Below are 114227 nucleotides of genomic sequence, written 5' to 3'. Positions count from 1 at the left end.
GAAGATCCGACCTGGTGGATCGAGTCGAGGCGGCGCGCTCGCGAGTGTTGGATCCACGACGACGCATCATCGTGGTCGGACCGCTCAAGCAGGGCAAGAGTCAGTTCGTGAATTCGCTGCTCAATCTGACGGTGTGCTCGGTCGGCGACGACGAGACCACCGCCATCCCGACTGTGGTGTCCAACGCCGAGAGCCTGTCCGCGCAGCTCGTACTCGCCGATCCGGGCAACGAGCCCATCCGAGTCGACGTTCCGCCCGAGGAGATCACGACGGTCACCCCGGACAGTCCCCTCGCTCAGGGCCGGGAAGTGTTGCGCCTGGACATCGGCGTGGCGAGCCCGTTGCTCGCCGACGGCCTGGTCCTCGTCGACACCCCTGGCGTCGGCGGTCACGGAAATCCGCACGCTGCAGGCACTTTGGGCCTCATCCCGTCGGCCGACGCAGTGCTCGTCGTGTCCGACGCATCCCGCGAATTCACCGAGCCGGAACTGTCGTTCCTCCGCCAGGTGCAGGGACTGTGCCCGGCCGTGGCGGTGTTGATCACCAAGATCGATCTGTATCCGCACTGGCGGCAGATAGTCGAGGCAAATCGTGGACATCTGGAGCGCGCAGGCATCGACGTCCAGATGTTGCCGGTGTCGTCTCTGTTGCGTTCGCATGCACTGCGTTTGAACGACGAGGAACTCAACGCCGAGTCCGGCTTCCAACAGCTCTACGCGTTTCTGCGTGACAACGTGGTGGCCCGGGCGGATGTGCTGGCACGCTCCTCGGTCTCGCTCGATGTCCGATCGGTCACCGAGCACCTGACGCTCTCGTTCGGCAGTGAGCTTGCGGCACTGAAGGATCCGGAGCGGGCTGCCGCGGCTGTCGCCGGTCTGCAGCGTGCCAAGTCCGCTGCCGAAGAACTGCACAAGCGTTCGTCGCAGTGGCAGCAGACGCTCGGTGACGGAATCGCCGATCTCGCCTCCGACATCGATCACGATCTGCGCGACCGGTTGCGGCGCGTCACTCGGGAAGCGGAAGAGACCGTCGACGAGGGGGATCCGGGCAAGGACTGGCCGCAACTCGGCGAGTGGCTCGAGGAGCAGATCGCCGCGTCGGTGGGCGACAACTTCGTCTGGGCTCACGAACGGGCACTGTGGCTTTCGGAGTTGGTGGCCGAACACTTCGCCTCGTCCGGGGCGGCAGCGCTGCCCGATCTCGATCTCGGTGATCTGGACAACGTCCTCGATCCCGTTTCGTCCCTGGCCGAGCTGGAGTCCGGTCGCGTCGGGATCACCCAGAAGCTTCTCGTGGGAATGCGCGGGTCCTACGGCGGTGTGCTGATGTTCGGTCTGATGACCACGTTCGTGGGGCTGAGCCTGCTCAACCCGATCTCCATCGGCGCGGGAGTGTTGCTCGGTACCAAGGCGTACAAGGAGGACAAGGAGAATCGGATCAAGGCGCGCCGGTCCGAGGCCAAGATGGCGATCCGCCGTTTCACCGACGACGTCAGTTTTCAGGTGGGCAAGGAGTCCAAGGACCGACTGCGGCAGATCCAGCGAGTCCTGCGTGATCACTTCACCTCGATCGCCGAGCAGACGCTGCGTTCGCTCAACGAGTCGCTTCGGTCGGCGCAGGAGGCTGCGGCCGCCGACAACACGGACCGCACCGCTCGCATCGCTGCGCTGGAGAACGAGATGCGGGTGGTTGCCGAACTGAACTCTCGGGCAGTGGCACTCGTCAAGGACGTCGCGGTATGAGTGTGGCGGCTCTGGCTCGGGCACGCGACCTCATCTCGGCGGCACGATCGACGTACTCCGGTGATGCCGAAGCGTCCTGGATGCTCGACGAATGCCTGTACCGTCTGGACGAGCCGCTGCGAGTGGCCCTCGCGGGATCACTCAAGGCAGGAAAGTCCACCCTGCTCAATTCTCTTGTCGGGCAGGATATTGCCCCGACCGACGCAACCGAGTGCACGAAGGTCGTCACGTGGTACCGCAACGGCGTCACTCCTGCCGTCACGGCCTGGTACGACGGCGACCGGGCCGCGAACGTGCCGGTGCAACGGCGCGACGGGCGATTGACCTTCGACCTCGGGTCGTTGACGGCCGCACAGGTCGACCGACTCGACGTCGAATGGCCCGCAAGCGCTCTGGCGCAGACGACGATCATCGACACCCCCGGTACCTCGTCTCTCTCGCGAGACGTGTCGGCGCGCACGCTGGCGATGCTCACGCCCGAGAATTCGTCCTCGGGCGCAGACGCCGTCGTGTATCTGTTGCGCACCCTTAATGCCACGGACGTGTCGTTTCTCGGGCAGATCGGCGCACATGTGGGCGGCGATTCGGGACCGCTCGGGGTGATCGGTGTCGTTTCGCGGGCCGACGAGGTGGGTTCGGGGCGGATGGACGCGATGATGTCGGCCAAGGAAGTCGCTGCGCGATTCGCGTCCGAACTCGAGGCCACCGGCCTGTGTCAGGCGGTGGTTCCGGTCGCTGGATTGTTGGCGCTCGGCGCTGAAACGTTGCGGCAGAACGAGTTCGCAGCGTTCGAGATGCTCGCTACCGTGCCGACCGAGGATCTGCAGTTGGCGATGCTCTCGGCCGATCGGTTCGTACGCGCGGAGAGCACGCTGCCCGTCGACGCATCGCTGCGGGCCAGCATCGTCGACCGTTTCGGGCTGTTCGGCATTCGGATGGCAGTGACGTTGATTCGGCTCGGGGTGCGCGATTCACCCACGCTGGCTGCCGATCTGGTCGAGCGCAGCGGGCTGACCGAACTTCGTTCGGTGATCGACGTGCAATTCGGTCAACGCGCCGACCAACTGAAGTTGCATTCGGCTCTGGTTGCCCTGCAACGGATCCTGGAGTTCAGGCCGGAATCCCGCGCGCTGCGCACCGAGGCCGGCCGAATGCTCGCCGACGTGCACGGTTTTGCCGAACTGCGTCTGCTCGGCCGATTACGCTCCACCACACCGAAACTGCCCGACGGCGCGCTGCTCGAGCTGCAGCGCATCATCGGCGGCTTCGGCATCGCCGCCACCGAACGTCTCGATCTGCCTCCCGATGCCGGACGCGCTCAGCAGCGCGACACCGCGCTGGCGGCCGTGCACAAGTGGCGAGCATTGTCCGAGCATCCACTGCTGGACCGGTTCACCTCGACCTCGTGCGCCACGGCGGCCCGCAGCGCCGAAGGGATACTCGCCTCACTGGCGTGAGGATCCTCGGGGTATGAGGGCCACGATCGTGGCGGCCGCAGCAGTCCCCGCCACGACGAACGGCCCCCACTGCAGGACGCCGCCGAGCAGGGCGGAGGCGTCGGACACGAAGGTCGAGAACGTGACGGCCGCTCCAATGGTCAGGAGTCCGACCGCTCCCATCAGGACCTTGGACGACATCGCCGCGTTGCGCAGTAGATTCAGAGCGACGAATCCCAGCAGCACGAGCACCGCCGCTGCGGCCCCGCTGGAGAGCAGCGTTGCCGAGGCGGTGTTGCGGACGTCGGCGGCACTGGCCGTCGAATCCTGCTGTGACACCGCAGTTTCGACGCCGGAGAGCACCGACTCCCAGTTCAGGGCGATCGCGGCGGCCAACCCGAGGACCAGTGCCGCTGTCAGAGCCCACAGGACACTCGCGACCTTCGGCAGGACCGAGTGAGTGGGCTCCTGCCGTGGCCGCAGTGGCTCGACGGCAACATCGGGCCGCGGTGGTTGCGGTCGGGGAGGCCGGGGCTTCCGCGATGTCGGGTCGTTCTGTTCTTCGGCCACGTGCAGGAGTCTATCCGCCGGCGGTGACTTGCTGCGGTCTCAGCGCAGCACCACCGGCACACCCTCGTACGGACGCAGGGTCATCGGGAAGCTGTTCAGCTCGTCGACGGTGGCGATCTCGTTGTCGTCGGAGACGTCGATGGCAGTGGTGCCGGGCACCAGATGCTTCGACTGGATGGTCGCGCTGATCTCCTCGGACGAGAAGTTGAGCACCGTGGCCTGGATGGTTCCCTGCCCGAGCTCGTGCACCATCACCAGCAGGCCCTTGTGCGAGACCGTCGGAATGTCGATCTGCTGGGCGGTGGCGATACCGAACTTCTTGCGCAGCTCGATGATTCGGGCCAACTGGCGGGCGAACGACTGCGGATCCGCCAGCTGCTCCGGGAGCGAACCGTACAGGCTGCGCCCACGAGGGATGCCCGATTCCGACCGCACGGCCTCGGGGAAGTACCCCATCAGATCGTGTGCGCCGCGGTTGATCCAGCGGGTGTCGCCTTCGCGAATGAGGTCGTCGACCTCCTCGGCTGCGATCGGCAGGATGCCCAGCAGATCCCAGCCGGACAGTGCGAACACGCCCGGCTGCAACGCGTTGTACATCGCGAGCAGTAGGTGGGCCCGCTTGACCGTCTCGATGTCTCGCTCGTCCATCCGGTCCAGATCGCGGATGCCGAGCGATGCGGTGATCACACTTGCTGTGGTGCAAGCGATTCCGTTGGTGGTGAACGTCCGGTTGTACGGTGCCCAGCGCCCGGTGAGTCGATCGGTCAGTTCACCGCGGATGCGATCGCCCAGATCGCTGCCCTTGACAGCCTCGCCGCCGTAGGTGAACTCGTCCTCGGCGTGCAGGGTCGCGAAGTGGATCAGCTCGAACGTCATCTCGTCGTGGTTCTGCAACGCGTGCACAAGAGACGCCGTGTCGACGCCGTGATCGCGGGCCAGAGTCATGGTGAGCCTGAGGAATTCGGTGTTTCCCATGACGAGCGCATGCTGATAGGCCGGGCGATTGATGAAGTCGTACGACAGATCGGCACCGTTGGCACCCATGGCCTTGATGTCGTCGATCGTCAGGTTCAGCTCCTGGAAGGTGAACCCACCCATCTTGCGCACCACGCTGGCGATCAGATGGTTCGCCGCCTCGGACAGCGGATGGCCCTCGGACCAGCCCGGTCCTTCGGCTCGACGCTCCACACCGAGAAAACCGTTGGCGTCCAACCGCAATGCACCTGCACCCAGATCGGCGATGGAATGGCATGCGTCGCCGATCACCAGTCGCATTCCGGCGAAGGAGGGATCGAGCCAGTTGATCGACGGCTGACCGGCCTTGAAGTAGTGCAGGTACACCCAGCGACGCTCGACGCCGTCGATGCCGACGACGGGAGGCGTTGCGCTCCAGTTGGTTTCCTTCACGCCGAGCTCGTAGAAGATCACGCGCTGCAGCTGACCGATGATGTATCCGGCGCGGGCGAGATTGGCCTCGGCCTCGGCGTCGATGTTCTGCGAATCGGCCCCGGCGCGCACTCGCGGCAGCAGATGCCAGTCCTGCGGTTCGATCTCGACCATGTGGTAGATACCGGGGTAGTCGGCCACGGCCATCTCGGCGAGTCGGAAGTCCGCGCCTTTACCGGTGTGGCCTGGCACGATGTCGTCGATCACGATGCCGTCGTACGCCGAGGCCACCACGCAGAGGCGTCGGAACTCTTCTTCCGATCCGAACGCGGGGTCGATCTGCATGCCGATGCGGTCGAAGTGTCCGTCGACCGAGGGAGTCGGGCGCCAACCGTGGATGCCGCCGGCCACCTTCACCGGGCCGGTATGTACTGCGGTGACACCGATTTCGGAGAAGGCCTGCCACAATTTCTCGTCGCCGAGAGTGCTCAGGAAGCTCGTCTGCGGGGCGTTGATCACCGAGATGGGGTACGCGGTGAACCACACCGGTGCGCGCTCGACGGCGGCGCGAGGATCGGGGTCGGCATACGGGTTCTGCCACATGCTGCCCTTGCCCGAGAGTTGCTCGGCAATCAACTTGGCGTCCCGCAACATCGACTGTTCGGTGAGCCAGTCCACGTACTCGGGATTCGACGCCACCGGCTCGCTGTCGGGGGTGGGACTGTTGCTCCGATTGGCGCGACGCACTGATGGTCGAAGTGGTTTCGGCCGAGCCGGATAGAACTTCTCGTCGTAGGTGATCTCGCTCGGTTCGTGCTGCACTTCGGGATCCATGTGCCTCCGTAGCCTCGCTTTTCTTCAACCCTACGTAGGGCGCGGCCGATCCGCAGGGTTGTGGTTCCCCTAATCGACGACCGGTGAAACCTGGCTCGCCGACCGGTGAAACCTACGCCGAACTACACGGATGTGATTCGTCAGGGGCCTTTTCCTTCGATATGCGAACGTCATCGAATCGAGACCGCCTGGTGTGGAATGTCTGATTCCTTTAGGACATAGTGAGTCAGGTACCAACTGACCCATCTGTCACACCAGACTCATGAGTCACATCCCCTTCAGCTACAGGAGTTGTTCATGCGACGTCTTGCCCGCACATCGATCCTGGCCTCGACGGCCGCTCTGGCCGCCGCCATCGGTGCGGTTGCCCTCGCACCTGCCGCATCGGCCGAACCTGACCCCGAACCCGTCGGCCCGCTCGGCTCGGTCGTTCTCGAAAGCCCCGACCTGGTGGTGACCATGGCCGCCGTCTGCGACACCACGGTCGAGGACGCACCCGAAGGTGGCGTCGTCGCACTGCAGGTCAAGGTCGACAACGTGGGCGCAGACGACGCGTCGAACGTCAACGTCAACTACGGCGCACTGCCGGGCGTGCAGGGTCAGAACTTCGAGGAGACCATCGAAGCGGGCCAGTCCGTCACCTACTCGGTGCCCAGCGTCGACCGCGAATGGGTTGCTCGCCCCGCAGGTGCCGCAGCGTTCGCCAGTGCACTCGACGCCGATTTCATGAACAACATCACCGCCGGCCTGCTCAGTTACAGCTGCATCCCGGCCCCGGTCGAGGAGCCTGCCGAGTAGTTCCTCTCTCCACGCTTTCTCCCCGCTGCGCCGCGACGATCCCTGCTGATCGTCGCGGCGTACTGCTGTGGAGGGACTTCGCCCCACGTGAGCAGAAGCTCGTAGCGGGGGTCGAGTTTCCGCTCACGTGCGCGCAGCGCTCCTCCCGGGGAACAAATTCGCCACACCCTCCGTTGTGCAGGTCAGCAGCCTTGAGTGGATGAGGCTCAAGTTGGAAGTTGACGGAGAAGATCCCGTTGTGCAAACTTGAGCGGAGTTCGCTCACCCAGGGACTGAATCCACGCAATAACAGGAGGAAACATTATGGCTCGTGCGGTCGGTATCGACCTCGGGACCACCAACTCGGTCGTGTCCGTCCTCGAGGGCGGCGAACCGGTTGTCGTCGCCAACTCCGAGGGATCACGCACCACCCCGTCGATCGTCGCTTTCGCCAAGAACGGTGAAGTGCTGGTCGGCCAGCCCGCGAAGAACCAGGCGGTCACCAACGTCGATCGCACGATTCGCTCCGTGAAGCGCCACGTCGGCACGGACTGGAACGTGGAGATCGACGGCAAGAAGTACACCCCTCAGGAAATCTCCGCGCGCACGCTGCAGAAGCTCAAGCGCGACGCCGAGGCCTACCTGGGCGAGGAAATCACCGACGCGGTCATCACCGTTCCCGCCTACTTCGAGGACGCACAGCGTCAGGCCACGAAGGAAGCCGGCCAGATCGCCGGCCTCAACGTCCTGCGCATCGTCAACGAGCCCACCGCGGCCGCTCTCGCATACGGCCTGGACAAGGGCGACAGCGAGCAGACCATTCTCGTGTTCGACCTCGGTGGCGGCACGTTCGACGTCTCGCTGCTGGAAATCGGCGACGGCGTCGTCGAGGTCCGTGCGACGTCCGGCGACAACCACCTCGGTGGCGACGACTGGGACGAGCGCATCGTGACCTGGCTCGTCGACAAGTTCAAGGCTCAGAACGGCATCGATCTGACCAAGGACAAGATGGCGCTGCAGCGTCTGCGCGAGGCCGCCGAGAAGGCGAAGATCGAACTGTCCTCCGGGCAGAGCACCTCGATCAACCTCCCGTACATCACGGTCGACGGCGACAAGAACCCGCTGTTCCTCGACGAGCAGCTCAGCCGCTCCGAGTTCCAGAAGATCACCTCCGACCTGCTCGACCGCACCCGTGCGCCGTTCCAGGCAGTGGTCAAGGACTCCGGCATCGCCGTCAAGGACATCGACCACGTCGTGCTCGTCGGTGGTTCGACGCGTATGCCCGCAGTCTCCGAGCTGGTCAAGGAACTCTCCGGTGGACGCGAGCCCAACAAGGGCGTCAACCCGGACGAGGTCGTGGCCGTCGGTGCTGCACTGCAGGCCGGTGTCCTCAAGGGTGAGGTCAAGGACGTTCTGCTCCTCGACGTCACGCCGCTGTCCCTCGGCATCGAGACCAAGGGTGGCGTGATGACCAAGCTCATCGAGCGCAACACCACCATCCCGACGAAGCGGTCCGAGACCTTCACCACCGCTGACGACAATCAGCCCTCGGTGCAGATCCAGGTCTTCCAGGGTGAGCGCGAGATCGCCTCGCACAACAAGCTCCTCGGCTCCTTCGAGCTCACCGAGCTGCCCCCGGCTCCTCGCGGCGTCCCGCAGATCGAGGTCACCTTCGACATCGACGCCAACGGCATCGTGCACGTCACGGCCAAGGACAAGGGCACCGGCAAGGAGAACACGATCAAGATCCAGGACGGCTCCGGCCTGTCCAAGGAAGAGATCGACCGCATGGTCGCCGACGCGGAAGCTCACGCAGACGAGGACAAGGCTCGTCGCGAAGAGGCCGAGGTCCGCAACCAGGCCGAGTCCCTCGTCCACCAGACGGAGAAGTTCGTCAAGGACAACGAGGACAAGGTCGACGCCGAGCTCAAGGGACGCGTCGAAACCGCCATCGCCGACGCCAAGACGGCTCTCGCGGGCAGCGACATCTCGGCAGTCAAGACCGCCGTGGAGAAGCTCTCGACCGAGTCGCAGGCTCTCGGCACCGCCATCTACGAGGCTCAGGCCAAGGAGCAGGGCGGCGCAGAGGGTGGCGCGCAGGCCGCTGACGACGGTGTCGTCGACGCAGAGGTTGTCGACGAGCCCGCCGACGACACGGACAAGAAGTGACGTCGGGTAACACCGAGCAAGAACCGGTCACTTTCGTGGACAAGCGAAAGATCGATCCCGAGACCGGTGAAGTACGGGAAGGTGACGCAGTTCCGGAGCCCCTGGTGGGCACCGGGACCGCGCCCCAGCCCGACTCGGTGGACGAAGGGACCGTCGACGGTGACGTAGTGGAGGACCCGCGTGATACGCAGGTCGCCGAACTCACCGCAGATCTGCAGCGCGTCTCGGCGGAGTACGCCAACTACCGGCGTCGCACCGACCGTGAGAAGCAGACCGGAGCGGAGAACGCGAAGGCGTCCGTCGTCTCGCAGCTTCTTCCGGTTCTCGACGACCTCGAGCGAGCCCGCCAGCACGGCGATCTCGAAACCGGACCGCTCAAGGCAGTGGCAGACAAGTTGGCAGGGGTGTTCTCGAACATCGGCCTGACCACTTTCGGAGCCGAGGGCGACGCCTTCGACCCGGCCATCCACGAGGCCGTCTCCCACGAGGGCGACGGCAGCAGTCCGGTCGTCGGAACGCTGATGCGCAAGGGCTACAAGCTCGGCGAGCGCGTCCTGCGGACCGCGATGGTCGGCGTCGTGGACAGCGCAGGTCAGGACACAGCAACACCGGAATCGGATGCACCCGCGTCCGACGAGCAGTAGACAGAAATAGCGCGAGAGGAGGAAACGCCCGGTGAGCCAGCGGGAGTGGATCGAGAAGGACTTCTACAAGGAGCTGGGCGTTTCCTCCAGCGCGACTGCAGAAGAGATCAAGAAGGCGTACCGAAAGTTGGCCAGGGACAACCATCCCGACGCCAATCCCGGCAACGCCTCGGCCGAGAACAAGTTCAAGGCGGTCAGTGAGGCGCATGCCGTTCTCGCCGACCCGGCCAAGCGCAAGGAATACGACGAAGCACGACGGCTGTTCGCCTCCGGCGGCTTCGGTAGCCGTGGCGGCGGTGGATTCTCACCCGGCGCAGGCGGATTCGGCGGCGGTGGCCAGACCTTCGACGTCGGTGACATCTTCGGTCAGGGCGGCGGCGACGGCGGAATCGGCGACCTCTTCGGTGGCCTGTTCAATCGAGGCGGCGCACAGCAGCGCCCCCAGAACAATCGGCCCCGACGGGGCAGCGACGTCGAAACCGAGACCTCGCTGCAGTTCCGTGAAGCGGCGCAAGGCGTGACGGTCCCCTTGAAGTTGACCAGCCCGTCCTCGTGCACCACCTGCCACGGCAGCGGCGCGAAGCCCGGAACCAGCCCGCGGGTGTGCCCCAAATGCAACGGCCAAGGCGTAGTCAACCGAAACCAAGGCGCGTTCGGCTTCAGTGAGCCGTGCGACGACTGCCGCGGAACCGGATCCATCATCGACGACCCGTGCGTCGACTGCCGCGGAACCGGAGTGCAGAACCGCACCCGCACCATCACCGTGCGTGTCCCGGCCGGCATCAGTGACGGCCAGAAGGTGCGCCTCGCCGGTCAGGGCGAAGCCGGCCTGCGCGGAGCGCCGTCGGGCGATCTGTTCGTAACGGTTCGCGTCAAGCCCGACAAGGTGTTCGGCCGCACGGGCGACGACCTGACGGTGACCGTTCCGGTGAGCTACGGAGAACTGGTGCTCGGCACCACGCTGTCGGTGCCCACCCTCGAGGGGCGCGTCGGCGTGAAGGTTCCACCGGGAACCGTCGACGGCCGAGTGCTGCGGGTGCGTGGCCGCGGTATCCCGAAGAAATCCGGTACCGGCGATCTGATGGTGACCGTCAAGGTTGCCGTCCCACAGAAACTGGACGATGCTGCTACCGACGCTCTGAAGACTTATCTGGAAGCCGAGAAGGCCAGCGGATTCGACCCGCGGGCCGGGTGGGCAGGTGTGTGATGTCGGTCCCTCCCGAGGGTGGACCTGCGAAAGCCGGTGGCGGGCAAGCTGACCCCGACGCCCAGGTCTTCGTGATCTCCGTCGCGGCGCAGTTGGCGGGCATGCACGCGCAGACGCTGCGTACCTACGATCGACTCGGCTTGGTCACCCCTCATCGCACCACCGGCGGTGGGCGCCGCTACTCCCCGCGTGACGTCGCACTGCTTCGTGAAGTGCAGCGACTCTCGCAGGACGAAGGCGTCAACCTCGCCGGCATCAAGCGCATCATCGAGCTCACCAACCAGGTCGAGGCACTGCAGGCGCGGGTGTCCGAGCTGGCCCAGGATCTGGCCAACGTGCACGCCAGCTATCGCCGCGACCTGGTCCCGATCCAACGCAATGCCCTGGTGGTCTGGAAGCCGAAGCACCAGCGCTAGTTCGCTTCTTCGCAAACGCGCGCGCATTTGTCAGGTGCGCGCATTCTCGTCGGTCATTCGGTCACTATTCCGCGAGCGTTCAGCAAACGCGCGCGCATTTGCGCAGGCGTGCCGGGCGACGGTGCCGAACCTCGGGCAGAGCTGGCCCACCAGGGTTGAGCCGGTTCACGGGAGTTGAGTGGCGGGTCTCCTGCTCACTTCTTCGCAAACGCGCGCGCGTTCGTCAGGTGCGCGCGGATTCGCCAGCGATCGGGTCACCATTCCGCGCGCGTTCAGCAGACGCGCGCGCGTTTGCTGGCTCGACCCGGGGGCGGCGGTACCGGCAATGGGCGAACCGCGCGCGGGTTTGCGAGACACCCGGCGTCGGCCCCTATTCTGGTCCACATGCAGGCGTGGAGTTCGACGGTCGTTCAGTATCACCGCCTTCGGAACGATCTCGCGGTGATCAGACTCGAAGGCGACGCGGTGCCGTTCCAAGCCGGACAGTCGGTGTCGGTCACAGTTCCCCAGAACGCTGCGCTGACGCGGCGCTACTCACCCGCACTCCCGCCTTCGCGAGACGGAAAGCTGGAGTTCCACGTTCGAGCCGTTCCGGCCGGTTGGGTGAGCGGATCGATCGTCAACGAGACGCGGCCCGGTCATGTGTGGCAGATCAGCGATCCGCAGGGCAGTCTGCACGTCGACGATTCGGGGCGCGACGTCGTCATGATCGCGGGCGGTACCGGCCTCGCTCCGTTGCGCGCGATACTGCTCGACCTCACGCGCCGCGAACAGCCGCCGAACGTGACGCTGTTCGTCGGCGGCAAGTCTCCCCGCGACCTGTATGCCGGGGACATGCTGTGGTTGATGGCGGCGGAGTTCCCGTGGTTGACGGTGGTACCCGTGGTCGATCAACTGCACGAGCCGTGGGCGTCGGATCGATGGAACGACCGCATTCATGCCGAGATCGGTTCCAGCGCATCATTCTTCGAGCCCGAGCATTGCTGGGAGGGCAGTGTGGCCGACGTCGTCGCCACCCAGGGGCCGTTCCCGGATCGCCAGATCCTGGTCTGTGGCTCACCCGGAATGGAGGCGGCGACCGTGCGCGCGCTCGTCGAGATCGGCACACCACTAGACGCCATCCGCCGCTGAACGCTCAGAAATCAGGGCAGCTGCAGAATCCGTCGCAGATGCGCCAGGTCTTCGGCAGATATCGTCGTGAATTCCGGCGGAGGGGCGTCGGCGATGGCTCGGGCCTTCTCGGCGAGGAGGCGTCCGGCATCGGTGAGTCCGATGATTCGGCGTCGGCGATCGGTGGGGTCTTCGGTACGGACCACCAATCCACGTTTTTCCAACTCTCGAACGTTGAGCGAGACGTACGGCGCATCGGAGGCGAGGATCTCGGCCAGCTCGGTGACCGTCCGATCGCCCGTGAGCAATCTGGTCAGCAGCTTGGCTCGCAGAAAACTCATCCCGGTGGCGTCGGCGACGGCTCGGCGGGTGTCGTGCTTCTCGAGCATCAGCGCGCGCATCTCGCGCCAGACAAGGGCCGCCTCTGAGCCGGTCATACGAGCACCGGTTGGTCGATTCGTTCGGCGGTCGCGCGTGCCCATCGGCCGGTGGTGACCACTGCGAGCACGGTGACGACCACGCCTGCGCCTGCGATGACGAACCACGCTGGTACTGCGGCGGCGGTGAAGCCGTCGGAGATCTCGCCGACGATGCTCGCCGTGACGATGGATCCGACGACGGCCACGCCGAGCGATTGACCCACCTGCCTGCTCGTCGACGCGATGGCGGATGCCACTCCGGCCTGACTGCGCGGCATTCCGGACACCGCGGTGTTGGTGATCGGGGCGTTGACCATGCCGAAGGATATTCCGAAAATCACGTATGCGACGGCCAGCCACGCGAACGACGTCGTCGGAGTCAGTCGGGTGAGCATCAGCGCCGAGGCCACGAAGCCGATTCCCGCGACGAGCAGCGGAATGCGCGCTCCCAGGGTGCCGACGATGCGACCGGAGATCGGCGCGAAAATCAGCGTCATCAACGCCATCGGCAGGGTGTAGAGACCGGCGTGCAATGGTGAGTATCCGCGCACGTCCTGCAGGTAGAGGGTGTTGAGGAACAGAAATCCGCCGAGGGAAGCGAACGCGCACACAGCGATTACCGTCGCTCCGCTGAACGGCGCGCTTCGGAAGAACTTCAGTTGGATGAGCGGTTCCTCGATTCGCGACTCGACCACCAGTAGCCCGACGAGAGAGCCGACGGCGACGGCACCGGTGAACACGATCAGCGGCGATCCCCACCCCTTCGCGGGACCTTCGATGATGGTGAACACCAGGGACGCAAGGAACGCGAAGATCAGGAACTGGCCGGCGGGATCGAACTTGCGTGAGTGTTCGGCTTTGGATTCCGGGACGAATTTCAGTGTCATCGCCAGCGCGAAGATCCCGACGGGGACGTTGATCCAGAAGATGGACTGCCAGCCGGCACCGGTGACGAGGATGCCGCCCAGCGCTGGACCGGCCGACATGGAGATTCCGACGACGGCACCCCACATGCCGATGGCTCCGGCGCGTTCTTTCGGATCGGTGAAGGTGTTGGTGATGATCGACATCGCGACGGGATTCATCATCGAGCCACCGATTGCCTGGAGCATGCGGAAGGCGACGAGCCAGCCGAGCGACGGGGCGACGCTGCACAGCAGAGAACCGAGGACGAATGTTCCGGTGCCGATCAGGAAGAAGCGCTTGCGGCCGTACTTGTCGGCCATCGAGCCGCCGAGCATCAGCAGTGATGCCACGACCAGCGTGTATGCATCGATGATCCACTGCAGCCCCGAGACCGATGCATTCAGATCTGCGCGCATCGACGGCAGCGCGACGTTGACGATCGTGTTGTCGGTGCTGACGAGAAACAGACTCAGGCAGCAGATGCCGAGCACGAGATACCGGTGTCGTCGAGTCAGCTCGGCCACGTTCACCTCCGCGATAATGCTTGTATATCTACAACTATTACATGAGTACTCCTAAATTGTTCGACGAGCAAGTGAGATGCGGGCAGTGCATGCCCGATAGGGTGTGTGTCACAGACTTGCTCGAACCCGATTGCTCGCTGAATGGAGAACAACAGTGGCTTCCGAGATCGCACCAGGCGACCTGGTTCAGGCGTCCGGGCACGCCGGCCCGTGGAAGGTGCTCGAGATCCGTCAGGGTCTGGCGTTGCTCGAGCATCACGACGGCCATCGGTTGTCGGTACGCACCACCACGGTCGAGGTGGTGCGCAAGGCGTCGAGCAGTGAAGGTTCGGCTCGGCAGGACGAGACGGAGACCGACAGCCCCTCACTGTTCGACGAGAGCTGACTTACCTCCTCTTTCCGTCGACGGCGTATTTCTGGCGTAGCGACTTCGAGATCTGCTTGTACTCCCGCAGCTTCTCGCTGCGCGCTCGGGCGTCGTGCCGCGAGGTGACCCAGGCGTTCTCCCGCAACAGTTTTCGGTAGTTTCCCAACCTTCTCTCGGTGAGCTCACCCGCATCGACGGCGGCAAGGACCGCACATCCGGGTTCGTGTTCGTGCGCGCAATCGCCGAATCGACACGACGCGGCGAGTTGATCGATGTCGGAGAAAGCGCTCGCCACAGCGTCTTCCGATCCCTGGACGCCCACCGAACGCAAACCCGGGGTGTCCAACAGCACCAGGCTCGAGGAAGGAATCGGCACCAATTCCCGATGCACCGTCGTGTGCCTGCCTTTGCTGTCGCCCTCGCGGGTAGCACCGGTAGCGAGAACCGAACCACCCAACAGGGCGTTGCCGAGTGTCGACTTTCCGGATCCCGACGGTCCGATCAGTGCAACCGTGCCGCGCAGATGTGCTGCCAGCGAATCGATTCCGCCGTCCGACACTGCACTGGTGCTGCACACGGTGACGCCCGGCGCGGCGGCCAGCAACAATTCTTCGGCGACGCTACCGCTGTCGGTCTTGGTGATCGCGAGAACAGGAACAGCGCCGCTGCCCCAGGCGAGGGTGATGTAGCGCTCGACGCGACCGAGGTCGAGGGCGGTGTCCGACGCCACCGTGACGACAACGGTATCGACGTTGGCTCCGAGAACCTGTGTGTCGGATGTGGTTCCGGCGGAGGCGCGTTCGATGGCGGTCCGGCGCGGGAGAATGGCCATCAGCCGGAACGATTCTTCGTCGAGTGCCACCCAATCCCCGGTACAGATGGCACCGCCCGTACATCGAGCGATTCCGTTCTCGGTGACGGCATCGAATCCACCGCGGTCGACGCGAACGACGCGGGCGAGAACTGCGTCCTGAGAGAGCTTTTCGAACTCATCCAGCCAATGCTGATCGAGGCCGTAGTGAAGTAGAGAGGACATGCGAGGGTTCCTTCGGAGAGGAGTGACGTGGGCTCGGGTGTGCGCTCGTCCAGGTGGCCACGATGCCCACCTCCTCACTGTTGGAATGCATGAAAAGAAACCGTCGACGGCAAAGTAGCAGCCGTCGACGGTTTCTGAGAAGCGAATTTATCGGGTGAGGTTGGTGCCCTCCGCCGGTGCTGCGAGCGCGGTCAGGAAGGAGCGGGCCCAGCGATCGACGTCGTGGGCGAGAACCTGCCTGCGCATGGCGCGCATCTGGCGCTTGCCCGCCTCCGGTTCCTGTTCGAGGGCTCCGATGATCGCGTCCTTGACGCTGTCCAGGTCGTGTGGGTTGCACAGGTATGCCTGGCGCAGTTCGGCTGCGGCACCGGTGAATTCGCTGAGCACCAGGGAACCACCGAGATCGCTGCGGCAGGCCACGTACTCCTTGGCGACGAGGTTCATGCCGTCGCGCAGCGGAGTGACCAGCATGACGTCGGCGGCGACGAAGTAGGCCAGCAGGTCGTCGCGGGGGATCGGCCGGTGCAGGTAGTGCACCACCGGGTGGCCCACCTGGCCGTATTCGCCGTTGATGCGTCCCACCTGCTGCTCGATTTCGCCGCGCATCGCGACGTAGCTCTCGACGCGTTCACGGCTGGGCGTCGCCAACTGCACGATGACGTTCTCGGCCGGGTCGACGCGGCCCTCTTCGAGCAGTTCGCGGAACGCGTTGAGCCGAACGTCGATTCCCTTGGTGTAGTCCAGGCGATCGACGCCGAGCATGATGCGCTTGGGGTTGCCCAGATCCTTGCGCAGTTGCTTGGCGCGATCGCGGACGGCCTTGGAACGCGATTTGGTGTCGAGGTCACCGGAATCGATGGAGATCGGGAACGCGCCGACTCGCACGGTCCGGAAGCCGACCTGCACGACGCCCAACTTGGACCGCACTCCGACGGTTCCGCGGGACGTGGTTCCCCCGGCGAGGCGTCGGGCAAGGTAGAGGAAGTTCTGCGCGCCGCCGGACAGGTGGAAACCGATGAGGTCGGCACCGAGCAGTCCTTCGACGATCTCGGTGCGCCACGGCATCTGCATGAACAGCTCGATCGGCGGGAACGGGATGTGCAGGAAGAACCCGATGGTCAGGTCGGGGCGCAGCATCCGCAGCATCTTCGGGACGAGCTGGAGCTGATAATCCTGGATCCAGACCGTCGCGCCCTGTGCTGCAGCCTCGGAGGTCTTCTCGGCGAACCGTCGGTTGACCTCGACGTAGGCGTTCCACCAGTCGCGGTCGTACTCCGGCTTGACGATGACGTCGTGATAGAGCGGCCACAGCGTCGCGTTGGAGAAGCCCTCGTAGTACTGGGTGTATTCCTTCTCGCTGATCGTGACCGGACGCAGCTGCAAGCCGTCCTCGACGAAGGGTTCGACGTCGACGTCCGAGACGCCGACCCACCCCACCCACGCGCCCTTGTTGGCGCGCAGAATCGGTTCGAGAGCGGTGACCAACCCGCCAGGGCTTCGCTTCCATCGCGTGCTCCCGTCCGGGAGCTTTTCCATATCGACCGGCAACCGGTTGGCTACGACGACAAAATCCGAACCCTGCGAGGCGTCAGCCACAACTGTCCAATCCGCTTGTAGATCCTTGGGTAAACAGTCCTGCGAAGAGTGTCAGTCGGTCTTCGCTACGGGATCTATACCCAACATCGACAGCAACATGCGGCATTCGTCGGCATCGGTCGCGTAGGCCGCGACGACGCGCTGAGCCTGGCTGGCCGTCTCGTACTCGAGTGGGACGATGTCTTCGTCGGCGATGTCGTTGTCGGTGGAGGTCTTGGCAGGCATGGTGTTCTCCGTACTCTCTGCTGGGCTTACACGGTGTTCGTTGGTCCCGACTCTATGTAAATGTGGCGCCCCATCGCCAGTTCCCGATGCCATAGGCTGCAGCAAATGACCGATTCTGTGCCGCTCCGCCATGCTCGGACAGTGGTGGAGGTGCCTTCTCCGGCCACCGGCTCCGCGATTCTGCGCCGTACCGTACGACGGCATCGCACCCGCCTGATCGTCTCGTCGCTGCTGTTCGGGGTGCATCAACTGTGCGAAACGATGGTCCCGGTGGCGATCGGACTGATCGTCTCGCGGGCCATCGACACCGGTGATGTGACCGCGATGGTTGTCTCGTTGGTCGGTCTGGCGGCCTTGTTCGTCACCCTGTCGTACGCGTGGCGTATCGGTGCCCGCATCATCGTCGTCGCGATCGAGCGGGAGGCGCATCTGGTGCGCGTGGAGGTCGCCGGCCGCGTCCTCGATCCGCGGGGTGTGCGTACCGAGCTGTCGGCGGGGGAGCTGCTGACGGTCTCGACGTCCGACGCCGAGAAGGAGTCGTGGATCCTCGATCTGATCGCGCGGGTCTTCGCATCGGCCGTGGCGGTCGTCGCGTCTGCCGTAGCGCTGATCGTGATCGACGTTCCGCTCGGTCTCGCCGTGGTCATCGGGACGCCGGTCATCCTGATCGCGCTGCAACGTCTCGCTCCGTTGCTCACTCGTGCTGCCACCGCGCAGCAGGCCGAGGTGGCCACTGTGTCGGGTATGGCCACCGATCTGGTCAGCGGTGTTCGGCCGCTACGCGGAATCGGTGCCGAGAATGCCGCGACGCAGCGATTCGTGACGTCGAGTCGAACGGCGTTGGCCGCGACTCTGAAGCTGGCTCGCGCAAACAACGTCTATCAGGGCCTCTCGGCGACGGTCAACGCGTTGCTGGCCGTCGGGATCGCCGGTACCGCAGGTTGGTTCGCGCTGCAGGGCCGCATTTCGGTCGGTGAGTTGATCACCGTCATCGGCCTTGCGCAGTTCGTCATCGAACCCCTGACCGGATTGGCGAGGATCCCCGGCGTCGTGGCGATGGTGCGCGGATCGGCCGACCGGCTGGCCCTGGTGCTCGGTGCGGATCACGTTCTGCCGCAGTCGGAATCGGCGGTGCCCGCAGGCTCCGACCTCGGTGTCGACGACATTCGGTTCCGATCGCTCGACGGGCTCACGTTCCGTGCAGAACCGGGCGAGATGCTCGGTGTGGTCGCCTACCGGCCGCAGGACGGGGAAGCGCTCGCCGCGCTGCTGTCCGGTCAGATCTCCGACGCCGACTACACCGGATCGGTTCGCATCGGCGGCATTCCGGCGGGAGAGATCGATCTTCGACGCGCCCGCGAGACCGTGCTCGTCGAACCCCACATCACCGACCTGTTCGCGGGCACCGTCCGCAGCAACGTCACCGCCGGCCGGGAGCGGCCCGACGCCGAACTCGATGTCGTGCTGCAGGCCTCCGCGGCCACCGACGTCGTCGAATTGCACGCGGCCGGTCTCGATCACGCCGTCACCGACCGCGGAGCCAGCCTGTCCGGCGGCCAACGCCAGCGAGTCGCGTTGGCGCGAGCACTGTCCGTCGACGCCCCGGTCCTGGTCCTGCACGATCCCACCACCGCCGTCGACGCCGTCACCGAGCACGCCATCGCCCGCGGGATCGCCGAACTCCGGCACACCGAACGAGCGTCGCAGACAACGATTCTCATCACCACGAGCCCCGCGCTGCTGTCGGTGACCCATCGCGTTCTCGTCGTCGACGACGGCCGCGTCGTCGCCGAGGGAACGCACCACGATCTCGCGTCCTCGGACGCGCAGTACAAGGAGACGGTGCTGCGATGACCGCCCCCGAACTGCTTCCCATCGCCACCGGTGCGCGCTCCGGTCGGTGGTTGCTGGAACAGCTGAAGCTGCGAAAGACCCGGACAGCGGTGACGCTGCTGCTCGGCGCAGTTGCCGCGGCCATGTCGCTGGTGCCCGTCTACGTACTCGGTGTTCTGGTCGACCGCGTCCGCGACGGTGCAGACACGTCGGCGATCGTCGGGGTCGTCGTGGTGATCTCGGTGGCCGCGGTGATCGGCGGCATCGTCACCGGCTTCAGCGGCTACCTCATCAGCACACTCGGTGAGGGCATTCTGGCGTCGCTGCGCGAGGCCGTCGTGCGGCGCGCACTGCATCTGCCCGTTGCCACACTGGAACGAGTGGGCAAGGGCGACTTGCTCTCCCGGGTGGGCGACGACGTCGCGGTGATGGCCAAGTCGATCGGCGAGGTGATCCCGCAGCTCGTCGGGGCGTTCCTGCTCGTATGCCTGAGCATGATCACGATGCTCGGCATCGACTGGCGGCTCGGCCTGGCTGGGCTCGTCGCGCTGCCGATGTATGTGCTTGCGCTTCGGTGGTATCTGCCGCGCTCGGCACCGAAGTACGCGGCCGAACGGGTCGCGATGGGCGAGCGAGCCCAATCGTTCGTCAGCAGCATGCAGGGCGCGAAAACCGTTCGCGCGTACGGGCTCGAGTCGGCGCACCTGGGCGAGATCGACAGAGCGTCGGCGAAGGCCCGGGACATCGGCGTCGACGTGTTCCGGTTGTTCACCCGATTCGGATCGCGGAGCAATCGCGCCGAATGCGTCGGATTGTCGGTGATCCTGCTGGCCGGATTCCTGCTCGTGCGAGGCGATAACGTCACCGTCGGCGAGACCACAGCCGCAGCGCTGCTGTTCCACCGCCTGTTCAATCCGATCGGCACCCTGCTGTTCACATTCGACGACATCCAGTCCGCCGGAGCATCGTTGGCGCGCCTGGTCGGTGTCATCGACATTGCCGACGAGCGACCCGTGGGCGACGGTTCCGTACCCGCCGACGCCACCTTGGACGTCACCGATCTGCGGCACGAGTACGAATCCGGCCACGAGGTGCTGCACGGAGTGAACCTGCGGGTCGGCGCGGGCGAGACCGTCGCACTCGTCGGATCCACCGGCGCAGGCAAATCCACGATCGCAGCTATCGCGGCCGGTTCCATGGCGTCGACGTCCGGGACGGTTCGAGTCGGCGGTGCATCGCTGGATGCGCTGGGTAGCGCAGGATTACGGCGGCACGTGGCGATCGTCAGTCAGGAAGTCCACGTGTTCGCCGGCCGATTGATCGACGACGTGCTGCTCGCCGCCCCGGATGCCGGTCGCGACAACGTCGAAGCCGCGCTGCGCACAGTCGGAGCGTGGGCATGGGTCGAGGCGCTCGAGGAGGGCCTGGACACCGCGGTCGGCGAGGGGGGACACCAGTTGACCGCGGCCCAGTCGCAGCAATTGGCCTTGGCGCGACTGGTTCTCGCCGATCCGGCCGTCGCCGTGCTGGACGAGGCCACCGCGGAAGCCGGCAGTTCCGGTGCGCGAGACCTCGAAGCGGCGGCCGAGGCAGCGACCAGGGGGCGCAGCACGTTGATCGTCGCGCACCGGTTGACCCAGGCTGCTGCCGCCGACCGCGTGGTGGTTCTCGAACACGGCAGAATTCTGGAGCAGGGTCCGCACGAGGAGCTGGTCGCCGCCGGTGGGCGATACGCACAGTTGTGGGAGGCGTGGCAGGGTCGCTGACTGCTGTAGGGATTTGCCTAAAGGTATTAGGTTTGGATACGGTGTCCTCGAAAGAACGAGGAGGCCGGTATGGCACGCGCAGGATTGACCGCGCAGCGCATCGTGGCAGCAGGAGCGGATCTGGCCGATGAGGTCGGCTTCGATCGCGTCACCGCCAGTGAGCTGGCCAGACGCTTCGACGTCAAGGTCGCGAGCCTGTATTCGCACCTGAAGAACGCGCACGAGTTGAACGTCGGGATAGCGCTGCTGGCGTTGGAGGAACTGGCCGATCGGGTGTCCGAGGCCCTGGCGGGCCGAGCGGGCAGGGACGCGTTGGTTGCCGTCGCCAATGCGTATCTCGACTATTCGCGGGAGCACCCCGGTCGCTATGCGGCGACGCAATTTCCACTCGATCACGAGACTGCTCTTGCAAGTGCGGGAGTGCGTCACTCGGCGATGATGAAAGCGATCCTCCGGGGGTACGACCTCGGTGAAGAGGATCAGGTACATGCAGTTCGATTGCTCGGCAGTGTGTTTCACGGCTATGCCAGCCTCGATGCGTCTGGCTCGTTCGGTCACAGTGCGCCCGACTCGCAGCAGTCCTGGGCTCGCATCCTCGACGGAATCGACACACTTTTACAGCACTGGAGGCAGTGACATGGAACCGATCTCCGAACGCGACATCAGGTCGTCGTTCGTCAACTCGTCCAAGGGGGACGCCGGAAGGCTTTCGCTTCCCGAAATGTTCGACGCTGTGCCGTGGGACGATCTCGACTTCTTCGGCTGGGTCGATCCCAAGCTCGCCGGGAGGAGCTACATCGTCGTTCCTTCCGGGGATCGCCTGTGTGGAATCTCGTTGCGTTACAAAGTCGGTGGACCACGCACCGCGCAGATGTGCAGCATCTGCCTCACCACGCACGCCAACGGTGGAGTGTCGCTGATGGCTGCCGCGAAGGCCGGAGAATCCGGCAGACGCGGCAATACGGTGGGCACCTACATCTGCTCGGACCTCGCGTGCTCGCTCTACGCACGCAAGAAGAAGACCCCGGCGTTGGGTCGTCAGTTCAAGGAGGACTTCGACGTCGAGACACGAACCGCGGCAGTCGAAGACAACATCGCCGCATTTCTCGCTCGCGTTCTCGATTGATCAACTGATGGTGTGTACTCGGATGCCGATCGCCTCGGGTTCGATGTCGTCGCGCAACGCGTCCAGCGGGCGCGGGAGCTGCTAGAGAGGGCAGATCTGGCTGTCGAACGCATCGCCCACGACACTGGATTCGGCACGGCAACGTCGCTGCGAAACCAGCTTGCTGCGGAGTTGGGGGTCTCGCCCAGCGCATATCGGGCGACATTCAGGGTGGGCGGTTGACGCTCCTACCACGAGGCACCGACATGTTCGGGTTCTCGAATAGTTTTGCGGGGCAATAGTTTTCGATTGCACTATGGTTGTCGGTCGAATGTTTGTTCGATACACTTGCTCCCATGACCACGGAGATCTGGCAACTGAGCGAGAGTGAACTCCTCGCCGAATCTGCCGCGGTCTCCCACGAAATTCAGTTGTTGGAGGCCCGGCGGATCGCCCTCGTCGCCGAGATCGACACCCGCGTATCCCGCGAGAAGCTTGGTTTCCCCGGACCCGCCGGATGGCTGACCTCCACCACCCTGATCTCACCGTCCAAGGCCACCAAGATCGTTGCCCTCGCCCGCGGCATGGCTGCCTTTCCCGACATCGCCGACGCCGTCAACACCGGCGTCATGTCCGTCGATCACGCCGCGCTGATCCTCACCTTCGCCGAAACACCGCCCAAGGACCTCCCGCAAAAGGGTCGCGACATGGCTCGCGCCGCCTTGATCAAGGCTGCGACAGGGCCCGACGCGCGCACCGGTCGGATCCGAGCAGCGATCACCAAGCTCGAGGACGAGTTCGGCGGCAAGAAACCACCCGCCGAAGACACCGACCGCAACGAACTCTTCGCCTCCAAGACGTTGAACGGGCGGCTGGTGCTGAAAGGTGATTTCGATGCGATCACCGGCGAAAAACTGCTCACCGCGCTCTCCCCGTTGACCGAACCCCGACCCGCCGCCGACGGCACCGAGACACCCAAAACCGGAGACGACCGCAGTCCCGCCAAGCGCAGAGCCGACGCCTTCGGACACATCCTCGACCAATACCTCGCCTCGAGCGATCGGCCCATCGAAGGTGGAGAACGACCGCACCTGAACCTGCACATCAGCCTGCGCGATCTCACCGACCTCCGCGACAGCGCCGACGCCGACGCCGACGCCGATGACATCACCGACGACGAAACCTCACGCGCAGCAGCCGAATCCGACGACGCGACCCAACCCGCCACCGCGGATCGTGGCGCGTATCGAGACTTGTTCGGCGACGGCACTTCGGTCGGGTGGCTGCCGTGGATGGGACCGCTCTCCCGCAATACTTCCCGGATGTTGGCGTGCGATTGTGTTCTCACCGCGATCGTGATGGACGAGAACGGGAACCCGTTGAACCTCGCCCGCACCGCCCGCACCGTCACCGCCAAACAACGCAAAGCCCTCACCGCCCGCGATCACGGTTGCGCGTTCCCCGGCTGCGGAAAACCTGCCGCCTGGACCGAAGGCCACCACATCTGGCACTGGGGCGACGGCGGACCCACCGACATGAACAACCTCGTCCTACTGTGCGGATTCCACCACCGCCTGATCCACCACAGTGACTGGGAAGTGTTCATCGGTACCGACAACCACCCCTGGTTTGTACCTCCGGCCACAGTGGATCCCTACCGACAACCCAGGCCATCCCACGCCCGTGCAGGCCCCCACATCGCCTGAAGCCGAAGAAAGACTCCAGCCCCGCACCGAGAACACGGTGCGGGGCTGGAAGAGGTTGTCCACGAGATTGATCAGAGTTGATCGAGTGCTGGATCACGAGCCGGCGCATCATCCGGACCGGATCTCCCAGCAGCCCGAGTCAACGTGTGGGCTACGGCCGCCAGTTCGCCAGACCGTAGTTGACGAGATCGACCATGGGGCTTCCGGCGGCGTACACGAGTCGCGTCGGGTCGAGTCCGTCCTTCTCCCTTCCGCTCAGCACACCGACGGCGTAGGGGTTGGCGGTGTGTTGCCAGAGCGGACCACCGGACCAACCCGGTCCGAGGTCTGCGCGCAAGGCGAATTCGAGCTCGCGGCCCGGACTGTCGTCGTCGATGTCGCGGATCCCCATGTCCAACTCGACGGCCGGTCGCTGACCGTAGCTGCCCGGATACCCCGACGAGACGTAACGCTTGTTGTAGTACTGATCTTCGCTGCCGAACGACGCAGTACCCATCCACCCGAGCGCCGAGCCCAGGGGCTTGAACAACTTGCAGATCGCGTAATCGTGCCCGGTCACATTGTCGTTCGTGTTGTAGCCGCGGTATGTCTGGACGTACGAACTTCCGTACGGGCGGTTGCCGTTCCGGAAGGCGGGGACGAACTCCATGCTCCACGAGCTCGCGCCCCACGGTGCGACGTGGCCGGCCGTCAGAAGCAGGTTCGGCCCCACGAGTACGCCGCTACCCCGCTTTCCTGCGCTGGTGAACACGATGCCGACCGTGCACATCGGGTAGAGAAGAGGGTTGGGTTCCTCGTGCACCAGTGGTTCGAGGAACGTCTCTCCTTCCACGGAGAACGACTGTACGACAGTAGGATCGGCGTGCGTTGCCCACGTCGGGCAGTAGGGCTCGGTGGACGACGAGTGGGCTGCTGCCGGTGCGTCGGCAGGGTCGAGTTCGACCTGGTGTTGTCCGGGAAGTACCTGTAGTAGCTCCAGGACATCGTCGGGAATGCCGCTGCGATCGAGCATGTATCCAGTGGAACGGATGGTACTGGTCATGATGATCCTCCGAATGGTGTGACACGGGCATGGGTGTGAGGGTGCGTATCGAAAGAAGGTGGAGCGAGTCAGGACTGCGGTGCCTGAACCAGACCCGCACCGACGTCCAGGGGATCGAAGCCCGGCGCGAGTGGGTCGCAGGTGGCGTCGCCGATGATCTTGGCCTGGAGTACGAGGGGACTCAGTTGCCCTTGCGTTCGGAGCTTTTCGGCCCAGAGAGCCGCCACGCCCGCGACGTGCGGTGTGGCCATACTGGTTCCGCTCATGGTGGTGGTGCCGCCGCCGAGCCCAGCACTCTCGATTCCGACGCCCGGAGCGGACACCGTTGCCCGAGTGTTCGAGAACGGTGCGACGACGAATCCGTCCGCGCTGCTGTCGAGTGCGCCGACGGCGATGATGCCGGCCGCGGCGGCCGGTGGTGAGACGTTGATTTCGTAGGGCGGGTTGGCATGTCGACCGCTTTCGTTGCCGGTGGCGGCAACGACGAGTGGTTGTCCGAGACCGGCGTTGAGGAACTCGGAAAGCTTCTCGAAGAGCCTGACGTTGGCGGTGTAGGCCTGCAGGCCTACCGATGTGGCGACGTCGGTACGGTAGCCGCGCTGTTGAATCAGGTAGTTCACGTAGCCGGGGAAGTCGATGCCGAGGGACATGGAGATGACGTGTGCTCCGTTGTCGCGGGCCCAGATCATGGCCTGGGTGAGGATGTCGGTGCCACCGCCGTCGGCTCCGAGTACTTTCCCGATCAGCGCGCGGTTCACGCCACTGGCAACGCCGATTCGCTTCGAATTCAGATCACGTCCGAAGATGGTTCCAGCGCAATGAGTTCCGTGTCCATGCTTATCGATGACGCTGCCGTCCCCGGTGAAGTCCCGGGTGATCAGCTCCACGCCGGAGAAGGCCGGATGAGTCGAGTCGATGCCGGTGTCGAGTACGGCGACGGTGATCCCGGACCCTGTGTACGGTGAGGTCGTTGCGCCGACCGCATCGATACCCCACGTCGTGGCGGCCGCACCTGATCGGTGGAGTCGTGGCGTCGGCACGGGCTCTATCAGTTTCATCGGCAACGACGGGCAGAAGCCGACGACGGTGGGATCGTTCGCGATCGTGCGCATCGTCGACTTGCTGACCTTGCTGTCGATGTCGATCGTGATTCCCGCGGTTGCTTCTGCCGACATCGCAACCGGACCGGCGTCGAGATCTCGCATGGCCGGTCGTGCTGGAGCGCGGAGGATTATCAGCCGCTCCTCCGTGAACGGGTCTGTCAGTGTGGTGGACATATCCACTCCTCGGTGATGGGCGTTCGGGTGTGTACGACCATCAGGAGCGCCGGGCCACGTCGTTGATACATCACTCGATGATGTTGTTCACCAGGCATTTCCGTAACACAGTGCGGCGACACCCAGGTCCGGCGATTCCGGAGCACAACCACGCAGCGTGGCCAGCGCATCGCCTGGGGACTCGCCGCCCGCCATTCTTCGGTGCAGGGATGGGAAGAATTCAGCGGCACGTTCGTCGTCGATGTTCGCGGGAGCAGCGACAACGCATCGCGCACCGGCGTGCAGCCATGCACGCGCCATGCCGAGCGCATCCAATTCACCGGCCGCACGACCCATTTCGCAGGCGGACACGACCACGAGCGACGGCACCGACGCGAGCTGAGTGACGTCGTGGCCGAACCACGGGCCGTCGGTCAGGGCGATCGACGAGAACAGCGGATGTTCGCGCGAATAGCCCCCGTGTGCGCTGACGTGGAGGATGTTCGACGCTTCGGCGAGATCGGCCGCAGCGACGGTGGTCGCATCGGTGCCGGTGACGATCCGTGACCGACCCGCCCAGGCCTGCGCCACGTCTCTGGCCTCCCGTTCGCCGTGTGCTGTGCCCGGCCCGCACACCACCCCTACCGGTGCCCGAGTGCCGGCGTCGGCAGAGCTACCGATCCACCATTGCACCGACACCGCAACCGACAGAGAACGAGCCGCGAGGCCGGGGAGGAGGCCCCACGGAATACCGCCGAGGACACCGGGCACCGTCAACAGGATTCGGCGAGGCATCGAATCGGCCAGGACCGGCGCGACCAACAGCCGATCGAGAGCAGCCAGCCGCCTGGTCAGTGACCTCTCGACGGACGTGCGCAGGCGGGAGCCACGACGCGCGGCGGCCACGTCGAGATCCGCTGGAAGACCGGATAGTTCACGGACGATATCGGTCCACGGTCCGAGGTCGAACGTCGCCGGGGTGCCCGCGGACACCACCATGGCGACCATCCTGTCACCGAGCCACGAATACGTGATCAGCGCGGCGTCCGACTCCGTCAGTGCCCGCTGGGCGTCGACGACATCGGGTCGCGACGGGGAGGTCGCCGAGGACGACGATCCACGCCAGCCGAGATCTCGCACCTGTTCGCGGAGTTCGACGCGACGCCGGTGGGCCTGGGCGTCGTCGGAGTCACGGAGCGAACGGATTTCGGCGAGTGCTCGAACCATCTCGTCGTCGCGGGGCGCGCGCACCGGATTCCAGGCGGTCGCTGCACCGCGGGCTCGCTCGGACCATTCGAGTATCCGCTCCGGGTCCTGCGTCTCCCACGCCGCATTGAGCCCCTGAAGGACCACGTCGGTGGCCACTCGCTGGGTTGCCACCTGCATTCCGAGATTTCCGAAGTGCGTTTGCCATTCGACGAATTCGTCCATCGCCTGTGCCGCATGGGCCAGGGCGTCGGCGGGTCGTCCGCGTCTGCGTTCGAGTGCCGACCGAACACGGGCAGCGAGTAGGCGGGTCGACACCGGCGCATCGGTGCGGACTTCGATGTCTGCGGTGTACCGTTCGGCCCGGTCGACGTCGGAGTCCAGAAAGCTCAGTGCTACATGCAGTTTCAGTTCGGTCGAGTGTGCAGTCAAGTGGCGCGCGTCGAGGCGATCCAGCAGCTCGAGGGTACTGACGGGGACGCCGTTCGGAAGATCACCGTGCAGCCGAATTCGAGCGGCAACGGCATCTGCTCGCACGGCCGAGCCGTCACTTCCGTGTTCGCGAAAGTGCTGTGCTGCTGCGGCTGCGAGAGACGCGGCGCGGTCGAAGTCCTCGTCGGCGAGAATGCGAGCGAGCAGTAGTTCCGCCTCGGCGCGGGTGTGCCACTGCGTGGAATCTTCGACCAGTTTCAGTACTTGTTCCAGAGTGTCGACCGCGTCGCCGATCATTCCTGCGGCCTCGAGAACCTCGGCGCGGTCCAGGTCACAGATTGCCCGGTGCGCGGACGAGAGATGGCGCAACGTCTCTCGAGCCGTGTTCATTCGATCGAGCGCACCCGCGAGGTCACCGGCCAGTAGATCGACGTAGCCGCGATTGTGTGCAACCTTCGCTTGCTCGACGACATCTCCGACACGAGCGAACGACTCCATCGCTCCGTCGAGGTCGACGGCAGCCTCGGGCAGCTGCCGCCGTCGAAGGTGCAGGTAGCCGCGGTTGATCAGCACTCGGCCACAAGCTGCGGGGTGATCGACCAATGCGTCGGCGGCAGTACCGAAGAGCGGCAGGGCCGCGTCGTCGTTGCCTGCCCGAACCTCGAGTGCCCCGAGGCGACCGAGCAGGATTGCCCGGCCGATCGGTCCGAGTCGTACGACGCCTGATTCGTCGTCACGCAGGGCGGAACGGCAGATGTCGAACCCGCCTGTCAGATCACCCGTTTCGCTCATCACCCACGCGGTGGCCGACATGACCTCGGCTCGCATCCGACCGTCGGGAACTTGCTCGCGGGCCCGCGCCAGTAGCTTCCGAGCCTCGTCGTGGCGTCCGGCGCTGATGAGCGACTGGGCTCGCTCCACCCACTCTCGCGGAGAGTTCACCGTGGGGTGTTTCGTCTCGATCGGATCGATTTCGCGTGGAGCGCATCGTTCTCGGCGGTGATCGCTGCTCGGACGCGGTCGACCGCGTCGCGGACGGTGGCGATGCGGTCGTCGCCGGTGCGAAGGGAGGCCGATTCGCTGAGCGCCGCGGCGATTCGACCGGCGACGATCGGGGCGGCGAACGACGTGCCACTCCACACGCCGAAGCCGCCGAGGAAGTCGTCGGGGTCCAACGTTTCGCGTGCCTGCATGGATCCGGCTGCCTGCCGTCGCGCCAACGGTATGGCTCCGGCGTCGAATTCCGGCATCGTGCTGACCACTGCGGCACCGCAGACCCATGTGTTCACCCAGTGACCGGTGTTGCTGAACAGGGCTTGGGTGCCGTTGGGGTTCTGCGCGCCCACCGAGATCATCGGGGTCCACGATTGTTCGTCCGGGTCGAGGGAGAACGCCGCGGGGTAGCAGGGCCTGTTCGTCGCGTCGTTTCCGGCCGAGGCCACCACGACGACACCTGTTCGACGAAGCGCGGCAAGGACGTCGCGGATCGAGGACGTGAAGCCGGGCTCCTCCTCGTGATAGAAGCCGAGTGACAGATTGAGCACGTCGACGTGGTTCGCCTCGTCTGCTCGAACGTACTCGAGCAATGCGCTCAGAGCAGCGAGAACGTCTGCCTCGTAGACGATTCCGTCCGCATGGAGCACCCTGGCGGTGAGGATGTCCGCGTCCGGCGCCTCCTGATGGACGAGTCCGGTGATGAACGTGCCGTGACCGACGACCGGATCCATCTGCCCGTCCAACGGGCCCAACAGATCCGGGTGGACCTCCGGGTCGGTGGCGGGATCGTCGATTCCGATGATCGGGTTCTGATCGACACCCTTGGCGACGAAACCGAGCCAATCGTGGGCACCGCAGCCGGTGTCGAGTATCGCGACGCGGACTCGTCGACCGTCGATTCCATCGTCCGGATGTCGCACCGGTGCCGGGCCGACGTACGCGACGGGCATCCGGCCACCGGCTCCGGGAACTGCATAGATTCCGGCGGGGGAGCCGCCGGACATGAAGGGAGACATGAACGGTGACATGAAGGGGCTCATGAACGGGCTCATGAACGGCGACATGAACGGGGTCAGCGAAGTTCCGATCGCAAGAACATGTTCGAGCTGCACGTCGACCGCGTTGTCGTCGGATCGGGTGGCTCGGAACGTGCGGACGAATGCCGCAGCGTCGACGATCGGTGCCACCGAATCCCCGGTGGCCACGAGAAAGACGCGTTCGACGATCCGCTCGGACTCGGCGTCCTCGTCGTAGGGATCCGGGTAGCGAACCGAGATCGGTAGCCGATCGTCACGCGAGCTTCTGTCGAGCAGCCAGCCGAAATGTCCGGCCACCTCGGCGAGAACGTCTGTGGGATCGCGGTTTTCGGTGGAACTGTACGACACCAGAACAGTGTCGCGCACATACAGCGTCGGACTCTGGGAACCGATCTCATCCGGGTTGCCCGGCATGCCGACCGCCACCCGAGGAATCCGCTTCCAACTCTCCACCGGCTCGTCATTCGCCATAGTCGTCGGCCTTTCTACCACTGTCGATGAGGTGTCTGGATCAGCTGGGTGCTGTCGGAGAACGAAAACCGAAGCCGCCAAGGGCTTTCGCGGACGCCGGAGAACTCGAATCGGCCGGCGTCGTCGACGTGCGTCGTGCGGTCACCGTCGTCGGCGACGAGGGTGACGAACGTACCCGTGGGCATATCGGCGTCCTCGATCGTCAGCCAGCCGTCGATCCGTCCGGTCGTGGACGACTCCGGGGCGACTCGCACCAGCAGTGCGATGGCTCCCAGCTCGAACTCGAGGGTCTTGGTGTCCGAGGCCGCTCGGACTCCGGCAAGGTCGTCGGACATCACCAGGTGCATTTCTGCCCATTCGGACTCCACCCGAGCCGCCGCGACGAACGCCACCAGATCGTCGGCGAGCCCGGGCGGTGGGGGATCGGCGTCCTGCCACATTCGGCCCAGCCGTTCGAGAATCGCGGAGTCGGCCGACCGCGGGCTGTTGTCTTCAGGCACCGGTCACTCCCTGCTGCTCGAGGTCGGCACGCAAGGCGTCGAGGCACCGGCGACGGATCACACCGACACTGCCGACAGCGAGTCCCAGGTCCGCGGCGAGCGACTTGTAGTCGGTCAGCTCCAGGCTGGCCGCAACGCGCGCCAGCCGTTGGCATCGGGCCGACAATCGGCTCACAGCGAGCCACAGCACCTGGGTATCGGACACCTGCAGAGCTTCGATTTCGGCAGAGGAACCTGGTTCGGGCTCGGGTACTCGGGCTGGGTCCAGCGCCACAGAACGTCTGTCGCGGCCCACCACGCGCCACGATTCGCGACGCGCGGAGACCACGAGCCAGTGGCCGACGGCTCGGTTGTCACGCACCGAATCGGGACAACGGACGAGGGTCAGCCACACCGTCTGCAAGACGTCCCGTGCTTGTTCTTCGTCGGTTCCCGCTGCTCGGACCACCTGCCAGAGGACCGGCGTGAGGAGTCGGACCAACTGCTCGAACGGGGCGGCATCGCCTCGGTCGCGCCAATCACCGAACAGATCGCCTGCGGTGGCCCACAGCATTCGATCGTCGGTCGGCTCGTCGTGTTCGGCGCTCGGCTCGGTCAGGGCAGCGCTGCACTCCATGGGACCCCCGTCCCTGGCTTCTACTACGGTCACATTGCACAGGAGTGCGATGGTGCTCTATTGATACACCTGTCCGCGGACCAGCGCTTGTTTTCGGTCGATCTCGAGAAGTGTTGTGAGAGAAGCAAATTAGAGGTGCTAACTGCGGACAACGAAGATCGCCCCACCGATTCATCGATGGGGCGACCTTCGTGTCTGTTGGGGAGCTGAGCGTCAGTCCTTGCTCTTCTCCGCGATGAACAGCTTCTCGATGCGCTCCGCCTCGTCCTTCTTGGCGGCGGCTTCGTCGGAACGCTCAGCGGCCTCGGCCAATTCGGCCTCGGACGGCGCTGCGGCCAGCTTTTCCTGCTTGTCGACCTGAGCTTGCTGAGCCTTCTTGCGATCCTCGGCGGCCTTTGCGGTGGCAGCGGCCTGCTCGTCGGCCTTCTTCTTGTCCGCAGCAGCCTTGCGCTCGGCGTCCTGTGCGGCCTCGCGCTTGCGGTGCTCGGCCTCCTGGCGGGCGTCACGTGCGGCTTCTTGAGCTGCGGCGTCGGCTGCGCGGCGATCCTTCTCGGCGGTCTCGCGAGCCACCTTCAGTTCGTCGTCGGCTGCGACCTTCTTGGCCCGAGCCTCGGCGTCGAGGCGCGCTGCCTCGGCCCGGTTCTCGGTGCTGTCGACGAGAGTCTCACCGCGATCGGCGAGGCCCTTGTCTCCCAACAGGTTCCCGACAGCGCGGTCCAGTGAACCGAGCGTGTGCTCGTACACCAGGCGCGCGGGTGATTCCGCATTCATCTTCTCGACCACCCTGGTCTCGATGAGCTGCAACGGAATTCGAGCGATCTTGTACTGAATGCGAAGAATGGTCATCGGTATGGCTAGGACACTCATATAACGAAACTCCTGTTTTGCGGTAGTGGGTCAGGCCTGGTTGCGGAGCTCTTCGGCCTTCTTGCGATCGGCTTCGGCCTGACGAAGTGCTTCCTGGTGCTTCTGTGCGGCCACCATCTCGTCGGAGTCCGCGGCAGCCTGCTCGATACGTCGGTCCTCGTCGGCCTCGATCTGCTCGGCGGTCGCGTCGACCTCCGCGGCAGCGCGTTCCTGCGCTACTGTCTCGCGCTTGTTCTGCTCGGCCGCGACCACCTGCGTCTCACGCACCCGATCTGCCTGCGCCTCGGTGACCGCGGCATTCTCCTCTGCGGCCTCCCGGCGGCTTTCGGCTGCCGTGCGAACGTCCGCCAGCTCCTCGGCGGCTTCGGTGGCTTGCGCCTCGGCGACGCGCTCCGTGGCCTGTGCTTCCTTGTGTTCACGGGCCTGAGCGGCCTGCAATTGGCCCTCGGCTGTCAACGAGTCGTTGCCGGTCACCGCGCCCACGACCTCTTTGGCCTTGCCCTTGATTCCGTCGAGCAATCCCTTGCGTGCTTCGCCAGCTACGTTCTCGTCAGTCATGTAACACCAGGTACCCACTGGCTGTTCGAGTAACCCCGCGTCGGTGCCGAACGATACGATCGCCGACGAACACATCAGCAGTGAGGAGACGTATGCCTATCGCCAAGATCAACGGCATCGACGTGAACTACCAGGTCAAGGGCAGTGGAGACCTGGTAGTTCTGATCATGGGCACCGGCAGCCCCGGTCGTGTGTGGGAGCTGCATCAGGTGCCCGCTCTCACAGCAGCGGGTTACCGGGTGTGCACGTTCGACAATCGCGGCATCGCTCCGTCGTCGGAGAGCGCGCACGGCATCACCATGGAGGACATGGTCGCAGACACCGCGGGCCTGATCGAGCTCGTCCGCAACGGCGACGAGAAGGCCTATGTCGTCGGAACGTCGATGGGCTCACGCGTCGCGCAGGAACTTGCTCTGAGCAGGCCCGACTTGGTTCGCAAAGCCGTGTTCCTCGCCGGCCACGCCCGGGTCGACGAATTCCAGAAGACTCTCGCCCACGGCGAACGAGCGCTGTACGACAAGCGTGTCGAGCTTCCCGGCACCTACTCGGCCGCGGTGACAGCGGTGATGAACCTGTCGCCTGCCACGTTGCGTGATTCCCGCGGGGCACGCGACTGGCTGGACCTGTTCGAGTTCTCTGCCTCCTCGCCGTCCGCCGGAGTGCGTGCTCAGCTGGGCATGGAGGACGATTTCGATCGAACTGCGGCGTACCGCGGCGTGGCGGTGCCGTGCCTGTCGGTCGGATTCGCCGACGATCGGATGATCCCGCCGTACCTGGGCAAGGAGTTGGCCGACGCCATCCCCGGTGCCCGTTACGTGGAGATAGCGGATGCCGGCCACTACGGATATCTCGAGCGCCCCGAAGCAGTCAATGCGGAACTGCTCGGCTTTCTGAAGGCCTGACGGCACCGGGCAGACACCCGCGTTGCTAGGGTCGTGGTGCACTTCACGGTGCATCACGTACCAATCAAACGTTTGCGACGAGTGAGGCGAGATGAGTACCAACCCGTTCGATGACGAAGACGGACGCTTCTTCGTGCTGGTCAACGACGAAGACCAGCATTCGCTGTGGCCGACGTTCTCCGAGGTCCCCCAGGGATGGCGTGTCGTCTTCGGTGAAGACACCCGCGCCGCTTGCCTGGAGTACGTCGAGAAGAACTGGACCGACATGCGTCCGCGTAGCCTGCGTGAGGCCATGGAAGCCGACGCTGCTGCACGCGCCTCTGCCGAGGGAACCCCCAGCGCCGAGGCCTGAGCTCCGCTCTACGAAGTACCCGTGCCGCGCCGCCGACGAACAGTCGGTCGGCGCGGTACTTCTATGCGACGAAGCGTCGGACGCAGCACTTCCTCGGTACGGGCCAGGATGCGCGGCCGTCGTAGCGTGCGGGCACCCCACTCACCCAGGGTCACGCCTGCCGCCAGGCCACAGCCGACGCCGAACGCTGCGAACAGAGAGCTGATTCCCAGCAGTAGTTGGTCGTTCAGGATCGCATACAGACCGCGATACAGAGAGAGGCCCGGCAGCAACGGCGTGATGCCCGCAACGGCGACGATCAACGGCGGAATGAGTGCACGACGGGCCAGCAGACCACCGGCGAATCCGACGACGACAGCAGCGATGGCCGAGGCGATGATCGGACCCACGTTGAGCGTCTGCGACAGCAGGTAGACGAGGGAGCCGGCGAAACCGCCCATGAAGGCAGCCGTCAGCGCGCGTTGCTCGGCGTAGCAGGCAAGTGCATAGAACAGCGATGCTGCAGCGCCTGCGATCACCTTCGTGGGGACCTGCAGGATGTCCGGCGGTGCCAAGTTGCTGATCTGGGGTAGATCGCTGCCGATCAACGCTGCAATCCGCAGGGAGGTCGCGACGCCGGCAATGATGCCGCCGGTCATCATCAACACCTCGAAGAACCTCGCCGACGCGGTGATCGGGGCACCGGTGATCGCGTCTTGCACCGAGCCGACGAGCGAGAGACCCGACAGCAGCACGACCACACCGGCCGCGATGACCTGTGACGGCGAAATATCGATGTTGAGCTGGTCCTGGAAGTTGTACAGCGTGATCGCCGGTGTTGCCGCCACGAAGCCGCCGACAACCTGCTGAAAGAAGAACGGCAGACCGGCCCGGTTGAGGACGCGTCCGATGCGGTCGATCACCATGGTCGTGAGGAAGCTGACCACAGCGACCAGAGCGCCACCGCCGAGCAACACACTGATGGCCGCAGCCATGCCGGCCCACGCCAGAGTCGCGATCCACCGGTTGTAGGGGTGTGGGGCCTTGGTGATCTCGTCGAGTCGCTCCAGCGCGGCACTCGGCGGCACCATCTTCACGCGCACGGCGCGAATGAGACGGTCCACCTCGGCCAGTCGCGTGAAGTCCATCGACCGGTAATGCACGATGCGCATCGTCGACGCCGGAGGACGCGTCGGGCCGCGATGTGCACTGAGAGTGATCGAGTTGTACGTGACGTCGACATCGCACCGCGCGAGGCCGTACGTCGCGGCGATGAACTGCACCTGCGTCGCCGTGTCCACCGCCGAAGTGCCCGAGGCCAACAACACCTCGCCGACGCGAACCGCGAGGTCCAGGACCTCCGCAACCGACGCATCGTCGGTCAGATCGATCGGACGAAGAGGCGACGGTGCTGCGGTCGGCGTATCGATGGTGGCCCGACGCTCACCGGTGAGACGGCTCAGCGAAGCCGTCAGGTCTTGCAGGAAAGTCATGACCGTCTTTACACGTTGCTGGGGTGATCCACGGACAAGGTACCTGTTGTGACTGAGCGTCCGATGAACGGATATGCTGGCTTCGCTTCACTGCCTCCTTAGCTCAGCGGTAGAGCACTCGCCTTGTAAGCGAGCGGTCAACGGTTCAATCCCGTTAGGAGGCTCCACTGAAAAAGGGTTCTGAACTGGCTTTTTGAGCTACTAGTAATGAGATTCATTGCCGATTAGGCGAGCTCAGTGTCACAGAATGTCACAAGTGCCGCAGAACTCGCCGGAACAGCGCCTGGTGAGACCGCCTGCTCCTATGTGGACGGTTGCGGACAAACGCCGGTCAACGCGCATCGTCGGATGGCTCGTCGCGACGCTGGACGAGTGACTGCAAAGTGTCGGCTGCGCCCAGTAGCGCATGGTTCTGGGAATGGACGTAGGTGCGCATTGTGAATGCGTTGTCCGAGTGCCCAAGCCATGCCGAGATGACGGCAATCGGCACACCCTGAAGGTGCAGCAGAGTCCCACACGTGTGGCGGGCGTCGTGGAGGCGGATGTCGGACACCTTGCTGTTGGTGCATAGCCTGCGCCAATAGTCGCTGACCGTATCGGGATGGAAAGGTCGCCCAACAGCGTCGGACACGACGTAGGTGCCAGGGCCGACGTAGGTCGAGCTCTTTCGTTCCACACCCTGCAAGCGGTGTGCAGTTTCGAGTGCGGATTTTAGGGCTGGTGTGAGGGGAAGCGTGCGCTTGGACTTTTCTGTCTTCGGAGGGCCCTCTACGACACGTCCATTGACCGAGACTCGCGTGTTGTTGATTGTCAGGCTGCCGGCGTGAAGATCGACATCGTTCCATCGAAGCCCGCACAGCTCACCGCGTCGGAGGCCGCTCAGAGCAAGCAGCCAAGCGTGGCCGTTCCGATCGCACGTCGATGCTTCCAGGAGGCGTTGCACTTCGTCCTCCGTGAATGTCTGCATCTCGACGTGCACACGGGGCGCGCGGTCGACGAGCGCGGCAACGTCTCGTACCAATCGCCCTTCTCGCATCAGCCCGGTGAGGACTGCGCTTACAAGGTTGAGCATCGGATTGATCGAAGTGGCCTTCCACGGACGTCGCAGTTGGCCATCGGGCTTGACCGAGCGGCCGGCCAACAGATCGTTCACCAGAGCGTCCAAGTGACCTTTGGTCAACTTCTGCACCGCTAGCGCGCCGTAAGTATCGCGCAGCGGTTGAATGGCATGGGTGTACGCGGCTTTAGTGGACTCTCGTACGCGTCGTCCGGCAAGCCACTCAGCGCAAGCCTCCTCGACCGTGGTGGTCGAGGAGGGAACGAATGTCCCCTTCGAGACTTCCTCGAGCACCTTGGATAGGGCTGCGCGAGCGTCCTTCTCCGTAAGAAATCGACGACGCAACTGCGTTCGCTTCGACGCCCGGGTGCCGGTGGCGTCGGCACCACCAGCGTCGACGGTCATTTGATACCGCAACTCGGTACTGCCTGTAGACCGATTGGTGACGTAGATCTTCTTGATCTGTGGCGGCAGTTGCTGCCTAGCCATCCTCTTCGTCCTGCGTGTTCATGCCCAGTTCGGTCATCCGTCTAAAGAGCTCTTCCGAACGCCGTCGAGCATCCTCGTACAGATATTGCATCGACTCGATGTGCTCAGCTGATTCATTCTTGGAAAGGCCGCTTCGGAGCTGCACCCGAGCACGCCGCATCGCCTTCAACGCATCAAGCCATTCACGAGTGATCCCAACGCGATCGTTCTTCGGGTCGAAGGTGTCACGTACCCACATTTCGAAAGGAGCGTCGGATTCCTCCTCGGTCCACTCGGAGCTCGGCCGCATCAGCCCAGCCTCCCCGCTGAACCAGCGGAGGGCATCGTGAGACTCCTGCTGGAGCCCTGGGAGTACTTCGACTCTTCCCTTGGGGAGGTCCGGATAGACCAGTTGTGCTGGTGAGACTCCCAGTGCCGCAGCCAAAATCAAGAGTTCCGAGACGTCCAAGCTCTTCTTTCGTCCGGTCTCCAAGTCCGCGACTACAGATCGCGAGATCCCCCACCCGAAGTCAACCGTCCTGTCGGCAAGCTTTGCTGCGGACAGAGCGGAGTGGTCTTTACCTCGAAGTCGGCGCACTTCCGAGGCGACCCGGGCAACGATCGATTCCGCCCACGACTGCGTCATGGTTACGCAGTCTAGCGGAGAATGTCTCCCCGTTGTGGGATGGCTACGTACTTGGTACTCTGTGGTGGAACCACGTGGACTGACCAGAAATGTCCTGCAGAATGTGGCTCTACTACACAATTCAGTGGAGGTGCTGAAGATGCCCAGACGGTTGTTGTCTGTCCCGGAGGCTATGGCTTGCACGGGACTTGGACGTTCCAACTTCTTCAACAAGATCGCGTCCGGAGAAATCCGGAGCGTGAAGGTCGGCAAGCGCCGGCTGATCCCGGATACGGCCATCGATGAGTACATCGAAGGTCTCGAGGCGCAATCCGACGCCAGCTCAGGCGTCGCGTGAGGCCGAGAGCCAACTGTCCCTCAGGAAACTGAAACGCCCCCGGAAAATCTCAGTGTTACCAGCACCGAGGCCGAGGGCGTCGAAACCACAACCCGTGAGGAAGGAGCTTCGCCACCGATCATAGAGCGTCTTGATAAGTCATTCAAGACATTTCGCCGAGTCACCGTTCTCCGCCCTCGATTTAGGTCAGGGGCCGAGCGGGCGATGACGCATGTTTTGACCCGCGACAGCGCGGTCGAGTTCTTCTGCTCGTGCCGCACAAGCCTTGGCTACGGGACTTCCTAGCAAGGCCTGATGTGCCGCAGCAGCGTCGTTTTCTGGCAGAGCCCGACGTAACACCAGCCTGCCGCCGGCCTGTGCACCCTTTGTAAATCCTCGGAGACCGGCCCCGAGGCACCACCAGCTCGACTGATCATCGAACCGGTGGCGATACCGATTAGCCGCGCGCCCACTGAGGCGCGGGGCTATCGGGCGTGGAGCGGACAACGTGGGTGCGGAAATTGGCTCAGGGGCCATGGGGGGTCCGGAGGGAACGAACGAAGTCCCTTGTCTTTCATACGTCACCACTATGGAGGTACCAATTGAGTTCTCGACCCATCTGCAATGCTGACATGACCAAGTTATCCTGCATGACGAACCGTCATGCAGGCCTAGATCTTTCAGTCCACGCCGCTCGCTTACTCATATCCGTTGTGAACGTCGATTCCGTGAAGATCCAAGCAGAGCAACATATTTGGCTGCTTCAGCTCGAGCGCGGCAGTTCGCCGGTGCAGGCCGCTCCCGCTAGCGGTGCGGCGGCGTTCCGCAAAACTGACGTACCTGAATTACCCGCAAAGAGTGCCTCAGATGACTCGCTGGCGACGGGCGTCATACATCCCGCAGTGGCCATACCTCCAATGCCTGCAAAGGTAGAGAGTCAAGCTCGGGATGTGTTGTTGGTAAATGCTTCTCATGCCACTATGGCGCGTCTTTCGCCTATGGCACGCGACTCACGCATCGCGCCCCTCACCTGTAATTCACCCGACCCTTTTACAGGGTGCGACTCATCCCTCGGTTCCAAGGCGTGCATGACGTCCCATACCCGCAATACCGCCAGTTCGTCCCATTCATCCATGGAAAGTGAGACCCACCATGCCCGCTGACATCTTTGCGTTCTGCAACCAGAAGGGCGGCGAGGGTAAGACCACCACCGTCTTTCACCTCGCCTACGCCGTTGCCCAAGCGGGGAAGCGAGCACTCGTTATCGACGTGGATCCGCAAGGCAACGCCAGCACAGTCCTGACCAGGACCGAGCTCGAGAGCGACGATGTCGGTGTTGCCGACGTACTCGCCGAGTCGTCGAACGCGACCATCGCCGATGCTGTTGTCCCCACCATCTGGCCTGGCGTAGACCTGGTACCCACGTCGCCGGGAAACGAGTCCCTGGCCTATGTCCGCGATCAATTGGTCGTCGCCGGTGCCGGCCGAGAGCGGCGGCTTCGCGACGCAATCGACGTCGTGCGAGGCGTCTACGACGTGGTCCTGATCGACTGCCCACCTAGCCTCGATCTGCTGACCATCAACGCCCTTGTGGCAGCGCGCGCCGCCGTCGTCGTGACTCAGTCCGCGCTGTTCTCAGCGAATGGACTCGCGCGGCTACTGCGCACCATCGACGCAGTCAAGCGCAGCTACAACCCGGACCTCGACATGCTCGGGGCGATCGTCAACCTTCACGAGATCGCGACAATCAGCGGTCGAGAACAACTGATCGAGATCGCCGCGAGCATCAACGTTCTCGGCGATGCCGTACCCAAACGTGTTGTCATCAAGGACTCGATGGAGGCCCAAACCAGCCTGATCGACTGGGGGACAACACAATCTCGCAGCCTGTCGACGATCTACCGCGACACACTTTCGCTGCTCACGAGGGGACACCTGTGATGGGCCGCCCCGAACGTATGAAGAGCGCACTCGCCGGGTCGAGCCCGGTCGACCCGCCGGAGCACACGCAGCACGCACCCGACACCGTTTCGGCGGCCGAGACCGGTGCGCAACCGTCACCGGACAACGCAAAACAGAAGCGTTCGTACTACCTCTACCAGTCCACCGTCGACGATCTTCTCAACGCAGCCGAAGCACTGTCCGCAACACCCGGCGCGCCGCGGGGCCCGTCGGATCTCGTCAATGCGGCGATCGAAGAGTATTTGGAGTTGTTGCGCCACAGATTCAACGACGGTGCGCCCTTCCCGCAACGAACCGGCCCTCTCGCACGAGGACCGAGAATCCGATGAGCCGATCACATTCAGCGGCAATCCCGTTGACAACGAAGCCGTCGGATGTCGTTGCGCTGCATCCAGCGATTTTGCAGTGGGCCCTGGCAACAGCCATTGCGTTGACAGTTGGCATCGCCGGGGCGTCCTTCTGGCTCAGTTTCGCTGTGTTGCGGGATCTCGCGGTGAGGGCTGGGATAGGTCCCGGCGAAGCGTGGGTGATTCCAGTCGTGTTGGACGGGGCGATCGTCTCGACAACCGTGACAGCCATAGCGCTGTCCAACCACACGGACAACCGCACGATCAAGGGCCGTCGCTTCGTCGTCACGATCTTGCGTGTTGCCGCATCGGCGTCGATTGCGGGTAACCCGTACCACGCAGTGTTGAGTGCGACCTTGCTTCCGGCCGTCGTCTCGGCGGGTATTGCCACCATCGCACCTATTGCGCTCCTTGCGATGACCGAAGTGCTGGCCGTCATACTTCGTGCGCCTCGCGGAGCCGTCAGAGTGGAATTCGCTCCAAGTGCTGCCACAGCGGAGCGGGACTGGACAGACACCGACTTCAGCCACGAAGGCCCCAGCCCAAGCCGGGATCACTCAGAGGGCGAAGACGGCACGTGGGGAGAACACGTCGACACGGCGGACTCGCCTCGACTGCAAGTAGACGACCTCACACCGGAAGTTGCGGAAACAGCGCGGCTCCGACACGCACACCGCGAATGGTCGTGGGCACGAATCGGTAAAGAAACGGACGGCTCCGTTGCATCGACCGCGATGCGCCGATATCGGAAGTGGGAAGAAGTCACCGCGGGGATCCGCGAGGGCCACCCGGATGGGCAAGCCGAATTCGATGACACGCCAGCCAGCGAGCGTGACCGCATGTCCGCAGAATAGAAGGGCTGCCGCGATATCGAGCTTTGTTGCTCTCCGTCGCTCCCGCGCAATCGCCCCAGGCTGTCGATGGCTGGGAGGTGGTCGCCTCGGGTGGCTCAGTCTGCGTCGAAACGTGTGCTGCCCCGGGACCACCTCCGGCGGTCTCCGGATAGAGCTCCGCTGCGCTTCGCACTGCGAAAGAACAATTTCCTTCGCACATCTGGCTCCGGTCGAGCATGCAACACCCTGACCCGTCTTACCTAATCCTGACTCCGCCTTGCTCCGGCCCGATGGGCTCCGAAAACTTTTCAAAGCGCCTGCGGCTGAAAACTTTCCGGATCAGGGCCAGGACGCCGGTCCAGTGCGCCGCCTTCTCTTCTTCGAGCCAGATGACGGCAAAAGAAATTGGCAGAGCGAAAGGGCCGGGGGAGCCGGTCCCGCAACAGAAAGAGAGCCCGACATGCCGCAGAGTACTTCCAGCACAGGACGACGGACCACCGCCGCACACAACGCCCGAACCACCGGAATTGTCACCCACACAACCGTCCTGGTCACAGGACCCCAACAGGCCACTATCACCGCCACCTCCGCAGCAACCGACGAAGCGCAGATGATCGTCGCACTAGGTCACGTCATGATGACCTTCCGCAGCGCCGAAACAGTATCCGCAGTCATCACCGGATTTGCCACCGTCCGGGCCGCACTTGCCGGAGCCGATGGACAAGCCCCCCACCCCGCCCAACCAGGCGCAGAATTCGGGGCCGCTGCGATCTCCGTCTTGTGGCTCGACAGCCCCGAACACACAGCAGTGCCGCACCACCGCTACAGCTCCGAACAACGTCGCACCATCCACTGGGTAGACCTGCACATGGGACCTGTCACGTGGCGCATCACCGACCGCATCGGGTACGACACCCTGATGGCCGAACTCCGACGCGTTCACCGTGCTGCCGTCGGAGTATTTCTCGACGGCAGCCGCTACCGTCGCGACCCCGCCAAACTCCTCGATGTCTTCGACGACGTCTAGTACCACACGTTCGGCCCCAACCCCGGGGCCGAACGTCGTTTATCCACAGGCTGACTCGACACCACAGTTATCCACACCCTCGCCTGACCGCCTCCGCAGCGAACGCTTTGTTACGGACCTCGTGTGACGCTCGATTAGAAGCAGCTGGCCGGCACGAGCGACGAGGAACCAAACGATGATCACCTGGACCGTCACCACACACCCCGAGGACAACCCCGAAATTCTTACCGCAACCGGAGCAGAACCCAATCTCCAAGGTGCGAAACGCGCCGCCGCCGATGCCGTCCGTGTCGCCCTCCTCGACGCACGCGAGCACGCATCGTCCGACAACGGAACGCCGCCGTCCTACCTCGTCACACTCGACGGAACCTGTGCCCTCATCATCGGACTCGGAAGCTGCAGGCCCGAGAACTACAACGCCGTCCTCGACAGCCTCGAGCAGTTCGACGGCACCGCACCACCGAACCTTCTCTACATCTGACCCACACCTCCGCAATGACGACCAACGCGGCATAACCAAGCACAGCGCCACCGGAGTACCGAATCCAGTTCTCCCGCAACAGACCCGCAAAGAGAAACGAGGCGAACAGATGACCCCGTTGAGAGCAGTCGAACCCACCGACGACGATCACGCTGATCTGACGGACCATCCGGAGACGGCATCGGAAGCACTGGTCATCTGCGCACTGATGTGGTTGCAGGACACCGACGAGGCCGCCCGCATTGCAGCGTCATTGCAGGCCAACGATTTCCACGATCCCGTTTATCGCGAGCTGTATGGCATCGTGCAGGGGCTGATCATCGACAACCTCCCACACGACCCCGCGAGTGTTCTGGGCGTTCTTGTCCGGTCAGGTGCCAGTGGACACCGCGGTGCACGGCTGCGTCGAACACTGACCGACGTCACCGCAGCGAACGCATGCGGAGCATCGGCAACCGACTACGCCGGCATGGTCCTGTCGGAAAGTTACCGACGCAGCTTCTTCGAGGCAGGGATCAGAATTCAGCAGATCGCCGAGGAAGCGCCGGAAGAATTCCTCTTCGACCAGCTCGTCGAAATCGGAAGGGCGCAACGTGAAGCGACAAACCGCCTGAACGCCTTCCGCAGCGGTAGCACACTGTGACGGCGCGGGAAGAGACAGAGCCGGGCCGTGAGCGGCGTCGAGCTGCCCTCGCTTCTGTCCGGTTGGCCGCCGCAGACGTCGCACATCGAGATACGGACGAAGTTGAAAACCTCGCTGCCGGGCATGAGATAGATGAAGCCCTGGCCGCCGGCAACACACTGAACGAAGTTGCGCGGTCCATCTGTTACACCGAGGCAGTCGCCTCAGACCTTCTAAGCAAGTTCCAAGAGTTCCGCGACAGTCTCGCGGCGCGCAGCCAAATTCCCCTGTTCTGAGCAACTTTCCACGCACACCTCGCATTGCCGCTATGACTCGAAGAGGCCGAAGCCATGAATTTCATCCGCATCGACACCGACCGAGGGACCCTCTACGGGCCATCCTTCGCCGAGACGCTGACACACTTCTTCGGACAGAACCAGCACGTCGAGTGGGAATTCCACCAGCTCACCGCCGGATACTCTGATGGGCGGTGCACCGTGTCGACCGCGATCCGAGTGCATCACCGCGGACAGTGGATCGTCGCTGCTCGATCCTTCGGCTCCCGCACCGTCGACGCGATCCCCGACTGCGTAGTTCGCGTCGAATCGAATTTCGCCGCCGCACCGTTCGACGCACCTGCGTTACCTCGCTGGGTGTACGAGTGGGCGTATGACCTGCTGGTCTAATTCACGGTATAGGTCGACTGGTACAGATCGAAAGCGAAGAACTTCTCGAGTTCGTAGATGCAGAAATGCCGGAGTGCGACCAATAGTTTTCAGCGCGCGACGATCCCAAGAGGGTCACCCCGCAGAAGCGACTTCCCATTGTGAATGAGTCAGCGAACATCGCACCGAACGACGACCGGGTTTGTGTCGAAAGTTCGCACGCGGCTTCACGGTCTCTTGGTACGGGGTGGTCGTGTCGCTGGTCCTCGTCTCGTGGTGCGCTTCCGATCCACTGCATCGATGTCTTCGTTGATGGTTCGGCGAAGTTTCCTGAGGGTCAGTGCCGACAGCGGCAGGCTTGCTGCGAGTGCGATGAGAAGAACCAACACGAAGGGGATGTCGAGACTGGTCAGCGCGTCGACGGCCAAAAGCACTCCTGCGGCCACGCACACGAGGAGCAGGCGCACGACGTTGTAAGCCAGCACATGTAGGGCAAGCCGTCCTCGAGCAGTTGAGGGTGTGCGGATCAGTGGCATCTGCTGTCCTGTCGTGCGTCGTGGCTCATCGTGCTTTCCATTCAGGCCGGTAAGAGTGTCTGGCGTCATCGTCCGGTGCGGGACCGGGTTTCGGTGCCGATCTGTTTGAGGAAGTCGTTGTAAGCGTTCAGTTCGCTGTATCCGTCCTCTTCGGCTTGGCGATCCGCGACGGCCGATTCCTCTTTTTCGTCCCGGTTCCATTGAATGCAGAAGATGAGCACGACCAGTAGGGCGACCGGTTCGCCGTAGGACCACGCCAACGCTCCGGCGAGCTTCTGATCGGATACCGGATCGATGCCCCATTCCGGGGGTGGGAAGGCGAAGGTCGCCAGCATTGGGGTGCTCGACATCATCAAGATGACACCGAAGAACACGTGCAGCGGCATCTCGACGAACAGGTCGAACAACCGGCCCAGATTGCTCTGCCGAACGGGGAGGGGGCCGACGGCGAGCACAGGGATGATGAACAGCAGCCCGCTGGCGAAGAAGAAGATCTCCATCGATACGTGCCCGATGACTGTGATGGCGAGAACATCGAAGATCGACGACAGATACAGCCCGTAATAGCTGAAAAGGAACAACGGGATCGTCAGCCCGGGATGGAGAGCGATGCGTCCGGCGCGGCTACGCAACCCCGTCAGCGCCGCGATCAGTACCCACCTACCGGCTCCGTGATGCGCGGTGGCTCGCAGGAGAAGTCGTCCGGGCGAACCCACCACCAACAACGGTGGGATGGTCATCGACAACGTCAGATGCTGGAACATGAAGACGCTGAACAGGCTGTAGCCGTAGCGTTCGATCTGCAGTCCGGTCACCAGGACCAGCGCCGCGCAACCGAGCAGAAAACTCGCACTCCGCCACCGCGACCATGCGATACCTCGACCGCGGACCCGGTAGAGCCCCCAGCAGTACAGCCCGGCCATGACGACACCGGCGATCGGCAGGATCGGTAGGGGAGGAAGATCCCAGCTCAACAACGCTGCCAGCGTCGGCGGCCCTTCCGGGGGAGCAACGGCAGCGATGATCATCGGCACCCTGTCATTGCTTGTTCTTGCCTCGGATCACCAGGGTCAGGGCGATGGCACCGAGACCGAGCACAGCCAGGCCCACGATCGAGAGCAGCATCATGGTGTTCTGTTTCGGTGGCCGGTCTTCGCTGGCGGACGGATTGTTGGGATCGTAGGGCTGCGTTGCCGTGGTAGCAGGAGTCGGCGAGGTCGAGGTCGCACCGCTCTGCGACTGCTGTGCAGCGGCGTCCTGAGGGGTGGCGGTCGCCGCAACGTCGACGGAGAAACCGTACGATCCGGTGATCGGGTGCCCGTCCGCGGAGGTGACCCGGTAGCCGACGGTGTACTCCCCGTTGGGGAGTCCGTCCTCGAGCAGGACCGATACGTCGGGGCCCTCGACCGTGGCCGTTCCCTGTGCCCACTGAGTGTCGCCAGGACCCACGACGCTGATGGTCGCGAACGATTCGTTGATGTCCTGGTTGAACACCAGACCGACACCGATCGGCGCGAAGTCGAGTGTGGCATCGGCGGGCGGGTCGGAGCTGACCAGTTCGCTGTGCGCCGACGCCGGCGCCGCAGCGAACAATGCTGTCCCGCAGATCATCACGGCAATCAGCATCAGACGTTTCACGTGGGGTACTCCTCTGTATCGAGCCCGACCCAACAACTACGGGTCATAGTAGTAGGGAGGGCGGTTTAGCGGTGGGTCACTTCTGCGGCGATGGTTATTTCACCGGGTCCGGAGGATCGGATCGTTCATGGCCGGCGATGGCTTCGGTGATCACTTCCGAGGGCGCGATCGAATCCGAGTGCGGGCCACCGACGTGCTGCTCGGCGCGGATGCGTTCGACCATGTGCGGATAGTGAAGCTCGAACGCCGGCCGCTCGGAGCGGATTCGGGGCATCTCGGTGAAGTTGTGCCGCGGCGGTGGGCAACTGGTCGCCCACTCGAGGGAGTTACCGAACCCCCACGGGTCGTCGACAGTGACCACTTCGCCGTAGCGGTAGCTCTTGAAGACGTTCCAGATGAACGGCAGCGTCGAGGCTCCGAGAACGAACGATCCCACGGTCGAGACCTGGTTGAGGGTGGTGAACCCGTCGGACGGAAGATAGTCGGCGTACCGGCGCGGCATTCCTTGCGCTCCGAGCCAGTGCTGGACGAGGAAGGTGGCGTGGAATCCGAGGAACGTCATCCAGAAGTGCCACTTGCCCAGTCGTTCGTCGAGCATGCGGCCGGTCATCTTCGGAAACCAGAAGTAGATCCCCGCATAGGTCGCGAAGACGACCGTTCCGAACACGACGTAGTGGAAGTGCGCGACGACGAAGTAGGTGTCGGTGACGTTGAAATCGATGGGCGGGCTCGCCAGGAGCACTCCGGACAGCCCGCCGAAGACGAACGTGACGAGGAATCCGATGGAGAAGAGCATGGGGGATTCGAGGGTGACCTGGCCGCGCCACATGGTGCCGATCCAGTTGAAGATCTTCACCCCGGTCGGCACAGCGATGAGGAAGGTCATGAACGAGAAGAACGGCAGCAGCACGGCGCCGGTGGCATACATGTGGTGCGCCCACACCGCGATGGACAGGGCTGCGATGCCGACGGTGGCGTAGATCAGACCTTTGTACCCGAAGATGGGTTTGCGGGAGAAGACCGGGAAGATCTCCGAGACGATTCCGAAGAACGGTAGCGCGATGATGTAGACCTCGGGGTGACCGAAGAACCAGAACAGGTGCTGCCAGAGCAACGCCCCGCCGTTGGCGGGATCGAAGATGTGGGTGCCGAGTTTCCGGTCGGCGAGCAGGCCCATCAGCGCTGCGGTCAGCAGTGGGAACGCCAGCAAGATCAGGATCGAGGTCACCAGGATGTTCCAGGTGAAGATCGGCATGCGGAACATCGTCATTCCCGGTGCGCGCAGGCACACCACGGTGGTGACCATGTTGACCCCGCCCAGGATGGTGCCCAGGCCTGCGATGAGCAGGCCCACGATCCACAGGTCGGATCCGATACCGGGGGAGTAGACGGCGCTGCTCAACGGGGTGTATGCGGTCCAGCCGAAGTCGGCGGCACCGCCGGGGCTGATGAACCCGGCGGTGGTGACCAGTGCGCCGAACAGATAGAGCCAGTAGGAGAAGGCATTGAGCCGGGGGAAGGCGACATCGGGTGCGCCGATCTGCAGCGGCAGGATGTAGTTGCCGAAGCCGAAGACGATCGGGGTGGCGTAGAGCAGCAGCATGATCGTGCCGTGCATGGTGAAGAGCTGGTTGTACTGCTCGTTGGAGAGGAACTGCATTCCCGGAACGGCAAGTTCGGAGCGCATGATCAAGGCCATGAGGCCGCCGACGAGGAAGAATCCGAACGAGGTCACCAGGTACATCAGTCCGATGACCTTCGGATCGGTGGTGGTGACCATCGTGTGCAGGAACGACCCCTTGCGGGCCCCGCGGGGTGGATAGGGGCGAACCGCCGGCGCAGCCGGAGGAGATGTCAGCGCCGTCATGGAACCACCTTCGAATCGCACGCGAATTACAGGACGCGTCCGACAGCCTAACTCAAATACTATGCTGCATAGTATTTGGGTGGGTCAGGTCAGTACGGCCGCACACGCTGCGGCGGAGATCGCACTGAGGGTGAGGATTGCCATGGCGGCCGGCACCACGAGCGGCAGTACGGCGGCGGCAGCGTATGCGCCGGGCACTGTCCGGGTCGGCATCTGCGCGCTCGTATCGAGGTGGCGGAGTCGTTCGGTGGTCGATTCGCCGATCAGGCCCAGTGCCCACAGTGGACGTGCAGAATGCGCCTGCGAGACCGTCGACAGTGCCGAACGTACAGTGTCGGCGCTGGTGACCGCGGCCGCGGACCGGTCCGCGGCGACCTCGACCAGAACCCGCACCGCTGCAGGTGCTGCGGCGAACAGGGGAACGCGAGGGAACGCCGCTGCCAGGATCTCGCAGATGTTGACGATGCGGTGGTGGCGCCCGCGCAGGTGGGCTCGTTCGTGTGCGATCACAGCTCGCTGTTGATCGGGATCGAGATGGGCGAGCAGGCCTTCGGTGGCCACGACGTAGCCGGGGCGACCGTCGATGCTGTAGGCCAGCGGGAGCGGGTGGTCGAGCCACATGATCGGTTCTGGTCCGGGGTCCGTGCGAGCGACGACGGCGATGACATCGCGGTGATAGTCGCGGACTTTGGACCGGGCTCGAAGTTGACGGCGAGTCGAGCGCAGGACGCGCGCCGACGCCGACGCCGCGAGGACGACCGATGCTCCGGCGACCGCTTCGCCGATCCACGGCTGGGCCGCGTGTTGCAGTGAGCCCAGACAGCGGACGGCGAGTTCGACCATGCCCTCGGCGGGCGCATGGCCGGGCCAGAGCAACACGGTCACCGCGGATCCCACGAGAAACAGCACCCCGGCGATGCTGCCGATCCATGCGGTCAAGGCGAGAGTGGGGCTCACGGTGCGGGTGAGAGAGGTCAGCGGCCGCGGCAGGGCGACGGCCGCGATGATCGCCGCGAGGAGCAACACCAGCGCGACGATCACCGGTTCACGTCCGGCAGGTTCCCCCGCAGAGCGTCGAGCTCGTCGTCGGTGACGGTTTTCGCGAAATGCATCAGGACGGCGGCCGAGTCGGTGCTGGTGTCGAGGATTTCGCGCAGAGCTTGCGAGGTGGCCTCCGCGCGCGACTGCACCGGGGAGTACAGGTACGCGCGTGACTGCTTGGTCCGCTCGACCCACCCCTTCTCGTGGAGATGGGTCACGACGGTCAGGATCGTGGTGTAGGCGGGGTTTCTGTCGGCCATGAGTTCACGCAGGTCGTGGACCGACTGCGGTCGATCGCATTCCCAGAGCACGTTCATCACCTCCGCTTCGAGATCACCGAGCCTTTTCATCGCCAGTTCTTCTTTCCTCGTCGTGTCAGGTGATATCGACTCCGCGTGCCGACAGCCACGCCGTCGGGTCGGACTTGGCACCGTCGGGTTGCCACACTTCGTAATGCAGGTGGGGTCCGGTGGATTGGCCTCGGTTGCCTACCGTAGCAATGAGCTCGCCGGCTTTCACACGTTGACCGGCGGTGACGAGCGCCTGGTCTATGTGGCCGTACACCCCGATCGTGCCGTCGTCCTGACGAATACGCACCCACAGGCCGAACCCTTGCGCCGGCCCTGCTTCGATGACCTCACCGTCGGTCACCGATACGATCGGCGTCCCGATCGTATTGGCGATGTCGAGTCCGTAATGCGTTGTCCCCCAACGTGGCCCAGAACTGGAGGTCAATGTGCCCGACACCGGCACCACCGAGAGCGGGCGCCGCGCCTCGGCATCGCGTGCAGCGCGCTCCGCCGCCCGAACTCCCCCCTCGGCGAGTTGCTCGGTCATGCGCTGCGCGACCCGGCCGACATCGAGATCGGGCAACTGCAACACCTGCGGGGGTGAGGCAACGACCGGGCTCGGCGGCAGGACGCCGGCGGGAGGTCGATCGATACTCGCAGCGCTGAGCGCCACACTGTCCTGCGACCCCGTGTTCGGAGCCGTCGCTGCCGCGGAAAGAAAGGCACCGACCGCGACCGACGCAGCGATGGCGCGGCCACCCGGCTTCGGCACCCGGCGGCGATGAAGTCCGCGGCGAGCACTTCGCGACACGGCCTGGACTACATCGCGGTCACCCTCGCCGTGCGTCGGCTCGTCCGGACCGGCCACGTGCGCCGCCCACATCGACGCGGTAGCGCCCGCGCCCGCGGTGTCCCAGGCGTCGCTGACCGCGTGAGCGGGTCCATCCGGTGCGGGCGTCTGCGCCGAGGGCGTGCGCTCGTCCTCCGACAGAGTCTCGGAGTACCCGGCATCGGCGGGCGACTCGGTCACGAAACGCGAGGGTGCGAACTCGGCCCGCCGATGACGGGGGCGATCGGTGAGCGCCAGCGGCCTGGTGCCGACGGGCATCGACATCACGCCGCCGCGCGCCGGCGCCGGCGCTGCGCAGTCGTCGTCGATCGGATCGGGTGTGCGGTGTCGGGCCAAGATCACAATCCTTGGTGGCTACGAGGCCGAGGCCTCGCTCGAGATAACGAAATGGTGACGGTCAGGCCACAGGTTACTACTATCGAGCATAGTTTTTCCATCCCGCTCGACCCGGATTCGCCCATACCGCTGGTCACGGTCCTCGGCAGGACATCCCGCGGGCTGCGGCGACCCTGACCGAGAACGGATTCTTCGGGTATCAGGGGTGATCCCGCCGAGAGGACAGGCCACCGAGCATGGTGTTGTACGCCTCGAGTTCGGTATCACCTTGATCGTCGACTCGGCGATCTCGTTGCCGTGCAGCGCTCTCGTCGGCCGCCGACCACCGGACCGCGGCGAGAACCGCGGCAGCGAGCAACGGCAACTCGCCGATGCCCCACGCCAGAGTGCCGCCGCGCCGCTGATCGGCCAGCAGGTCTGCGTTCCAATCCAGACGCAGTCCGCTGTAGAAGCTCGCTCCGAGCGCGGTCTCGAGATCGATCGTCACGACGAGGAAGAATGCGAACCCGGCCAGCGCGGTGATACTCGCGAGCAACTTCGTCAGTCCCGCGATCGGTCTCGGTACCGGGTCTTCGCCGACCGTGCCCCAGAACATCACCATCCCGACGGTCAGGAACCAGCCCTTCATCACCATGTGTGCCACATGAGAGTCGGCGACGGTGTCGAACACTGCGCCGGGGTAGAGCAGGTAGAAGCTGCTCAGAAACACCGTGGTGCTGACCCACGGGTGGATCGCGATCCGGGCTGCTCGGCTGTGCCATGCAGCCCGGAGCCATTCGCGCGAGCCCGGTGCCTCGGCTGCCGGCGCGGTCGGCAGGACCGAGGCGACCAAGGTGGCCGGTCGGCCGAGGACCAACAGCAACGGCACGGCGATGGCGACCGCGGTCAGTCCCGCCATGTGCACGCTGAACATCGCCGGGCTGTAGAGCCCGACCCCGGACGAGGTCGCCACGAGCAGCACCGCAGTGCCCGTCAACCAGCTCGCTGTCCACCGCCTCCGCCATGGCAGGCCTGCCCGCCGGCGGCGCCGCACGGCCAGCAGGTACAGGACGGCCGCGATCACCGCCGCGGAGCCGAACACCAGGTCGAAACGCCACTCGAACGCCAACCGCGCAGCGGTGGGAGGGCCGTCCAACACGTAGCCCAAGGCCTCTTCGTGCGCCTGAGGTAGCGAAGCGTCCTGCGGCGGGGGCGGGGGAGTGCGACCGAGTGCGACCGCCAGGCCCACTGTGGTGACGAGAACGAGGGTCTCGATCATCGACAACGTGATCAGGGATCTGCGGTTCTCGGGATCGTGAGCCAGAGCGCCGACCGTTCGTCGTCGCTGCATCCACCCGAGGGTCCCCACGATCGCCAGAGCTGCGATCTTCGCCAGTATCAGAGCGCCGTACGTCGAATCCCACAGCGACGTCACGGGTACTCGCACGGCAGCGTTGACCACTCCGGAGACCGCCATGATCACGAACGCAACCAGAGCGAGCGTCGAATAGCGGCGGGTCGCGACGGCGAGGTGTCCACCCCCGCGCAGCGCATGAGCGAGAAGTGCGAGGAGTCCGCCCACCCACAGTGCGGCAGCGAGGATGTGCAGAATCAACGAGTTCGTCGCGATGTCGTGATTGCCGCCGGTCGAGGAATGGCCGGTGACCGCGCGCGGGATCAACGCGAGCATCGACAGGGCGAACAAGGCGGGGGTCCACCGATGCCGCAACACCGCCGCGCATGCTGCGGCGGTGATCGCCGCGACCGCAGAGGTGATGGCCCATGCAGTGGAGGAATCGACATCGCCGATCGCACCGAGGAACTGCACCGGTTGCGCCGCAACGGATCCGACAGGTTGACCCGACGCATCCGAGAGCGTCAGCGGCACCAACGCCGCCGCGCACACCGCCCACACTGCGGAGGCCTTCGCCGCGGTGCGGACGGCTACGTACCCGTCGATGTCGAGCACACCCGACCTCTGAGGCGGAACGAGAAATGCTGCGAGGAGCAGCGAACCCGCCGCCACGACCGCGGCCACCTCGCCGATCGCGGTCAGCGCCGGAATCCCGAACGTGGTGACCGGGCCGGGATCGGGCAGACCCAACAGGACGAGCGCTTGGGACGTCGACATCGCGGCGAGCAGTGCAGCGACCACCGCGGCAATCACCGCGCACAGCACCATCACCTGCGATCCGGAGCGTCGATCCACTGCGCCGCGGGTCGAGCGGGCCGCTTCGGTGGCCATGGTGTCCGCCTCTTCCCGGTGGATCGTGTTTTCGTCATAGGCGCGAGGCAGTCCGACCTGCGCCGACAATGAACTACTACGAATGATAGTTGTACGAGTCCGGGCCGCCGGACGATCCTTCAACACTTGCATATATGCGCATATCGCAATATGTTGTCGTTCTGCGGACCGGACACGACGAAGGAGCAGCGATGGGGCACGGACACGGCCACGGGATCGAGCCGGGTTCACCGGCCAGCGCTTCCGGAAAACACCTCGGCCGACTGTGGATCGCCGTCGGCCTGGGGGCGGTCACCCTCGTGACGCAGGTCGTGGTCGGCCTGTCCACCTCGTCGCTGGCCCTGCTCTCCGATTCCGCACACGTGTTCACCGACGTGTTCGGGATACTGATGGCGATCGTGGCGATCACACTCGCGCAGCGACAATCGACCAAGGCTGCCCGCACGTTCGGGCTCTACCGAGCCGAGGTGTTCGCCGCATTGTTCAATGCACTTCTGCTGTTCGGTGTGGCCGGTTGGATTCTTTACGAAGCAGCGCAACGCATCTCGAATCCGCCCGAGGTCCCCGGCGTCCCGGTGATGGCGGTGGCCACACTCGGGCTCGTGATGAACCTCATCGCGTTCGCCTTGCTGCGCAGCGGCGCCAAGGACAGCCTCAACGTTCGGGGTGCGTATCTCGAGGTGATGGCGGACATGCTCGGCTCGATCGGCGTACTCGTCAGCGGGCTGGTCACCGTCCTGTTCGGATGGCGGTACGCAGATCCGGTCATCGCGGTCGCCATCGGAGTGTTCGTCCTGCCGCGCGCGTTCAACCTGGGCCGTCACGCCGTGCGGATACTGCTGCAGCACGCCCCGTCGGGCATCGACGTGGCAGCGGTCGAGAAGTCGTTGGCCGCCGTCGAGGGTGTCGAGGACGTGCACGACCTGCACATCTGGACCCTGACGTCCGGGATGGAGGTCGCGTCGGCGCATTTGACCGTGACCCCGGGTACCGCCTCACCGCCGGTGCTCGCTGCCGCTCAACAGGTCCTTCTCGATCAGTACAGTCTCGAACACGCCACGCTGCAGGTCGAACCTCCACGCGGTGAGGGGCGATGTCGGGAAGTGGCGTGGTGACAGGGAGCAGTCGAGGTCTTCGAAGTGGGTGAGGCGGGGTCGTGCGAACCCGCCGGCTCGGGTCACGCGGGGTCGTGAGACGGATCTGCGCGGCGCGGTCGGTGGTCCACAGGGACGTCCGTAGCGAGCACTGCACCGGCGACACGGCGAAGGAGCCGCAGACAGTGAGGTCCACGGTCAGGTGTGTGCGGCCGCCGAATCGGAACCGGGCTGCCTCTCGGCTGTATCCCGCACGAACACCGACGCACCGATCAGCACCACGACACCGCTGGTGATGTAGACATCGGCGAGGTTGAACGTCGGCCACCATCCAGTGTGGAAGTAGTCCGTGACCGCACCATCGACAAGCCGGTCGAGAACATTGGACAGGGCACCGGCGAGGATCAGTGCCAGCGCTGCCGTTGTCCACTGCTCCCCGTGCCGAGCGCTGTGCCATCCGTAGGCCGCGACCCCGGCGGTGATCGTCGCCGTGACCGACACGATCACCCATAGAGGCAGCGAATCGCCCAGGCTGAAGGCCATTCCGCGGTTGAAGGCGAGTCGCAGTTCGAGGACCGGTAGTGCGATCGGAGAGCCGGGCAACGCTTGTTGCGCCCAGTAGTCGACGGTCAGCGCGGTAGCGACCAATGTCAGCACGAGAGTCACTGTGTAAGCACGCACTCGCGTGGGAGACGTGGTGGGGGAGCGGTTCACGGATCCTCGTTCTCGGGTGTACCTCGGACGGGTGTTGCGCGTCGACGGCATGGGATCGGTCTCCACCGCAGAGTTGCCACAACTTCAAATACTATGCAACATAGTAATTGATGAACGGCAGAGACTTCTCCGGTACCGGCTGCACGCGAGTGCCGTCATGAGGGCCGCTCCTGACATCGAACCCGGACCTCGACCTCTCGGCTACGGCCCGAGCCGGGCGCGGTGGGTGACCGGCAGCAACGGAGTCCGCGCGTGGATCCGGCTCCTCGCCGTCGCGTCGTCCGGGCTGATGTTGTACGCCACGTTCCCTCCCGTCGATCTGTGGTTTCTCGCTCCCGCGGCGATTGCCGTGCTGGTGCTGGCGGTCCGCGGGCAGGGAGCGCTCGCGGGAGCCGGCTACGGCTTCGTCGCCGGCTCGGCGTTCTTCGTGCCTCTGCTGCCGTGGGTGGGGGAGTACGTCGGATCGGTGCCGTGGCTGGCGCTGGCCGTCGTTCAAGCCCTCTTCGTGGCGATGTTCGGCGCAGTAGCGGATCGGATGTCCCGACTGCCGTGGGGGCCGGTCTGGGTGGCGAGCGCCTGGGTGGCGATGGAAGCGGCACGATCTCGGATCCCGTTCGGCGGATTCCCCTGGGGCCGCATCGCATTCGGTCAATCCGACGGGCCGCTGCTGCCTCTGGCTGCGTTGATCGGCGCGCCGGGGTTGTCGTTCGTCGTGGTGCTGATCGGGTCCGCTCTGGCCGGTGCCATCGCTTCCGATCGCATCACCCGCAGAACTGCAGCAGCGTCGTGCATCGGTGCGGCCACTGCTGTAGGGGCGCTCGCGGTGGTAGCTCCACTGTTCGCTCCACCGCAGCAGGACACGGTCACCGTCGCCTTGGTGCAAGGCAACGTCCCGCGGCTCGGTCTCGACTTCAACGCCCAACGACGAGCAGTGCTCGACAACCACGTTCAGCGCACCATCGAGCTCGCCGACGACATCGACTCCGGCCGCGTACGCGCACCCGATCTGGTCATCTGGCCGGAGAACTCCTCCGACATCGACCCTCTGCGCAACCCCGATGCCGCCGCACGTATCGACGCCGCAGCCCGCGCCGTCGGAGTGCCCATTCTCGTCGGCACGGTGCTACGCCAGGGCGACGGCACCACCACGAACACCTCGATCGTGTGGGATCCCGCCAGCGGGCCCGGACAGATGCACGACAAGCGACAACTGGTGCCGTTCGGCGAATACTTGCCGATGCGCGCGATCGTCACGGCACTCTCTCCCTATGCCGCCCAAGCGGGAAACTTCACCCCGGGCCAGGGCAACGGTGTCGTCGACCTCGCCGGAGTGCCCGTCGCGGTGGCCACCTGCTACGAGGTCGCCTTCGACGCATTGCTCACCGACTCCGTTCGCGCCGGTGCCCAGCTGATCGCAGTGCCGACCAACAACGCCACCTTCGGTCGGACGAACATGACCTATCAACAACTCGCCATGTCGCGGGTGCGAGCGGTCGAACACGGGCGCAGCGTCGTCGTTTCGGCCACCAGCGGCGTCAGCGCCGTCATCGATGCACGCGGGGAGGTCGTCGAGCGCACGGAGCTGTTCACCCCCGCAGCTGTCGTCACCGAGGTGTCCCTGAGCGCCACGCTCACCCCGGCGACGATCACCGGCAGCGTTCCGGAATGGATTTCCGCCACCGGCGCTGTTGCGGCACTGGCGTTCTCGCTGCTGCGCCGACCACGCTCCACCACACCGAACACGCAAACTACTATGTCGCGTAGTATTTAGATGGTGGTCGGTGACGGGCGTGCGGAGATGACGATCGACGAACACCCCGGTGCGCACTCGCCGAGACTGGTGCGCAGAACAGTGGCGATGCTGCGCAACCGGTGGCGACAACTGACGTCGATGCGTACAGCGCTGGTGCTGCTGTTCCTCCTCGCCGCCGCAGCAATCCCCGGCGCACTGCTGCCGCAGCGCAATCTCAATACCCAGGCCGTCGATGCCTACATCGCCGCGCGCCCGGCTCTCGGGCCGGTGATGGACACACTGGAATTGTTCGACGTGTTCGCAAGTTCCTGGTTCACCGCGATCTACGTCCTGCTGTTCGTGTCCCTGATCGGCTGTCTGACTCCCCGGTTGATCGAGCACGGCAAAGCTCTGCGCGCACAACCTGTTCGAGTACCTCGAAACCTCACTCGACTACCGTTGCAGCATTCGGGCACCCTCGCCGGTGACCCCGAGAAGGTGATTGCCGACATCGCGCCGCACTTGAAAGGGTGGCGTACCGTCGTTCGGCCCGAGCCCGATGGGGCACTGACTCTCTCGGCCGAGAAGGGCTACACCCGCGAGGCCGGGAACTTGCTCTTCCACTTCTCTCTGATCGGTCTGCTCGCCGCTATCGCCATCGGCAAACTGTTCGGCTACGAAGGCTCGGTCATCGTCATCGCCGACAACGGACCCGGTTTCTGCAACACCTCTCCCGCCGTCTACGACTCCTTCCGCGCCGGCAACAGCACCGACGGCACCGGACTCGAGCCGTTCTGTATCCGGGTCAAGGACTTCACCGCCGACTACCTCGACAATGGTCAGGCCGAGATGTTCACCTCGAACATCTCCTACCAGAGCGCCGACGACATCGCCGCCGACACCTGGCGCGACTATCAACTCAAAGTCAACGAACCCCTCCGGCTCGGCGACGAACGCATCTACCTCACCGGACACGGCTACGCCCCCGAATTCACCGTCACCTTCCCCGACGGCCAGACCCGCACCGAAGCCCTGCAGTTCCGCCCCGACGACGCCACGACGTTCCTCAGCAGCGGCGCGCTGCGATTCGACCCACCCGGGGGGACCTACGCCACCGCCGACGAACGCCGCCGAGGCCAGATCGCCATCGAAGGACTCTTCGCGCCCACCGCGCAATTCAACGGAAACCTGCTCTCCTCCCGCTTCCCGGAATTGGTCGATCCCGCTGTGGCAGTAGACATCTACAAGGGCGACACCGGTCTCGACACCGGCATCCCGCAGTCGATCTTCTCCCTGGACCAGGAGATGATCAACCAGGGTCGGCTGGTCAAGCAGGACCGGGTCAACCTGCGGCCCGGAGAATCGACAACCCTCTCCGACGGCACCCTCGTCCGGTTCGACGGTGCCAAGGAATTCGCGAATCTCCAGGTCGGATACGACCCCGCGCAGCGGTGGGTCCTCGTGTTCGCGGTCACGATGATGACCGGACTACTGGTGTCCCTGGTCATCACACGCCGTCGTGTCTGGTTCCGGGCCCACCTTGGCGAACACGGTCTCTCGCGAGTGGACATGGGCGGCCTGGCTCGCACCGATCACGCCGGCTGGGGACCCGAATTCCAGACCCTCCGGTCACAGATCTGGCCGCAGACAACTTCGAGCGTCTCCGAGACCCACGACAGAGAAACGGTGTAACACCATGCCGATCGACGACACCCTCGCCCGTTGGAGCGACATCAGCTTCGAGACAGCCTTCGTGGTCTATCTCCTCGCAGCGATCGCATTCCTCGGCCAGCTCGCATCGACCCGTAGCGCGGCGCTGCACAATATGGAGCGACTGCGCACGCGGGTGATCGCAGTGACATCGACGACGCCAGGACGCATTCCCGATGCACCCCGGCGGGTTCCGTCCGAACGCATGGGCCGTACCGGACTCGGGCTGGTGATGGTGGCGCTGACGTTGCATGTCGGGTCGATCGTTCTTCGCGGGATCGCCGCCAGCAGGCCGCCGTGGGGCAACATGTACGAATTCGTCTCGGTCACCTGCGCGGCCGGTGTACTGGCTGCACTGGTGGTGCTGCGCTCCAAGCAGCTGCGCACCCTGTGGTTGTTCGTCCTGGTGCCGACGTTGATCCTCCTGTTCGTCGCTGGCACCGTGCTGTACGCCAACGCAGCACCGGTGGTACCGGCACTGCAGTCGTACTGGCTGCCGGTGCACGTCTCGATCGTCTCGCTCGGCAGCGGGGTGTTCTTGATCTCCGGGGTTGCGAGCGCGCTGTTCCTGATCCGCATGAAGCATCCCGAGGCCTCGGGGAGCAGAATGAGCCGAATCGTCGCCCGTCTGCCTTCCGCGCAGACACTGGACATCCTGGCGTACAAGACCACGATCTTCGCATTTCCACTCTTCGGCGTCGGCGTCATCCTCGGTGCCATTTGGGCCGAAGCCGCATGGGGCCGATTCTGGGGCTGGGACCCGAAAGAAACGGTCTCCTTCATCACCTGGATCGTGTACGCCTCCTACCTGCACGCCCGAGCCACCAGCGGATGGCGCAACACCCGCGCAGCATGGATCAACATCGCCGGATTCGTGGCGATGCTGTTCAACCTGTTCATCATCAACATGGTCGTCTCAGGCCTACACTCCTACGCAGGCCTGAACTGATGACTCCCGCTACGTGCCCCCCAGCGCGTCCGCAAGGTCCTGCGGAATGGGCATCGGCGACATCAGTCCCGCCTCGACCCGGCCGGTGTTACCGGCCGGGTATCGCCCCGACCACGATCCTGGAGCAGCGACCACGATCCGAATCAACTGGCCCCAGGATTCGCGCCGATCATGTTCTGTCACCGCAGCTTTCAACATCGCGGCGTGGTTGCGAGTATGCAACCACGGATAGGGCTGCGAGAGGATGTGTGCTCGTTCGAGGTGGTACCAGCGCACCTCTGTTGTCGATGCCCCTGCTGCTGCGGTCATTTCGATCTCGTAGAGCCTGCGTGCAGTTCGATCACCGCTCACAGGTCTCTACCTCTTTCCGCGGAAGAGTTCGCCGTGCGCGGGGGTCGATGTGCAGCAGGTACATCCATCCGAGCACCCGGAGCTGTCATCGTATGCTCCGATCGCCGATGGTGACGTTGTGGTGTTGGAGGCCAGTAGGTTCCCAGATGCGAGAGGTGCGGTGTTCCTCGGCGTCGGAGCCGGAGCACAGCAGGCATCCTCGAAGGCCGCTGCGGGTGCGATCGTGACGTTGAGGGCACCGGACGCCGCGGGCGGGGGCACGAACCCGTCCAAGGGAGTGGTGCGGGCGGCGCGAATCGCATTGGCTATGACCAGGACTTCGGCGAGTTCGTGGACGAGCACCACGGTGGCCAAGCCCAGGACACCGGTAGCAGCCAGTGGGACGAGCACGCCGATGATGGCAATCGACAAGGCGATGTTCTCGATCATGATGCGCCGGGCGCGTCGAGCGTGGGCCAGCACCTGCGGTAGATGCCGGAGGTCTTCCCCCATGAGGGCAACATCGGCGGTCTCGATGGCAACGTCGGTTCCCATCGCGCCCATGGCGATACCGACATCTGCGGTCGCCAAGGCGGGAGCGTCGTTGATGCCGTCGCCGACCATGGCAATCTTGCGTCCGGCCGCGATGTCGGTCAGCAGGGCCGCTTTGTCCTCGGGCAGTAGTTCGGCGTGGACGGCGGTGATGCCCGCCTGGGTCGCCAGAGCCTGCGCAGTGAGCGCGTTGTCGCCGGTGAGCATCGCAGTGTCGATACCGAGCGCGGTGAGTTGGCGGACAGCCTCGGCGGCCTCGGGCCGCAGTTCGTCGCGGACGGCGATCGCAGCGATCAGAACTCCGGCGCGTTCGACGAGAACGACTGTGGCACCGCTGCTCTGGAGACGAGCGACGTCGGCGCGGAACTCCTCGGAGCTGGGGTGTGTGTCGAACCAGCTCGGTTTCCCGAGCCTGATCGGGGCTCCGTCGAGGGTGCCGGTCAGGCCGTGCCCGGCGATGGCAGTGACATCATCGGCTGCCGCGACGGTCGATACGGAGGCCAGTACGGCGCGGGCGAGTGGATGCTCGCTGCGCGCTTCGAGCGCAGCAGCAACGGCCAGCGCGGCGTCGCGGCTGATTCCCGCAGCGGTGACGACGTCGACGACCTCCGGTCGTCCTGCGGTGAGGGTGCCGGTCTTGTCCAAGGCGACGACGCGAATGCGGCCCAGCTCTTCCACTGCTGCACCGCCTTTGATCAATGCCCCGTTGCGACTTGCTGCGCCGATTGCTGCAACCACCGACAAGGGAACGGAGATCGCCAGCGCGCACGGTGATGCCGCGACCAGGACCACCAGTGCGCGTTCGAGCCACAGCATCGGGTCACCGAGCACCGCGCCCACGCCGGCGACGAGTACGGCGAGAACCATGATCGAGGGCACGAGGGGGTGTGCAATCCGGTCTGCGAGCCGCTGGCCGGCCCCTTTGCGGTCCTGGGCTTGCTCGACGATGTGCACGATGCGAGCGAGTGAGCTCTCCGACGCCTTCGTGGTGACGGTGACCTCGATGGCCCCGCCGCCGTTGATGGCACCGGCATGCACCTCGTCACCGACACCGGCTTCGATGGGCACGGATTCACCGGTGATCGCAGACACGTCCAGGTTGGTCGAACCGCGAGCGATGGTGCCGTCCGTGGCAGCTCGCTCACCCGGCCGCAGCACCATGATGTCCCCGATCACGACATCGTCGGGGGACAGGGCCTGCTCGGTTCCACCGCGCAGGACAGATACCGTCGGCGGCACCAAGGACAGGAGTGCGCGCAGTCCGCGGCGGGTCTTGGAGACCGCGTATTCCTCGAGTCCCTCGGCGACGGAGAACAAGATGCCGAGCATCGCGGCCTCGGGGATCTGGCCCAATGCGATGGCACCGAGGAGCGCGATCGTCATCAGCGTGCCGACACCGATGCGTCCGTGTCGCAGATTTCTCACCGTCGCGGGAACGAAGGTGACGGCGGCGATCGCGGCAGCGATCAGAGCGCCGACGGTCGCAACCGCATCGGCACCCGTTCGACCGAGCACCCACGATGCGCCCAGGATGATCGCGGCGGCCGAGGCGAGTTGCAGCTCGCGGACCTGCCACAACCCCGGGAGTGCATCGGTCGGAGCCGGACCTCCCGTGCCCGCACCGTCAGCAGTGGATTCGGTGGTCGGCGCTGCCGGGGTAGGTCCGCAGCACGCGTCAGCCATGATCGACCCCGGTGACTTCGGCGGTGGCCGAGGCGGTGGGCAGTACCTCGGTCAGTGTCGCGAGCAGTCGGGTGCCGCGGTCGGTGAGCGAATACATGACCAACTTTCCCTCTCTGTTCGATGTGACGGCGTCCGCGGCTTTGAGTTTGCGGAGATGGTGGGAGACCAGCTTCTGGCTCTGTCCCACGATCCACGCGATGTCGCAGCCACACATCTGCCCGCCGGCGTTCAACGCGAGCGCGATGGTCAGTCGGGTGGGGTCGCCGAATGCTCGGGCAGCGTCGGCGACCGGTTCGATATCGCCGAGCGCGGGCAGAGTAGCGCGAACCCTCTCGGCGTGAGGGAGGTCCATACACAACAAATCGCACGAGTCCAGAGGTTCCAAGGCCATGGGCACAATCTAACAATCATGCGATCGTTAGGGAAGGTCCTTTAGTCAACGTTCGTACGATTGTTAGTGTCATAACGAGTCGAAACGCCCATATCGGGCCCATTGATCAATCCGAACGAATCGAGAAGGTAGTTGTATGAGCCGAGCGTTGAAGATTTCCTTGTCCCTGGTGATCGTGTTCGCCGCCGCGTTGGCTGTATTTCTGGTGGTGGATCGATCGGGGTCTCCGGATGCTGCCGCCGCCGAGCAGGCCGCGACCGACCCTGCCTCGATTGCGGTGCGCGAGAACAGTCATCGGTTGAACTCGGTGCCCGACGGCCGGGTCACGTTCGTGGAGTTCCTCGACTTCGAGTGCGAGGCCTGCCGATCGGCCTACCCGGCGATCGAGCAATTGCGTGAAGAGTACGGCGACCGGGTGAGCTTCGTGGCCCGCTACTTTCCGATCGCCTCCCACTTCAATGCCGAACGAGCCGCACGCGCAGTCGAGGCCGCGGCCCAGCAGGGCGGATTCGAGGCGATGTATCAGCGCATGTACGAAACGCAGGCGCAGTGGGGCGAACAGCAGGTTCCGCAGGACGAGTTGTTCCGCAGCTTCGCCGTCGAGCAAGGGCTCGACATGAGCGCCTTCGATGCCGCTTACACCGACCCTGCGACGCTCGCGCGCATCGAGGCCGACGTCGCGGACGGGATCGCGCTCGGCGTGCAGGGCACCCCGACGTTCTTCCTCAACGGCACCAAGATCGAACCGACCACGTACGGAGACCTCGCCGATGCCCTCGACGCTGCACTCGGCTGACCTCCCAGCGAACGAGACCCGACAAGGTGGATCGTTCGGCCGGAGCCTGCCCTGGCTGCTGCTGGTGGGCGGCCTGATCGGCCTGACCGCCGCGTTCGTGCTCACGGTAGAAAAGTTCGCTCTTGCGCTCGACCCCGCCTACGCCCCGACCTGCAGCATCAACCCGGTGCTCAACTGCGGATCGGTGATGGACACCCCGCAGGCGTCTGCGTTCGGATTTCCCAATTCCCTCCTCGGGATCGCAGGCTTCGCCGTCGTGGCAGCAGTGGGTGCCGCCCTTCTCGCCGGTGCGATGTTCGCGCAGTGGTTCTGGGGCGCAGTGCAGGTCGGTGTCACTGCTGCCGCAGTCTTCGTGCACTGGCTGATCGTGCAGAGCCTGTACGAGATCGGCGCCCTGTGCCCCTACTGCATGGCGGTGTGGGCGGTCACCGTACCGATCTTCTGGTACGTCACGCTGCGCAACCTCGACCGCGCCAGGTCGAAATCCGCTCTTCGGCAATGGTTTCGGGTATGGCTTGACTCGGTGATTCGCAATCACTCGATTCCGCTGACCGTGTGGTTTCTCGTCCTCATCGCCCTGATCGCGCAGCGTTTCTGGTCGTACTGGTCCACGCTCCTATGATCCGCGACGTACCGTTCGCCCCTCTGCCGCCCTCTCGAGAAAGAAGGTCACGGCGATGACGCGCGGCTGGTCGATCGTCATGCTCGTCGTTGTCGTTGCATCGATCGTCGCACTGTGGCCCCGCTCCGGTGGCGTCGAGGGCGGCCCGTCCGACGTCATCGCCAACAATGTCGCTCCGGTCGGACCCGAACCCACATTGTCCCGCCCGCCGGATGACGCGGCACGAGCAACAGCGCTACCGCTGTGTCCGCCGCCGGTACCGCGCGAAGGCGGTCCGCTGGCGGGAGTGATAGCGCGCTGCATCGGCAGCGACAGCTATGTCGATCTCGCCGATGTTCTCGGCAGCGAGGCGACGCTGATCAACCTGTGGGCATCCTGGTGCGGCCCGTGCCGCACCGAGATGCCCGTACTCGATGCCTACGCCGCAGAACCCGACGCGATCCCAGTCATCGGAATCGACGTCGAGGACCGACCCGAGGACGCGGCCGCGCTGCTCACGCAACTGGGCGTCCGCTATCCGAACTACATCGACGGCGGCAGCGTCCTGGACGCGCTCTCGGCACCGCCGGTCCTTCCCCTGAGCTTTTTCCTCCACCCGGACGGAACGATCGAGCGCGTCACCGACCCGACAGTGTTCGAGACGACAGACCAGATCCGCACTGCAGTAAAGGATTTCACCTCATGACACGTTTTTTCCCTGCGTGGGTCGGTGCGCGCCGTCAAGGCTCCACGCCCACCGCGGCAATTGGATCGATTCTTGCCGTCGTACTACTGATCTCCGGATGCTCCGACGGCGCACAGGCTGCATCCACGGGAGGTAGCTTCGACTTCGTCGCCCCCGGCGGTCGAACCGACATCGTCTACGATCCCCCCGAAACACGCGGTACCATAGGCGAACTCGCCGGCCCCGATCTGATGGAGGAAGGCAAGACGACCGCTCTGTCGGACTACGACGGCAAGGTGGTGGTGATCAATCTCTGGGGTCAGTGGTGTGGCCCCTGCCGCGGCGAAGCCGACGACCTCGAAGAGGTCTACGAGACCACCCGCGAGCGCGGCGTGCAGTTCCTCGGCCTCAACGTCAGAGATCCACAGAAGGACAAAGCGCAGGACTTCGTGGTCGACAACGACGTCTCCTACCCCTCGATCTACGACCCTTCGATGCGGACCCTGATCGCTCTCGGCGGGAACTACCCGACCAGCGTGATCCCTTCGACGCTGGTACTCGACCGTCAGCACCGCGTGGCCGCGGTCTTCATGCGCGCCTTGCTCACCGACGATCTCCTTCCCGTCGTCGAACGGGTAGCCGCAGAATGACGACTCTTCTCGCCCAGGACATCGGGTCGGCCTTCCAGAACGCGGCATCGAGCGGGCCCCTTCTGCTCGCGATCGCGGCATGCATGCTCGCCGGGTTGGTCTCGTTCGCCTCCCCGTGCGTGGTGCCGCTGGTGCCGGGATACCTGTCCTACCTGGCAGGAATCGCCGGTGCCGACGCCCAATCAGCCGAGACCCGATCGCCCCGCACCTCGACCACCGGCACCTCGACCACCGACACGTCGTCGCCGGAGCTGGCGAATCGCTGGCGTGTGGCCGGCGCAGCGTCGTTGTTCGTCGCCGGATTCACGATCGTCTTCGTCCTCGCCACAGCCTCGATCTTCGGAGTCATCGGCACCTTGCGCATCAACGAGCAAGTACTTCAACGAGTCGGCGGCGTCATCACGATCATCATGGGTGCAGCGTTCATCGGATTGATACCCGTTCTGCAACGCGACACCCGATTCGCACCTCAGCAGATCTCGTCCCTCGCTGGAGCGCCGCTGCTCGGCGGTGTGTTCGCGCTCGGCTGGACACCGTGTCTGGGCCCCACCCTCGCCGGCGTTCTGTCTGTTGCAGCAGGAACCGAAGGTGCAACCGCAGCCCGCGGGGTCACTCTCATCGTCGCGTACTGCATGGGACTCGGCCTACCGTTCGTCGTCCTCGCGTTCGGCTCGAGTTCGGCGATGCGCGGGGTGGGGTGGCTTCGAAGGAACTCACAGAAGATCAAGGTCGCCGGCGGTGTCATCATGATCGCCGTCGGCATCGCGCTGCTGACCGGAGTGTGGGGGTTGTTCATCGCCTGGATCCGCAACGAATTCGTCAGTGCAGTGGTCCTGCCCATCTGATCGAGATGTCGCCGAACCACCACGCCGCATTGCATTGTTCGGGTGGCCGAACTATATTTTCAGGGTCCTGACATACTGTTGGTGCTGGAGGGTGTGGTCATGTCTGTGCTGCAGCGCCGATCGTCTCGGCCGCCCTCGAGGTTTCGGTCGGGCCTGGTTCTGCTCGGCCCGGCTTTCGTCGCAGCGATCGCCTACGTCGACCCCGGCAACGTCGCCTCCAACGTCAGTGCCGGTGCGCAGTTCGGATACCTGCTGGTCTGGGTGATCGTTGCCGCGAACGTGATGGCCGGTCTCGTCCAGTTCCTCTCCGCCAAACTCGGCATCGTCACCGGAATGACACTGCCCGAAGTAGTCCGCGAGAAGTCGAGCAGGACTGTGCGACTGGCATATTGGGGGCAAGCGGAGGTGGTCGCCATGGCGACCGACCTCGCCGAAATCGTCGGCGGTGCAATTGCCCTCTACCTGCTCTTCGACCTGCCGCTCCTGATCGGCGGCCTCATCACCGGGGCCGTATCGATGATCTTGTTGATGGTCCAGGATCGGCGGGGCCAACGGCCCTTCGAGTTCGTGATTCTCGGGCTACTCGGTGTCATCGCCGTCGGATTTCTTGCCAGCGTCGTCGTGGAACCGCCATCGTTCACCGAGGCCGCGGCCGGTCTGATTCCGCGGTTCGACGGCGCGGAAAGCGTGTTGATCGCCGCCGCGATGCTCGGTGCGACGATCATGCCGCACGCGGTGTACCTGCACTCCGGCCTTGCTCGTGACCGGCACGGACACCCCGAGGCAGGGCCTGTCCGTCAGCGGTTGTTGCGGATCACCCGGATCGATGTCGGGTTGGCGATGCTGCTGGCCGGGGCAGTGAACATGTCGATGCTGCTGTTGGCGGCATCGACGTTGGGGGGCCGCGAGGGCGTCGATTCCATCGAAGGAGCCCACGCAGCGGTAGGGGACACCCTGGGGCCGGTCGTAGCGCTGCTGTTCGCGGTGGGCCTGCTGGCCTCGGGCCTTGCATCGACATCGGTCGGGGCCTACGCCGGCGCGATGATCATGGACGGCCTACTACGTAAGCGCATTCCGATTCTGGTGCGACGACTGGTGACCCTTGTTCCCGCAATGGCAATTCTGGCAGCAGGAGTCGACCCCAGTCGGGCACTGGTCGTCTCGCAGGTCGTGCTGTCGTTCGGTATCCCGTTCGCGTTGATTCCCTTGGTGCGGTTCACATCGGACCGCATCCTGATGGGCGGCGATGTCAATCACCGGATCACGGCATACGCGGCATGGCTCATCGCGGGAATCGTCGTCTCACTCAACATTGCATTGATCTATCTGACCGTGGCCTGACTGCGCGCGGGTAAACGTGTCCTGCACGCCTGTATTTCAGGACGATCACCGCTCGTGTGGTGATGGTGTTGTGCACGGTGAATCAGCATGAGTGGGTTCTGCCGCCGAAGTCGGGGTCTAGCAGGACGAACCGCCGCACACCGATTGCCCCGCCGTAGAAGCAGTCGACCGGACGTTGCTCGACACACGCCTTGTCCATGACATCGATGCTCGCTCGGCGCGTGTGATGACGTCCCTCACTGCGTCGACTGTCCTGTCGCGGCGGTGGTCTCGCCCGGCACCAGACGCGGCACGTAGCGGACGTAGAGCACCATTCCGATCAACTCCACGAGGGTTTGCGTCACGACCACCACGGCGGCCAGGCTCAACGCCGGTGGTAGCGCCAGGGCGAGTGGCAGCACGACCAGCGAGTTACGGGTGGCGCCGGAGAACACCAGCGCCCGCGTCGCCGGCACGTCCTGACCGAACACCTTCCCGGCACCGACACCGACGAACGCCATCACGATCAGAAACACCACGAAGATGGCTGCAGCAGCGGCGAGTTGGTCGATACGGCTGCGGATCGAGTCGATCTGGGAGGCGACGACGACCGCGAGTGTCACCATCATCACCGGCACCATCGCTGCTGCCATCGCCTCGATGATTTGCTCGCCCAGACGTCGACGTCGCGCCCACAGCTGCGTCGCCGCAGCCAGCGCCAGCGGGATCACGATGAGTAGAACGAACGCCTCGGCAAAGGGGGCGATGTCGATGATCGAGACAGTCTCGGCCCCGACGAACAACCACAGCCACAACGGCAGCAGGGCGATCTGCAGCAACATCAGCAGCGGTGCCCCGGCGAGAAGGCGTTCCGACGCCGCGCCGGCCAGTCCGCTGAAGACGATGACGTAGTCGATGCAGGGGGCGAGCAGCACCAGCACCACACCGACGAGGACAGCTTCGTTCCCGGCGATGATGCGGGTCAGTGCGAACACCACGATGGGGACGGCTGCGAAGTTCAGAACGACCACCGCGGTGGTGAACCGGGCATCACGTAGGGACCGGCCGATCGCGGCGAACGGCACTGCGAGGAACGTCGCGTAGAGCAGAACGATCAGCACCGGATTGATGGCGTGCTCGAACGTCGGTGCTGCGGAGGGGAAGGACAACCCCACCCCCGCGCCGGCGACGAGTGCGAGTAGATACAGGCCGATCTGGTGGGTGTCCCACCATTGCACCGCCGACGTTCGCGCTGTTTCGGTCATGACGCGCTCACGGGTGCGGTCAAAGTCGACGCCAACCAGCTGCATTGCGGGTCGCACGGTGTCGACGCGTCGGGGGTCTCGTCGAGACGAACCAGCGCGGCGGTCAGCGCGTCCCGCAGCACGGTCAGCTGCGCGATCGACTCCTCTGCTCGGGCGATGTGTTCACGCAGTGCCGGTCGCAGCCCGGACTTCACCGCGGCGCACGAATCGTTCTCCCACATACGCAGCATCGACTTGATCTGCGGCAGAGTGAGATTCAGGCTCTTCGCGGCGGTGATGAACGCCAATCGCTGCTGTGCTCGTTCGTCGTAGACACGGTAGCCGTTCGGGGCTCGGTCCGCCGGAAGTAGGCCCTCGCTCTCGTAGAAGCGCAGCGTTGTCGCTGGCACCCCGGTTGCCGAGGACAGTTGCGAGATCAACAGAGCAGACATGACCGCAGACTAAAGGTTCGAGTCGGCTCGAAGGCAAACCGGCCGAGTCCGGCCCGCCATCGAGTCCGCGGCAGCACGAGGGACGTCGGGCTCGTTGCTCCTCGAGGGGGGTGGGGTCAGGGTGCGCCGTCGCCTGGAGTGTTGGGCTCGTGTTGCCTCTTCTCGGTATGGAACGTGATCAGATTGCCGTCGATGTCGACAGTTGCGAACTCCGTCGTTCCCCAGCCTGTCGAGACGGGACGGCCTACGTCTGCGGGGTGAAGCACCCCCGCGCGGGACATCTCGGCGTAAAGGTCGTTGATCTCGTCCACGGCGATGCGGCAGCTGGCGGTGCCGGCAAGGAACGTCTCGGCTCCGCTGCACACCGGCCATGCCGCGTGGTCTGAACGGGTATCCCAGCTGTCGTCGTCGGCGGCCCACAAGTGGATCTCGACGTCGTCGCGGGTGAGCCTCGCGAAAGTCGGGTCGGTGTACCGGGTCGTGAAGCCGAACGATCGGACGTATATCTCGGCAGCGGTGTCGATGTCTCGTACCGGCAGCGCAGGTACCACTTTCGACATGCCCATAGGCAACACTAACGCCGACGAGCCGGAGGGCGAGCCGACCCCGCCTCATATTGCTGGCGCTCAGTGCATTCGACTTCTGACACAGTGAACGCGACTCCTGAAACTGACAATCGGTGTCAGTTTCAGAAGACGGCTGCACTCATTGCAGGCGTTACGAGGGTGAGTGCACGTGTCTTCTGACATTCTGATGTCAAAAGTGCGGTGCACGGTCGCATGTTCGGCTCTCGGTGACAGGGAGGCTTGTGATGGACCCCGACAAGCTCGACGTCGTGGAGACCGGTGTGCTGACAGCGTCGGGGGAGCGGTGGTCCCAGGCCGAGACCCGTTTCGCTGTCCTGGCTCCCTTGCTGGAGATGCATCCGGTGCGTTCGGAAGCGGTCGACGCTGCAGCGCAGCGCTTGGGACTGTCCAGGCGGCAGGTCTACACGTTGGTCGGCAGGCTCAGGAACGGGACGGGGACGGTCACCGATCTTCTGACGAAGGTCTCGTCGGGTGGGCGTGGCCGCAGCCGAGTATCCGCTGAGGTCGAGGAAGTGATCGCCGACCATCTGACTCGATACTTTCTTCACCGTCAGAAGCTCAGTGTCGCTGCGCTGCATAGACGTATCGCATTGGCCTGTCACCGTGCGGGTCTGCCTGTGCCGGCCAGGAACACCGTCACCGCGCGTATCGCCGGCCTCCATCCGGCGTCGGTGGCCAGGTCACGCGGGGGACCCGATGCCGCCCGGCCGCGTCAGTCCGCCGGCGACGTTCCACCGGCGGTTGCGGGGATTCTCGATCAGGTCCAGATCGACCACACCGTCGTCGATGTGATGATCGTCGACGAGTACGAGCGTCAAACGATAGGTCGCCCCTACTTGACGATCGCCATCGATGTCTTCAGCCGTACCGTCCTCGGGTTCGTCGTCACTCTGGAGGCACCGTCAGCCGTATCTGCTGGGTTGTGCCTGGGCCGGGTGTGCAGCGAGAAGCAGACGTGGCTCGAAGCATGCGAGCTGGCCGAACAGGTGCAATGGCCGATGGCAGGCAAGCCGAAGCGGTTATACCTCGACAATGCCGCCGAGTTCAAAAGCGAAGCGCTGCGCCGCGGATGCGCCCAGCACGCGATCACCCTCGAATACCGTCCACCTGGCCGGCCGCATTACGGCGGGATCGTCGAACGCATTCTCGGAACGGCGATGACGGCTGTGCACGAGCTACCCGGGACCACTTTTTCGAACCCCGCGGACCGAGGAAATTACGACTCGGACAAGCACGCCGCGTTGACATTGCGCGAGTTGGAGCGCTGGCTGGTTCTGGCGATAGCCTCGTATCACGCGAGCGTGCATTCAGGGATCGGGAACACTCCGGCCGCCGTGTGGGCCGGCGGTGTCGCCGCAGCTGGTCATGCCCATCGTGTGGTGCTCGGCGAGACCGCGTTCCTGGTGGACTTTCTTCCCGTCATCCGGCGACGTCTGACGCGCACGGGCTTCGTTCTCGATCACGTGCACTACTTCTCGAACGCGCTCAAACCGTGGGTTGCGCGGCGAGAGGAGTTGGGGCGGTTCGTGATAAGACGTGACCCACGCGATCTGAGCAGAATCTGGGTCCTCGAACCAGACGGTGCAGGCTATGTCGAGGTGCCGTACCGGACGATGTCACATCCCGCGGTGACACTGTGGGAGCACAGAGCTGCTATCGCCCGTCTCCGCGAACAAGGTCGGTCGAACGTCGATGAGAGCGCACTGTTTTCGATGATCGAGCAGATGCGTGAGGTCACCGACCGCTCGCAGAAAGCCACCCGCAAAGCCCGGCGCAACCGTGCCCGCCGCACGCATCTCACCGGCGCCGCGTCTGCACCGATCCCGGCGATCCACCCGCCGGTGGAGCCTGAAACGGACGGCGGCACCGCAACGCCGGTCTTCAGCGACATCGAGGAATGGTGAGCCGATGACCGCATCGAAAGGAAGCAGCAACGAACCCACCGAGTCGTCCAGCGAGGATTTGGGGCACCTGCGGGAGTCGGTTCGACCGCTCACCGCACTCGACGACGCGGAGCGGATCCGGTTGATCCGGTCGGAGAGATGGACGGGTATCCGCAGGCCCGTACGGTCATCGACCATCTGGAGACGTTGCTGTCGTGGCCGGACCGACAGCGTATGCCGAACCTACTGTTGCTCGGTCCGACGAACAACGGCAAGTCGATGATCATCGAAAAGTTCCGGCGCACTCATCCGCCGATCAGCTTGTCCGACCGCGAGCAGATACCGGTGTTGTGCATGCAGATGCCCCCGGACCCGTCACCCGGCCGGTTCTACCTCGCACTGCTCACAGCGTTGGGAACACCGACCAGGCCCCGCAATCGGGTCCACGAACTCGAACAGCAAGCATTGATGCTGCTCCGCGCCACCGGCGTGAAGATGTTGATCATCGACGAGCTCCACAATGTTCTCGCCGGCCGCGACAACGTCCGCCGCGAATTCTTGAACGTGCTGCGATTCCTGGGCAACGAACTACGCATTCCTCTCGTCGCTGTCGGCACCCGTGACGCTTACCTCGCCATCCGGACCGATCCCCAGCTGGAGAACCGATTCCACCCCATCACTTTGCCGGTCTGGACCAACACAGCCGACACCAGATCACTGCTGGCCAGCTTCACCACGAGCTTCCCCCTCCGCAAACCCTCGCACCTGACATCACCGGAGATGACCGACTACCTCCTCACTCGCTCCGAGGGCACCATCGGTGAACTGACAACGCTGCTCACTGCCGCAGCAGTGACCGCCGTCGACAGCGGAGAGGAAGCGATCACCTCATCGGTGCTCACGCGCACTCCGTACGTTGGCCCCACCGAGCGGCGTCGCCAGTTCGAGCGCCACCTCGCATGAACGCGCGGCTCGCACCGATGCCCGATGATGCGTACGTTCGCCCGTGGCCGCTGCACCCGCAGCCACTGCCAGGCGAGGCCCTCTCGTCCTGGGTGGCCCGGATATGCGAGCTGTATCCGCACATCAAGCCTTCTGACCTGCTTGCAGACCTCGATATCGATTGTGCTGTCGAGGATCTCGACCGCTACACACCGGAGCCGATACTTATCGAGCTGGCCGGTCGCGGCGCGGTCCCGGTAGAGAGGGTGCGGATGATGACGTTGGCGGGGTGGACACCGTGGCTGCTCGACAGCACCGACCCCGCCGACTGCGACTTCGACACCTACGTCCACCAGTTCTCGATCCTGCTACCGGCCGACCTCGCGAGGGAGGATCGACGACGCCGCACACCCACGAGCGAAGCATGGTTGCCGTGGGCGAGCACTCCGCGCAGTCGGGCATGCCCGGAATGTATCGACAGCCTCGAATCCACTGCTGATATGAACATGACTCTGCTGCATCAATATCCGGTGCTGAGCAGCTGCCTCGACCACCGTTGTCGACTCGAACCCTGCTCTGCTTTCCCTGGTCATGCAATCTTCTGGGATCAGGTCCGGTTCGGTTCGGACGAACGGGTCTCGCCCGTTCCGGTTCCCTCAGCGGTCACGGACCTCGATCGGCGCAGCACCGAGGCTCTGACGACGGGATGGGTGGAACTCGGCCCAGGCCGGGTACATGCCGCAGTCTGGTTCCGACTGCTGCGCACCGTCGTCGACGAAGTGTCCTCACCACTGGTTCGCACCGGACGGTGGGCGACGAGACTCGTTGCGATCTGGAAGGCCGCCGGTCGTTCCCGCCCGCTCCGGACCGCGTGGGTTCCGTTCGAGGACCTGCACTGGGACGAGCAGGCGACAGTCCTCGAGGCCGCAGCGATCGGCATTGCGATGGTCGAGAGCGGTGAGATCGACGCCGGCGGTGCGCACGCATCTCTGCTGCGCCCACGACCGTATGAGCTGGTCGATCCCGGGACCGCTCCGACGCGCTCGTCTTATCCCGCACCCGAGCGCGATTTATGGGCTGACGCGCACGCTGCGGCCGAGGCCGCCATCGCGGCAGCGCGCGTCGATCCCGCATCCGCCAGTTCGTTGTACAACTTCCTGCGCTGGGGGTGCCGCACCGCAGCGGAGCTGGATGAGACGGTGCAACTGTTCCTCGACCACGGGATCCCGCTGCACCATCCGCCGACATAGCTATCGCCCGATGGAGCGGGGTCGTCCGCGGCGCACACGCGGCGACAGCCGAGAAGCCCGTTTTCGCGCCCGGGTCATAGTCACCAACGTTATCTGTGCGGTGACCGACGAGAATTTTCCTTCCCGCACCGTCTACGGCGAAACGCCAGGTGAGTGTCTTTTTGGGTCAAAACTGTGTCGGAGGTGCTCGATACAGTCCTGACATGACAGAACGCGAGCTCGCAGACGCCTCGAAGCCGGTCCCGGCTGTCGTGTCGGGTGGCGCGGCGGTGTTCCCGGATCTACCGCCCGACGTTGCGGCTCGGATCGAACGGTCGATGGCGGCATCCCGCTCGACCGGAACCCGCCGGGCCTACGCCTCGGCGTGGCGACGCTTCGAGACCTGGTGCACTGCCGCCGGGCATCAGGCGTTGCCGGCGCACCCCGCGACGGTGGCCGCCTACCTCGTGGCCGCGGCCGACACACTCACCGTCGACGGGACGCGGGCGTACGCGGCCGCGACGTTCGGCAAATGGGTCGCAGCGATCGCCGACCGCCACCGCGCTACCGGACACGACAACCCGTGCGGGCACGAGATGGTGCGCGCCACCCTCGCAGGGATCCGCCGAGATTACGCGTCGGCGGGGGAGCGGCCCCGCAACCCGCGCGCACCGCTGCTGACCTCCGACATCACCATGATCGTCGAGTACTCGCGTCGCAGTTCGATCGGGTGGGCGTCGGAGGTCCTCGAACGCCGCGACACCGCGCTGCTGCTGATGGGCTACACCGGTGCATTTCGTCGTAGCGAACTCGTCGCTCTCGAATGTCGTGATGTGCGCCGCGACCGCCTCGACGGCGCACACGTACGAATCCGGAAGTCCAAGACCGACCAGGACGGCACCGGCACCGTGAAGGCACTCCCGTTCACCGACCGGCACGAATCATGCCCTGTCTGCGCGTGGATACGCTGGCTGCAGATCGTCGCCGCGTTCGACACCGGCGGCAGAGCCGCCGTCATTCGGTTACTCTCCCGCGCAGCGGAATTCGACTCTCATGTCTGCCGCGGCACCCTGCCTACCGCCGAGAAACGGTCGCCCCTGTTTCGGTCCATCCGCAAGAACGGCAACCTCTCCGACACCGCGTTGTCCGGGGCAGCGGTCCATGCGGCGATCCGCCGCCGCGCAGCTCACGCCGGGTACGACCCCGACACCGTCGCACAGCTCGGCGGGCATTCCCTGCGTGCAGGATTCGTCACCCAAGCCTTCCGCAACGGCGCCGATGCACATGCGATCATGCGCCAAACCGGCCACACCACACCCGCAATGGTCGAGACATATGCCCGCGAGCACGCCCCTCTGGTCGGCAACGCGGTCACCGAACTCGGTCTATGACCGGGCGTGTGACTTCACCCGTGAACGCCGATAGGGCGACCGGGGTAGATGCTGACCACGACGACTGCACCGGTTCGATTCGACCAGCGGATATCACGAACGTGGCGGTGCCGAAGCGGGATCGGCACACGTGGTCACTGTTCGAGGACTGGTGCACCGCCCATGACGAAACACCACTGGCGGCCTCCCCGGATTCACTTGCTCGGTTCCTCTCGGCGCACCCCGCGGCGTCCACGACCCAGCGCCGCCGGATCGCGGTGATCGACGCCGCCCATTCCCGGCACCTGTTACCCCAGCCGGGCCGTGCGGAGGTCGTCCGGGCTGCGCTGGACGTGGCGCGTACGGCGCGCCTGCACGAGCTGGCAGCCGTGATCGGCGGCGTCATCGCGCGCCTCCCCGAATCCGGTTGGCCGTCCGAACTGTTCGCGCGGCGAGACGCCCTCGTCCTGGTCTTTGCCTCGACCGGTCTGCCGTACACCCAGATCGCGGCCCTGCGGCCCTGCGACGTCACCGCCGATCCGAGGATCGATGCCCTTCGTATCGACACAGGCCGCGGCGTTCGCACCGTCACTCCTCTCGCACTGATGGAGACGGGTATCTCGCCGCGGACGGTGTTCCAGCGCTGGTTGGAGGTGCTGGGCCATCACACGCGGTACCCGAACACTCGAATGCTCGCCGACGCTCTCGATGCCGTGGGCGGTACCGGGCTCAGCGGATTCGACCGGTACGTCGATCCGGCCGGTCGACAGCCGCTGTCGACCGCAATCGACCGGTGGGGTCACACCCCGCTGACTGCGACTGCACTTACCGCCCATGCGGTCGCCGACATCGTTCGAGCGCACCTGGACGGACGAGCACCTGTGCACCGACACCATTCGGTGCAGGCACGGCAGCCGAGCACAGATCTCGTACCCAAGCCCGCCTCGGCTTCGCTACTCGACCCCGGCTACTACGAACACGGGACTCGGGCACGCCGAGACGCACACCAGCTACTCGGTGGCGTCGATTCGACGCTCGACGACGTCGAAGAGCGTGCGGATTCACTGTTGAAGCGGCTTCTCGAATTCGTCGAGGCAGAAGTGCCGCCGTGAGGTCGGCCGTTCGTGCCGCGAAGATGGTCCCTGCACCCGTTCAGGCCGCTTCTGTGGCGTGGAGACGCTCGACGAGACCGGGGTGAACCGATCGATCAGATCTCCGCTTGCGTGAACTCGACTGTGTCGCCCTCCGGTGCACCGACATTCCGGGAGCAATCGCCGGAGGGAACTTCGGTTCGGGTGAACCCCTCAGGCTCGGTGTGCGTACACCACAGTGAAGCCCACCGCTGGCGTGGGCACGAGGACAGGACACGTGATGAGCACTTCAAGGTTCCGTATGGCAACGTCGCTGCTCGCGTCGGCGGCGGTGATCGCCCTCGCCGGGTGCGGTTCCACCGAACCCACCGGTTCGGTGGCGGTGTCGAGCACTCCGGTGTCCACGTCGGCGGACGCGAAGGCTGCGACACCCGATGTGGCACCGTCCGAACCCGGACTGGTGGTGTACGCCAGTAACTACTCTGTGAGTGACACGGTCTCTCGGGTACAGCGCGCGCTGGAGACGGCGGGAGCTGTGGCAGCCACTGTGGATTTCGAGAAGTTGGCACAGGGAGCAGGTGAGACGATCCGCCCGACCACCGTGGTGATCGGGGGGAATCCGAAAGCGGCGTCGCCGTTGATCGCCGCGGACCAACGGGCCGCGATCGACCTTCCACAGAAGTACCTGGTCTGGCAGGCCGCCAACGGAACGGTGTTTCTGGCATACAACTCCGCCGAGTACATCGCGACGCTCGCAGGCATCCCGGTCTCGTCCGACGCCCTCGACGGACTCCGGGCCGGCTCGGCATCGACCGCGTCCGATGCGACGGGATCCTCGGCGGCCGCCGCAGAGGGCACCGATGTGTCCGCAGCGCCGGGATACCTGGTCGAGAAGACCAGTGATGCATCGGTTGCAGCGTCCATTGCCCGATACGAGGCAGCGTTCGCGGCCAAGAATCAGCCCACAGTCGCAACCGTCGATCTCGCGTCCGCCGCTGCCGAGACACCTCTGAGGCCCACCATGGTCACCTACGTCGGTAATCCTGCGGTCTCGACTGCGCTGGTCGGAGCGCAGCAGACCATGGGGATCGACCTCCCCGCCCGATACGTGGCGTGGCAGGATGCCGAAGGGATCGTTCACGTGGCTCACCCCGATATCCGTGTACTCGCCGCTCGGCATTCGATCTCGCCGACCAATCCTGTTCTCGACATGGTCGCCGCCGCCACGACCGGTTTCACCGATGCCGCTTCCGGCTCGGGCAGTTAGGTGGACGGTGTCGAATCCGGCTCACAGCACAACCACCAGCTCGTCGATGCGTCCGAAGTCGCCATGTCGGCGCTCTTCCGCGAGCACCAGCACGCAGTGACTCGATTCGTCAGCCGCTACACCCAGACCCGCGAGCAGTGTGAGGACATCGTCCAGGAGACGATGTTGCGCGCGTGGCGCGGGATCGACCGCATCGATGTGACGGCAGCATCGACGCGGTCCTATCTCATGACCATCGCGCGAAACGTACTCACCGATCAGTGGCGGGCGAGCACGAGCAGGCCGACTCTCGTCCACGATCAGATCGCACTCGCCGCCGAGTGCATCGACGACGAATTGGGCGGGGTCCTCGACGGGTGGCTCATAGACGAGTCGCTGCGTCGGTTGTCCGAGGAGCATCGAGCAGTCATCGTGCTCATCTACTACGAGGGTCGAACCGTCTCCGAAGTGGCCGCGCACCTCGATATCGCGGTCGGCACGGTCAAGTCCCGCTCCTATTACGCTGTGCGTGCCCTACGCCGGATCTTCGACGAGTTGGGATTGATTCCATGAGCTCAGCGCACGACGAGATCCGACCACTGCTCGGGGCGTACGTACTCGACGGACTCGAGCGCGACGACCGAGCAGCGGTACGACGACACCTCGACGACTGCCTTGCCTGCCGAACCGAAATCGACGTCCTGGCACCCGTCGCAGGAGTGCTTCGACGTCGCAGGCAGCCAGCAGATCTCTCACCGGTGCACTCGACGGCCGGTGCAGACCAGCGACTCGACCACCTGCTGAGCGCGATGAGGCATCAACGGACCTCCGAGAAGAGGCGGCGGCGAGTGTGGACTGCGGTGTCGGCGACCCTCGTTCTGGGAGTCGCTGCGGCGATCGTCCCGCTCAGTACCCTCGCCCGCTCCGACGATTCGACAACGGTGAACGATGCGGGTGCCCGCCCGCTCGTTCTGTCGAGCACCGTCGGGGCCACAGGTGACCTCGAGCTCACCACGAAAGCCTGGGGCACATCGATCGACGTCGACGTTCAACAACTCCCCGGCGCAGGCATCCTCACTCTGCAAGTGGTCGGCAACGACGGGACTCGACAACAAGCAGCTCAATGGTCGGTCACCGCGAGCCGAGCAGCAGCGGTGACCGGCGCAACGTCCCTTTCTGTCGAGGACATCCACTCGATCGTGATCGACGATCCGGCGGGCAACACGATCGCGCGGGCCTCTCGCTGAGACCGAGTCGTCACGGACACGGGCAGGTTTCGATGCGGTGCCTCGGACAGCGTGTCGGTCGCGTGGCCGCCCGAACGGCTGGACCGCGGTCGAGTGAGATCGGGACGCTGACGACGTACCCCGGATCGACATCCGAGTCCGAACGCGCTGGCTCTGCGTTCGCCGCACCGCATCGGTCCGTCGCTCGTTTTCCGGACTCATTCCAGAAAAGTCGTGCATACTGGTCGATGTGAGCTCATCGTCGAACTACCCGGAGATGCTGCGTAGTGCTGCGCTCCGAGTCACCCGCCCCCGTCTGGCGGTGCTCGACGTGGTGCACGAACATCCGCACGTCGACACCGACACCGTCCACAGAGCCGTTCGGGCCACCCTGCCCGATGTCTCCCGCCAGGCCGTGCACGACGTGCTCCGCGCTCTGACCACCGCGGGACTGGTCCGGCGAATTCAGCCGTCCGGTTCGGTCTCCCGGTACGAGAGCAGGATCGGCGACAATCACCACCATCTCGTGTGCCGCAAGTGCGGCGCGATCGCCGATGTGGAGTGCGCCGTCGGTGAGGCTCCGTGCCTCACTCCGTCGGAGGCCCCTGGTTTCGTCGTCGACGAGGCAGAGGTCATCTACTGGGGCCTGTGCGAGAACTGCTCCACCAGCGTCAGCCCCTGATGTCGCGGCGCGGGAGCGCCGCGGGAATCAGATCATTCACCATCTTCTGGAGGGAAAACTCGTGTCCGAGGACCACACAACACGCGAAAAAGAAATGAACCAGGACCAGCCACAGGAGTCGGGTGGCAAGTGTCCGGTCATGCACGACTCGATGCCGGCACCCGTCGAAGGCGGAAGCAACCGCGAGTGGTGGCCCAAGTCGCTGAACCTGAAGATCCTCAAGAAGAACCCGGCAGTCGGCGACCCCATGGGCCCGAACTACGACTACGCAGCCGAGTTCAACTCCCTCGATCTCGCCGAGGTCAAGCGCGACATCGAAGCCCTCATGACGAACTCGCAGCCCTGGTGGCCCGCGGACTTCGGTCACTACGGCCCCTTCTTCATTCGTATGGCGTGGCACGCCGCAGGTACGTACCGCAAGCAGGACGGACGCGGCGGTGCCGGAGCCGGCATGCAGCGCTTCGCGCCGCTGAACAGCTGGCCCGACAACGCGAGCCTGGACAAGGCCCGCCGCCTCATCTGGCCGATCAAGCAGAAGTACGGCCGCAAGCTCTCCTGGGCCGACCTCATCGTGCTCACCGGCAACGTCGCCATCGAATCGATGGGCCTGCCGACCTACGGCTACGCCGGCGGACGCGTCGACGCCTGGGAGCCGGACGAAGACATCTACTGGGGACCTGAGCAGACCTGGCTCGGCGACGAGCGCTACTACGGTGACCGCACCAGCCTCGAGGGCCCGCTGGCCGCAGTGCAGATGGGCTTGATCTACGTCAATCCCGAAGGCCCGAACGGAAACCCGGATCCCGTGCAGTCCGCACTGGACATCCGCGAGACCTTCGGCCGCATGGCCATGAACGACATCGAGACCGCCGCATTGGCCATCGGCGGACACACGTTCGGCAAGACGCACGGCGCAGCGGACCCCGAGGTGCACATCGGAGCCGAGCCCGAAGGCGCGCCCCTCGAGCAGATGGGCCTGGGCTGGAAGAACAGCTTCGGCACCGGCTCCGGAGCCGACGCGATCACCAGTGGACTCGAAGTCATCTGGACCCCGACCCCGACTCAGTGGGACAACTCGTTCCTCGAAACCCTGTACGGGTTCGAGTGGGAGCTCTACAAGAGCCCCGCAGGTGCGCACCAGTGGCGCCCGAAGAACGGCGAAGGCGCGGACCTCGTTCCCGACCCCGCCGACCCCTCCAAGCGTCGCCACCCGTCGATGCTCACCTCCGACATCGCGATGCGCGTCGACCCGATCTACGAGCAGATCACCCGGCGCTGGCTCGACCACCCCGAAGAGCTGGCAGAAGAGTTCCAGAAGGCGTGGTTCAAACTCACCCACCGCGACATGGGACCGGTCTCGCGTTACCTCGGCCCCGAGATCCCGGCCGAGCCCCTGCTCTGGCAGGACCCGATCCCGGCCGTCGATCACGAGCTGATCGGTGACGCACAGATCGCCGAGCTCAAGCAGACGATCCTCGACTCCGAACTCGGTCAGGATCAGCTGATCTCGGCAGCGTGGGCGGCGGCATCGTCGTTCCGCATCAGCGACAAGCGCGGCGGTGCCAACGGTGGCCGTCTGCGTCTGCAGCCGCAGGCCGGCTGGGAGGTCAACGAGCCCGACGAGCTCGCACAGGTCATCCGCGTGCTCGAAGGCATCCAGCAGTCGTTCTCCGGAACTGTCTCGTTCGCCGATCTCGTCGTCCTCGGCGGTGTTGCGGCCGTCGAGCAGGCCGCGAAGAACGCCGGCGTCGACATCACGGTCCCGTTCACCCCGGGCCGCATGGATGCCACGCAGGAGAAGACGGACGTCGACTCGTTCTCCGATCTCGAACCCAAGGTCGACGGCTTCCGTAATTTCCTGGGCAAGGGTCAGAAGCTCCCGGCCGAGTTCAACCTGGTCGATCGCGCGAACCTGCTCTCGCTCAGTGCACCGGAAATGACCGTGCTCGTCGGTGGTCTGCGCGTGTTCGGTGCCAACTTCGGAAAGTCGTCGCACGGTGTCCTGACCGACAAGGTCGGCACACTCACCAACGACTTCTTCGTCAACCTCCTCGACATGGGCACCGAATGGGTTCCCACCGCCGAGGAGGGCATCTACGAGGCCAAGGACACGGCGACCGGTGAGACGAAGTGGACCGGCACCCGCAACGACCTGGTCTTCGGCTCCAACTCCGAATTGCGGGCCCTCGCAGAGGTATACGCGTGCGACGACGCCAAGGACAAGTTCGTGAAGGACTTCGTCGCTGCATGGGACAAGGTCATGATGCTCGATCGCTACGATCTGGCCTGATTTGTCCATCCAACCCCACTTCACCCCCGTACCGACTCTCGGTGCGGGGGTGAAGTGGTTCGGCGACGCCGGGGTCTCGGCCACTTTTCAGTGTCTCGGCGTCGGTGCGAAGTCCCGGTGGGCTGATCTCGTCGGCCCCGACATCCTGGGTCGTTCGCCGTGGGCGCGCGACAAGTGTGGGTGGGACGGCAAAAGCAACTTCTCGGGTTCGTCGAGACCGAGCTACCCGGGCGTGGCCGGGCAGTTCGTGCCGCGAGGATGGTGGCCCTTGCGCCCGTTCAGGCCACTTTTGTGGCGTGCAGACGCTCGACGAGACCGAGAGTGAATCGGTCGATGTCCTCGATGGAGAAGCTCTCGTCACCGGTGATCGCGAGCGAGGGCCGGCGCAGAAAGTGCTCGCCACCGATCGGGATGCTCACCAGTTCCAGGGCGCGTTGGATCCATCGAACCGGCCGGATCGACGAGGCGACGTGATCGGCGAGGAGCAGCGTTCCACCCGGACGCAGCACCCGAGACATTTCCGCGAGCGCGATGTCCGTGGCGGGGATGGCGCAGAGCGAGAACGTGCACACCACGGTGTCGAAGGATGCATCGGGGAAGTCCAGAGCGTGAGCGTCCCCGAGCGTCAGCTGCGCATCCGGTCTGACGTCGGCGGCGCGAGTGTGCGCCTGTGCGAGCATGTCCGGGCTCAGCTCGATTCCGGTCAACGATGTTCCTGGCGGGTAGTGCTCGAGATTGAGCCCTGTTCCCACTGCGACCTCGAGAACCTGGCCTCGGGCGCGACTGCAGATCCAGGACCTGGTGTCGCGGAAGAGGACTCGGTCGAGGAAGGTCATGTGCTTGTCGTAACCGGCCGCTTGCTTGTCCCAGAATCGTTGCCATCGGGCGAGGCGGTGCGTCGAATCGCCGACCATCGCTCAGTGCTCCCGGCCGGGAGCGATGGGTGCCGCGGCGGTGCGTGAGGCCTCGGACTCGGGGTGCGCCGCGAGATAACGCTTCTTGACCAGCTCCGATTCCTGCGCTTTACGGGAGTTCGTGAGATCGCGGGGCAGCATGTGTCGCACGAGGCGGCGTTGCCGATTCTCTTCCATGTACGAGGCGGTGAAGAACACCGAGAGCAGGACCGCCAGGAGCACCATGGCACCACGCAACCACAGTTCACCGGGAAAGAACATGAACACGGCGTAGATGGGAAGAAACGGAACCTGGCCGCGGATCAGGTGCCGCACCACGGCGTGATCGCCCGTCAGATCGTTGGCCACCCAGTCCGTCATGGTCGAGGGCAGAGTGCGGCCGAAGGCGTAGCCGACCCACTGCCACGGCGCAGGGCGGGTCCTGTCGCGGTTCACCGGGTCGGGGTCACTGTGCTCTGACGCATCCCCAGCCGCCGCATCGCCAAGCTGGCCGGGCACCATCCGACTGCGGAATACAGCAGCAGATTCCCGCCGACGAATGCTGTCAGGACATGCCAGCGGCGGTCGTGCAGGGAACCGGCAGCGAGGCTGGCGAGGACCATGGTGCCCGCCAGCGCGGGGACCGCGCGTTCGATACTCGGTCCGCCGGGGCCGGTGAGGGTGTCGGTGCATGACATGCGGTAGATCCTCGCTTCTGTGCGTGTGGTGCGGTCGTCCGTGCATACCCTAGGGGGTAGGAAAGAATAGTAGCACCATACCCCTGGGGGTACTGTGCTACGGTTCCTTCATCTTCCCGACCAGTAAGGACATGATGTGAGTTCCACGGACGTTCGAACCGACGAGAGTTCTGCAGACAGCTCGCCGCCAGGAATCACCGGCGGGCCGTTGGCGCGCTTCGGTGCGCGCATGGCAGGCAACTTCAAGTGGGTGGTCACCGCGTGGCTCGTGGTCATCATCGGATTGGGAGCGTTCGCGCCGTCGGTGTTCGGATCCCTTGCCGGTGCCGGGTGGCAATCCAACGGATCGGAGTCGGTCCAGGTTCGCGAACTCGCACAGGAGCACTTCGGCGGAAACTCCTCGGCCGCGATCCAGGTGGTCGTCCATTCGGACACCGAGCAGGTGACCGATCCCGCTGTCGCGGCGGTCATTTCCGAGGTAACCGACATTCTGGCCGCCGACTCGCGGATTTCCGAGGTGATCGCCCCGCAACCGGGAATGTCGATCAGCCCCGACGGACGCACCGGGATCCTCATCGGTGGAGCGAACGGGACCACCGACGAGATGGTCAAAGCGGTCGACGACCTCAAAGGTGAGCTGACCGCAGCCTCCACGGACTCGATCGAGGTCTACCCGACCGGAGCATCGGCACTGTGGAGTGACTTCAACAAGGCCAACCACGACGCGATGATCAAGGCCGAAATCATCTCCTGGCCCGTCACATTGGCGATCATGGTGCTCGCGTTCGGATCACTCGTCGCGGCAGGTCTGCCCCTGCTGTTGACTCTGGCCGGCCTCGTCGCATCCGCGGGTGGTCTGGTTCTGCTCAACGAAATCACACCGATCTCGGTGTGGGCCATGAACTTTGCGATGATGTTCGCCCTGGCACTCGGTATCGACTACGCGCTCTTCCTCGTCGTCCGATTCCGGGATGCGCTCCGCAAGACCGTCGACGCCGGACGGATCGACTTACGGCGTGCAGTGGCAGAAACGATGGACACGGCAGGCAAAGCAGTCCTGCTGTCCGGTCTGACCGTGCTGATCAGCTTGTCTGCCGTGCTTCTCGTACCGGCACCTGCGGTACGCACGATGGCCGTGGGCATCATGCTCGCGGTGGTGTTCGTGCTCGCGGCCACCCTCACGCTGCTCCCCGCAGTTCTGGGCAAGCTCGGACCGAAGGTCAATGCCGGCTCCCTCCCGTACGCGAAGCGTCAGGTGCACCGTTCGCCGAAATTCGCGTCCTGGGGTCAGTTGCTGCACAAGCATCCGTGGCCGTTCGCCATCGGCTCGCTGTTGATTCTGGTGGCGCTGTCGATTCCGGCACTCGGTCTCAAGGTCGCCATGCCGTCCATTTCGGTTGTGCCCGAGGACGCTCCGGTCCGCCAGGGCTACGAATTGGTGCAGGCACAGATGGGTGAAGGTGCACCAGGCATGCTGCAGATCATTGCCCCCACATCGGAGGCGGAGCAGACCGCGCAGATCGCAGCGGGCGTCGACGGCGTATCGATGGTGACGCCGCCCATGCCCGCCATGGATGGATCCGACTTCGTCATGCTGCAGGCCATCCCGAACGTGGACCCGTCGGACCCCGCACTCGAGACCACACTCGACGCCTTACGTGCCGAGCTGCCCGAGGGCGCGATCGTCGGCGGTGCACCCGCGGAGAACCTGGACCTGCAGACCGCGTTGAACGAGTATCTGCCGATCGTGGTGTCGGTGATCCTCGTACTCGGATTCCTGCTGCTGCTGATCGCGCTACAGGCACCGCTGATCGCCCTGCTGGGGACCGTGGTCAGCCTGCTGTCCACCGGAGCGGCATTCGGTGTGGCGAAGCTGATCTTCCAAGACGGTCACGGCTCGTCGCTACTCGGATTCACCCCGCAGGGCTTCCTGAACGGCTGGGGACCGGTGTTCTTCTTCGCGATGATCTTCGCAATTGCGATGGACTACACGGTGTTTCTGCTGTCGAGCGTCAAGGAACACTACGAGAACACCGGTGATCCACACGGTTCTCAGGTCGACGGAATGGCGCACTCGGGACGGGTTATCTTCGCGGCGGCCGCGGTGATGATCGCGGTGTTCTTCTCGTTCGCGCTCGCCGAACCACTGCCACCCAAGGAGATGGGCATCATTCTGGGTGTCGCCGTACTGTTGGACGCCATTCTCATCCGTTTGGTTCTGCTGCCGGTTCTCCTGCGCCTGACCGGCCACGCCGCATGGTGGTCACCCACGTGGCTACGAGCAGTACTGCCCAAGATCGGCTTCTCGCACAGCTGAGTGTCACCGATCTCGAGCAACACAGTGGTAGCCGAGGCCGTCCGGCTTCGGCCACCACGACCACCCTTACCCCTAGGGGTAACCTGGAGTTTCATCGAACGAAGGACTGAACGACATGACCGGTGACACCGAAAGCATCGCGTTGGTATTGAACCGTCTGCGGCGGGCGCAGGGTCAGCTCGCAGGAGTGATCTCGATGATCGAGAGCGGACGGGACTGCAAGGACGTCGTCACCCAGCTGGCCGCGGTGTCGAAGGCTCTCGACCGGGCAGGCTTCAAGATCGTCGCCACCGGACTCCGTGAGTGCATCACCGGAGCGGAAACAGGGGAGAAGATGAGCGAAGCGGAACTCGAGAAGCTGTTTCTCGCCCTCGCCTGACAACGGTCCGACCACCCCCGCATCGATGCACGGGGGTGATCGGGTCCGCCACGTGTCAGCTTCTGTGCGCTGGACCGGGATGCTCGGGTGGGCGGGTGAATACCACACGAGCCCAGAGAACGGTGGACAGCAGAGCTGCCACCGCACCCAGATACAGGCCGATCGATGGACCCGCCACCGTCGCGGTCGGTGCCAGCGACTGCCGAGCCCAGATCGCGAGCACACCGAACACCGTGGTGACACCGTTGCCCGCCAAAGCCAGAGCAGCCCACTGAAACCGCCGAACCAGACGCGCGATCGAGGCCACCGCAGCGGTGAACGTGACGCTGAATGCGGTGAACAGCGTCGCCAAAACCCCGGCTGATTCCGCGTCGGCGTGTGCGGTGCGTAGAAGAACGTCGTATCCATGTGCGCCGCCGGTGTGCGGAAGCACCACTCCGAGCACGGCCGCCGACACCAGAACGAGCAGATACGGCGTGATCCGGGTGACCACGACCTCCGGTATCACGCGGCGTTCTATGGCCTCGAAGACCGACCGGTAGTGGCTCAGGTCGCCCTCGCGGTCGTAACTGTGCGGCGGTCGACCGTTCACGCTCGGCCGGTGAGAATGGCATTCCAATACAACGCCGGCAGTCCGCGTCTCTTGAGGAACCACATGTCGCGGCGTTCGCGGGTGGTGTCGATCAGCGGTATCGAGGGGGCCGGCTGCATCGTGTAGTCGAACTCGGCTAGAAGCATCGTCTTGCGAGAGGTGGTCAAGGGGCAGGAGGCGTACCCGCCGTACTGTGCGGTCAGTGGACGGCCGGCGATGCTCGCCTGTAGGTTCTCGGCGACCACGGGTGCTTGCTTGCGGATGGCGGCACCGGTCTTGGAGTTCGGTGACGATCCGGCGTCACCGAGGGCGAAAATGTTGTCGAATCGACTGTGCCGCAGTGTGTTCTTGTCGATCTGTACGTATCCGGCTGGATTCTCGGGGTCCGCTATGGGGCTGGCCTTGATCCAGTCCGGTGCGGATTGGCGCGGTACGACGTGGAGCAGGTCGTAGGGTAGCTCTTCGCTCACTCCCGCAGCATTGTCGGTGATCGTCACCGATCGGCCGTCGGGATCGACGGCGGTGACCTCACTGTTCTTGCGTACCTCGATACCGTAGCGCGCCACCACCCGCTCGAGCTCCTCGGCGAACACCGGTACCCCGAACATTCCGGGTGTGGGTAGGACGAGGACAACTCGGATGGCGTCGAGCACGCCCTGCTCTCGCCAGTAGTCGGCCGCAAGGTACGCGATCTTCTGCGGAGCACCCGCGCATTTGATGGGGCCGGACGGCATCGTGAACACTGCGGTGCCCGACCGCATCTTCTGAATCATCTGCCACGTCTTGGGTGCGAGATCGTAGCGGTAGTTGCTCGAGACCTGCGGGGTGTCGATCGATTCGGCCATACCGGGCAGGGAGTCCCAGTCGAGCTGGATGCCGGGGCACACCACCAGGTGGTCGTAATGGATCGTAGTTCCCGAGGAGGTGCTGACCGTCTGGGCATCCGGGTCGACCCCCTCGGCGCGATCCTTGATCCAGCCGACGCCCTGGGGCATCACCGACGCCTCGCTACGCGCACTTTCCGCGGCCGGGGCGCGGCCTCCACCGACGAGCGTCCACAAAGGTTGGTAATAGTGGGTCTCTGCCGGCTCGATGATGCCGATGTCGGTCATTCCTGCTCGCCGCAGACGTGCCGCGAGCGAAATACCGGCGTTGCCTCCGCCGATGATCGCGACTTTGTGGTCGATGGTGTGCGCGGACATGTGGTCCTCCTGTTCGAGACACGAGCTCGGTGAGCTGTCTCGATTTCGGTTGGTGCCGGGGTGGTTCAGCTCGACGTCGGTGTGGGCGCGAGCCGTGTGGTCACGACATTGGTGGTCATTGAGGCCAGGTGCACTGCATCCACAGCAGTCGTGCCGGAAGGTCATTCCGGCGTTCGAGCAGGCGGTGCAAGGACACGTGCCGAGGTGTATGTCGCCCTCTCCTTGATTGATCGTACGGATGTACGTACATTATGGATGAGGCTAGTCGCCGATTCCGGCAAACGCCACACTCGGGACGAATGAAGTTTCCTCGTCCATCCCGAGTCGGCGAGTGCCGGACGGCGGAGGAGGACGTGATGGTCGGCAACCGCTGCGGTGTCGCTGTGAGTCGTTGCGCCTCGCTGGATCGGCCGGTTCCCACGCCCCTGGGTGTCCGTTGGTATGCCGACCCAATCCACCTCCACCCCGTGAGATCGGGAGCGTGCGCCTCGCCGCACAGGACCTGTCGAAAATACCCCACGGGGTACCATGAACCTTGACACCGGTACGAACGCCGCCACGATCGACAAGGAGATTTGAATGCTTCTCGAACGCATCTACGACGAAGACCTCGCCCAAGCCGGATACTTCATCGGCTGCCAGGCCAAGGGGGAGGCAGTGGTGGTCGACGCCCGCCGCGACATCGGTGTGTACCTGGACCTAGCCGCTCGGCATGGCATGACCATCACCGCCGTGACCGAGACCCACATCCATGCCGACTACCTGTCCGGCACTCGCGAGCTTGCCAAGGCCACCGGCGCGACCACCTACGTCTCAGGAGAGGGCGGCGACGACTGGCAGTACGGCTTCGATGCCGAACGCCTCCACGATGGCGACACGCTGGCTCTGGGCAACATCACCGTGCAAGCCGTTCACACGCCAGGCCATACCCCGGAGCACCTCTCGTTCCTGGTGACCGACGGCGCCTTCGCCGATGCTCCGGGATACATGTTGACGGGCGACTTCGTCTTCGCCGGCGATCTCGGCCGACCGGACCTACTCGACGAAGCTGCCGACGGTGTCGACACCCGTTTCGAGGGTGCCAAACAGATCTTCCGCAGTCTGAAGCGATCGTTCGTCACGCAGCCGGACCATATCCAGGTCTTTCCGGGTCACGGTTCGGGTAGCGCCTGCGGAAAAGCTCTCGGCGCGCTCCCGTCGACCAGCGTCGGCTACGAACGCCGTTTCGCTTGGTGGGCCGGGTATGTCGAGCGCGACGACGAGCAGGGCTTCGTCGACGAGATGCTCGACGGTCAACCGGATGCACACGCCTACTTCGGCCGGATGAAGCGTCAGAACAAGCAGGGCCCGGTCGTTCTCGGGCCACTCTCTCCGCTGCACGAGTACGACTCCGCAGACTTGGCACGCGCTCTCGACTCCGACGAGGTCGTCCTCCTCGACACCCGCGGCCACGATGAGGTGCACGGCGGCGCTGTCCCCGGAGCGCTCAACATCCCCGGCATCGGCAAGGCAGCCTCGTTCGGTGCCTGGGTCTACGACCCCGAGCGAGAGGACACTCCACTGGTGGTGCTCGCCGAGGACCGCACTGTCGCCGACGAGCTCCGTGATCACCTGCTGCGGGTCGGCATCGATACGGTGACCGGGTACGTCACAAGTCTACGAGGCCTCCCCATGACGACGCCCGAGACGATCGGTGCGGACGAGCTGGATTCATTCGACTCGGCAATGGTGCTGGACGTGCGCAACAAAACCGAACACGCCGACGGCCACATACCTGGCTCCGAACAGCTCAGCGGCGGCCGATTGCTGTGGAACCTCGACGGACTGCCCACCGGCGGACCGATCGTGACCTATTGCCAGAGTGGCGTCCGTAACGCGGTCGCAGCCAGCGCTCTGCGCCGCGCCGGCTACCGAGTTGTCGAACTCGAGGGCAGTTACGCCGCCTGGGCCGAGCGCAAGCTCGAAACAGTCTGATCGAACACGCCCGAATCGGGGGCGGTCGTACTGTCCGCCGCCGGTTCGGTCCTGTGCTCGCCCTGTCGGCTCGTTGCCACCTGCGGTAGAGCAGACCCCTGGGCGACACTCCCGGTCCGGTACCGACTGGCCTGATCCGGGACCGACTGAGAAACGAAGGATGCCGCTCGCTACGCGGACGGATTCACCAGCTTCGGCGCGATCTCCAATGGGAGCTCGTGCGCTGTCTAGTTGTGTGTCGACGACGCCGACGGATGGTCCGTCGGGGGACGGGGGAGCTGCGGTCACCGGAGATCCTCGGTCGACATCGCTGCGACGCGTAGAGAGCATTACTGCTGTCCGTACGGATGTACGTACATTTGTTGTACAGTGGCCCGGAGGGCAGCAGCAGGCGGCTCGAATTCGGATTCCGACACAGATCGACAGGAGGGCCCTTGATGGTTGAACCAGATCGCAGTGCCGCGCTCGACCGCTCGAGTGCGATGCCGCTGTGGGCGCAACTGCATGCCGATCTGGTCCGCCGAATCGGTGACGACGAATTCGCCGGCTCCGAGTTCCCGGGCGAGCATGCGTTGACGACGAGCTACGGCGTCAGCCGTCACACCACCCGCGAGGCCCTGCGGCACCTGCGGAACGAAGGAATCTTGATTGCAGAGCGTGGCCGGCCTTCTCGACTGGCCGGTCCGCCGGTGATCGAGCAACCTCTCGGTGCGCTCTACAGTCTCTTCGCTGCCGTGGAAGCCACGGGTGTTGCTCAGCACAGCGTGGTGCGTGCACTCGAACTACGCACCGACCCCGCGGTCGCTCCCACTCTGCAGGTCGGTCCCAAGGCCCCACTGCTCTACCTGGAGCGCATCCGTATGGCAGGGACCATGCCGTTGGCGCTCGACTATGCCTGGTTGCCGGGGGACCTGGCACGCGACCTCCTGGATGCGGACTTTACTCACACGGCTCTGTACATCGAGCTCGAGAAACGCTGCGGCATCCGCCTCACCGGTGGCCGCGAAGACGTCACCGCCATCGTCCCGACCGCCGAGGACGCAGCACTGCTCGACATCGACGAGCAGACGGCCGCGCTGTCGATCCGCCGCTTGGGTTGCATGAATTCCCGGCCGGTGGAGTTGCGGCACACAGTGATTCGAGGAGATCGGTTCACCGTCTCGGCCACGTTCTCACCGAGCGACGGCTATCGCTTCGTGCCGGCCACGCCGCTGCACGCCCTGTAAGCACCCACGGATCCAAGGAGCGTTGTTCATGATTGAAGCACCACCGGAAGCCGATCCGGCCGCCGCACACGCACTGATCGCCGAATCGGGAGCCATCCTGATCGATGTCCGCGAGGACGACGAGTGGGCAGCCGGCCACGCCCCGGGCGCCGTCCATGTACGCCTCGGCGATCTCGATCCTGCTGCCTACCCTCCTGAGCAGAAATTGGTCGTGGTGTGTCGCTCGGGTGCTCGGTCGAGCACAGCTGTCGCGGCCCTCACCGATGCCGGTCGCGCAGCGCACAATCTGTCGGGCGGAATGAAAGCGTGGCACGAAGACGGCCGACCTGTGGTCCGTGATGACGGCACCCCCGGCACAGTGATCTGACATGGTCGCCACCCTCGCGATCGCAGTCGCCGCAGGGATTCTCATCGGGCTCTCCCTCGGCGCACTCGGTGGTGGGGGATCGATACTGACTGTTCCTGCCCTGGTGTATCTCCTGGCGGTCGAACCGCAATCGGCAACGAGTGCCTCGCTGATCATCGTCGGAATCACCTCGATCATCGCGGCCATCAGCCATGCGCGAGCACGGCACGTTCGGTGGCGGGCAGCGGCAGTGTTCGGAATCCTGGGCTCGGTCACCGCCTTCGGCGGATCGATCCTCAACCGATCGGTCGACCCGCAGATCTTGCTGCTCGCGTTCGCGGCACTGATGATCGTCGCCGCCGGTGCGATGCTGCGCCGCACCCGGCGCGGACACGATGCCGACCTGCCGACGCCGAACCCGGCCGAGACAGCGGGAACACGGCCGAGCGCCGTCGCGGTCGCCACGAAGCCCGCGAAAGTGAAGATCACCGCGTCGCAGGTAGTCAAGCTGGTCGCCTCCGCGCTCGTCGTCGGCTTCCTCACGGGTTTTCTGGGAGTGGGTGGCGGATTCCTCATCGTCCCTGCCCTGGTTCTGGCACTGGGCTATTCGATGCCCGTAGCGGTCGGAACGTCACTGGTAATCATCTCGATCACCAGCGCGGGGCCTTCACCGAACGCCTCGGCACGGGTGCCGCCATCCCGTGGGAGATTGTCGTACCGTTCACCCTCGCGGCAATTGCAGGCTCGTTCGCAGGAAAAGCCATCAGCGACAAAGTCACTGCCACCACACTCACCCGTACCTTCGCAGCCCTGTTACTCGTCGTGGCCGTCTACGTCACCGTCCAGGCCTCCATAGCCCTGTAACGCACATCGTTGTGCATCACAGCCTATTTCTGCGCACGCAAACGCGGCGCATCCCACACCTGGATCGAGGAAATCGTCGATGACCGCACTGATCCCCCGCCCTGAGGCGGCCAGGCCGTATCCGATGCGTCACGAGCCGAAGGGCTCGACGCTGTTCCAGCTGGTGACCACCACCGATCACAAGACGATCGGCAAGATGTATCTGGTCACCTCGTTCGGGCTCTTCCTCATCGGCGGGTTGATGGCGCTGCTCATGCGCACCGAACTCGCCGTACCGGGATTGCAGTTCCTGTCCAACGAGCAGTACAACCAGCTGTTCACCATGCACGGCACGATCATGCTGCTGCTCTACGCCGTCCCGGTCGCATACGGATTCGCCAATTACATTCTGCCGCTGCAGATCGGGGCACCCGACGTCGCGTTCCCGCGCCTCAACGCGTTCGCGTACTGGCTCTACGTGTTCGGATCGCTGATCGTGCTCGCCGGGTTCATTACCCCGGGAGGTGCCGCGGACTTCGGGTGGACTGCCTACACGCCGCTGACGAGCGCACTGCATTCCCCCGGCGTCGGCGCCGACCTGTGGGTCCTGGGCCTGATCCTGTCCGGACTCGGCACCATTTTGGGTGCGGTCAACTTCATCACCACCGTGGTGTGCCTGCGCGCACCCGGCATGACGATGTTCCGGATGCCGGTCTTCACCTGGAACATGCTCGTGACCTCGGTGCTGGTACTGCTGGCGTTCCCGACCTTCGCGGCCGCGTTGGCCGGGCTGGCATTCGATCGACACTTCGGTGGTCACGTGTTCGACCCGGCGACCGGGGGAGCGGTGCTCTGGCAGCACCTGTTCTGGTTTTTCGGCCATCCCGAGGTCTACATCGTCGCGCTCCCGTTCTTCGGCATCGTCTCCGAAATCTTCCCGGTCTTCAGCCGCAAACCCATCTTCGGCTACAAGGGTCTGATCTTCGCCACCCTCGGCATCGCAGCGCTCTCGATCACGGTGTGGGCGCACCACATGTACGCCACCGGAGCTGTTCTGCTGCCGTTCTTTTCGTTCATGTCCTTCCTCATCGCCGTGCCGACCGGGGTGAAGTTGTTCAACTGGATCGGCACCATGTGGCGAGGACAGGTCACCCTGGAAACCCCAATGCTGTTCAGCATCGGATTTCTGATCACGTTCCTGTTCGGCGGACTGACCGGTGTGCTGCTGGCCAGCCCCCCGATCGATTTCCACGTCACCGACACCTACTTCGTGGTGGCGCACTTCCACTACGTGCTGTTCGGGACCATCGTCTTCGCCACCTACGCCGGGGTGTACTTCTGGTTTCCCAAGATCACCGGACGCATGCTCGACGAACGCCTCGGCAAGTGGCACTTCTGGACGACGTTCGTCGGCTTCCACATGACGTTCCTGGTCCAGCACTGGCTCGGCAACGAAGGGATGCCGCGCCGCTACGCCGACTACCTGCCCTCCGACGGATTCACCACCCTGAACCTGATCTCCTCGATCGGAGAGTTCATCCTCGGGCTGTCCACGCTGCCGTTCGTGTGGAACGTGTTCAAGTCCTACCGATACGGCGAGGTCGCCACCGTCGACGATCCCTGGGGCTACGGCAACTCTCTCGAATGGGCCACCACCTGCCCACCGCCCCGCCACAATTTCACCGAAATACCCCGGATCCGCTCCGAGCGGCCGGCGTTCGAGCTGCACTACCCTCACATGGTCGAACGCATGCGCACCGAAGCCCACGTCGGGCTGACGGGCCACACCGCCGACGTGCGGGCACCCTCCGAAATCATCGCCGACGGCGTCGAAGAGGGCACCGCCAGCGGGACCTCAGAGGAGCGACGGTGACGAGCACGCGGAGACTGCGCTCGACAGGTGCCGCTGTCCTGGTACCGGGGCGAGTGTCGTACGCGATCGCGGTCGCCATGGGGTTCTACGTGCTCGCGCTGATCCTGGTGTTCACCTTCCTCGTCCCTCGACTCTCACCCGGGTCAGCGACCGCTGTCACCGCTGCCGTGGTGGCCGGCTTCGCGGTGCTGCTGATGACGGCGATGATGTTCGCAGCCCGCACACCGCTGCATCCCGCAGCGGTGTCTCCGGTCCGCGACACGGCGGCGGAGCGAGAGGACGACATCGTCGAAGGGTGGGCGGTGGTCCTGAGCATCGACATCGATTCACGACGGGTGGAACTGGAAGTGACGGTGCCCGGGTCCGGAACGTACCGGTGCGATGTGCAAGCAGAACGGTCGACCGTCCGCGCACTGGTGACCGGTGCCACCATTTCGGTCTGGGTCGATCCTCATCCTCGTCGGTCGTTGACCTTGGTCGGGGTCGGTCCGAGCATCGGCGACGATACCTCCGGGAACGGGCATTGCTGATAAGCAACCTCGCCCGCACCCCGCGGCGGCGAAAGCCACTCCGGGGTCGCAGACGTCGATCGCAACTACCCTCGACTGCCCTCCGGACGGCTGGCTGCGCCGGTGGCCGACGTGAGTGCGCCTGCGCGACATCGATTTTCCCGCGACGGAGCCCCCGCTTGCCGGCGATGGCGAGTGTGGTCGTGGTGTTGCACCTGATCGGGTGGGGGCTGTTCGTTCACTACGATGCGGACCTGCGCATGCACGGTCTGGCCGGTCGACGCCGCGACGGGCGAGACCACGAAGAAAGACGACTCGGGTCGCAGCCCTGGCAGGACCAGGGCTGCGGACCGCGATCTACTTCTTGGAGAACATGCGGGAGAACAATCCCGGTGACTTCGGATCGGAGTCGTGCCCCTTGCAGCGATTGGACGCCGGAACGCCCCGCATCACCTGATCGACGTGTTGACCACATCCCGCCCAGGTCGTTTTTCCGCATTTCTTGCACGTGACAGCCCTGCACATGAGTCTCTCCCTCGGTCGACAATTCACTTCCGAATATACCCTATGGGGTATCCGATTCCGGGTGTCGGGGATAATCGTTCATCGGGGCGGGCGGGGTCCGCCCAAGTGGGCGACGTCGTAGACGAACTGTTCGGGTACCGCGCTGGTCCACGGCCGCAGGCCGAGGGCGGTCTTGATACCGATCAGGGCCTGTGCGATGGGTGGGCACCGGCGACACTGCCGCAGGTGCGTATCGATGCGGGCCGAGGCGTCGACATCGAGACGCCCGTCCAGGTAGTCCGATGCCGCGGCGAGTGTGCTCCGGCATGCCTGGGAGTCGTTTCGCGGGTGTGCGGGACCGTTGTCGAGGGCGTGTAGCAGCTTCACCCGTGCGCGGTGGATGCGCTTGTACACTGCTGCGGTGGTGAGCGCACCGACCGCACCGATCTGTGTCGCCGTCCAGCCCTCGCCGTCGTGCAGTGCCAGGACCATTCGATCCTCGACGGTCAACGTCGCCAGCGCAGCTCGCACCGTGGACCGATCGCTCAGCGCCTGCGCCACCGTCTCGGGGTGCTCGAGGTCGCTGATCGGTACATCGATCTCGCCCGTGCCCGAGCGTGATCCGATACAGCCACGTCGAGAGCGCCGATTCGGACCGAAACGTCCTCCGGTTGCGCCACGCGCGTTCGAGGACGTCCTGCACCAGATCGTCGGTATCGGCCGGTGATCGTGTCATCGCGGCTGCGAAGCGACGAAGAGTCGCGCCTTGGTCGATCAGAGCGCGCGCGAAGCGCTCGTCGTATGGCCGCACTGTCGCGGTCGGGGCTGGGCTGTTCGCGTGAGGAGCCGCCGATTCGTCCACATCGGCGTTCTCGCCCGTCCAACAGAGAAAGTCCCTCTACAGAACTGGAATCATCATGTCGTTCGTCGAATTCTGCGCAGTATTGCCGGGCGCGCACTGCGCATCGTCGTGGGAATCGCTCTGATCGTGGTCGCCCTCGTACTCGGCGGTGTCGGGGGCATCGTGGTGGGAGTGATCGGCGGCGTCTTCGTGCTGACCGGGGTGATCAACGTGTGTCTGCTCGGCCCGCTGTTCTCCGTCGATCTTCGAGGTCGGCCCAAGACGTCCTGAACGGGGCGCGCGGGCGGGCAGCTCAGAAATGGGGGATCACCTTGAACGCGGTGTACCCGTCGCTGCTCTGGGCCAATGCGACACCGTTCGAGGTCACTGCTGTCGGTGCGGCACTCGGTGATGTGCCGGTGACGCGGCCGGAGGTCGCATCGATGGCAGTCACCCCCGAGTCCGACGCGCCGTAGACGACGCCGCCGACCAGAGCGAAGCGGTCGGCACCGGGAAATTGATCGGCGGTGAAACCTCGGGTGCCGTACCGCTCGAACAGGACAGCGATGCCGTCGCCGGTGAGGTCTGCGGTGGTGATCATCGTCGCCCCGCTACTGCTGTCGGCGGTCACCACCATCGGACTGCGGCTACCGCTGATCCATCGGATCTCGGCATCGGAGAGTCGATAGACCGCCTGGATCGGTTCGGGACGGGTCGGGATCGTCCATGCCACGACCACTGCATTGCCGGCGGTAGCGACGAATCGTGCGGTCCCGGGAACCGCTGCGGGGGGCGGGGTCAGGGTGTCGGTGGACCAGGCGGTGTTGCCGGTATCGGCGGTCACGATGCGCGCTGTGTCGCCGTCGACGGTGACCGCGTATCCACCGGATTCGGAGATCGCACCCGTCAGGTCGGTGCGGTGTCCGTCGGTTGCCGAGATGGCGGCCACGGCCGCGGGCATTGCTGTCTGCGAGCAGTCGGCGTCGATCAGCAGTCCGGACCCGGTCAGGCAGCCTGCAGCGGAGACCGGACCCCACACGAGGGCGCCGGTGCGGGTATCGCGGGCGGTCATCGTGGCCGGTGAATCCGAACCGGAATCATCGATGTCCTCGGTGATCAACAGCTCACGGTTGTGTGTGCTGGTCACCGCGAACTCGTCGTGATCGGCGGGTACGTCCACGCCGAATCGTGGTGTGCCGGTGTCGTCGAGCACCTGCACCCGGCGCGAACCGGATGCGTCCGAGGAGTCGACGACTCCGACGAACCCGTCCTCGACGATGTGAGGCTGCGACAGGAACGGGATGGACCACAGTGCCGTGTCTCCGAAGCCCGGCGGCGGCGCGGCCGGCGACGACGGGTGCGCCGCCGGATCAGTGCCCGTGGCGTCTCGAGCAGGTGAGGAACTGCACCCCGACGCCAGCGCGACGGTGCACAGTGCAACGGTCCCGATCACCGCCCCCGCTCTGCCGATACGGTGCGCACCCATCTATGTGGTGGTGCTGTCTCCGCCGAGTGCCATGATCGCGCTCTGCAGCAGTGCAGTGGCCCGGTCGGCGACTTCGGCCAGGCCCGCTGCATCCGAGAGCCCCACCATCACTTGGGGGTTCATCGCTTCGACGATGGTGCTGCTGCCGTCGGCTCGCACCACCACGTTGCACGGCAGCAGCAACCCCACCTGCCGATCGGTGTCGATCGCAGCCTTCGCCAGCTGGGGATTGCATGCTCCGAGGATGACGTAGCGTTCGATGTCGGCGTCGATCTTGCTCTTCAACGTCGACTGCATGTCGATCTCGGTGAGCACTCCGAACCCTTGTTCGGCGAGTGCCTCACGGGTTGCGTCGACAGTTTCTTCGAACGGCATGTCCACGCGGGTGCCGATGGCCAGTTCTGTCATAGTTCGTTCGGTTCCTTTCGATCGGTTCGGGTGTCGGTCACTCGATGGTCGGTGCGCGGGTGAGCAGGCGTCGCCCGGTCATGCTGCGCAGGACGCGGAGGTGCAGTCGCGTTTGCGCCATCGGACGATCACCGCTGCCGTCAGCATTGCCAGGGACACCCCGGCGAGGATGGGTTGTATCGGTGCCCACAACCCCAGGGCACCCGAGGTGCCGAGCGCGAGAAGTACCAGCTTGTTGCACACCGGACACCCGACGGCGAAGAAGGTCAGTACGACACCGAGAGCGGCGGGTGTGCCGGTCCGCTCGACCCGCGCGGGTTTGTCGATCCCGAACCACAGTGCGGTCAACAGGGCAGTGGCCAGCAGAACCGGAAGCTCCCACGCCCGCACCGGCACCTCACGGCCGAAGACGGGCGTGTCGATGATGTCGGTGGGAATGCCCACTACCAACACCGTGACGGCACCGGCGACGGTGCCGCGTGCCGCCCGCATCCCCCAACGCCCGTACCGAGCGGACTGGGCGATCACCTCGTCATCGGAACGGCCTGAGGTTTCGACGTCGAGGCGGTCGGACGTGGCGGGCTCGGTCATCAGCGAGGATCTCCTACGGGTTGTAGTTGTGTGAGTAGGGTGACACTGTGAGGCTATACCCAGATGGGTATCGCTGCCAGTATTGCCGACTGCCGAAAGGTATTGCATGACTTCGACATCTCGCTCCACTCGCCGACGAGACATCGTGCTCCTGGCCATCGCCGTGGTGGTGGCGGCCGTGCTCGTGGGAGCTCTCGTGCTCGGAACGACAGGTGACGGCGAGCAGTCGGAGGCCGCACCGGACGCCGGGTCGAGCAGCGCGAGCGGCCCGCCGGTGATGGGACCGCTCGGCGATCTGGCGCACCGCGAGCCCGATGATCCGATGGCCCTCGGCGACGTCGACGCCCCGGTAGTGATGATCGCCTTCTCGGACTTTCGGTGTCCGTTCTGCGCCCAGTTCAGCCGGGAAACCGAGCCGCAACTGATCGATCGATACGTCGATACCGGCACCCTGCGCATCGAATGGCGAGATCTACCCATTTTCGGGCAACAATCATTCGATGCTGCCCGGGCCGGACGCGCCGCCGCCGCCCAGGGCAAGTTCTGGGAGTTCACCCGCGCCGTCTACGCCGATGCACCCGAGACCGGTCACGCGGACCTGACACTGGAGACGCTGCAAAGCTACGCGCAACAGGCCGGGGTACCGGATTTGGCTCGGTTCACCGCCGACGCCACCGGCACCGCATTCGATGCCGCGATCACCGCCGACTCCACCGAAGCGCAGTCGCTGGGTATCCCGGCCACTCCGGCGTTCTCGGTCAACGGTGATCCGGTTCTGGGCGCGCAACCGTTCTCGGAATTCGTCGATCTGATCGACACCGCAGCCGGCGCGTAGGGCGGCCCACGATGTCGCAGATCGGACTTCTCGGAGCATTTCTCGGCGGGCTCCTGGCACTTCTCAGTCCATGCTCGGCCCTGCTGCTCCCTTCCTTCTTCGCGTACGCCTTCGACGGGGCCGGCAAGCTCGCCGGCCGCACCGGGATCTTCTACCTCGGGCTGGCAGCGGTTTTGGTGCCCCTCGGTGCCGGAGTCGGTGCCATCGGCTCGGCGATCACCCGGTATCGCGAGGTCACCACGATGATCGGCGGCGTGGTCATCATCGCCCTCGGAGTGATGATCATCGTCGGTCGCGGCTTCGCGCTGGGGTCCGCTCAGAGAGCAGCCGCGCGCATCGATGTCTCCTCCACCGGATCGGTGTTTGCCCTCGGCGCGGTCTACGGGCTCGCAGGGTTCTGCTCGGGACCCCTGCTCGGCGCGGTCCTGACCGTTGCCGTCGCCGGCGGTCAGGCCGTATACGGTGGAGTGCTCATGGCACTCTACGCAGCGGGGATGGTGATACCCCTGTTCGTGCTGGCGCTGGTCTGGGACCGATTCTCGCTCGGATCACGAACGTGGCTGCGCGGCAGGGAAATCAGCATAGGACCGCTGAAAACGCACACGACGTCTCTGATATCGGGGGTGCTTTTCATCGGTATCGGAGTGCTGTTCCTGCTCACGGAGGGCACAGCGAACCTCGGCGGCGTCATGGGGGTCGACAGTCAGTACTCGCTGCAGGTCTGGATCAGCGACGTGGCCGACGCGGTCCCGAACACCGCAGTGCTCCTGATCGCAGTGCTGGTGATCATCGCAGTCCTGACGGTGCGCATCGTCCGTGGTCGAGACCGCGACACCGCAGCCGAGTCCTCCGAGCACGGTGAACGCGAGGACCGAACTCTCTGAGACGGTGTGCCTACGACACTGGAGCGGGGATGTGATGTCAGGTGTAGAGCTGTGACCACCCATCTCGCTGACGTCGAGCGAGATGGAGCACTGCAGCGGGAACCACTTCGACACCCATCAGCAGATCGTCGTCACCGAGCACTCTGCCCTCCAGACTGTTGCGGCATGCTTTCACCGTGATGGAGGCCGAATCGATCAACGCCCGCATCTCCAGGGAAATATCCGAACACCGCAAGGCCGCATCGAGGCCCGGTCCAAAGCACACGACTTCGATCGTCACCGGCTCGGTCGCAGCATCGAGAAGGTTGTGGATCGCCCGCACCACCACGGTGGGTGTGGTGTTCACGGCGAACACCACACGCAGGGGAGTCGGATGATCGGTCACGTGAAAGTTCCGTTCTTCAGATCACGGTGAGCTGCGGTGCCCCACGGCTGTGCATGGAGAAGAACATCGATGGCCCGACCTTCGCCGAAGGGGCGGACCAGGTGTCCCAGTTCGCGGACCTGCAATCCGCTCGCGGCGCGGGCGAGGTCGTCGATGGCGGGCAGGATCGACGGATCGGGTGGGCCCCCGATACCGTGAGTGAAGTTCTCGAGCGCATGGCCGAGATACAACAGCCGTCCGCTCGGTGCGAGCCAACTCGCTGCACCGGCAATGACGGCGACCAACTCGTCGACCGGTAGATGCAGGAAGCCGATGGCCACCAGATCCACCGGTTCGGATGGTTCCCAGGTCCGAGCGTCGGCGACGGTGTAGTCGATCGACCGATCCTCGCCGCCGCTGCGTGCCAATTCGATTGCCACAGAAGAAAAATCGACAGCGTGCACTGTCCAGCCCGCGTCGGCCAACCATCGAGCGTGGCGGCCGTCTCCACAGCCCAGGTCGATCGCCCGGCCCGGCATCAGCTCCGCGAACCGCGCAGACAGGGCAGCCGCCGGGGCCGAGCCCCACGGATGCTCGACGCTGCTGTAACGCGCATCCCACTCAGATGAATCCATCTACGCACATTCCTCCAAGACACGGACCGGGTAGTACTCGAATCCGCCAGAGTACCCCCAGGGGTACCTGAATGGTGCGCAATGTCGAAAACGTCGATCTGCACGCCATCGCTCGTAGCGTGTCGAGCCAAACCCGAACAACAGACGTCCCGACGCCGAGGAGGACCTCGAGGCGCGCACTATCACCGCCCTCGAAACCCGGCCACGCGCGGACCATCGGATTGCGCCGTTCTCCTCGACGTCGACGGGCCAGGCGCACGAGTTCCGCTGCAGTGCAGTCGATACCGGCGCTCGTCGCAGAGTACGACACCAGACGAAACGTTCACGCACCGTCGTTGTAACTGTCAATCCCGGTGACGTTGCCGTTCGCCGGTGTCTTGGTCGACATCGATCACCACGTCCGGTGAATCGGGGTGGTAGCGGACCATATTCGGCTCGGCAGCCTCGCGTCGAGAGCTATCACGGAACGACAGCCAGCAACCCGCGAACAGCAAAAGGGTGACGATACCCGCGACGAGGGACCAACCTTCGAAGCCGCCGGCGAGAGCGGTGAGGAAAACCCCAGCCGACGCTATCCCCGCCATCAGCAACAACCACGCCGCATAGTTTTCGGCCACCCGCGTCCAGACCTGCGCACGACCAGGGCGTCCGGTGTCACCGGACCTCTGCGGATTCATTCTCGTTTACCTCCTTCGGTCGAAGTCGACCTGGACGCCGACTGTCACTGAAAACTTGCTGTGGGTTCACCCAACTCCGCGACCAGCTATGTAGCGGCGACCGACAACCCGGTTCGTACGCGATGAGCTATTGCGCAGTATCCGGTTACCACGAAGACACATCCACATTGGTCGTCGGCTCGGTCAGCCACCAACCACAACGCCGCTGGATGCGGTGAAATAGACGAGCATCAGCGCCAACAGCAACCATCCTGCCCCTTGCCAGATCGGCCATACTCCACCTGCACGCCACACCCGAAAGGTCCGTCCGAAAGCGCCCAGCCCACCAACCAACAACACCGTCGGAGGGCCTACTGCCAGGACCAGCCGTTCCGGATCCCGGCAAACGCGGAATGCAGCGTCCTGACACTGCTCAGCCTGGCTACCTCCAGAAAGCAACGAGCCGACGGCAACGACAGCAGCAACGGCGATCACCACCGCGGTGTACAGACTCGCTCTACGGAACTCCCGAGGGTCGTGCCACCGTTTTTCGGTGTCAACACTCACAGCGGCTCCCTTCCTCCTGGCTCGACAACGGCCCACAGAAGTCATAGCCGTATCCGATACACCCAAACCTCGCGCAGCGCAGACGGAAAAGTCAGCAGAGACCACCACGGGTCGGCATGCCAGTAATCGATCCCCAGGCTGCCCGACAGGCCAGAACGGCAGCCGTAGACCGAGACATACTGCGTATCGCAAACAGCGCCGGCGAAGCAAAGATGGCGACGGCTCGGCGGACACACGTCAAGTGCACGAGACATGACGATGTTGGACGTGCAGACAGAAGAAAGTCCGCGCGCGAACATTTTCACCGTTTGTCGAATTCAGAAGTGGACTGCATTTCTGGGTCATCCAGATTCGAGTGTGCGGCTGTTGCGATGACGCGGGACAGCGAAGTTGAACCTGGTCAGCCTGCGGGATCGAACTGCGGCACGTCGAAAACCTGAAGAGAACTAGCTACATCAGTGGGAAGGTCAGCGGCGATCACTTCTAGCAACCGCTTAGTACGAAGCAGTTGGTTCACAGCCAGCTCGGCTAGACTCTGTGTATCGAAGTGCGCCACCAAGGTCGGACTGAGTTCTGCGGTTCTCGCCGCATCGATAATCTGCGGGTACCCGATTTTTCGCTCTAGAACGGCCCGACCGTCTTCTCGATGATGGTGCACGATTGTCACGCCAGCGGATTCGGCCCAGGCCTCGGCGAAAGTTGCGACTTGAGATGAAGCAGATACTGGGACAAGCGAACTCGCCTCTCGCAACATCTGTGCAACCAACCCGAAGTGTGTGAGGGTGAGATCGTCTTGCGTCAACCGGATGGAATCAGGGATCGGCTGGGAGTTCGACAATGTTTGCCAGAACAATTCGGGATAGGACGAGGCCACCGACAAGAGAGCCGCAACGTCGCACTTGTTCGGTGTCGGCGGCAACTCATGTTCGACGCCTGCAGCCGCCAGAACCTGTCGGCATGTGTCGAAGGACTGAGCGAGCAGGGCGCAGATCGAGACAAGCCATGGAAGTGCCTGCCTCTCGACTCGGCGGTTCTGCCACCGCGCTATAAGCAAATTCGAGAACACCAGGCCAGGACCGACAAGGAAGAGAGCAGCGCACACGCTGATCCAGAAACTTGCGCTGTTGGGCAGGGTCAGACCAGCGACCAGTGCGGCCAGGCTGAGAAGTATCCCGCCTACAGCAACCGTACGCGGAACCGCCTCTTGGCGCGGACCGTCCCACCAATCCTTCACACCCATCTACCGATTTTGTCATTGATTCACACCACTGATTCAAGAGGGCACGCCGAATCGTTTCAGTTTGCAGGACAACTGCATCTCGAGGCAGTCGGCCTGACCGGCTTGCTGCGGTTTGGGTGCGCGTTTGACCAGGATTGAAACGATCCGCCCTCTACAGCAACCTCACCCTGGCGCGGGAAGAACGAGACGCTCTCGCGGTCGCGAGAAGTGATTAGTGCAGTCCACTTCTGAAACAGTGCAGTCGTCTTCTGAAACTGACAAATGCTCTCGAAGTGCTGCGAGGTGAGGTGTCAGCGACGAAACAGAGAGCGGAAGAAGCTGCTGCGTGTTGCTGGATTTGGCGACTCGGTGGAGCAGGTGCACTGCTGCGATTGCGGAACGTTCGCCATGACGCTGTCGATATGGCGACCGCAACCGGCCCAGGTGGTCTTACCGCATGCCGGGCACGAGGTGGGGGAGCACACAGGTGGTCCTTTCGGTCGGTTCGGTACCCACTGTGGCATATACCAAGGGGGGTATGTAAGTACCCTAGGGGGTATCCGACCTGATCTGGAATCGAAGTCGATGAGAAGACGGGTGCAATAGGCACCACACGGCCTGTCGTGGTTATCTCATAGGTGTGTTCAGGCAGCGGAGTCGTCAAACGCTCAGCAGTGGTCGTCGAGGCGAGCCACCGAGAGCTGGCGTCTACGGCTCACGGTGCGTTTCCCCATGGCCAGCAGTACGTGTGGCGTGGGTCAGCAGTGAATGCGGCGTATGACAGATGATGACGTGTGGTCCGGAAAGCACGCCCGAGCGCACGATGCCCCGGTCCGCTCACTCAATGCGTCGGTGTTGCGATGGAGGATCGACACTGCACGGTCCATTCCACTGTTCGATCCCGACGACGGCGGCGACGCGGCTCGCTGTCTGGTGCTGTTGGAGTCTCCGGGGCCGAAAACGATACGTCCGGGCGGGACCAACATGTGTTCGTTCGACAATCCAGATCGAACGAACCCCGTGCTGAAATCGGTGTTCGCCGACGCGGGTATCGACCGGGTGCAGTGCGTCAAGTGGAATATCGTGCCGTGGGCAGTGCTCGACGACGCCGGTCATCCGGTATCGCCGACGGCATCCGTTCTCGGTGAGGCGGGCCCATATGTCGGCGAGCTCATGGCCTTGCTGCCGAAACTGGAGGTGGTTTTCGTTCTCGGTGCGAAGGCTCTCGATGGCTACATGCGCGTCATCACTGCATCTGCTCCCACCCGCCTCCTCCCAGTGATAGCGGCACCGCACCCCTCGGCTCGCAACGCACACGCACCGGCGGCTGCTCGCCAGCGGTTGATCAACGCAGCACTGTCGGTCGCAACGCACCTGGAGAAGGCACCTGAACCCCGCACTGTGCTGAGGTAGGCCGGATCGTGCTGCTGCTGCCTCCGACCGGTCAGTCCTGGTGGGGCTGGCGTTCGCCGGTGTCGGTGTCGATGTCGATCACCTCGTCCGGGCTGTCGGGGTGGTACTGGACAATGTGTGGTTCGGCGGCACCCCGGCGTGCACCGTCTCGATATGAGAACCAACATCCCGCGAACAGCACCACTGTCACGATCGCTGCGACGACGGTCCAGCCCTCGAACCCGCCGGCGAGGGCAGTGAGAAAGGCCCCCGCAGCAGCTGTTCCCGCCATCAGCAACAGCCAGGCCAGATAATTTTCGGTGACTCGCGCCCAGACGCGTCCGCGGCTGCCCCGTCTCGGGGTATCGGAAGTCGGTGTGTCTGCATTCGGTGTGTTCATCGTGATCGTGAGTCCTTTCCGGGGTCAGTGGTCGATTGGAACAACGCTGTTCGTTCGGTATCAGCGTTCCGAGTGGGTACTACCCGGCGGTCGGTTCAGCTGGGTTGAAAAAGTTTTCCTTGCACGCTACCGCGGAGAGTGTGGGCGGCGACTGTGCCCCAGGCTGCGAGCAACGCCGCATACAGTCCGATCGCAATGGCCTCGACCGCGGCCGACCCCAGAGCGCCGCCGAGGGCAGTGGCACCGGTGACGCAGGTGCCGATGGGGAAGGTGAACGACCACCAGGTCAACGAGAACGCCAGTCCCTTCTGGGCGGCATGGATGGTGAGGGCGGTTGCGAGGATGAACATCAAGACGCCGAAGCCGCCCATCGCCAGTCCGTACAGAATGCCGAACACGTGCAGACCGGTTGCGACGGAGGCCGTCTCGCCGGTGAACACCAAGGGTGCATCGTTGCCGAGCAGGTTCGCGGCGGTGATCGATTGACCGATCATGCCGAGGGTGATCCACACCGTCGGTGCTGCCTGGACCGGCGGGATTCCGCCGTGGACGAGCCGTCCGTAGATGAGCGTCATGGTCAGCATTCCGATGATCAGTGACAGCCCGAACATCGCGTAGCAACCGGACAGCATGGCCAGGCGCCACTGCCCATCCGCGATATGAGGGAGCAGCAGCGCACCGGTGGAGGCGGACACCATCGGCGGTACGACGGGCATCAACCACGCCGGGAGTGCGACGGCGGTCTGGTGATCGTGGGCGGTGATCATCAGGTAGGGCACGAGAATGCTGGTGATCAGCCCGAGGGCTGTGCCAGCGGTCCACAGGACGGCAAAAATCACGGTTGCGGGCGCCGCTCCGATGACGTCTTTGCCCAGCAGCATCGTCCCGGCACCGACGGTCAGCAGCGCCATGGGGGGTGCGCCGTAGAACTGCACCATCACCGGATGCGCGGCGTGCTCACGCGCATACTGCCGGTGTCGGATCCAGTGCACTGCGAAGGCACCGGAGAGTGTGATCAAGGCGACCGACGCTGCGATCCACACGATCGTTGCGAACACGTGCAGTCCGGGGATGTGGGCGGGCAGGGTGGCGGCGGCGTTGGCGACGATACCGGTGCCCATGACCGAGGCGAACCAGTTGGGGGTGATGTGTTCGAAGATCTGGCTCGGGTGGTCGAGGTCGGAGAGCACCGGCCACTTGCGCGGCCGCTCGGTATCGTCGCCGCGCCGAGACGTGATGGAGGAGCGGTGCAGAGCTGTCGTGGTCATGACTTCCAGCGTCGTCGCACACAGTCGTCATCGGTAGACACCGATTACCTGGCCGGTCCCAACCTCAGGTTATGGCTGCGGGGATCTGAGGGCGACGACGAGCAGGTCGCTCGACGGTCCTCGCAGTTCACGGCCCGCGGGCCACACGGCACGCAGGAACCGGCGCAGGTCGAGCCCCTCTGTGTGAACGCGGGCCAGTGTCCCGGCGGCGATCTCGGCGGATACCGCGAGGGAGCTGAGTACGGCCGGTGCGAGGCCGCCGATGACGGCAGCTTTGATGGCAGTGGTGGAGGACACCTCGAGCAGTGGCGCGGCGAGTGGGCCCGCAGTCCGGAGCACACGTTCGAGCGCGAGACGTGTGCCGGACCCGGGTTCGCGGGTGACCAGCGGTGTCGCGGCCAGTTCGCTCGCCGTGATCGTTCGTCGAACCCATTGATGATCGGGGGCGACGACGACGACGAGTTCGTCGCGGGCAACGTCCTTCGATTGGAGTCCGCTGGGCAGATCGGGGTTTTCGACGAATCCGATGTCGGCGCGGCCGTCGAGCACCGATGCGGCTACGTCGACAGAGTTTCCGGAGGTGAGAGCCGGTGTGATGGAAGTGTCGTGGGAGCGCAGTGTGATGAGCCATCGCGGTATCAGGTATTCGGCGATCGTGAGGCTTGCGGCGATACGAATGTGGCTGTGGCGGTCGGTGCGCAGCATTGCGATGCTCGTGGCGAGCTCGGCGGCTTCGGCGATGACGCGCTCGGCCCAGCCGGCGACCAATTCGCCGGTTGCGGTGAGGGTGGCACCTCGCTGCCCGCGATGCAGGAGTGCTACCCCGACGCGGCTTTCGAGTGCTTTCAGGCGTGCGCTCGCCGCTGGCTGCGACATGCCATGCGCAGCCCCTGCGCGCCCGATGCTTCCCAGCTCGGCGACGGACAGCAATAATTCGTAGCTGATCAGGTCGGTCACATGGGTCGGCAGGGGCACGGTGCCAGCGTAGAGACTGCAGTCGTACTGGGCACGGGGCCACAGGCGGGTTTGCCGGGAAAGTCCCCATTCGATGCTCAATGCAGCGCCGGCGATCCAGAGGAAGTGCACGGTGATGACGGGGTTTGCGTAACCGGATACGTCGACGCCCAGAAGCGGCGGGTCGGTGTATGCCACCGGGCCGGAGACCGAGCGCACCATCAGCGCTGCGGCCTCGTCGAATCCGGTGACCACACCCCGACGACGAAGGCGATAGCCCCCCGCGAGGCGAGGGGGCCGGTGATCGAGCGGGCACCTTCGTAGACGAAGTCCGCGAGCATGCTGACCGTCCCGAACGCGACAACGAACCGACACGCCCCCCATCGATGGTCGCGGCGGTTCGGTGGATTTCTTTCTGGAAGCGCGCGGTGGGAACCCGGCGCGGCGGATGGGTCATCGGCGTGTTTGGGCTGCGTCACTATGCTGCCTATCGGTAGCGGGGACGAGGAGGACCGGGCGGTGGGCGTGGCGGGCCAGTGTCGCGGACACAGATTCGCCGACGGCCCTCTCCACCAGTGACATCATCCCGCCGCGGTTGGTACCGATGATGAGCATCAGGGCGTCGTTGGCGTCGGCGATCATGGTCAACAGTCGAGCCGGGTTGCCCCGCCTCGAGTAGAACGCCCAGTTCCCGGGGATGGCGGCCAGCATCGCGCATGCCTCGCGGCGTTCTTGGTCGACGACATCGCCTATACATTGCTCCCAGTCGGCACTGTCCGGGTCGATCGGCAGGTCATCGGTGTCGACGATGTGCGCTACATGCAGGAACGCGTTCAGTCGACCGGCAAGGTCCATCGCGTAGGTCAAGGCAGCGTGGCTTGCTGGGTGCCGGTCGAACCCCACGACCAGCTGGCACACCGGTTCTACCGAGGCGGCGGGGCCGTCCACCTGTAACGGAGCGCGCCAGTCCCCTAGGTCGTCGCAGGAGGCGTGGCTGGGATCGTCTTCGGTCATTGTTTTCTCCTCATACGGAAGCGGCGATGAGACCGGCACCGCCGGCGACGACAGTCACCAGCAGGGTGCCGACCGCGTTCAACACGCCAGCGATGTACTTCTGACGTTGGATCAGCCGCACCGTCTCGAAACTGGCGGTGCTGAAGGTGGTGTACCCGCCGCAGAACCCGATGCCCACGATCAGCTGAAGTTCCTGGGGTAGTCCGTGGAAAAGGATCAGTCCGATGACGAACCCGAGGAGCAGCGATCCGGTCACGTTGATGGTCGCTGTCGCCCAGGGAAAATCCGACGCCCGGTGGTGCCTGATGGCCCCGTCGAGCACAAAACGGACGATCGCCCCGGCGCTGCCCCCGCAGGCGATCCAGAGTGTCGTCATCTAATCGCCTCTGCGGACCGTGACCGCAGTCGAGCGGCGATCGCGATTCCGGCGGTGGTGGCCACCATCGCCACCAGTACGGTACCGGCCGCGTAGCTGCCGGCGGCCCACCACTGATTGCTGCGCAGAAACAGATCGGTATCGACGGCCAGTGTGCTGTAGGTGGTGAAAGAACCGAGCATCCCGGTGCCCACCAACAGCCGGACTCGTTGCCGCCGCCGAATGTCCGGGCCCAGGCGAGCCAATCCCTCCAGCAGTAAACCGAGTAGGAATGCGCCAACAATGTTGATGGCGAAGGTCGTCACCGGCCAGCCACCTGCGGCAGTCGGAAACCACAGTCCGAGCTGGTATCGCAGTGGTGCCCCAATCAATCCACCGGCACCGACTGCGGCGATCGCGGACGGTCGCGCATGCAGCGGGCCTGGGGGCGCACTGTCGGGATCGACCGGTAGGGTCGGATTCGGATCGTGATGGCCATTCATGGACAGACTCCTTCCACTCAGGGAAAGGAGCCATCAGCCCCAGGGTTGGGGCGGTTCAGACAACCCCCTCCGGGGCGGTCTCGGCGGAGATCCATCGCCGGACACCATTATAGCCTGACCAGGGATCGACCCAAGCAGATCCGGTGTACGTTCGAGATTCTCTGTCAGCAGGCCGAGGTGTCTATGTGCCAGCGCTGCAGCTCAACAGCCGAAACCCGGTTGTTGAGCTCGACTACCGGCCACGACGGCACCGGCCGTGCAACGGGTCGGATCGGACACCGGTGTTCGCGTATCAAGCCCGGTATGCCCGATCCGCCGACCACCGCGATCTTCTCAACACGGGTACGTGGCACACGGCGTCACCAAGACGCTGAACATTTCGCCGAACACAGCATTGTCGTCGAACTCAGAGCGGGCACCAGGCTCGGAACCGAGGTTCATTGCCACGCCGCATCGACACGCAGTCGACTAGACCACACTCGAACATGAACTGACGCCACACAATTTAACCCCACTGCAGTAGGTCGAGAGTGAATCGGGATACTTCGAATCGAACGCATAGAACGTCTGGCGCACAAGCACACTCAACATACCGGTGACGAGCTACGTCAAAGTCAAAGACTCCAAGGGAACACACACGACGTGTCGAGGGCAATCATGTTCACTGGTAGATCGAGGACTTTTCGATCACAGAAGCTGTTCTATATGGTGGTTGTACGCGTAGCTCGGCGGGATGCTACTGACCGGCGCTCTCGTGTGGTGGGTAAGTGCAGTCGTCTTCTGAACTAGTGCAGTCGTCTTCTGAAACTGACAGACTGATCGAAATTCGATACTCAATCGTGATGTGTCTCAGAAACCTGTCTCAAGCTCTGACGCGTCGCCTGTGCCTTGTCGGCCGTTTCTGAGACAGTCATCCTCGTGAGCGCCGTTTTGGGATACATGAGGGTCTCGACCACCGATCAGTCGCTGGATCTACAGAGAGACGCACTGACAGCCGCCGGCTGTTTCCGTATCTGGGAAGAGGTCGCATCCGGAGCAGACAAGGACCGACCTCAGTTGCAGCTGCTCCTTGAGAGCGTCCGCGCCGGTGACGTCGTCGCAGTATGGAGACTCGATCGACTCGGCCGCTCCCTGAGCCACCTCATAGAAACTGTCAACCTCATCGAAACCAAAGGCGCAACACTGCGCAGTCTCACAGAGGGGATCGACACCTCGACAGTCGGGGGACGCCTGACCTACAACATTTTCGGCTCACTCGCCGAGTTCGAACGAGACCTCGTCAAAGAACGCACCATGGCCGGCCTGGCCGCTGCGCGAGCCCGCGGCCGCATCGGTGGCCAGCCAGCCAAGATCGACGCCGACAAAGCTCGCCACATCCGAAGGATGCTCGACGACGGCACACCCAAAACCGAGATCGCATCAGTCCTCGGTATCGGCAGGGCCACCCTCTACCGACACCTCGCCGCGCTTTAGTAGTCGGTAGGGGAGGCCGCGGACCCTTCTTCCACACCAACGGTCCACAGTGCACTGTGCCAGCGAGAGTCCAGCACCCCTTTGCCTCAAGCGCGCGCAGTGCAAACGCCATGACGAGGAGCGGTTCATTTCTTTGTCTTCTTGGCTTCCAGATTCCGAACTACTCAGCCCACTCGGCAATGCCCGGGTCCCAAAACCCGCCAACAACCCGATTCGACAAAATAGGATCGAGGCACCGCCCTGCAGCCGCCAACGCGGAGTCGAGAGTCAACGCCGAATCAGGCAATCCCGACACCGTTCGAGCAAGCCTCTCATAACCGGCAGTCCAAGCAGAGGAAGGCGCGGACATAGCCGACGGCAAGTCCAATCCCCGACGTTCGGACTCCTGAAAAAGCCCGCGTGTCAACGCATCAGCTGCGAAACGCCAAGCAGAAATTATCAGTACCAGATCAACCAGATCGTGATATCGCGACGACGGACCACCATTCGACCCGTACTTCCCGTACATCGCACACACCTTGTCGGCGATCTGCGCCGGCAACGGGTACAACGCAAACTCCGGCATCGTAGCCAGGTCGTCCATGACCACGATCGGTGTCGGATACTGATAATCAACGTCACCTACCGCAACGAGCTCAGTCGCAAGGTCTATCGGAAAAGTGAAGAGTTTCAGTGCGTCGTAATAGACGTCAACCTTGAGTTTCGCGCCGTCGACACCACCAGTCATCGCAGTAGGTGCATCGCGTATAGCGAAGCGAAGTGGATCGAGTTCGCTCAGATCTGCTGCCGCCCGAAGATCCTCGACAGCTTCCTTGAGGCCGGCCGTAGTATGCAGAAGGTCGATATCCTGGCTGTAGCGCGCATCTGGAAGCCGCACCAACAGTGATGCACCGCCTTTGAGCAGCCACCGCCCCTCCGGTTGCGAGAAGATCCGCGCCAAGAACCGTTGGAGATAGAACTCTCGGTGCAAATACTCGTATGGCCGCCCTCGAAGTTTGGACTCTGTCTTCAGTCGGTCCTTCAGGGACCGCTGGAACGCCGCAGCACCTCGAATTCTCTTCACTGCGCACGCCGCTCGCGGTCGGCGGTCTTGCGAGTCTCGGCGACCACGGGCAGATCCACGGCAGCGGCCTTATCCCGGATGTTTTGTATCGCCGGAGAAGCCGCCAGTGCCATCGATTCTCGAAGATTTTGCAGCGCCGGAGCATTGACCGGTGCTATCGATTCTCGAAGATTTTGCAGCGCCGGAGCATTGACCAGTGCCAGTGAATCCAGAAGACTTTGCAGCGCCGGAGCATTGACCAGTGCCAGTGAATCCCGAACATTTTGCATCGCCGGAGAAACGGCCACTGTCATCGAATCCAGAAGACTTCGCACAGCCGGAGAACTGACCACTGTCATTGAATCTCGAAGACTTTGCAGCGCCGGAGAATTCAGGAAGTCGGTGTTCACCAGATTAAGTTCCCCTTGCACTGCCAGACGCTGGCCTAGCGCACGTGTCGACTGAGGAATCCCGGCCTCGTCGAGGAAGCGACTCAGAAGACCTTCCCCATCGCCCAGCTGAACCCCGTACCTATGGGCATACGGCCGCAGCGCCTCACTCGCACTCTCCGAATCAACACGATTGGTGACAACAGCGTCGCGAACGATGCCCGCCAGGTGCCCACCATCGAGATGCCCCGCGGCGAGATCGACGATCGTCCTCAGCACCGTTGTGACCGGCAGCCCATCCGCGAGTGTCCACGCATCCTTCTCATAGGAAGCAACGCGGTACCGAACATCGGGCAGACGAGACTGCCGCCGCTTCGCAGTCGCGAACTCCATCACATCAGCATCGACGTCGCCGAGCCCGTGAAGCCACGCAGCAGACCTGTGCGTCACCACAGCCGGAGACTCATCCCGCAGACGCTCACCCACGGTCACACTGGGCTCGATCATCATCCATGCAGCCCGGAGCTGCTCAGACGGAACGCTCGGCGCTCCACCGACCCGATAAGCACCATGGCGGATCCGCTCCACGGTTCCAGACTTGGCCATGCGGGCAATCTGCTGCGCGGAAAACCCCAGGCCCTTTGCCTGCGCCATGGTGAACAGACCCCACTGCTCCGACGACAGATCAGCGAGGTCGAGGATTCGAAGATCGCTAGACATACGGACCACAATACCCGCTTAAGTAGCGCCTCTCCTGCAAAAGTTACCTTCTGGTTGTAACTTCTGCAGGATGATCGGGATGTACGTCACACATGTGAGTCACCGCCGAACCCTCGTCCAGTTTCATGCAGATCGCTGGACGCACACCACCGGCGACGCATAAATATCGCCTGATCTGCAAAAGTTACCTCCGGAATGTAAGTTTTGCAGGATGATGTGGATCTGTCGCACACTCTGAGCCCAGTTGCGTCCTCGACAGCCTCAAGCGCTTCGACGGCACCGCTACACCACACCTGCTCTATCTCGAGAGCCAGGACGAAGTACGGGACGACCCGAAACCGTTGCGACAGAACAGCTCTGTCAGTGCCCACTGCCATACTTCCCGCCATGCGAATACGAACCATCGACGGGCCACCACTACCCGCCGAAATCGCGGAACATGCGGCCCGTGCAATCGTCCTCGCCGCCCTGCAAACAATCGACCAAGATCGCAGTGAGCCAACCGAGGGGGCGATCAAGCGCCGCCTGTAGGCCGATCCACTGACTCCAATGCGTCCGCGAGCCTCAGAACGTCCCTATCGCGATCGTCGAGAGCCGCGACAGCCCTCGCCGTCAGATCGTCGAATGCGGTGCCGAATTCGTCGATCGACGGGTCGGCATAGTCACGTAGTTCCGAATCCTGCAGCCTTGCTCGAACTGCGTACTCAAGATGGTCACGGGCCTGCCTCATCGCCCGGTGGATGGGGCTGAGCGGAATACGCGTCGAGTCGTATCCAGCAAGACGCAACTCAGAAGTGAAGTCATTCTTACTGTTGGCCGCCCCTACGACGTCAACGAGATACGAGTCGACCAAGGCCCAACCCGTCTCCGGATCGGCAACTGGAAGTGGCGGTATCGCGTTCTTCGTCCGCCCCACGGCACGAGCAAACTCCGCATAGAACGCCAGCATCCTGGCAAACATTGCACTGTCCCGATCGCGCACGTTCCGAGCGTTTATCAGCCGTTGCTCCGCAAGCCACTGATCACGCTTGAGCTGCAACTCATCCCGAGCCTGGTCCTTCTGCAACTGGATCTGCTCGTCGAACTTCTCTCGCTCGGTCTTCATATTCTCCCGCTGACCATGGAACGCGATATAGGCCGCAGTGATCAGAAACGGCCCAGCCACGAACCCCGCAATCAACGTCGCCTGCGGCTGAGTCAAATCCCACTCCATCAACGGACCCCACACAGTTCCTCCCACGATCAACACGACAGGGCCACCGAACGCCAGCGCCACACCACGAACCCACTTCATGCCTCGGCATCATGCCTTGCCCCAACATCACCCATGTTGGTCTGTCAACATTCCGCGTCGATCGGACCACCGAATTCGTCCCATTGCTGCCGCGACACCGAGCGTTGCCCGTCTCCGTCGCTCCCGCACAATCACGCTGCGAGCTCCACAGGTGGGAGGTGGCCACCCCGCCGGCGTCGACGAGCGATCGGTCTTCCGCCTGCCGGCGGTGCCGGCCACCCTGCGGGCGTCCACCGAACCGAACTCCGCTGCGCTCCGCACCGTGAAAAGACATCGAATTTCTTGTCGCACATCTGGCTCCCGGCGATCCTGCATCACCCGTGCCCGCCAGCTCAACCCCTCGCTCCGCGTTGCTACGGCCAAGGCTCCGAACACTTTTCGTCCCGCACTCGCTTCGCTCCCACGAAAACTGTCCGGCCGCGGCGTTGCCCCGTCGTCCCCGTGCGCTGCTGTATCTCCTCACGCCAGATGACGGCGAAAAGAAATTGGCACAGCAGGCCGGGGGACCGGTCACGACGGAGGAGGCACCAGTCATGGCCACACGAACCAAGACCAGCGCAGCGGACAAGGCCGAAGCACGCCGCGAGCTGGCGGCATCAC

113 protein-coding genes, 1 tRNA gene, 3 pseudogenes and 1 riboswitch (2 of these 118 only partly in view) are annotated in these 114227 nt (G+C 64.4%); of the genes and pseudogenes, 60 read left to right on the top strand and 57 right to left on the bottom strand.

Going from position 1 to position 114227, the window contains the following annotated elements:
• On the top strand, window positions 1–1742 hold the 3' portion of the coding sequence (locus tag AYK61_RS12720) for a dynamin family protein (protein WP_121871015.1). It extends 67 nt beyond the left edge of the window; 1742 of the gene's 1809 nt are visible here — the last part of the coding sequence; its start codon lies beyond the left edge, outside the window; its stop codon occupies window positions 1740–1742.
• On the top strand, window positions 1739–3199 hold the full coding sequence (locus AYK61_RS12715) for a dynamin family protein (protein WP_121871014.1): 1461 nt from the start codon (window positions 1739–1741) through the stop codon (window positions 3197–3199). Before AYK61_RS12720 ends, AYK61_RS12715 begins: the two co-directional genes overlap by 4 nt.
• Here the strand turns inward: AYK61_RS12715 and AYK61_RS12710 are convergent.
• Together AYK61_RS12710 and treS are read right to left on the bottom strand one after the other, a co-directional pair.
• Window positions 3188–3748, bottom strand: a complete 561-nt coding sequence (locus AYK61_RS12710) for a hypothetical protein (RefSeq protein ID WP_121871013.1) — start codon at window positions 3746–3748, stop codon at window positions 3188–3190. The genes AYK61_RS12715 and AYK61_RS12710 overlap by 12 nt on opposite strands.
• Before the next feature lie 39 nt (window positions 3749–3787).
• Entirely contained in the window at window positions 3788–5968 is a 2181-nt protein-coding gene (gene treS, locus AYK61_RS12705) for a maltose alpha-D-glucosyltransferase (protein ID WP_121871012.1), read from the bottom strand.
• 297 nt (window positions 5969–6265) lie between these two features.
• Between treS and AYK61_RS12700 the strand changes: the two genes are divergently transcribed.
• The 6 genes from AYK61_RS12700 to AYK61_RS12675 all read left to right on the top strand — a co-directional run bounded on the left by AYK61_RS12700 (window position 6266) and on the right by AYK61_RS12675 (window position 12312).
• The gene (locus tag AYK61_RS12700) at window positions 6266–6766 is read left to right on the top strand and encodes a Pro-kumamolisin, activation domain family protein (RefSeq protein WP_121871011.1); all 501 of its coding nucleotides are present in this window, start codon (window positions 6266–6268) and stop codon (window positions 6764–6766) included.
• Between the two features lie 303 nt (window positions 6767–7069).
• Window positions 7070–8914 (top strand): molecular chaperone DnaK, encoded by a 1845-nt coding sequence (gene dnaK / locus AYK61_RS12695; protein WP_121871010.1) that lies wholly within the window; start codon window positions 7070–7072, stop codon window positions 8912–8914.
• Window positions 8911–9558: a nucleotide exchange factor GrpE gene (gene grpE / locus AYK61_RS12690; RefSeq protein ID WP_121871009.1), complete on the top strand. Its 648-nt coding sequence runs from the start codon at window positions 8911–8913 to the stop codon at window positions 9556–9558. The genes dnaK and grpE overlap by 4 nt, the downstream gene beginning before the upstream one ends.
• A gap of 31 nt (window positions 9559–9589) precedes the next feature.
• Complete coding sequence (gene dnaJ / locus AYK61_RS12685) at window positions 9590–10765, top strand: molecular chaperone DnaJ (protein WP_121871008.1); 1176 nt, start codon at window positions 9590–9592, stop codon at window positions 10763–10765.
• On the top strand, window positions 10765–11181 hold the full coding sequence (locus tag AYK61_RS12680; protein WP_121871007.1) for a heat shock protein transcriptional repressor HspR: 417 nt from the start codon (window positions 10765–10767) through the stop codon (window positions 11179–11181). The genes dnaJ and AYK61_RS12680 overlap by 1 nt, the downstream gene beginning before the upstream one ends.
• Before the next feature lie 384 nt (window positions 11182–11565).
• The gene (locus AYK61_RS12675; RefSeq protein ID WP_121871006.1) at window positions 11566–12312 is read left to right on the top strand and encodes an FAD-binding oxidoreductase; all 747 of its coding nucleotides are present in this window, start codon (window positions 11566–11568) and stop codon (window positions 12310–12312) included.
• 11 nt (window positions 12313–12323) lie between these two features.
• Here the strand turns inward: AYK61_RS12675 and AYK61_RS12670 are convergent, their stop codons facing one another.
• Window positions 12324–12728 (bottom strand): MarR family winged helix-turn-helix transcriptional regulator, encoded by a 405-nt coding sequence (locus tag AYK61_RS12670; RefSeq protein WP_121871005.1) that lies wholly within the window; start codon window positions 12726–12728, stop codon window positions 12324–12326.
• On the bottom strand, window positions 12725–14140 hold the full coding sequence (locus AYK61_RS12665; RefSeq protein ID WP_121872704.1) for an MFS transporter: 1416 nt from the start codon (window positions 14138–14140) through the stop codon (window positions 12725–12727). Before AYK61_RS12665 ends, AYK61_RS12670 begins: the two co-directional genes overlap by 4 nt.
• Window positions 14141–14294: 154 nt before the next feature.
• Between AYK61_RS12665 and AYK61_RS12660 the strand changes: the two genes are divergently transcribed.
• Window positions 14295–14525 (top strand): hypothetical protein, encoded by a 231-nt coding sequence (locus tag AYK61_RS12660; RefSeq protein ID WP_121871004.1) that lies wholly within the window; start codon window positions 14295–14297, stop codon window positions 14523–14525.
• A gap of 1 nt (window position 14526) precedes the next feature.
• Here the strand turns inward: AYK61_RS12660 and rsgA are convergent, their stop codons facing one another.
• The 3 genes from rsgA to AYK61_RS27305 form a co-directional block, all read right to left on the bottom strand.
• Complete coding sequence (gene rsgA, locus AYK61_RS12655) at window positions 14527–15543, bottom strand: ribosome small subunit-dependent GTPase A (protein WP_121871003.1); 1017 nt, start codon at window positions 15541–15543, stop codon at window positions 14527–14529.
• 147 nt (window positions 15544–15690) lie between these two features.
• Window positions 15691–17139: a trehalose-6-phosphate synthase gene (locus AYK61_RS12650; RefSeq protein ID WP_121871002.1), complete on the bottom strand. Its 1449-nt coding sequence runs from the start codon at window positions 17137–17139 to the stop codon at window positions 15691–15693.
• A 51-nt stretch (window positions 17140–17190) separates the two neighbouring features.
• Window positions 17191–17364, bottom strand: coding sequence for a hypothetical protein (locus tag AYK61_RS27305; RefSeq protein ID WP_008710019.1), 174 nt, complete (start codon window positions 17362–17364; stop codon window positions 17191–17193).
• A gap of 105 nt (window positions 17365–17469) precedes the next feature.
• Between AYK61_RS27305 and AYK61_RS12645 the strand changes: the two genes are divergently transcribed.
• The 6 genes and pseudogenes from AYK61_RS12645 to AYK61_RS12620 all read left to right on the top strand — a co-directional run bounded on the left by AYK61_RS12645 (window position 17470) and on the right by AYK61_RS12620 (window position 23774).
• A complete protein-coding gene (locus AYK61_RS12645) occupies window positions 17470–19218 on the top strand; it encodes an ABC transporter ATP-binding protein (RefSeq protein ID WP_259468033.1) in 1749 nt (582 codons plus the stop codon).
• Entirely contained in the window at window positions 19215–20963 is a 1749-nt protein-coding gene (locus AYK61_RS12640; RefSeq protein WP_121871001.1) for an ABC transporter ATP-binding protein, read from the top strand. Before AYK61_RS12645 ends, AYK61_RS12640 begins: the two co-directional genes overlap by 4 nt.
• A 69-nt stretch (window positions 20964–21032) precedes the next feature.
• The gene (locus AYK61_RS12635; RefSeq protein WP_121871000.1) at window positions 21033–21599 is read left to right on the top strand and encodes a TetR/AcrR family transcriptional regulator; all 567 of its coding nucleotides are present in this window, start codon (window positions 21033–21035) and stop codon (window positions 21597–21599) included.
• Window position 21600: 1 nt separating this feature from the next.
• Window positions 21601–22089: an FBP domain-containing protein gene (locus AYK61_RS12630; RefSeq protein WP_121870999.1), complete on the top strand. Its 489-nt coding sequence runs from the start codon at window positions 21601–21603 to the stop codon at window positions 22087–22089.
• A gap of 45 nt (window positions 22090–22134) precedes the next feature.
• Window positions 22135–22311 (top strand): annotated as a pseudogene (locus AYK61_RS12625) (helix-turn-helix domain-containing protein); the annotation flags it as partial.
• A gap of 113 nt (window positions 22312–22424) precedes the next feature.
• Window positions 22425–23774: an HNH endonuclease signature motif containing protein gene (locus AYK61_RS12620; protein ID WP_121870998.1), complete on the top strand. Its 1350-nt coding sequence runs from the start codon at window positions 22425–22427 to the stop codon at window positions 23772–23774.
• A gap of 151 nt (window positions 23775–23925) precedes the next feature.
• On the opposite strand, the gene AYK61_RS12615 is transcribed toward AYK61_RS12620, so the two are convergent.
• The 8 genes from AYK61_RS12615 to AYK61_RS12580 form a co-directional block, all read right to left on the bottom strand.
• A complete protein-coding gene (locus tag AYK61_RS12615) occupies window positions 23926–24816 on the bottom strand; it encodes a serine protease (protein WP_121870997.1) in 891 nt (296 codons plus the stop codon).
• A 68-nt stretch (window positions 24817–24884) separates the two neighbouring features.
• A complete protein-coding gene (locus AYK61_RS12610; protein WP_121870996.1) occupies window positions 24885–26093 on the bottom strand; it encodes a S8 family serine peptidase in 1209 nt (402 codons plus the stop codon).
• An 87-nt stretch (window positions 26094–26180) separates the two neighbouring features.
• Complete coding sequence (locus tag AYK61_RS12605; RefSeq protein ID WP_121870995.1) at window positions 26181–28652, bottom strand: CHAT domain-containing protein; 2472 nt, start codon at window positions 28650–28652, stop codon at window positions 26181–26183.
• The gene (locus tag AYK61_RS12600) at window positions 28649–30214 is read right to left on the bottom strand and encodes a S8/S53 family peptidase (protein ID WP_121870994.1); all 1566 of its coding nucleotides are present in this window, start codon (window positions 30212–30214) and stop codon (window positions 28649–28651) included. The genes AYK61_RS12605 and AYK61_RS12600 overlap by 4 nt, the downstream gene beginning before the upstream one ends.
• A 14-nt stretch (window positions 30215–30228) precedes the next feature.
• Window positions 30229–30714 carry a hypothetical protein gene (locus AYK61_RS12595; protein ID WP_121870993.1) on the bottom strand — a complete coding sequence of 162 codons (486 nt, stop codon included), beginning with the start codon at window positions 30712–30714 and terminating at the stop codon, window positions 30229–30231.
• Window positions 30707–31330 carry an RNA polymerase sigma factor gene (locus tag AYK61_RS12590; protein ID WP_121870992.1) on the bottom strand — a complete coding sequence of 208 codons (624 nt, stop codon included), beginning with the start codon at window positions 31328–31330 and terminating at the stop codon, window positions 30707–30709. Before AYK61_RS12590 ends, AYK61_RS12595 begins: the two co-directional genes overlap by 8 nt.
• Before the next feature lie 213 nt (window positions 31331–31543).
• Window positions 31544–32176 (bottom strand): hypothetical protein, encoded by a 633-nt coding sequence (locus AYK61_RS12585; RefSeq protein ID WP_259468032.1) that lies wholly within the window; start codon window positions 32174–32176, stop codon window positions 31544–31546.
• A gap of 51 nt (window positions 32177–32227) precedes the next feature.
• The gene (locus AYK61_RS12580; protein WP_121870990.1) at window positions 32228–32755 is read right to left on the bottom strand and encodes a general stress protein CsbD; all 528 of its coding nucleotides are present in this window, start codon (window positions 32753–32755) and stop codon (window positions 32228–32230) included.
• Between the two features lie 92 nt (window positions 32756–32847).
• Here AYK61_RS12580 and AYK61_RS12575 point away from each other — a divergent pair, with 92 nt between their 5' ends.
• Together AYK61_RS12575 and AYK61_RS12570 are read left to right on the top strand one after the other, a co-directional pair.
• Window positions 32848–33657, top strand: coding sequence for an alpha/beta fold hydrolase (locus AYK61_RS12575; RefSeq protein WP_121870989.1), 810 nt, complete (start codon window positions 32848–32850; stop codon window positions 33655–33657).
• Window positions 33658–33748: 91 nt separating this feature from the next.
• Complete coding sequence (locus tag AYK61_RS12570; RefSeq protein WP_032376226.1) at window positions 33749–34009, top strand: MbtH family protein; 261 nt, start codon at window positions 33749–33751, stop codon at window positions 34007–34009.
• 8 nt (window positions 34010–34017) lie between these two features.
• Here AYK61_RS12570 and AYK61_RS12565 read toward each other — a convergent pair whose 3' ends face one another.
• The gene (locus tag AYK61_RS12565) at window positions 34018–35481 is read right to left on the bottom strand and encodes a threonine/serine exporter ThrE family protein (protein WP_121870988.1); all 1464 of its coding nucleotides are present in this window, start codon (window positions 35479–35481) and stop codon (window positions 34018–34020) included.
• A gap of 92 nt (window positions 35482–35573) precedes the next feature.
• On the opposite strand from AYK61_RS12565, the gene AYK61_RS12560 reads away from it, so the two are divergent.
• Window positions 35574–35648 (top strand) — tRNA-Thr (locus AYK61_RS12560).
• A gap of 164 nt (window positions 35649–35812) precedes the next feature.
• Here AYK61_RS12560 and AYK61_RS12555 read toward each other — a convergent pair.
• Window positions 35813–37027, bottom strand: a complete 1215-nt coding sequence (locus AYK61_RS12555; protein ID WP_094650941.1) for a tyrosine-type recombinase/integrase — start codon at window positions 37025–37027, stop codon at window positions 35813–35815.
• A complete protein-coding gene (locus tag AYK61_RS12550) occupies window positions 37020–37652 on the bottom strand; it encodes a helix-turn-helix transcriptional regulator (protein WP_094650940.1) in 633 nt (210 codons plus the stop codon). Before AYK61_RS12550 ends, AYK61_RS12555 begins: the two co-directional genes overlap by 8 nt.
• A gap of 124 nt (window positions 37653–37776) precedes the next feature.
• On the opposite strand from AYK61_RS12550, the gene AYK61_RS12545 reads away from it, so the two are divergent.
• From AYK61_RS12545 to AYK61_RS12505, 8 genes are all read left to right on the top strand, one after another.
• Window positions 37777–37989: an AlpA family transcriptional regulator gene (locus tag AYK61_RS12545; protein ID WP_230074464.1), complete on the top strand. Its 213-nt coding sequence runs from the start codon at window positions 37777–37779 to the stop codon at window positions 37987–37989.
• Window positions 37990–39120: 1131 nt separating this feature from the next.
• Window positions 39121–39909, top strand: a complete 789-nt coding sequence (locus tag AYK61_RS12540) for a ParA family protein (protein ID WP_121870987.1) — start codon at window positions 39121–39123, stop codon at window positions 39907–39909.
• Window positions 39909–40259, top strand: a complete 351-nt coding sequence (locus AYK61_RS12535; protein WP_094650938.1) for a hypothetical protein — start codon at window positions 39909–39911, stop codon at window positions 40257–40259. Before AYK61_RS12540 ends, AYK61_RS12535 begins: the two co-directional genes overlap by 1 nt.
• On the top strand, window positions 40256–41131 hold the full coding sequence (locus tag AYK61_RS12530) for a DUF2637 domain-containing protein (protein ID WP_094650937.1): 876 nt from the start codon (window positions 40256–40258) through the stop codon (window positions 41129–41131). The genes AYK61_RS12535 and AYK61_RS12530 overlap by 4 nt, the downstream gene beginning before the upstream one ends.
• A 439-nt stretch (window positions 41132–41570) precedes the next feature.
• A complete protein-coding gene (locus AYK61_RS12525) occupies window positions 41571–42137 on the top strand; it encodes a hypothetical protein (protein WP_094650936.1) in 567 nt (188 codons plus the stop codon).
• Between the two features lie 175 nt (window positions 42138–42312).
• Window positions 42313–42618 (top strand): hypothetical protein, encoded by a 306-nt coding sequence (locus tag AYK61_RS12520; RefSeq protein ID WP_094650935.1) that lies wholly within the window; start codon window positions 42313–42315, stop codon window positions 42616–42618.
• A 109-nt stretch (window positions 42619–42727) separates the two neighbouring features.
• Window positions 42728–43261 carry a DnaB-like helicase N-terminal domain-containing protein gene (locus AYK61_RS12515; protein ID WP_037107051.1) on the top strand — a complete coding sequence of 178 codons (534 nt, stop codon included), beginning with the start codon at window positions 42728–42730 and terminating at the stop codon, window positions 43259–43261.
• Between the two features lie 329 nt (window positions 43262–43590).
• Complete coding sequence (locus AYK61_RS12505; protein ID WP_094650933.1) at window positions 43591–43926, top strand: hypothetical protein; 336 nt, start codon at window positions 43591–43593, stop codon at window positions 43924–43926.
• 206 nt (window positions 43927–44132) lie between these two features.
• Here AYK61_RS12505 and AYK61_RS12500 read toward each other — a convergent pair whose 3' ends face one another.
• The 8 genes from AYK61_RS12500 to AYK61_RS12465 all read right to left on the bottom strand — a co-directional run bounded on the left by AYK61_RS12500 (window position 44133) and on the right by AYK61_RS12465 (window position 52687).
• Window positions 44133–44390 carry a DUF4229 domain-containing protein gene (locus tag AYK61_RS12500; protein ID WP_052057734.1) on the bottom strand — a complete coding sequence of 86 codons (258 nt, stop codon included), beginning with the start codon at window positions 44388–44390 and terminating at the stop codon, window positions 44133–44135.
• 116 nt (window positions 44391–44506) lie between these two features.
• Window positions 44507–45469 carry a cytochrome c oxidase assembly protein gene (locus tag AYK61_RS12495; RefSeq protein WP_094650931.1) on the bottom strand — a complete coding sequence of 321 codons (963 nt, stop codon included), beginning with the start codon at window positions 45467–45469 and terminating at the stop codon, window positions 44507–44509.
• Window positions 45470–45479: 10 nt separating this feature from the next.
• Window positions 45480–46079: a copper resistance CopC family protein gene (locus AYK61_RS12490; protein ID WP_037107040.1), complete on the bottom strand. Its 600-nt coding sequence runs from the start codon at window positions 46077–46079 to the stop codon at window positions 45480–45482.
• Window positions 46080–46173: 94 nt separating this feature from the next.
• The gene (gene ctaD / locus AYK61_RS12485; protein ID WP_094650930.1) at window positions 46174–47946 is read right to left on the bottom strand and encodes a cytochrome c oxidase subunit I; all 1773 of its coding nucleotides are present in this window, start codon (window positions 47944–47946) and stop codon (window positions 46174–46176) included.
• Window positions 47947–48030: 84 nt separating this feature from the next.
• Window positions 48031–48987 (bottom strand): M56 family metallopeptidase, encoded by a 957-nt coding sequence (locus AYK61_RS12480; RefSeq protein WP_094650929.1) that lies wholly within the window; start codon window positions 48985–48987, stop codon window positions 48031–48033.
• Entirely contained in the window at window positions 48984–49337 is a 354-nt protein-coding gene (locus AYK61_RS12475) for a BlaI/MecI/CopY family transcriptional regulator (RefSeq protein WP_032382574.1), read from the bottom strand. The genes AYK61_RS12480 and AYK61_RS12475 overlap by 4 nt, the downstream gene beginning before the upstream one ends.
• Window positions 49338–49362: 25 nt before the next feature.
• Window positions 49363–50160, bottom strand: coding sequence for a M23 family metallopeptidase (locus tag AYK61_RS12470; protein WP_121872702.1), 798 nt, complete (start codon window positions 50158–50160; stop codon window positions 49363–49365).
• A gap of 502 nt (window positions 50161–50662) precedes the next feature.
• Complete coding sequence (locus AYK61_RS12465; protein ID WP_121872701.1) at window positions 50663–52687, bottom strand: cytochrome c oxidase assembly protein; 2025 nt, start codon at window positions 52685–52687, stop codon at window positions 50663–50665.
• A 191-nt stretch (window positions 52688–52878) separates the two neighbouring features.
• Here AYK61_RS12465 and AYK61_RS12460 point away from each other — a divergent pair, with 191 nt between their 5' ends.
• Window positions 52879–53802, top strand: a complete 924-nt coding sequence (locus AYK61_RS12460; protein WP_121872700.1) for a cation diffusion facilitator family transporter — start codon at window positions 52879–52881, stop codon at window positions 53800–53802.
• Window positions 53803–53979: 177 nt separating this feature from the next.
• Here AYK61_RS12460 and lspA read toward each other — a convergent pair whose 3' ends face one another.
• The gene (gene lspA / locus AYK61_RS12455) at window positions 53980–54546 is read right to left on the bottom strand and encodes a signal peptidase II (RefSeq protein WP_259468030.1); all 567 of its coding nucleotides are present in this window, start codon (window positions 54544–54546) and stop codon (window positions 53980–53982) included.
• A 106-nt stretch (window positions 54547–54652) separates the two neighbouring features.
• On the opposite strand from lspA, the gene lnt reads away from it, so the two are divergent.
• From lnt to ccsB, 3 genes are read left to right on the top strand one after another with little or no spacing between them, the layout of a single operon-like run.
• Complete coding sequence (gene lnt / locus AYK61_RS12450) at window positions 54653–56266, top strand: apolipoprotein N-acyltransferase (RefSeq protein WP_121870986.1); 1614 nt, start codon at window positions 54653–54655, stop codon at window positions 56264–56266.
• A 27-nt stretch (window positions 56267–56293) separates the two neighbouring features.
• Window positions 56294–57919, top strand: coding sequence for a cytochrome c biogenesis protein ResB (locus AYK61_RS12445; RefSeq protein ID WP_183130250.1), 1626 nt, complete (start codon window positions 56294–56296; stop codon window positions 57917–57919).
• Window positions 57920–57923: 4 nt separating this feature from the next.
• On the top strand, window positions 57924–58886 hold the full coding sequence (ccsB, locus tag AYK61_RS12440) for a c-type cytochrome biogenesis protein CcsB (protein ID WP_121870985.1): 963 nt from the start codon (window positions 57924–57926) through the stop codon (window positions 58884–58886).
• Between the two features lie 9 nt (window positions 58887–58895).
• Here ccsB and AYK61_RS12435 read toward each other — a convergent pair whose 3' ends face one another.
• From AYK61_RS12435 to AYK61_RS12425, 3 genes are read right to left on the bottom strand one after another with little or no spacing between them, the layout of a single operon-like run.
• Window positions 58896–59237 carry a DUF3703 domain-containing protein gene (locus AYK61_RS12435; protein WP_259468029.1) on the bottom strand — a complete coding sequence of 114 codons (342 nt, stop codon included), beginning with the start codon at window positions 59235–59237 and terminating at the stop codon, window positions 58896–58898.
• A 6-nt stretch (window positions 59238–59243) separates the two neighbouring features.
• Window positions 59244–61451, bottom strand: coding sequence for a cation-translocating P-type ATPase (locus tag AYK61_RS12430; RefSeq protein WP_121870984.1), 2208 nt, complete (start codon window positions 61449–61451; stop codon window positions 59244–59246).
• A complete protein-coding gene (locus tag AYK61_RS12425) occupies window positions 61444–61842 on the bottom strand; it encodes a metalloregulator ArsR/SmtB family transcription factor (RefSeq protein WP_121870983.1) in 399 nt (132 codons plus the stop codon). The genes AYK61_RS12430 and AYK61_RS12425 overlap by 8 nt, the downstream gene beginning before the upstream one ends.
• 136 nt (window positions 61843–61978) lie before the next feature.
• On the opposite strand from AYK61_RS12425, the gene AYK61_RS12420 reads away from it, so the two are divergent.
• From AYK61_RS12420 to AYK61_RS12395, 6 genes are all read left to right on the top strand, one after another.
• Complete coding sequence (locus AYK61_RS12420) at window positions 61979–62638, top strand: thioredoxin domain-containing protein (RefSeq protein ID WP_032370897.1); 660 nt, start codon at window positions 61979–61981, stop codon at window positions 62636–62638.
• Entirely contained in the window at window positions 62613–63260 is a 648-nt protein-coding gene (locus tag AYK61_RS12415) for a vitamin K epoxide reductase family protein (protein ID WP_121870982.1), read from the top strand. Before AYK61_RS12420 ends, AYK61_RS12415 begins: the two co-directional genes overlap by 26 nt.
• 55 nt (window positions 63261–63315) lie before the next feature.
• Complete coding sequence (locus AYK61_RS12410) at window positions 63316–63945, top strand: TlpA disulfide reductase family protein (protein WP_121870981.1); 630 nt, start codon at window positions 63316–63318, stop codon at window positions 63943–63945.
• Window positions 63942–64574: a TlpA disulfide reductase family protein gene (locus AYK61_RS12405; protein ID WP_121870980.1), complete on the top strand. Its 633-nt coding sequence runs from the start codon at window positions 63942–63944 to the stop codon at window positions 64572–64574. Before AYK61_RS12410 ends, AYK61_RS12405 begins: the two co-directional genes overlap by 4 nt.
• Window positions 64571–65419, top strand: coding sequence for a cytochrome c biogenesis CcdA family protein (locus AYK61_RS12400; protein WP_094648394.1), 849 nt, complete (start codon window positions 64571–64573; stop codon window positions 65417–65419). The genes AYK61_RS12405 and AYK61_RS12400 overlap by 4 nt, the downstream gene beginning before the upstream one ends.
• Before the next feature lie 99 nt (window positions 65420–65518).
• On the top strand, window positions 65519–66760 hold the full coding sequence (locus AYK61_RS12395) for an Nramp family divalent metal transporter (RefSeq protein WP_121872697.1): 1242 nt from the start codon (window positions 65519–65521) through the stop codon (window positions 66758–66760).
• Between the two features lie 236 nt (window positions 66761–66996).
• Here the strand turns inward: AYK61_RS12395 and AYK61_RS12390 are convergent, their stop codons facing one another.
• The 3 genes from AYK61_RS12390 to AYK61_RS12380 form a co-directional block, all read right to left on the bottom strand.
• On the bottom strand, window positions 66997–68004 hold the full coding sequence (locus tag AYK61_RS12390; protein ID WP_057479433.1) for an arsenic resistance protein: 1008 nt from the start codon (window positions 68002–68004) through the stop codon (window positions 66997–66999).
• Window positions 68001–68435 carry a MerR family transcriptional regulator gene (locus AYK61_RS12385; protein WP_121870979.1) on the bottom strand — a complete coding sequence of 145 codons (435 nt, stop codon included), beginning with the start codon at window positions 68433–68435 and terminating at the stop codon, window positions 68001–68003. The genes AYK61_RS12390 and AYK61_RS12385 overlap by 4 nt, the downstream gene beginning before the upstream one ends.
• 116 nt (window positions 68436–68551) lie before the next feature.
• Window positions 68552–68995: a VOC family protein gene (locus tag AYK61_RS12380; RefSeq protein WP_237606111.1), complete on the bottom strand. Its 444-nt coding sequence runs from the start codon at window positions 68993–68995 to the stop codon at window positions 68552–68554.
• A gap of 251 nt (window positions 68996–69246) precedes the next feature.
• Between AYK61_RS12380 and AYK61_RS12375 the strand changes: the two genes are divergently transcribed.
• From AYK61_RS12375 to katG, 10 genes and pseudogenes are all read left to right on the top strand, one after another.
• Entirely contained in the window at window positions 69247–70926 is a 1680-nt protein-coding gene (locus AYK61_RS12375; protein WP_032386874.1) for a Mu transposase C-terminal domain-containing protein, read from the top strand.
• A 4-nt stretch (window positions 70927–70930) separates the two neighbouring features.
• Window positions 70931–71868, top strand: a pseudogene (locus AYK61_RS12370) (TniB family NTP-binding protein).
• The gene (locus AYK61_RS12365; protein ID WP_121870978.1) at window positions 71865–73097 is read left to right on the top strand and encodes a TniQ family protein; all 1233 of its coding nucleotides are present in this window, start codon (window positions 71865–71867) and stop codon (window positions 73095–73097) included. The pseudogene AYK61_RS12370 and the gene AYK61_RS12365 overlap by 4 nt, the downstream one beginning before the upstream one ends.
• 203 nt (window positions 73098–73300) lie before the next feature.
• The gene (locus AYK61_RS12360; RefSeq protein ID WP_121870977.1) at window positions 73301–74467 is read left to right on the top strand and encodes a site-specific integrase; all 1167 of its coding nucleotides are present in this window, start codon (window positions 73301–73303) and stop codon (window positions 74465–74467) included.
• Between the two features lie 107 nt (window positions 74468–74574).
• A complete protein-coding gene (locus tag AYK61_RS12355) occupies window positions 74575–75558 on the top strand; it encodes a recombinase (RefSeq protein WP_230074816.1) in 984 nt (327 codons plus the stop codon).
• Between the two features lie 259 nt (window positions 75559–75817).
• Window positions 75818–76804, top strand: a complete 987-nt coding sequence (locus AYK61_RS12350) for a DUF302 domain-containing protein (RefSeq protein ID WP_080729192.1) — start codon at window positions 75818–75820, stop codon at window positions 76802–76804.
• Window positions 76805–77356 (top strand): sigma-70 family RNA polymerase sigma factor, encoded by a 552-nt coding sequence (locus AYK61_RS12345; protein WP_027494238.1) that lies wholly within the window; start codon window positions 76805–76807, stop codon window positions 77354–77356.
• Window positions 77353–78030, top strand: a complete 678-nt coding sequence (locus AYK61_RS12340) for a zf-HC2 domain-containing protein (protein ID WP_027494239.1) — start codon at window positions 77353–77355, stop codon at window positions 78028–78030. The genes AYK61_RS12345 and AYK61_RS12340 overlap by 4 nt, the downstream gene beginning before the upstream one ends.
• 256 nt (window positions 78031–78286) lie before the next feature.
• Complete coding sequence (locus AYK61_RS12335) at window positions 78287–78691, top strand: Fur family transcriptional regulator (RefSeq protein ID WP_183130437.1); 405 nt, start codon at window positions 78287–78289, stop codon at window positions 78689–78691.
• Window positions 78692–78785: 94 nt separating this feature from the next.
• Window positions 78786–80981, top strand: a complete 2196-nt coding sequence (gene katG / locus AYK61_RS12330; protein WP_259468180.1) for a catalase/peroxidase HPI — start codon at window positions 78786–78788, stop codon at window positions 80979–80981.
• 278 nt (window positions 80982–81259) lie between these two features.
• Here katG and AYK61_RS12325 read toward each other — a convergent pair whose 3' ends face one another.
• From AYK61_RS12325 to AYK61_RS12315, 3 genes are read right to left on the bottom strand one after another with little or no spacing between them, the layout of a single operon-like run.
• The gene (locus tag AYK61_RS12325; RefSeq protein ID WP_032370094.1) at window positions 81260–81895 is read right to left on the bottom strand and encodes a class I SAM-dependent methyltransferase; all 636 of its coding nucleotides are present in this window, start codon (window positions 81893–81895) and stop codon (window positions 81260–81262) included.
• Window positions 81896–81898: 3 nt separating this feature from the next.
• A complete protein-coding gene (locus AYK61_RS12320) occupies window positions 81899–82330 on the bottom strand; it encodes a DUF5313 family protein (protein ID WP_032370095.1) in 432 nt (143 codons plus the stop codon).
• Window positions 82327–82572 (bottom strand): DUF2892 domain-containing protein, encoded by a 246-nt coding sequence (locus AYK61_RS12315; protein WP_032370096.1) that lies wholly within the window; start codon window positions 82570–82572, stop codon window positions 82327–82329. Before AYK61_RS12315 ends, AYK61_RS12320 begins: the two co-directional genes overlap by 4 nt.
• A 136-nt stretch (window positions 82573–82708) precedes the next feature.
• Between AYK61_RS12315 and AYK61_RS12310 the strand changes: the two genes are divergently transcribed.
• Both AYK61_RS12310 and AYK61_RS12305 read left to right on the top strand, forming a co-directional pair.
• Window positions 82709–84889 carry an MMPL family transporter gene (locus tag AYK61_RS12310; protein ID WP_121870974.1) on the top strand — a complete coding sequence of 727 codons (2181 nt, stop codon included), beginning with the start codon at window positions 82709–82711 and terminating at the stop codon, window positions 84887–84889.
• Between the two features lie 115 nt (window positions 84890–85004).
• A complete protein-coding gene (locus AYK61_RS12305) occupies window positions 85005–85268 on the top strand; it encodes a metal-sensitive transcriptional regulator (protein ID WP_006898188.1) in 264 nt (87 codons plus the stop codon).
• A 55-nt stretch (window positions 85269–85323) separates the two neighbouring features.
• On the opposite strand, the gene AYK61_RS12300 is transcribed toward AYK61_RS12305, so the two are convergent.
• Together AYK61_RS12300 and AYK61_RS12295 are read right to left on the bottom strand one after the other, a co-directional pair.
• Window positions 85324–85860, bottom strand: a complete 537-nt coding sequence (locus AYK61_RS12300) for a hypothetical protein (RefSeq protein ID WP_121870973.1) — start codon at window positions 85858–85860, stop codon at window positions 85324–85326.
• Complete coding sequence (locus tag AYK61_RS12295) at window positions 85857–87062, bottom strand: FAD/NAD(P)-binding oxidoreductase (protein WP_121870972.1); 1206 nt, start codon at window positions 87060–87062, stop codon at window positions 85857–85859. Before AYK61_RS12295 ends, AYK61_RS12300 begins: the two co-directional genes overlap by 4 nt.
• A gap of 579 nt (window positions 87063–87641) precedes the next feature.
• Here AYK61_RS12295 and AYK61_RS12290 point away from each other — a divergent pair.
• From AYK61_RS12290 to AYK61_RS12265, 6 genes are all read left to right on the top strand, one after another.
• A complete protein-coding gene (locus AYK61_RS12290) occupies window positions 87642–89036 on the top strand; it encodes a rhodanese-like domain-containing protein (protein ID WP_121870971.1) in 1395 nt (464 codons plus the stop codon).
• A 437-nt stretch (window positions 89037–89473) separates the two neighbouring features.
• Window positions 89474–90262 (top strand): GntR family transcriptional regulator, encoded by a 789-nt coding sequence (locus AYK61_RS12285; protein WP_121870970.1) that lies wholly within the window; start codon window positions 89474–89476, stop codon window positions 90260–90262.
• A gap of 28 nt (window positions 90263–90290) precedes the next feature.
• Window positions 90291–90629 carry a rhodanese-like domain-containing protein gene (locus AYK61_RS12280; RefSeq protein WP_121870969.1) on the top strand — a complete coding sequence of 113 codons (339 nt, stop codon included), beginning with the start codon at window positions 90291–90293 and terminating at the stop codon, window positions 90627–90629.
• Window position 90630: 1 nt separating this feature from the next.
• A complete protein-coding gene (locus tag AYK61_RS12275; protein WP_259468027.1) occupies window positions 90631–91464 on the top strand; it encodes a sulfite exporter TauE/SafE family protein in 834 nt (277 codons plus the stop codon).
• 87 nt (window positions 91465–91551) lie between these two features.
• Window positions 91552–93324: a cytochrome c oxidase subunit I gene (gene ctaD, locus AYK61_RS12270; protein WP_121870968.1), complete on the top strand. Its 1773-nt coding sequence runs from the start codon at window positions 91552–91554 to the stop codon at window positions 93322–93324.
• Complete coding sequence (locus AYK61_RS12265) at window positions 93321–93854, top strand: hypothetical protein (protein ID WP_121870967.1); 534 nt, start codon at window positions 93321–93323, stop codon at window positions 93852–93854. Before ctaD (AYK61_RS12270) ends, AYK61_RS12265 begins: the two co-directional genes overlap by 4 nt.
• A 582-nt stretch (window positions 93855–94436) precedes the next feature.
• Here the strand turns inward: AYK61_RS12265 and AYK61_RS12260 are convergent.
• Complete coding sequence (locus AYK61_RS12260) at window positions 94437–94898, bottom strand: sigma factor-like helix-turn-helix DNA-binding protein (protein ID WP_259468026.1); 462 nt, start codon at window positions 94896–94898, stop codon at window positions 94437–94439.
• A gap of 79 nt (window positions 94899–94977) precedes the next feature.
• Window positions 94978–95073 (bottom strand): annotated as a pseudogene (locus AYK61_RS27845) (sigma factor); the annotation flags it as partial.
• A gap of 102 nt (window positions 95074–95175) precedes the next feature.
• Here AYK61_RS27845 and AYK61_RS12255 point away from each other — a divergent pair.
• Complete coding sequence (locus AYK61_RS12255) at window positions 95176–95469, top strand: YgaP-like transmembrane domain (protein WP_259468025.1); 294 nt, start codon at window positions 95176–95178, stop codon at window positions 95467–95469.
• A gap of 22 nt (window positions 95470–95491) precedes the next feature.
• On the opposite strand, the gene AYK61_RS12250 is transcribed toward AYK61_RS12255, so the two are convergent.
• From AYK61_RS12250 to AYK61_RS12240, 3 genes are all read right to left on the bottom strand, one after another.
• Window positions 95492–96664, bottom strand: coding sequence for a hypothetical protein (locus AYK61_RS12250; protein WP_121870966.1), 1173 nt, complete (start codon window positions 96662–96664; stop codon window positions 95492–95494).
• The gene (locus tag AYK61_RS12245) at window positions 96665–97072 is read right to left on the bottom strand and encodes a DUF302 domain-containing protein (RefSeq protein WP_058253875.1); all 408 of its coding nucleotides are present in this window, start codon (window positions 97070–97072) and stop codon (window positions 96665–96667) included.
• Window positions 97073–97150: 78 nt separating this feature from the next.
• Window positions 97151–97663, bottom strand: a complete 513-nt coding sequence (locus AYK61_RS12240; RefSeq protein WP_121870965.1) for a hypothetical protein — start codon at window positions 97661–97663, stop codon at window positions 97151–97153.
• Window positions 97664–97769: 106 nt separating this feature from the next.
• On the opposite strand from AYK61_RS12240, the gene AYK61_RS12235 reads away from it, so the two are divergent.
• Both AYK61_RS12235 and AYK61_RS12230 read left to right on the top strand, forming a co-directional pair.
• The gene (locus tag AYK61_RS12235) at window positions 97770–98498 is read left to right on the top strand and encodes a thioredoxin domain-containing protein (protein WP_121870964.1); all 729 of its coding nucleotides are present in this window, start codon (window positions 97770–97772) and stop codon (window positions 98496–98498) included.
• Window positions 98499–98509: 11 nt separating this feature from the next.
• Window positions 98510–99382, top strand: coding sequence for a cytochrome c biogenesis CcdA family protein (locus AYK61_RS12230; RefSeq protein ID WP_121870963.1), 873 nt, complete (start codon window positions 98510–98512; stop codon window positions 99380–99382).
• A gap of 37 nt (window positions 99383–99419) precedes the next feature.
• On the opposite strand, the gene AYK61_RS12225 is transcribed toward AYK61_RS12230, so the two are convergent.
• From AYK61_RS12225 to AYK61_RS12205, 5 genes are all read right to left on the bottom strand, one after another.
• Window positions 99420–99767 (bottom strand): DsrE family protein, encoded by a 348-nt coding sequence (locus AYK61_RS12225; RefSeq protein ID WP_121870962.1) that lies wholly within the window; start codon window positions 99765–99767, stop codon window positions 99420–99422.
• Window positions 99764–100381 (bottom strand): bifunctional 2-polyprenyl-6-hydroxyphenol methylase/3-demethylubiquinol 3-O-methyltransferase UbiG, encoded by a 618-nt coding sequence (locus AYK61_RS12220; protein WP_121870961.1) that lies wholly within the window; start codon window positions 100379–100381, stop codon window positions 99764–99766. Before AYK61_RS12220 ends, AYK61_RS12225 begins: the two co-directional genes overlap by 4 nt.
• Before the next feature lie 344 nt (window positions 100382–100725).
• A complete protein-coding gene (locus AYK61_RS12215; RefSeq protein WP_052066937.1) occupies window positions 100726–101058 on the bottom strand; it encodes a hypothetical protein in 333 nt (110 codons plus the stop codon).
• Between the two features lie 183 nt (window positions 101059–101241).
• On the bottom strand, window positions 101242–101604 hold the full coding sequence (locus AYK61_RS27625; RefSeq protein WP_080729194.1) for a hypothetical protein: 363 nt from the start codon (window positions 101602–101604) through the stop codon (window positions 101242–101244).
• A gap of 400 nt (window positions 101605–102004) precedes the next feature.
• Window positions 102005–102844 carry a hypothetical protein gene (locus AYK61_RS12205; RefSeq protein ID WP_032370115.1) on the bottom strand — a complete coding sequence of 280 codons (840 nt, stop codon included), beginning with the start codon at window positions 102842–102844 and terminating at the stop codon, window positions 102005–102007.
• A gap of 756 nt (window positions 102845–103600) precedes the next feature.
• Here AYK61_RS12205 and AYK61_RS12200 point away from each other — a divergent pair.
• Complete coding sequence (locus tag AYK61_RS12200; RefSeq protein ID WP_051364861.1) at window positions 103601–104236, top strand: uracil-DNA glycosylase; 636 nt, start codon at window positions 103601–103603, stop codon at window positions 104234–104236.
• Window positions 104237–104267: 31 nt separating this feature from the next.
• Here the strand turns inward: AYK61_RS12200 and AYK61_RS12195 are convergent, their stop codons facing one another.
• The 6 genes from AYK61_RS12195 to AYK61_RS12165 form a co-directional block, all read right to left on the bottom strand.
• Window positions 104268–104615 (bottom strand): hypothetical protein, encoded by a 348-nt coding sequence (locus AYK61_RS12195; RefSeq protein ID WP_121870959.1) that lies wholly within the window; start codon window positions 104613–104615, stop codon window positions 104268–104270.
• Between the two features lie 95 nt (window positions 104616–104710).
• Window positions 104711–105883 (bottom strand): TDT family transporter, encoded by a 1173-nt coding sequence (locus tag AYK61_RS12190; protein ID WP_094731921.1) that lies wholly within the window; start codon window positions 105881–105883, stop codon window positions 104711–104713.
• A 69-nt stretch (window positions 105884–105952) separates the two neighbouring features.
• Window positions 105953–107092, bottom strand: a complete 1140-nt coding sequence (locus tag AYK61_RS12185; protein WP_397484812.1) for a LysR family transcriptional regulator — start codon at window positions 107090–107092, stop codon at window positions 105953–105955.
• 198 nt (window positions 107093–107290) lie between these two features.
• Window positions 107291–107851: a universal stress protein gene (locus AYK61_RS12175; RefSeq protein WP_094650916.1), complete on the bottom strand. Its 561-nt coding sequence runs from the start codon at window positions 107849–107851 to the stop codon at window positions 107291–107293.
• A 10-nt stretch (window positions 107852–107861) separates the two neighbouring features.
• Window positions 107862–108227: a fluoride efflux transporter CrcB gene (crcB, locus tag AYK61_RS12170; protein WP_121870958.1), complete on the bottom strand. Its 366-nt coding sequence runs from the start codon at window positions 108225–108227 to the stop codon at window positions 107862–107864.
• Window positions 108224–108709 carry a CrcB family protein gene (locus AYK61_RS12165; protein WP_094731922.1) on the bottom strand — a complete coding sequence of 162 codons (486 nt, stop codon included), beginning with the start codon at window positions 108707–108709 and terminating at the stop codon, window positions 108224–108226. Before AYK61_RS12165 ends, crcB begins: the two co-directional genes overlap by 4 nt.
• A 17-nt stretch (window positions 108710–108726) precedes the next feature.
• Window positions 108727–108817: riboswitch (Fluoride riboswitch) on the bottom strand.
• An 810-nt stretch (window positions 108818–109627) separates the two neighbouring features.
• Between AYK61_RS12165 and AYK61_RS12160 the strand changes: the two genes are divergently transcribed.
• On the top strand, window positions 109628–110182 hold the full coding sequence (locus AYK61_RS12160) for a recombinase family protein (RefSeq protein ID WP_183130249.1): 555 nt from the start codon (window positions 109628–109630) through the stop codon (window positions 110180–110182).
• Window positions 110183–110342: 160 nt separating this feature from the next.
• On the opposite strand, the gene AYK61_RS12155 is transcribed toward AYK61_RS12160, so the two are convergent.
• From AYK61_RS12155 to AYK61_RS12145, 3 genes are all read right to left on the bottom strand, one after another.
• The gene (locus AYK61_RS12155; RefSeq protein WP_183130248.1) at window positions 110343–111122 is read right to left on the bottom strand and encodes a nucleotidyl transferase AbiEii/AbiGii toxin family protein; all 780 of its coding nucleotides are present in this window, start codon (window positions 111120–111122) and stop codon (window positions 110343–110345) included.
• Window positions 111123–111241: 119 nt separating this feature from the next.
• A complete protein-coding gene (locus AYK61_RS12150) occupies window positions 111242–112333 on the bottom strand; it encodes a type IV toxin-antitoxin system AbiEi family antitoxin domain-containing protein (protein ID WP_080735630.1) in 1092 nt (363 codons plus the stop codon).
• Window positions 112334–112847: 514 nt separating this feature from the next.
• Entirely contained in the window at window positions 112848–113627 is a 780-nt protein-coding gene (locus tag AYK61_RS12145; protein ID WP_032391674.1) for a hypothetical protein, read from the bottom strand.
• Window positions 113628–114160: 533 nt separating this feature from the next.
• Between AYK61_RS12145 and AYK61_RS12140 the strand changes: the two genes are divergently transcribed.
• A protein-coding gene (locus AYK61_RS12140; RefSeq protein ID WP_094653559.1) for a hypothetical protein crosses the window boundary here: on the top strand, window positions 114161–114227 show its start. The gene runs 161 nt beyond the window's last position; only the first 67 of its 228 coding nucleotides appear in the window; its start codon is at window positions 114161–114163; the stop codon falls past the right edge of the window.

Source organism: Rhodococcus sp. SBT000017 (assembly GCF_003688915.1).
GTDB lineage: Bacteria > Actinomycetota > Actinomycetes > Mycobacteriales > Mycobacteriaceae > Rhodococcoides.
The sequence above is the reverse complement of the archived record's forward strand: the minus strand, read 5'-3'. Positions and strand labels throughout refer to the sequence as shown.

Excerpts from the sequence above, each read along its gene's own strand:
- AYK61_RS12715 (WP_121871014.1), top strand. The coding sequence starts at position 1,739 with ATGAGTGTGGCGGCTCTGGCTCGGGCACGCGACCTCATCTCGGCGGCA.
- treS (WP_121871012.1), bottom strand. The coding sequence starts at position 5,968 with ATGGATCCCGAAGTGCAGCACGAACCGAGCGAGATCACCTACGACGAG.
- AYK61_RS12700 (WP_121871011.1), top strand. The coding sequence starts at position 6,266 with ATGCGACGTCTTGCCCGCACATCGATCCTGGCCTCGACGGCCGCTCTG.
- dnaK (WP_121871010.1), top strand. The coding sequence starts at position 7,070 with ATGGCTCGTGCGGTCGGTATCGACCTCGGGACCACCAACTCGGTCGTG.
- AYK61_RS12680 (WP_121871007.1), top strand. The coding sequence starts at position 10,765 with ATGTCGGTCCCTCCCGAGGGTGGACCTGCGAAAGCCGGTGGCGGGCAA.
- AYK61_RS12675 (WP_121871006.1), top strand. The coding sequence starts at position 11,566 with ATGCAGGCGTGGAGTTCGACGGTCGTTCAGTATCACCGCCTTCGGAAC.
- AYK61_RS12670 (WP_121871005.1), bottom strand. The coding sequence starts at position 12,728 with ATGACCGGCTCAGAGGCGGCCCTTGTCTGGCGCGAGATGCGCGCGCTG.
- rsgA (WP_121871003.1), bottom strand. The coding sequence starts at position 15,543 with ATGTCCTCTCTACTTCACTACGGCCTCGATCAGCATTGGCTGGATGAG.
- AYK61_RS27305 (WP_008710019.1), bottom strand. The coding sequence starts at position 17,364 with ATGCCTGCCAAGACCTCCACCGACAACGACATCGCCGACGAAGACATC.
- AYK61_RS12645 (WP_259468033.1), top strand. The coding sequence starts at position 17,470 with ATGACCGATTCTGTGCCGCTCCGCCATGCTCGGACAGTGGTGGAGGTG.
- AYK61_RS12640 (WP_121871001.1), top strand. The coding sequence starts at position 19,215 with ATGACCGCCCCCGAACTGCTTCCCATCGCCACCGGTGCGCGCTCCGGT.
- AYK61_RS12635 (WP_121871000.1), top strand. The coding sequence starts at position 21,033 with ATGGCACGCGCAGGATTGACCGCGCAGCGCATCGTGGCAGCAGGAGCG.
- AYK61_RS12630 (WP_121870999.1), top strand. The coding sequence starts at position 21,601 with ATGGAACCGATCTCCGAACGCGACATCAGGTCGTCGTTCGTCAACTCG.
- AYK61_RS12620 (WP_121870998.1), top strand. The coding sequence starts at position 22,425 with ATGACCACGGAGATCTGGCAACTGAGCGAGAGTGAACTCCTCGCCGAA.
- AYK61_RS12615 (WP_121870997.1), bottom strand. The coding sequence starts at position 24,816 with ATGACCAGTACCATCCGTTCCACTGGATACATGCTCGATCGCAGCGGC.
- AYK61_RS12610 (WP_121870996.1), bottom strand. The coding sequence starts at position 26,093 with ATGTCCACCACACTGACAGACCCGTTCACGGAGGAGCGGCTGATAATC.
- AYK61_RS12600 (WP_121870994.1), bottom strand. The coding sequence starts at position 30,214 with ATGGCGAATGACGAGCCGGTGGAGAGTTGGAAGCGGATTCCTCGGGTG.
- AYK61_RS12590 (WP_121870992.1), bottom strand. The coding sequence starts at position 31,330 with ATGGAGTGCAGCGCTGCCCTGACCGAGCCGAGCGCCGAACACGACGAG.
- AYK61_RS12585 (WP_259468032.1), bottom strand. The coding sequence starts at position 32,176 with ATGACCATTCTTCGCATTCAGTACAAGATCGCTCGAATTCCGTTGCAG.
- AYK61_RS12580 (WP_121870990.1), bottom strand. The coding sequence starts at position 32,755 with ATGACTGACGAGAACGTAGCTGGCGAAGCACGCAAGGGATTGCTCGAC.
- AYK61_RS12575 (WP_121870989.1), top strand. The coding sequence starts at position 32,848 with ATGCCTATCGCCAAGATCAACGGCATCGACGTGAACTACCAGGTCAAG.
- AYK61_RS12570 (WP_032376226.1), top strand. The coding sequence starts at position 33,749 with ATGAGTACCAACCCGTTCGATGACGAAGACGGACGCTTCTTCGTGCTG.
- AYK61_RS12565 (WP_121870988.1), bottom strand. The coding sequence starts at position 35,481 with ATGACTTTCCTGCAAGACCTGACGGCTTCGCTGAGCCGTCTCACCGGT.
- AYK61_RS12555 (WP_094650941.1), bottom strand. The coding sequence starts at position 37,027 with ATGGCTAGGCAGCAACTGCCGCCACAGATCAAGAAGATCTACGTCACC.
- AYK61_RS12550 (WP_094650940.1), bottom strand. The coding sequence starts at position 37,652 with ATGACGCAGTCGTGGGCGGAATCGATCGTTGCCCGGGTCGCCTCGGAA.
- AYK61_RS12540 (WP_121870987.1), top strand. The coding sequence starts at position 39,121 with ATGCCCGCTGACATCTTTGCGTTCTGCAACCAGAAGGGCGGCGAGGGT.
- AYK61_RS12535 (WP_094650938.1), top strand. The coding sequence starts at position 39,909 with ATGGGCCGCCCCGAACGTATGAAGAGCGCACTCGCCGGGTCGAGCCCG.
- AYK61_RS12530 (WP_094650937.1), top strand. The coding sequence starts at position 40,256 with ATGAGCCGATCACATTCAGCGGCAATCCCGTTGACAACGAAGCCGTCG.
- AYK61_RS12525 (WP_094650936.1), top strand. The coding sequence starts at position 41,571 with ATGCCGCAGAGTACTTCCAGCACAGGACGACGGACCACCGCCGCACAC.
- AYK61_RS12520 (WP_094650935.1), top strand. The coding sequence starts at position 42,313 with ATGATCACCTGGACCGTCACCACACACCCCGAGGACAACCCCGAAATT.
- AYK61_RS12515 (WP_037107051.1), top strand. The coding sequence starts at position 42,728 with ATGACCCCGTTGAGAGCAGTCGAACCCACCGACGACGATCACGCTGAT.
- AYK61_RS12505 (WP_094650933.1), top strand. The coding sequence starts at position 43,591 with ATGAATTTCATCCGCATCGACACCGACCGAGGGACCCTCTACGGGCCA.
- AYK61_RS12495 (WP_094650931.1), bottom strand. The coding sequence starts at position 45,469 with ATGATCATCGCTGCCGTTGCTCCCCCGGAAGGGCCGCCGACGCTGGCA.
- ctaD (WP_094650930.1), bottom strand. The coding sequence starts at position 47,946 with ATGACGGCGCTGACATCTCCTCCGGCTGCGCCGGCGGTTCGCCCCTAT.
- AYK61_RS12475 (WP_032382574.1), bottom strand. The coding sequence starts at position 49,337 with ATGAAAAGGCTCGGTGATCTCGAAGCGGAGGTGATGAACGTGCTCTGG.
- AYK61_RS12470 (WP_121872702.1), bottom strand. The coding sequence starts at position 50,160 with ATGTGGGCGGCGCACGTGGCCGGTCCGGACGAGCCGACGCACGGCGAG.
- AYK61_RS12465 (WP_121872701.1), bottom strand. The coding sequence starts at position 52,687 with ATGGCCACCGAAGCGGCCCGCTCGACCCGCGGCGCAGTGGATCGACGC.
- AYK61_RS12460 (WP_121872700.1), top strand. The coding sequence starts at position 52,879 with ATGGGGCACGGACACGGCCACGGGATCGAGCCGGGTTCACCGGCCAGC.
- lspA (WP_259468030.1), bottom strand. The coding sequence starts at position 54,546 with ATGCCGTCGACGCGCAACACCCGTCCGAGGTACACCCGAGAACGAGGA.
- lnt (WP_121870986.1), top strand. The coding sequence starts at position 54,653 with ATGAGGGCCGCTCCTGACATCGAACCCGGACCTCGACCTCTCGGCTAC.
- AYK61_RS12445 (WP_183130250.1), top strand. The coding sequence starts at position 56,294 with ATGACGATCGACGAACACCCCGGTGCGCACTCGCCGAGACTGGTGCGC.
- ccsB (WP_121870985.1), top strand. The coding sequence starts at position 57,924 with ATGCCGATCGACGACACCCTCGCCCGTTGGAGCGACATCAGCTTCGAG.
- AYK61_RS12430 (WP_121870984.1), bottom strand. The coding sequence starts at position 61,451 with ATGGCTGACGCGTGCTGCGGACCTACCCCGGCAGCGCCGACCACCGAA.
- AYK61_RS12425 (WP_121870983.1), bottom strand. The coding sequence starts at position 61,842 with ATGGCCTTGGAACCTCTGGACTCGTGCGATTTGTTGTGTATGGACCTC.
- AYK61_RS12420 (WP_032370897.1), top strand. The coding sequence starts at position 61,979 with ATGAGCCGAGCGTTGAAGATTTCCTTGTCCCTGGTGATCGTGTTCGCC.
- AYK61_RS12415 (WP_121870982.1), top strand. The coding sequence starts at position 62,613 with ATGCCCTCGACGCTGCACTCGGCTGACCTCCCAGCGAACGAGACCCGA.
- AYK61_RS12410 (WP_121870981.1), top strand. The coding sequence starts at position 63,316 with ATGACGCGCGGCTGGTCGATCGTCATGCTCGTCGTTGTCGTTGCATCG.
- AYK61_RS12405 (WP_121870980.1), top strand. The coding sequence starts at position 63,942 with ATGACACGTTTTTTCCCTGCGTGGGTCGGTGCGCGCCGTCAAGGCTCC.
- AYK61_RS12400 (WP_094648394.1), top strand. The coding sequence starts at position 64,571 with ATGACGACTCTTCTCGCCCAGGACATCGGGTCGGCCTTCCAGAACGCG.
- AYK61_RS12395 (WP_121872697.1), top strand. The coding sequence starts at position 65,519 with ATGTCTGTGCTGCAGCGCCGATCGTCTCGGCCGCCCTCGAGGTTTCGG.
- AYK61_RS12390 (WP_057479433.1), bottom strand. The coding sequence starts at position 68,004 with ATGACCGAAACAGCGCGAACGTCGGCGGTGCAATGGTGGGACACCCAC.
- AYK61_RS12385 (WP_121870979.1), bottom strand. The coding sequence starts at position 68,435 with ATGTCTGCTCTGTTGATCTCGCAACTGTCCTCGGCAACCGGGGTGCCA.
- AYK61_RS12380 (WP_237606111.1), bottom strand. The coding sequence starts at position 68,995 with ATGTCGAAAGTGGTACCTGCGCTGCCGGTACGAGACATCGACACCGCT.
- AYK61_RS12375 (WP_032386874.1), top strand. The coding sequence starts at position 69,247 with ATGGACCCCGACAAGCTCGACGTCGTGGAGACCGGTGTGCTGACAGCG.
- AYK61_RS12365 (WP_121870978.1), top strand. The coding sequence starts at position 71,865 with ATGAACGCGCGGCTCGCACCGATGCCCGATGATGCGTACGTTCGCCCG.
- AYK61_RS12360 (WP_121870977.1), top strand. The coding sequence starts at position 73,301 with ATGACAGAACGCGAGCTCGCAGACGCCTCGAAGCCGGTCCCGGCTGTC.
- AYK61_RS12350 (WP_080729192.1), top strand. The coding sequence starts at position 75,818 with ATGAGCACTTCAAGGTTCCGTATGGCAACGTCGCTGCTCGCGTCGGCG.
- AYK61_RS12340 (WP_027494239.1), top strand. The coding sequence starts at position 77,353 with ATGAGCTCAGCGCACGACGAGATCCGACCACTGCTCGGGGCGTACGTA.
- AYK61_RS12335 (WP_183130437.1), top strand. The coding sequence starts at position 78,287 with ATGCTGCGTAGTGCTGCGCTCCGAGTCACCCGCCCCCGTCTGGCGGTG.
- katG (WP_259468180.1), top strand. The coding sequence starts at position 78,786 with ATGAACCAGGACCAGCCACAGGAGTCGGGTGGCAAGTGTCCGGTCATG.
- AYK61_RS12325 (WP_032370094.1), bottom strand. The coding sequence starts at position 81,895 with ATGGTCGGCGATTCGACGCACCGCCTCGCCCGATGGCAACGATTCTGG.
- AYK61_RS12315 (WP_032370096.1), bottom strand. The coding sequence starts at position 82,572 with ATGTCATGCACCGACACCCTCACCGGCCCCGGCGGACCGAGTATCGAA.
- AYK61_RS12305 (WP_006898188.1), top strand. The coding sequence starts at position 85,005 with ATGACCGGTGACACCGAAAGCATCGCGTTGGTATTGAACCGTCTGCGG.
- AYK61_RS12295 (WP_121870972.1), bottom strand. The coding sequence starts at position 87,062 with ATGTCCGCGCACACCATCGACCACAAAGTCGCGATCATCGGCGGAGGC.
- AYK61_RS12290 (WP_121870971.1), top strand. The coding sequence starts at position 87,642 with ATGCTTCTCGAACGCATCTACGACGAAGACCTCGCCCAAGCCGGATAC.
- AYK61_RS12285 (WP_121870970.1), top strand. The coding sequence starts at position 89,474 with ATGGTTGAACCAGATCGCAGTGCCGCGCTCGACCGCTCGAGTGCGATG.
- AYK61_RS12280 (WP_121870969.1), top strand. The coding sequence starts at position 90,291 with ATGATTGAAGCACCACCGGAAGCCGATCCGGCCGCCGCACACGCACTG.
- AYK61_RS12275 (WP_259468027.1), top strand. The coding sequence starts at position 90,631 with ATGGTCGCCACCCTCGCGATCGCAGTCGCCGCAGGGATTCTCATCGGG.
- ctaD (WP_121870968.1), top strand. The coding sequence starts at position 91,552 with ATGACCGCACTGATCCCCCGCCCTGAGGCGGCCAGGCCGTATCCGATG.
- AYK61_RS12250 (WP_121870966.1), bottom strand. The coding sequence starts at position 96,664 with ATGGGTGCGCACCGTATCGGCAGAGCGGGGGCGGTGATCGGGACCGTT.
- AYK61_RS12245 (WP_058253875.1), bottom strand. The coding sequence starts at position 97,072 with ATGACAGAACTGGCCATCGGCACCCGCGTGGACATGCCGTTCGAAGAA.
- AYK61_RS12240 (WP_121870965.1), bottom strand. The coding sequence starts at position 97,663 with ATGACCGAGCCCGCCACGTCCGACCGCCTCGACGTCGAAACCTCAGGC.
- AYK61_RS12235 (WP_121870964.1), top strand. The coding sequence starts at position 97,770 with ATGACTTCGACATCTCGCTCCACTCGCCGACGAGACATCGTGCTCCTG.
- AYK61_RS12230 (WP_121870963.1), top strand. The coding sequence starts at position 98,510 with ATGTCGCAGATCGGACTTCTCGGAGCATTTCTCGGCGGGCTCCTGGCA.
- AYK61_RS12220 (WP_121870961.1), bottom strand. The coding sequence starts at position 100,381 with ATGGATTCATCTGAGTGGGATGCGCGTTACAGCAGCGTCGAGCATCCG.
- AYK61_RS12215 (WP_052066937.1), bottom strand. The coding sequence starts at position 101,058 with ATGAATCCGCAGAGGTCCGGTGACACCGGACGCCCTGGTCGTGCGCAG.
- AYK61_RS12205 (WP_032370115.1), bottom strand. The coding sequence starts at position 102,844 with ATGGGTGTGAAGGATTGGTGGGACGGTCCGCGCCAAGAGGCGGTTCCG.
- AYK61_RS12200 (WP_051364861.1), top strand. The coding sequence starts at position 103,601 with ATGACAGATGATGACGTGTGGTCCGGAAAGCACGCCCGAGCGCACGAT.
- AYK61_RS12195 (WP_121870959.1), bottom strand. The coding sequence starts at position 104,615 with ATGAACACACCGAATGCAGACACACCGACTTCCGATACCCCGAGACGG.
- AYK61_RS12190 (WP_094731921.1), bottom strand. The coding sequence starts at position 105,883 with ATGACCACGACAGCTCTGCACCGCTCCTCCATCACGTCTCGGCGCGGC.
- AYK61_RS12175 (WP_094650916.1), bottom strand. The coding sequence starts at position 107,851 with ATGACCGAAGACGATCCCAGCCACGCCTCCTGCGACGACCTAGGGGAC.
- crcB (WP_121870958.1), bottom strand. The coding sequence starts at position 108,227 with ATGACGACACTCTGGATCGCCTGCGGGGGCAGCGCCGGGGCGATCGTC.
- AYK61_RS12165 (WP_094731922.1), bottom strand. The coding sequence starts at position 108,709 with ATGAATGGCCATCACGATCCGAATCCGACCCTACCGGTCGATCCCGAC.
- AYK61_RS12150 (WP_080735630.1), bottom strand. The coding sequence starts at position 112,333 with ATGTCTAGCGATCTTCGAATCCTCGACCTCGCTGATCTGTCGTCGGAG.
- AYK61_RS12145 (WP_032391674.1), bottom strand. The coding sequence starts at position 113,627 with ATGAAGTGGGTTCGTGGTGTGGCGCTGGCGTTCGGTGGCCCTGTCGTG.